We start from the raw sequence: 115343 nt of genomic DNA, 5'->3' as shown, positions 1-115343 counted from the left end.
GGATCAAGTGCCTCACTTGAACACACATTTAAGACTGTAGAGAAATCATGCTCTATTCCAAGGTAATCCAATATCGCAGACAATAGATGCGAGGAATTTTGGACAAAGATGTTACTCCATCTCAATTGAGTAAAGCGAACCATTTTGGCACCGGGATTTAGTTTTCGCACTATCGAATACAATTTTCTGCTGACAAGAAGCGTCAAAATTGAGACCCAGATTAAGGCCTCAATCGCGTATGGGCTCTTTGTTGTTATCTGATCTAGCGCATATCTGCTCTTCAATTCTTTGAAGATGAGTTCGACTTCCCATCTCCCAGAATAAACCGCTGCAACCTCTGAAGCATTTAATATATCTGATGAAATATTAGTTAGATAAAAGTGATGTTCTTCTGCTTCGGTATTATAAATGGCGACTAATCTAAATATCTTATTATCTTTTTTGCTCTCGCCGCGATAGGATCTTCGGTCAAATGATACTTCCACATTTACATCAAAAATATCATCGGATTTTTCTAGTTTAATATCTTTCAAATGTTTCCCGTTTAGATCAACGCCACGGGTATTGCGTACCTGATTTGTTCCTACTATTAAGGGATTTGCATTGCTCTTGAGGCGAGAGACAAAGGATCCGCCGTTTTCAACTATCCTGCTGAACAGTTGATATTTGTAAAATCCTAGATCTATTAATAATATTATATCTTTTACCCAGGGACCTATTTTTAAGGTCTTTACATCGTTGGTATTCTCAGGCAGTATCGAAATGCTTTTTGGACTATTGGCTATGGCACTTGTTAAAAATGCCACTTTTACTCCTGCAGCCACTTTTCGGGAACGAGTGGCTGGCCACTTATCAGCAAGGCTTTTATGAAGCCGAATAATAGTGCTATCTTGAATCATTACATCCCGAAAGCTAGCTAGACGGTCACCCAAAATCCTACTGGGTTCTTCAGAAATGTGCTCTATGCCGTGAATCACACATTCTCTGAGAAATTTTACCAGTTCTGGAGTGAAACGATCATGCCAACTGCTGTCTGAAATTGATACTTTCCCTCTGACTTCGTAAACGCGTTTCAACTCCACTATAGTTCGATACAACTGTGAGCCATAGCCGATAGCGAGAGTCCAAAACATTATCACTGGATCAATCTTTCTTTCTCTTTCGATCAATCCGCTCTCTCTTGCTTTATCTCGAATCCACTTGGATTCAAACATCCTGGTTAGTTCTTGCTCGACTATATCTTTCTCAATTTGTGATACTCCTTTTCGCATGCTAATCCCTTGGATTGAATATAGTATCACATATTCCATATAAATCTTATTAGATGAACTATTTCAGAAGATAAATTAATGTGCATTTATAACGATTGTGCTAGGAATGATCTGCTAACCGAAGACGCATGGGATACCTTATGGTTGACGGCAGTCATAAACCGTGTCTCTAGGCCTGCTATTTTTCTAAGAGTTCTCATAGAAGATCGAGTGCCCAAATATCGACCGCCTGCCTTCTGCAATCTCTGGCGTTCCTTGGATCGGATGTTTCGGTGGTTCTTGATTTCACCACCTGCAAAGAACTTGCATTGCTTGTCCGTGGTAGATGCAACCGCCAGACAATTAATACCGACATCAACACCCATGAAAGTGGATGCATCAACTATATTCTTGTCTGGAATATCCTTCGCACAGGCCAAATGGAAAAAGTAAGCTCCGTTTTTGTGCAAACAAAGCTTGGATGCCAGGTATTTCCAGGACCCGTCTAAGTATCTCTGAGCATACTGGTAATTCAAGATCTTATATCTCCTGCGCCCCGCTAATGTAGTTATGCTCAAAGTGTCTCCGGATAAGCCAAAATCGCGTTCGAACGAGAATGTAGCCGAGGTTGGATCGAAATCGAGGAATTGCCATTCTGATTCTCTTTTGTCGATCTGACTCTGAAGTGTTTTGTAAGCTCCCGAAACCTGGCGAGCTACATTGCAAGCCATCTGAGATTTCAGGGTTAAGATTGTTCCGTAGATGCTTGTAAGTGGCTTTTTGGATAAGTCCACTTCCAACAGGCTTGCCGATGTCAAACACGATTTGCGAGGCATAATTCATGCCTTGGGAGAATGCTCCTAGCAGCTCTGCTAGGTCATTATCCGGTGCATCTAGCTTCAGGATAATGGTCTTTGTGAGCTGCATGATTTGGTATATTCACTTAATGCTACATATGGTTATCCTGGGTGAAGATATTTGTACGCGCTCCTCCCCACCGTAAACGATGAAAACTCCGCGCTGCTGCGAGTTGAATCGTACGCATGGCATTGACCACTGAACTGCCCATAGTCAGGTGCACAATAGGATCGTTGCCTCACCAGTGCATCCGGCGCAGGTTGAAACCTTTATATGGGTGCCCTGATTAAATGCATTAATAGACCCGCTGAATGAGGCAGTTGAGGATCAGCAATAGGATAATGCAGTTGAATGGAGCAGTTGAGCAGGACAGTGGTTGCATATCGATATTCACCAACTCAAATAAACGAGGTTTCCGCAAAAAATGACATTAAAGATCGCTGTGGACATCGACGGGGTGCTCGCAGATCAGGTGGCTGCTGTTCTGAGGGAGATCGAGAGGGAATACGGCCTCATATATTCCAAGAGCGATGTCGATCGTGCGCACTGGACCTTCGAGGGAAGGGAGGTCTGGGAGGAGATATCTAGATTGCTTTCGGATCCGGAATATGTGATGCAAGTGCCAATTATCCATGGCTCGCAAAAGGCGATAAAGAAGCTCAGCCACCATGATGTCTTCGTGGTGACCGCCAGGAGGCCGCATACCGAAGAGGCTACCCGCCGATGGCTGAGCGCCCATTTTCCTTCCCTGAAGGGCTACTACTGGGCCAGAACGGGGACCAAGCATAATGTGCCATCAGATGTGCTTATCGATGATCTGGACATCAATATAGTGGAGTTCGTGAAGAGCGATCCAGATCGGCATGGAATTCTATTTCAGCACCCATGGAGCCTGAACGGCACTGGAATTGAGGATTATCGCAGCCAGGTCTCATACTGCCCGGAATGGGAGAGCGTTGTGAAGGCGGTGGAAACCATTGACCGCTCACGCCAGTGAATTCTCGCTACTGGTGAGATCGATCTTTTATAGTTAAGCCGAAAAATGGTTATCTTATGGGCTTCTGTCCCCTGGCCTGCGCTTTCTGTCGCCTCTCCTCCTGCTTTTCTTTCTTCTTATCCTTTCTTGCCTCTCCTCCAGCATTCTTCTTGAATAGGTTGATCATTGTCGATCTCCTCAATTAAACCCGATTATTGTTAAATGCTGACCATTTCTATATCAATCTATTCCCCTTTTAAGATAGATTCTCCATTGAAAATATAATAATGTGCAAAGAGCGAATGACATCTGACCACAGCTGACCTTCATAATCTTCTCTTTTCAGAGCGATAGGCTGATTATGGAAGAAGAAGAAGATCCAAACAGGAATGAACCGAGAGGAATTGACATAAGACGCAAATGAGGAGAGACGGGCAATGAAAGACAAAAAGATCCTGGAAGAGTTCAAGAAGACATATCCTGAGAAGTTCCTGCCCCCAGAGGTCATATTCAGCCACATCCATGCAGGAGATAGGATCTTCATAGGGACCGGTTGCGGCGAGCCTCAATTCCTGGTGGCTGAGCTGGTCAACTACGTCAACAATAATCCCAAAGCGTTCTTCGATGCGGAACTGATCCACATCTGGACGCTTGGCGTGGCTCCATATACCGATGAAAAGTTCCAGGATAACTTCAGGCTTGACTCCTTCTTCGTGGGAGACAGCACCAGAAATCCGGTCAACCGTGGTGCAGCGGATTATACCCCAATCTTCCTCTCATCCGTTCCCGATCTCTTCCGCTCAGAGATGGTTCCGGTGGATATAGCCCTAGTCCAGACCTCTCTTCCGGATAAGCACGGCTACCTTAGCCTGGGCATAAGCGTGGACGTGGTCAAGGCTGCCCTGGAAAAGGCAGAGGTCGTCGTGGCCCAGGTGAACGAAAACATGCCTAGAACACATGGAGATGGCTTCATTCATATCAAAGATATCGATTTTATCCTTCCCCATGACGAGCCTCTCCTCGAGTATTCGGTTAAGGCTCCCAACGACATCGTGCAGAGGATCGGAAAATACGTCGCTCGTATCATAGAGGATGGCTCGACCATTCAGGTGGGATACGGCCTGATACCGGACGAGGTGGTGCACAGCCTCGAGAACAAAAAGGACCTGGGAGTGCATACGGAACTCTTATCCGATGGCATCGTCGAGCTGATGAAAAAGGGAGTGGTCACCAATCAGAAGAAGATCCACAATCCAGGAAAGACCATCGCCTCATTCTGCATGGGAAGCCGGGATACCTACGATTTCCTGGACGAGAACCCATCGATCGAGTTCAAGAGGATCGACTACACCAACAATCCCCTCATAATCTCCCGGAACAGGATGATGACCGCCATCAACAGCGCCATGGAGGTAGACCTGACCGGCCAGGCAACAGCAGAATCTCTGGGAGGGACCTTCTACAGCGGCACCGGCGGTCAGGCGGACTTCATGCGGGGAGCGGTCCTGAGCCCCGGAGGGAAGACCATTCTCGCCTTCCCCTCCACTGCACTGAACGACAGCGTCTCCCGCATCGTTCCCGTCCTGCAGGAGGGAGCAGGGATCACCTTAACCAGGGGAGACGTGCATTATATGGTGACTGAATACGGAATCGCCTATTTGCACGGCAAGAACATCCGTGAGAGGGCAATGGACCTTATCGCCATCGCCCATCCCAAGTTCCGCCCCTGGCTGATCGAAGCCGCCCGGAAGAGATCTCTGATCTACAAAGATCAGGTCTTCATCCCTGGCGAGAAGGGAATGTATCCCGAGGAGCTGGAGACATACAGGACCACCAAGAAGGGGCTGGAGATATTCCTCCGGCCGGTGAAGATAACCGATGAGACCATGCTTAAAGACTTCTTCTACGATCTATCAGAGGACAGCATGTACATGAGGTTCTTCTCTGCCCGGAAGGATATGCCTCATAAGAGGCTGCAGGACTTCGTTGTTGTAGACTGGAGCCGGAAGATGGAGATCTTAGCGGTGATCAAGGAGAAGGAGAGAGAAAGAGAGACCATTATTGCTCTTGGCCAGTACGAGCTGAACCCAGACAAGTACCTGGCAGAGGTAGCAATAGTAGTAAAGGACGAGTATCATGGAATGGGGGTGGGCAAAGAGCTTCTCTCTTATCTGACATACATCGCCAGGAGGCATGGCCTCTTGGGCTTTACCGCGGACACACTGGTGGAGAACAAGGCCATGGTGAGCTTATTTGAGAAGATGGGATTCTATACGGAAAAAAGAAGAGAAGAAGGGGTATATGAGATGAAGATGCTCTTCCGCAAGTCCAAGGAGCAGAACCGAGAGGATGTGATATGAGAAAGAGCATTGCACTCCGTTCCTCAAATGCTGCAGCTATAGAATAATGATAAAATAATTATAAAATAGCGATGAAAGAGGGGGTGCCAGGGATATCTGAAGGGATCTTCAAGCCGCCGATAATCCCTGGTGATCCTTTTATCCTTTGAGCGGCATATGATCCTTTCATGAGCAATGAGCTGAAAGCCGCTATCCAGAAATGGTGCGAAAAGTTGGAGATACCCCTGGTGGGAGTGGCCAGCGTGGATCGATGGAAAGAACCCCCATTTCAGCCTTGGATGCCGGAGGAGTTCTATCCTCAGTCTATATACCCCGAAGCCCGGTCGGTGATAGTCATCGGCCTACCAATCAGCCTGCCAGTTCTGGAAACGTCGCCCTCTGTCTATTACCGGGAGCTGTACAGCACAGTCAACTCCCTTCTCGACCAGTATACCTACCGCCTGGCCAGCTATCTCACCCAATTGGGCCATCCTTCCGTCTTCGTTCCCAGGGATGGATACATCGGAATCCGGGCGCTGCTGAAAAATCCGGTGGCAATCTTCTCCCACCGCCATGCTGCCTTTCTGGCAGGCCTGGGAAGCTTCGGTGTGAACAATATGCTCCTGACGCCAGATTATGGTCCCCGGGTGCGCTTCGGCTCTGTCTTCACCTCCGCAGTTCTTCCATCGGACCCAATTAGAGATGAGAAGCTCTGCTCTGAATGCATGCGCTGCGTCAAGATGTGTCCGGTCAATGCACTGGATGAGAGGGATTACCCCCAGGGTCTGACCAATAAGAAGAGCTGTGCCGAGCATAGCAATGAGCTGAACCAGAAGGGCATATCCCCTTGCGGAATCTGCATCAAAGTCTGCCCGGTGGGTCTGGATCGGCGGCTGTTTCGCCGGGAGGATATATCGATTTATTCCCGGCCGGATCGCTTCCCGGAGGGCCACAGGGCCTGGGAGCATGCGCAAAACTACGGAGGGATATGAGGGAAGTTCGAGGGCTCAGATCATGATATGTGCATGATGCATATTAGATCATGAAACCATTCCTTTCAGCCCTTTTTCGATCCCCTCATCCATCTCCTGGCAGTAGCCATGCACTGTGCAGTCCACAGAGATCAGGCTCTTGGGCTGAGAAGCGAGAGCATAAGTTTTCACCGCCAGAGGATAGAGAATCACCGTATCGTTTCTGGAGTGGATCATAGCCAATGGCCGGGGTGCGATCAGAGGTAGATAGGTATCAGGATCGATGGATCGATAGAAGCGAATTATATCCTCATCCTCGATGCCCAACTGGGCAACGACGGCATCGGTACCATAACCGCAGGTGCTTAAGGCCAGAACGCCCTTAGATCTTTCATCCAGGGCGCAGGCGATGATGGCAGTTCGAGCACCATTGCTCTCTCCAGCATAAATGATCCTCTCCGGGTCGATCTCGGGCACAGAGCGGCACTATCTAGAAATCAAGTGAAATTTGTTTTTTACCAGCGATAGATTGTCTCATTTATGATATTATTGCTAATGTGGTTACACAAATCGGCCCATTTGGTTTGATTAAAGCAAATTTATCAGAATAATTTATAAAATAATTTTGTATTTTAAAAAAAATTACTAAGCTAACGCTATTGTTTTAGAATCTGGTTAGGCGATGCCGAATCTTTTAACCCGTATCTAGAAAAGGAATGAACATAAAGAATGCATTGAGTAGAGACTTTTGAGGCCTTCCAAAGACTCCTGCTCTCTTTAGCGCAGAGAGCTTTATCTGCTCTTTGATTCCTGGTTCCTCTAATTGTTTTTTTCTATGAGTCTTGAGACTTGTTGAATAGTAATTTTCTATGGGATTGTTTGTAGCCGGGGCATTATCGGTAAAGTAAAATGCTGTAAGGTTTGGCCAAAGCTCTTCGATTTTATCCAGCCTCTTTCTAACGGATATCATAAACGAGTCGGATTGCATCTTTAAAAATTTAAAATTATTTAAAGCTTCATGATAAGTTCTTTGCTCAAGGTTTTTGCTTTCTCTTCTACGTCTCAATTCCAGACGTCGAACAAAATCATAAAATAGGTGCTTGGCTTCTGCAATCCATGATTTGTATTCCTTGTTGCTTCTCTGTCTCATCATTTTCTCTTCTTCGATCAAGGTGGAAAGGAATTCAATCTCAAGTTCACGGTTAAAAAATATGTTAAGCATTTTGTATTTAAGCAATTCCTGTTCGATGCTTGTTTTTCGAGGAAAATCATTGACTATGAGCTTATTCAAGTGGAGCAAACAGAATTGATGGATTACCTTGTTGCCGAATACTCTTTTAAAAACATTGCTGTATCCTCTGTAAAGGTCTGTGACAATAAATATCTGCTTTTGAGTGTCGAGATTTCTTCGAAGGAAACCTTCGATAGTATCGGCATCTTTTGAATCGAAAAGCTCATCCGCGATTACTTGCCTTGTTACCGAATCAAGGAGTGTCAAACGATACTTTTGGTTTCGTCCTGCCTTGGGATGTTGCTCGTCATAATGCACGAACTGGATATTTTTGACCGAAGGGACATCTGTCTCCTCAATCGCGCACTGGACCATGTTCCGGATGGTATCTTTATCCCGAGGATACAGATAGCCCATTATCGATTCTATCACTTCATAAGATACGTGATTAAGCCTCAGACGTGTGCAGATTTCCGTGACAATCCCGAAGAAGTCTGCCTTTAGCTTGATCCAGAAGTCTCGATCTTCTTCGGTTGACTTCCCGCAAGCGCCACATAAATATTTCCCGACGTTTGCCCCTCCGAGATGTCTCTTCTGGCAGGTGTTAAAACCATTATGGCTCATTGGATGGCCACATTCGGGACATAATGGCGGCACTATTTTCCGAAAAATACCGCTCGCAGTAAATTCAAAGTCGTTTGAGTAATCCTGGAAGATATTTGAAAGCATTTCACGATACGGAAAATTTATCAAGCTTAATTGCATCTCAGTCATTGTAGGGTCACACAGGGTACATGATTATCATAATATTAATAACTTGTGATAGAATGTGCCCTGCCTACATCACTTATTTAGGAGATTGTGCCCACAGAGCGCAGAACTTCGGCTGCAGACAGGGCATCATAGACCATCATATGCTCCACAGGCTCTCTTCCATCTATAAAAAGCGCAAGATCCGCATTAACATCAATCGCCCCCAGGTTTCTCTGGTCCAAGGTGATTGTGGCATATCCCAGGTCGGCCAGGCGCTTGGCCAAACCCTGCTCCCGCTCTTTGGTCACTGTGGCTCCGGGCAGGAGAACTATTCCGGGAATACTGTCCTTTTTGTTCGCATCATCGCTGACGGTCTTGCTAAATCTCGAAAGTCTCAAAAGTCCCGCCATCTCCGCTCCCCGGCTGGCATACCGAACTGTAATCAAGGAGCTATTGCCTTCAACCGTCTCCTCGCTCAGATTGAACTCGGGCATTGAGATCAGATAATCCAGCCTGCCATCTTCTTCCACCTTCCAGTCCAGGCTATTGAGCTTGGTTGCTGGAATGCTGCCGGGAAGGCCCATCCATCCAATGAATAGAGCAATAGCCAAAGCGGCAATTAGAAGTCCTGCTCCTGCCTTGTAGCTTGCCATTTTCTCGTATCTGCTCTTCACCAGACCTAGAAAAAGCTGGCGAAAAGGATCTTGAGATCGATAAACCTATTGAGTATGAGGAGATGAGTGATCCTGGAGAAATCCGGAAATGAAGATAAATGAATTAGCTCCCGTAATAGCCTCTCGAGAGGTTGAGGTCGAGGCCTCGCCAGAGACCATCTGGGATATCATCGTCGCCGTCGACAGCTGGCCGGACTGGAATTCGGATGTCAAGGCCGCCTTTATAGAGGGCGATCTGGCTGTCGGCACGAGGTTCAGTTGGAAGGCTGGCCAATTGACCATCCGCTCAACAGTCTTGCAGATGGAAAGGCCCCACCATCTGGTCTGGACTGGCACGACCACTGGAATTAAGGCGGTTCATCTCTGGCAGATCGAGAAGAGAGGAGAAAAAGCGCTCGTCAGGTCGGAGGAGTCCTGGGAAGGTCTCCTGCCAAGCATTCTGCGCGGCACAATGAAAAGGATGCTCTCAAGGTCGATCCAGCAGACGCTCTTATATCTCAAGAGGGAAGCGGAGAGAAGATCTTTATGAGGCAAGCTTTTGCATCATCATATGGCCTGGAGTGCGGCTGGCTAAAAAATTAAAGAGTCTTGTCAGTATGCCCTTTAGATGCTTGGAGCCCATTCCTGCTCGGCCAGGTTGATCAGAGTTCCGTTATCGCTTACCTCATAGCCAATGGGAATCTTGCCCCAGCTCCACAAGTCATCATTCGCTAACAGTCGGGCGTCGCCAGTCTGATTTGTCTGGTTTGTTTGGTTTGTCAGGTTTTGCAGCATGCTCTCCTGGACCGCAGAGGGGCTGGAAGAGCCTTCTGTCAGATTGGCCAGTATTGCCATGCCAGAATCTCTGCTGATGTTCACTGTATCCGTTGACTGGCTGCTGCATGCTATCGCTAAAAGAATCAATACAGAAATTATATACATCTTCATAAATATAACCTCCTATGGCGTTATACCAAGACTCTCCAATGATATTCTTGATAGGAGGATTCGACCAACGGCTTTTTTTTAGATGCTGCAGTCGCCCTCATCTATCAGCTTATTCCTTCCTCTTTCTTTCTATGTTCACCAACATATCAATTTTTGCATCGATATGAATTCTGGACATTTCTGCAGCCGGGGAGCAGTCTCCAAATCAGCATTGCGGGGAGGAAAGGCTGCCCCTGAACATATTTGGCTTCACTGGCAAAACAGTCCTGCAGCTATCCAGCCTCATGCAGACCACCAGAACCTGAATCCTATCAAAAATTTGTGGCTATTTTCGCTCATCTGCATGGCTGCTGCCGCAGGAGCAGCCTTCCCCACTCGGGAGATATATAGCTAAGATTTAAACAGCTTCTTGATCATCCCCATAAATCCACTGCCGCTGTCCTGTGCGGATAGGATATCCTTCATCATTGCTTCAGCCTCTGGCGACGAGGTGAGTGCCATCTTCGATTGCTCATCAAGCAGCTTTGAGAGATCATCCGGTTTCATCTCCTTTTCTGGGGAGCTTTTTGTCAAATATCCCAGAATCAGAGGCAGAGCCATAGTAAGCAGCTGGCCGACGACCTCCTGAGGCAGTCCAGTCTTTTTAGCGATCGATTGCTGAATGGGAATCATGCTGCTCCCCAATATGGAATTGAGCATGCCCGGTCCAAAGGATGAGCTGCTGCTGCCAAAGTATTTGGCCATGTCCTGCATTGAGTTGCCCTTGGCTGAATCGGCAAGACCGCTCAAGATAGCGTTCGCCCCATCATTGCTGGAGGCTTTGCTGCTCATGGCTCCCAATAATAGGGGCAGGCCCATCTCCAGGGCGGATTTGGTGGATTGTTCGTCTGCACCAACTTTGCTGCTTAATATAGAGAGATTATCTCCCGCCATAAGCTGTTCCATTGCCATATTAACCACTGAATCCATTAATTCATCTCCTAATGAACAGTTGAGCTATGTACTTGCTAAGCATATATGCTCTAATGAGTATTAACTCCTTTCTCTGGACATTCAGTAGTTCTAACCAGAGTTAATAATTGTCAGAATAAAAAAGATTGATGAGTTAGGACCATCCTCATGCCCTTTTCCCAACCACTCCTTCCTATGATTCCAGTATCTTCCCGTACTCCAACTCGCTCTTGGGATGGGGCTCCTTTATCTCATCAGGGTAGCCAAAGGCGATCATGCATTCCACCTTCGATCCCTCCGGCAGATCGAGGGCCTTTCGGATATAATCCTCAGAGGTTTGGCCATCATTATGCATCCGGTTTCGGATCTGGATCCAGCATGATCCCAGCCCCAGGCTCTGGCCAGTCAGCTGCAGGATGATGGAAGCGATGGAGCAGTCCTCAATCCAGACGTCCGATTCCTCATCCCTGGCTATGACCACCACACCCAGACTGGCTCCCTTCAGGAAGCCGGAGCCGCTTTGTTTGGCGCGGGACAGCACCTCCAGCATATCCTTATCGGTGATGAACAAAAGCCGCCAGGGATTGATACCCCTGGAGCTTGGTGAGCGCAAAGCAGCCTCCTTGAGCTGATCAATGATTTGTTCATCGATCTTCACATCCTTATATTTCCTGATGCTCCGCCGGTCTCTCAATATATCTAGCATAATCGTCCTCCACTGTCTGCTGAAATCTTTCGTCCCCCGGACATAAATCGTTTATCTTCCGTCTTTCATCTTTTATCTTCCAGATTTCATCTCCATCTTTCATCTTTCGTCTTCTCCGGGCTTATGCTCTCTTTTCAAAGCCGAAGAAAAGATATCAGATGCGGTCGATTGAAGATGGAGAGGTGACAAGCTCAATGGATAAGAAGATAGTCTATTTTGATGAGGGAGGATCGGAAAATACCCTAGAGACATTTCGGCTGGTGCAGGAGAGATCAAGCAGCCTGAACATCAGGAAGCTAGTCCTGGCTTCCACCACTGGATCTACTGCGGTGAAGGCGAAAGACTTTTTCAGCCGGGATGGTATCAAGCTGATAGTAGTGCCCCATCAGTGGGATTTTCATCGGGAGCAGAATGCCTTTCCTGAGCCGCTGACGAGAGAGCTGCGCAGAGAGGGGCATGAGGTTCATTTTGGGACGATGCTCTTTCATACCGACGGGCTCTACGGCTCAAACAGCGCTACCACAATGGCTAACCTCCTGCGATGCTTCTGCCAGGGGGTAAAGGTCTGCTTCGAGATAGTGCTCATGGCCACAGATGCCGGCCTCCTGGTCTCGGGAGAGAAGGTAATAGCAATAGCGGGGACCGCCTCAGGATCGGATACCGCACTGGTGATGCAGGCCGCCTCCAGCCAGCATCTGAAAAGGCTAAGGGTTAATGAGATCATCTGCAAGCCTCTCAATCCCTTGAATATAGACGAGCTGAAGGGAAGGTGAGAAGAAGAAGCTCGAGGACGAGATTGAGGGAGAGGAAAGGAGACAATGCAGGTGCAGGAAAAGGGCTTTTCGCTGAATTATGTGGGTCAGGCCCGGCCGCGGTTTTGGTCTCTGTTCCTCTGCGCCTCTGTGGTTGGGTCAGGATCGCTGTTCACCCCAGATGCAAAAGGATACAGAGAATTTCCGATTCAAGTTCACCCATACTACATAGCGAGGAGCCCAGAAAAAGGAATGAAAAAGGGAAAAGGGAGCACGTGCAGGGATACTATAAGCGCTTGGCTGTGATAGAGCCCCCCAGTTTCTCAGAGGGGTTCAGCCACATTCGGGCGCATCCCCGAGCGTCCTCAGCTCGAATTGCAGCATGCTGACAGCGGATTTAAACATGGATCAACCTTTGTTGAATCCTCCACCACCCTCAACACTGACATTTTTGATTTATTCGAGCCGCAGCCATTGCTTACTGTCAGTCTGTAGCCGCCGGAATCAGATGGTCTCGGATTAAGGATTATCAATGAGGGTGATACCTCTCCTGGAATTATCTCTCCATTCTTCTCCCATTGATAGGAATTTGCCCCAACAGCGGTGCCCTTCATTATGAACGCCACAGTCTCACCGGCGTCGGCAATCAGGCAATCGGGTTCAATTTCCACATCCCCAGGCGGCCTTTCTACTATCAGGCTCACAGCATTTGAATCGATGAATCCGCATCCATTGGATATAGCAACTCTGTATTCACCCATATCCTCCATATTCGCATCGAATATGGTGAGCTCCTCAGAGTTGGCCCCTGGAATGATCCTGCCGCCTTTTATCCATTGATAGGTCAGAGGCTGAGCACTCTTTGCCAACACAGTGAACGTCGCCGTCGATCCTTCGCAGACCTTCTGGCTGGTTGGCTGGACCAAAATCTCAGGCAATGCGATTATATCCAGATTTGCAGTCTCTGATTCGATCTGGCCGCAGCTGTTTCTTGCCTGCACATAGTAGCTTCCTTTATCGCCTGTGATGGCCTTTTGAATGGTATAAACCTCAGCTATGGCTCCTGGGATCTCCACTCCGTCCTTGAACCACTGGTAGCTCAGAGGATCATCGCTTATTGCCCGAACATTGAAAGTCACAGGCGTTCCCTGGCATACGATCTGGCTGGCCGGCTGGAGGGAGATGGCTGGCACCCCAATTGTCTGCAGATTTGCTGCCTCCGATTCAATCAGATTACACCTGTCTCTTATCTGCACTGAGTAGCTCGCTGTATCGCCAAAGGTTGCGGCTGGGATGGTGTAGGTATCAGCAGTTGCTCCCTGGATCATCTTTCCGTCTTTGAACCATTGATAGGATAATGGCTCGCTGCTGCTTGCCTGCACAGAGAATGTCGCTGCATCTCCCTGGCATACCCTCTGGCCCTTGGGCGGAACAAGGATCTTTGGCATTGAGACCATCTCCAGGTAAGCGGCCTTTGATTCGACCGAGCCGCAGCTATTTCTCACCTGTACCATGTAGTTGCCCATATCAAATTTGCCGGTTCTTGGAATAGTATAAGCATCCGCCGTGGCTTCATAGATCTCGATTCCATCTTTGAACCATTGATAGCTCAATGCCTCGCTGCTCTCTGCCTGAACAAAGAACGTTGCTGCCGCCCCCTCACACACCTTCTGGCTGGCCGGCGGCAGATGAATCTCGGGCAATGCAACTATCTCCAAAACAGCAGCACCGGATTTGATCTGGCTGCAGTTGTTTGCCGCCTGCACCCAGTAGCTTCCAGTATCGTTGAGAACGGCCCGAGCAATCGTGTAAACATCCTGGGTGGCTCCAGGAATCTTTATTCCATCCTTAAACCATTGATAGCTCAAAGGCTTGCTGCTCTCCACTTGGACGGTGAAAGTCACTGCGCTTCCCTGGCATATCTTCTGGCTGGTCGGCGGCACAAGAATCTCCGGCTTGGCTACGATATCCAGGATTGCTGCATTGGATCCGATCTGGCTGCAGCTATTTCTCACCTGTACCCAGTAGCTTCCCCTATCGCTGGGGCTAGCCACTGGAATCGAATAAGAATTCGATGTTGCTCCTTCTATTTCTGTACCGTCCTTATACCATTGGTATTCCAGCGGTTCGCCACCGCTTGCCTTTACGCCGAATGTTGCTGCCGCACCTTCGCACGTCTCCAGGCTTTTTGGCTGCACAAGAATATCCGGTGATGAAATTACATCCAGGCGGACTGCCTCTGATTCAATCTGGTTGCATTTATTTGCCACCAGCACTGAGTAGCTTCCCGTATCGCTGAGGTTAGCGGCAAGGATGGTGTAGGATTCAGATGTAGCATCGGGGATATTCGCTCCATCTCTGAGCCACTGATAGCTCAATGGCTCACTGCTCTTGGCCTGAACGGAGAACGTTGCAGCCGTTCCCTGGCATACCTTCTGGCCGGTCGGTTGGGCCAGGATATCAGGCATAGCGATGATATCCAGAACAGCAGCCTCCGATTCGATCTGACTGCAATTGTTGCTTACCTGGACCGAGTAGCTTCCCATATCGCTGAGGTTAGCGGCAGGGATGGTGTATGTATCAGACGCAGCGCCGGGGATATTCACTCCATCTTTAAGCCACTGGTATCTCAACGGCTCACTGCTCTTGGCCTGAACAGCGAATGTTACCATCGTCCCCTGGCATATCCTCTGGCGGGTCGGTTGAGCCAGGATATCAGGCATAGCGATGATATCCAGACTGGCAGCCTCCGACTCGACCTGGCTGCAGTTATTTGCCACCAGAACGGAATAGCTTCCCACATCGGCAATATCAGCTAGATCGATTGTGTACCTATCATCTGTTGCCCCCGGAATCTCGATTCCATCTTTTAGCCATTGGTACTCAATTGGCTCGTAGCTTGATGCTTCCACATGGAATGTTGCAGCAGCACCCTGGCATATCATAAGGTTTGCCGGCTGCAGAAGAATCTTCGGCCTGGCGATGATATCCAGACTGGAGACCTCTGATTCGATCTGGCTGCAATTGTTTGCTACCTGCACCGAGTAGCTTCCCGTATCGTTTAGTTTAGCGGCAGGAATAGTGTACGTATCAGACGTAGCACCGGGGATATTCGCTCCATCTTTGAGCCACTGATAGCTCAATGGCTCGCTGCTTTCTGCTTGAACCTCGAATTTTGCAGCAGCGCCCTGGCATATCTTCAGGTTTGCCGGCTGCAGTAGAATCTTCGGCCTGGCGATGATATCCAGATTGGCAGCCTCCGATTCGATCTGGCTACAGTTATTGCTTACCTGGACTGAGTAGCTTCCCATATCACTAAGGTTAGTTTGAGGGATTGTGTAGTATTCTGACGTAGCACCATCTATCTTGATACCGTCTTTGAACCACTGATAGCTCAATGGCTCACTGCTCTCTGCCTGAACGGAAAATGTTGTTGTAGCCCCCTCACACCCCCTCTGGCCGACCGGCTGTATCAGAATCTCAGGAATAGCAATTATATTCAGACTGGCAGCCTCCGATTTGATCTGGCTGCAGTTATTGCTTACCTGGACTGAGTAGCTTCCCGTATCGCTGAGGCTAGCGGCTGGGATGGCGTAGGATTCAGATGTTGCACCATCTATCTTGATCCCGTCTTTAAACCACTGATAGCTCAATGGCTCACTGCTCTTGGCCTGAACAGAGAATGCTGCCCTCGTCCCCTGGCATACATTCTGGCTGGTCGGTTGGGACAGGATCTGAGGCATGACTATAATATCCAGATCAGCTGCCTCTGATTCAATCTGGCTGCAATTATTCCTCAACTGGACCGAGTAGCTTCCCGTATCGTTTAGGTTAGAGGCAGGGATAGTGTACGTATCAGACGCAGCACCTTGTATATTCACTCCATCTTTGAGCCACTGATAGCTCAATGGCTCACTGCTCCTGGCCTGAACAGAGAAAGTTGCAGCCGTCCCCTGGCATACCTTCTGGCTGGTCGGTTGGGCCAGGATATCAGGCATAGCGATGATATCCAGAACAGCAGCCTCCGATTCAATCCGGCTGCAATTATTGCTCACCTGGACTGAGTAGCTTCCTGTATCGCTGAGGCTAGTTTGAGGGATGGTGTAGGATTCAGATGTTGCACCTTCTATCTTGATTCCTTCTTTGAGCCACTGATAGCTCAATGGCTCACTGCTCTCTGCCTGAACAGAGAATGCTGCCCTCGTCCCCTGGCATACATTCTGGCTGGTCGGTTGGGCCAGGATATCAGGCATAGCGATGATATCCAGACTGGCAGCCTCCGACTCGATCTGACTACAGCTATTTGCCACCAGAACGGAATAGCTTCCCATATCGGCAATATCAGCTAGATCGATTGTGTACCTATCATCTGTTGCCCCCGGAATCTCGATTCCATCTTTTAGCCATTGATACTTCAGTGGCTCAGTGCTTTCTATTTGAACCTCGAATTTTGCTTTTGCACCCTGGCATATCTTAAGGTTGGCCGGATGCAGAAGAATCTTCGGCCTGGCGATGATATCCAGATCAGCTGCCTCTGATTCGATCTGGCTGCAGTTATTTGTTATCTGCACTGAGTAGCTTCCCGTATCGTTTAGGTTAGAGGCAGGGATGGCGTACGTATCAGACGTAGCAGCGGGGATATTCACTCCATCTTTGAGCCACTGATAGCTCAATGGCTCGCTGCTTTCTGCTTGAACCTCGAATTTTGCTGCAGCGCCCTGGCATATCTTCAGGTTTGCCGGCTGCAGTAGAATCTTTGGCATGGTAATTATATCCAAACCAGCGGCCTCTGATTCGACCTGGCTGCAGTTATTTGCCACCTGCACCGAGTAGCTTCCCATATCGCTAAGGTTAGTTTGAGGGATGGTGTAGTATTCTGACGTAGCACCATCTATCTTGATACCGTCTTTGAACCACTGATAGCTTAATGGCTCACTGCTCTTGGCTTGAACAGAGAACGTTGCTGCCGCACCCTGGCATACCCTCAGGTTGGCAGGCTGGACAAGAATCTCTGGTCTGGTTGCGATATTTAGATAGGACGCAATTGATTCAATCTGGCCGCAGTCGTTGCTGACGATCAGGCTATAGCTGCCGGAATCATTGCGGGTCGCATTCTTGATGACAAAAGAGTCAAGGTTTGCACCAGGAATCTGCAATCCGTCTTTCATCCACTGAATTGTGATGGGATCGCTGCCGGTCACATCGGCTACAAGAGCTATATCCGATCCCTCACATATCTTTTTGCTGGCAGGCAAATGCAGTCCTGTGATCATCGGCATTGATCTAATGCTCAATTTAGCCTTATCGGATTGAGTCCAGCCGCATAGGTCACTGCCTATGATTACACTGTAATTGCCCTGGTCCGTACTATTGGCCGCTGATATGCTTAAAACGGCGGCATTGGCTGCGGTAATGTTCAGGCCATCCTTCTGCCATTGATAGGTATATGACTCATTGCCGGCAACCTGGACCTCAAAGGAGACCGGCGAGCCGGTGCAGACGGTTTGGCTGATTGGCTGCACCAGAATTTTTGGCCTGGATCTCACAGATATGTGAACCGCTCCGGATTCTGCCATACCGCATATATTGCTCACTGCCAGACTGTAATCGCCTTCATCAGTCGGCAGGATGCTGGAGATCAGATAGCGGTTTGTATTGGCTCCTGTGATATTCTCTCCGTTCTTCTTCCATTGGTAGTTCAGAGGCTCGGTTCCAGATGCCTGCGCATTCAATAAAACCTCCGATCCTTCGCAGGCAATCTCATCAAGCGGCTCAATCTCCACCACCGGTTTTGAGCTGACGGTCAGAACTGCAGGGTTCGATTCGATAGAACCGCAAGCATTGCTCACCCTCACCCGGTAGCTTCCAGCATCTGCCAACTTGGCGGCTGGAATTATGTATGAGTCTGTTGTAGCCCCAGCGATTTGGGATCCATTCTTCGACCACTGGTATGATATCGGCCCATTTCCGGCAGCGACCACATTGAATCTTGCTTCCTGGTCTTCGCAGGCTGAATAGTCAGCAGGCTGGATCTCGATCATCGGATGAGCTGATCTGATAGCGACCAGCCAGCCATCATAATAGGTAGCTGGCTCTTGTTGCTGACAATCGCCGTAGCATGCGCTTTTTCTTCTTGTAGTCTGAGCGATATAGGGCGTTGTCTTTCCGGCAAAGACAGAGCTGCCATCATCCGTTTGAATGACTGAATAGCCCTTATCATCCAGTTTGCTGCCAAATGTCTGATCCCATATCCTTTCGCCATTCTGATCGGTCATGATCAGCCAGGCATCAAAGCCCCCGGAGCCAAAGGATCTTGTCGAACCTATGAGAATATGGTGTCCTTCTCTTGTCTTGACCAGGGAGCCTCCTTCCTCATCGTATGCTCCGCCATAAACCTTATCTGCAATTTTATCTCCATTGGCATCGGTCTTGATAAACCAGATATCATATCCCCCAGAGCCAACGGAGTTGGTGGAGCCGAGCATGGCAAAGCCGCCATCAGCAGTCTGCTGGACCGACCACCCTCTGCTCCAGGGATTCCGCTCGCTTCTGGGCCCACCGAATGTCTTTTTCCATTGCTCATTCCCATTCGAATCAATTTTAATCAGCAGGGCATCAGAATCGCCATTTCCCCAGGAGCCGGTTGTGCCGGCGACGACGAATCCTCCATCACGAGTCTCCTGGATCGAATCCCCCATATCATCTCGGGATCCGCCAATGGTCTTATCCCAGATTTTGCCACCGAACTGGTCGATCTTGAGCAACCAGACGTCATACATTCCGCTGCCAAAGGATTTTGTATTGCCCGCGATGATAAATCCGCCATCAATAGTCTGTTTTATGCTGCTTGCTTCATCATCCAGTGCTCCTCCGAAGGCTTTATCCCATATCTTCTCTCCGGACGGATCTACCTTCATCAGCCAAACATCGTACATTCCGCTGCCATAGGATCTGGTTCTTCCGGCTACAATATAGCCACCATCAGCGGTCTCTTCTACTGAATATCCCTCATCCTCTCTGGCCCCGCCATAATTTTTTTGCCATAAAATATTTCCGCTTTTATCGGCTTTTATCAAAAATAAATCATAATTGTTATCGCCATATGACTTTGTTCTGCCAGTGGCTATATACCCCGCATCGCTGGTTCGCTGAATGGAATATAGCTCGTCGTCAAAGGATCCCCCAAAGGATGCATTCAAATCCATCGCGATACAGGGTTGGCTGCAATAAGCACTCTGACAGCACAGAATCGTTAACGCGGCCAAAAATATCACCAAAATCAACCATTTATTGCAGCTATAATTTTTCATATGAATTATCCCCAATGCCCTCAATTATCCCGCCCCAAATCTTCCAGCCCTTGATCATCCAGCCCGTTATCATGCAGCACTTAATCATATGAGACTCAGGACTCTTTGGCTCCGGAGGATCCTGGTCTTTGACACAGCAGAGATTTACATATTTTTTAGCATATTTTCTCATTGATCGTATAAATAGCTTTAGGCTTATTTAATATATATTTGTTATTTTACGGAAGGTAGCGGGCATGGAAACAGGAAAATCGCACTCATTTCACTGGATTGAGCTACTGAAATTTTTTAAATAACATTTCTATTTTTAAATGAAATTTCTGAAATGCCCGAGCGACAATGGACCAATTTAGCTGATATGACAAGGCTTTTTTCCCTGAAGAACAGATTGATATAAATAATAATGAGTGGAAATATGACAAATAACCTGAAGACAGCGGATCAGCAGAGAGCTGAACTATTCCTGGAAGAGTTCGTCTCTGGGCTTGTGGGATCAATGGAGGATGATATAGATTTTATCCTTCTCTTCGGAAGTGCAGCCAGAGGCGAGTTCATCCTGGGAAAGAGCGATGTAGATCTCATCATTCAGACAAAGAGCGATGCTGCTGTCCGCAGGGTGGAAAGGTTTGCTGAATCTCTCTTCTGGCGACTGAATGAAAAGCATGGCACGCAGTTTGAGAAGGTTCTATCAACAGGCATGAGTGAAAGCATCCTGGAAGAATCGATCAAGTTTCTGGAAAAGCATGTCAGGCTCTACAAGCCCTTTGAGGTGTTTGGACCGAATGATATCGATTGGAGTGAAGGATTGGTCAAGAGGCCGGACCTTTTGCCGGGTGCTGTTCTCGTCGCCAGCCAGCTCACTCTGCTTTACAAAATGAAATATGAGGGCAAGATTCTCTTCGGCCGGGACATTCGCCCGGAGATAAATCCCCACTTCACCTGGTGGGAAAGACTGAAAGCTATAATGGTGCCTCAAAGCATTGCTCTTGCCTCTTTTGTCCTCGCCTTGATCCTTCCTCAGAAGGCAACAGGCTATGCAGTCAAGGCGCTCTTCTATGAGGTGGAGTCGGTGAACATCTACCAGAAAAGCATGATTCCTCCCCCTCAGGAGAAGATGAGAAGCTTTGCCGAAGCATCGCAATTCGAGAATGCTGTCTTCGACCGGTTGCGCTTTCTTTTAGAGAAGAACCTAGGTCTATCAAGCGAGCAGAAGCTGGAGCTTTTGAGGAATGCAGCTGCCATCAAGCGGCATGGCTTTCGCGGGAGCAGATGGGAGGCATTGAGATTCTGTCTGGTCGCTTTTGGGGCCATCTGGCAGACCAATGCCGCTTTGATCCTGAGAGCCCAGGGCTCAGGTTAGACTGATTCCTGCGATCAATGGATCGTGATCCGAGCAGCGATATTTGTCTGGGCTGCTCCAAATGCCACTGTAGCCGAAGTCAGGGGATTCATCGGAATTTATATGCCAGATGCTCGCTCCAGTTACCTGTCCGGTCAGGCTTGGGCTTGCCAGGATATGATCCAGCTCCCCCCATCTGCCCTGAAACACATATGAGTAAGAATTAGAGGCGAGCAGAGAGGAAATCTGGTTAACATATCCGGCCCTCTTCAAGGCCATGATGGGATCCTCGTTTCTGTACGAGTTCATATCCCCCAGGATCAGATAGTCGGGATCATGGCTTCCAGTAGGATCGGAAGACAACCAATCTATCAGCTCATTTGCGGCCCTTGTGCGGTCACCATTCCAGTATCCTTGACCATCTCCACAATCCCTATTGTCTCCATTCGCCACCTCATCCCCTCCTGGCGGATTCTTGGATTTCAGATGAACGACCACGACTGTAAGCCGCTCAAGAGTGCTGATCTCCTCGAAGGTCTGGGCCAGAGGCTGGCGGTTGCCCGATGAGAAAGCGCCCATGGATGTCGTCGCTGCCTTGCCTATGGGTCTGATCGTTGTTCTGTTGTAGATCAATCCCACTGATATGAGGTCATCGCCTAGCTTTGGTGATCCCGGGTCTACAAATGAATAATTCTCCAACCCAATCCCATCTTCACGAGCATTCAGCCCGTCACATAGATCATGAATGGCGCTCAGGTTTCCATAGCCATCATTCTCTATCTCGATGAGACCGATCACATCCGCCTTCATATCAGTGATAGCCTGAATGATCTTAGCTCTCTGCAGCTCGAACTCGCCATTCGATCTGGCTCCTCTTGCACTGGGAAAACCACGGCCTGCTCCATTGCCGTTAAAGTAGTTTTCCAGATTCAGGCTGGCAATCCTTAATCTGCCGCCCACTGGTTCAGGATTCATCGGCCGGGGATTGGATATTATGATTTTAGAGATATTCAAAGGTTCCAATCTATAATTTCCGTAGCCATAGCTCATTATCCCCATAATTCCCTGGATGGTGTCTGCACAGCGAATGGTTCTTGGAAATGGATAAGACTCGGGGAATCTTCGGCTGCTGCCGTCATCAAGGATGATCATGCTGCGACTGTTCAATTCCTGGACCTGCGCGGCTGGGGCTCCGGGCTTGGCAACGTTGGTGGGAACAGGCAGCCGGGATTGGGGAGATATGGCCAGTTCCCCATATGCGGAGAAATTCTCAATATCGGTGATGACCAGATCTTGAGGGAGCATCAAGAGCATTCCCTCGTATCTTTCCAGCGAATCCTCCTTTAGCGGCAGGATGAGCTGGTGGGCGGTCAAAGTGCTCTTAGTCTCATTTTTGCCAGCCTTTTTCTTTTTTATCTCCTTTAAATTCATCTGGGTCAGGCCATGGAACTCTTCGATATGCCCCCTGGCTATGACCAGATCACCTCTGGTGACATTCTCTTTCACTCCCAGCCGTCCAGGATCATAGATATAGATGCCCTCTGAGGTCTCAATATTGTCATCTATATCGCTGTCCTCTTCCTGGACAAAGAATCCTTCCAGCTTATCTGTTCCCTGGAAATCAGCGGTAACAATAGCCTCTATCGAGACTTTCATCCCCTGAAATGGGCTTGACTGTCCATCTCCCTGGATGGCATGAATCATGGTCAGATCAGCAATCATTGATTCTCCGCCCGGAGCAGCAGTCGAGATTGCAGCGCTCGCAGCCAAAAGAACGAAGATAATCGATAAATTCAAATCCATTCCATCCCTCTGATCAAGCCTTCCTTAAGTTCGGAGTAGTCACCTCCAAAAGAAAAGCTTTTTTATCACCATCTGAATATGTGTTAGCCTATGGCGAGTGGATGAATATCCATCTGAAGCTCACAGAAGATCTGCGATGGATCTACCTGGACCTTCTCTCCATTGTGGTAGGGATAAGCGGGGGCCTGGGGGCAGTGGCCTTCCGAAAGCTGGTGGAGCTTAGCCACGATTTCTTCTTCGGCTTTCTCCTCCCTCTCCTGCCGAATAGCTACTTCGTCGTTCTGCTGCCGGTCCTTGGCGGCCTCATCGTCGGACCTCTGATCTACAAGCTGGCGCCGGAGGCGAAGGGCGACGGCATATCTCATATCATGATCGCTCTGCAGAGGTTTACCGGCGACATCAGAAAGCGAGCCGGTCTGGTTCTCATCTTCACCTCCGCAATAACCCTGGGCAGCGGTGGGAGCGCCGGGCGGGAGGGGCCCATTGCCCTGATTGGAGCCTCAGCAGGCTCGGCCATCGGCAAAGCCATAAGGCTGTCTGCACGCGATTTGAAGGTGCTCACCTGCTGCGGCGTGGCCTCGGGGATTGCCGCCACCTTCAATGCACCAATGGGCGGGGCGATATTCAGCATGGAGGTGATCAGCAAGAAGTTCACATCACTTGATGCTGTACCCATTCTGCTGGCGGCGGTGGTGGGAAAAGCGGTAGCAACGGAGTTGATCGATCCCGTGCCGGAGTTCGTGAATCCCAACTTTTACTTTACCACCTTCGATATGGTTCTCTGCTTTTTCATCGGGCCCCTGTTTGGATTTCTCTCCTTCCTATGGGTGAAAGGCTACTACTTCTTTGAGGACCGATTCCAGGATCTGCCTCTGCCTGACATTCTGAAGCCGGCGGTCGGCGGGCTAACAGCAGGAGTATGCGGCATATTCTTCTTCGAGTTCGGCATAATGGGAGTGGGCTATGAGGGCATCAATAACATCTTCATGCTGGCAGCGAGAGCACCAGCCACTGATCTGCTCCTTCTGCTCCTAGCTTTGGGCTTGCTGAAGATGCTGGCAACATCCTCCACCGTCGGATCCGGAGGGAGCGGCGGGGTGTTTGCGCCCACGCTCTACATTGGAACCATGTTCGGCCTGGCGGCGGGCATGCTGGCTGAGATCCTGGCGCCCGATCAGATTGCCAATCCTCTGGACTACGGGCTCCTGGGCATGGGGGCTCTTTTCGCCGGGACAGCCGGGGCACCTCTCACCTGTATATTCATGATCACGGAGATGACCGGCAACTATAGTGGCTTGCCGTCTCTGATTATTTGTTGCATCACCAGCTATACCGTGGCTCGAATTCTGTTGAAGGGTGGGTCCATTTACACTATCAAGCTGATGAGAAAGGGCATTTATCTCGATCTTCCCCAGCCGGTGCTCTCCGAAGTATCGGTGGGGGAGGCGATGCACAAAGAGGTGATCACCGTCAGCCCCCTCTGCAGGATCTCGGAGGTGAGAGATGGCATCTACCGCTGCAACTATACCGGTTTCCCTGTGGTGGATGAAGGCCGTCTGGTTGGGATGATAACCTTTGACGATATCAGGAGAATTCCCCCGCATGAGCAGGAGAAGATGACAGTAAAGGAGGTGGCGGTCAGGGCTCCTATCACCATTAATCCCCACCAGTCGGCCAAGATGGCCATGGATATCATGTATGAAAATGACGTTGGAAGGCTGGCAGTGGTGGAAAAAGACGATCCTCAGAAGCTGATTGGCATCATCACCCGCTCGGATGTGATCAGGGCTTATGAGAGGGAGATGAAAAGAAGCCAGGACGAGGCTACAAAGTAGCATGGACAAAAAGTGCGGTGACTTCTTCCCTTGTCCCTGAAGGGGCAGGGGCTTCCTGCTTCATCGAGCACCTTCGAGTTCTCCACAGGCTTGAATTCGACGCAGTCCGCGACTACTACACTGTTGCCCAATCCAAGTTCGACTTAGCGGGGTACATGGTACAGGCAACTGACTTGTATTTTCTCGACCAAGCGAGTCTGAAGGTCAACGGCTGCAAAGAGACATCCTCTTAACAGCAATCTATAACTTCAGGCAGGTAGTAAATTAATTGGTGAATTGCATGAAAGAACAGGTATTCTTCGGCGAAGGCATGGCCATGGTAAAGAGAGATTATCCGGATCTGTATGAGGCCATAGTAGCCCTGAACGAGGCAGCTTACACCGGCAAGGTCCTGGATTACAGGACCCAGAAGCTCATCGCCATGGGGATCAATGCAGCTGCTTCCGACGAAAGGGCTACAAAGAAGCAGATGATAAGCGCCATAAAGGAGTTTGGCGTAACCAAGGATGAGATAGTGGATGTACTGAGGGTCGTTCTCCTCACGTCGGGAATGCCGCCCTTCACCAAAGGCATGAAGATATTGGGCGAAGTGATGGAGAAATAAACCCTTCAATTTTTTCGGCTCTTTGCTGAATTATGTGGGTGAGTTGAGGCTGGGAATATGGCCTCTGTTCCTCTGTGCCTCTGTGGTTGGGTCAGAGCATAGCGGTTCACCACAGAGAAACAGAGACACAGAGAATCTCCGATTCAAGTTCACCCATGCAAAATAGCGAGGAGCCATTAATTATATTAGGAGGAGTTATGCTGGCCGTTAGCTTCCGGATTCTGACCGTCTGGCTCTATAACAACACTGGAAAAAGCGTCTTTGCAGCCATAGTCTTTCATGCCGTGAACAATACTGGAAGGAGCATATTTCCCGGCAGTCGTTTAACCTTCGAACTGTGGGATGGGGCTATCGGGTATGGGCTCATTGCTATCACGGCTGTGATCGTAGTGTTCTTGTGGGGTCCTACGACACTAGCTCGGTTCAGGTATGCTCGCTCAGCTTCAAGTCGATGTTGCCGAGTTCCTGATTGTCTTGATTGCTGTAACGGCAGGGCGGCTTACCGCAGCTGAGCATCAGGGCAAAAGAGCAATTCAAAGCAGCAATTACAGATAGAAAAAGTATATAAAAAATTAAGTCCTATAAAAGGATCATACTATGACGAAACTCATTGCTCGTGCGGCGTTGGGAGTGCTTATCCTCCTGGTAATTCTCTACATAGCGATGCTTGTTGCTGCAAACACATCAATCACCCAGAGGACCATCCAAACCGAGGTCACCATCAATGCAACAGCCTCTAAAGTCTGGCAGGTGCTGACGGACTTTGAGGCATATCCTCAATGGAATCCCTTTATCCGTCAGATAGATGGAGCAATCCAACCAGGGCAGCAACTGATAATTGAGCTGAACTTAAGCGGTCGCACAATGACCTTCAATCCAACCGTCCTTTTTATGCAGCCCGAAAGGGAGTTGCGCTGGCTCGGCCGCTTTTCCATCCCCGGGATATTCGACGGTGAGCATAGCCTCAACATCGAGCCTCTTGGTGCGAACAGGGTGCGTTTCATTCAGAGCGAGACTTTCAGAGGGATTCTGGTGCCGTTTTCGGGAGCTATACTCAACGATACTGAACAAAGCTTTCAGGAGATGAACCAGGCGCTTAGGGAGCACGCTGAGCAAACGAGATGAAAATGCTCATTTGCGCAATCCAAAAGGATATTTCTTTATACAATCAAAACTAATTTAATCCATTTAGGAGATTTCAGCTATGAATAATAGTACGGCATTAAAAGGGTCACCTTATCTATTCTTTGTATTGGTTTACGCCATTTCCATCCCCTTTTGGGTGCTCAATACCATCTTTCCAATTAAGCTTCCCGTGGATAACCTTCCCGTGACAGACATTGCAGCCACTTTTGCCCCGACGATAGCTGCCTTGATCCTTGTGTACAGGGAGGAGAAGCTTTTTGGGGTGCGGAAGCTCTTGGGGAGAACCTTCGATTATAAGAGGATCACACGAAAGATCTGGTATATTCCCATCATTTTTTTGATGCCGCTCATCTACGTGTTGACCTACTGGATAATGCGTCTTGTGGGGCTGCCGGTCCCCACCGTTTGGCATCTGCCCCTTCTGACGCCGTTCATCTTTGGGCTTTTTTTCTTCGCCGCGGCTTTAGAAGAGATTGGCTATACGGGGTATGTCACCGATCCCATGCAAGCCCTGTACAGCGCACTGGCAGCCTGTCTCATCATAGGGTCGATCCATGCGATATGGCATTGGCCATCGATGATTTCGATGGGCATGGCTCCGGGATTGTTCATATGGGGTAGCATACTGACCGTTAGCTTCCGGATCCTGACCGTCTGGCTCTATAACAACACTGGTAATAGCGTATTTGCGGCCATACTCTTTCATGCTGTGACCAATACAGGGAGGAGTGTGTTTCCCGGCAGTCGTTCAGCATTAGAGCTGGGCGATGCAGCTATTGCCTATGGGCTCATAACGATCACGGCCATGATCGTGGTGTTCTTATGGGGACCCGAGACATTAGCTCGGTTCAGGTATGGCCGAAAAGGGCAATCTCATGGATTGGATTAATGGGATGAGCCCGCCTAAAGGCGCTGTCGCTGGTGACGTACAGAGCCGATGTCATTCTCCGTGGTCCTTGCATATGATTGTGTATGATTTTCCGGCTTTAATCTCTTTTAGGGTGCTGCTTTCTCAACCTGTAAAATAGCGCTGAGGGTGAGACTTCAGCTTATTTTTACCGGTAAAATGGCCTGATTTTTCCACAAATTGAACCTATTTTATGCTCATAACTCACACCTCAAAATGTTTGTAGAGTTTATGCGCTTTGTTGATGGTCACGATCCACAGGATCTTAACCAGCTCCTCCTCCTTACAGGCTTCATCTTGTTCATATATCTCGAAAACGGCTCAAGCCAGGCAGAAGCCTTTATCACCTTTCTGTGAGATACCACTCCATATCAGCCGGAATTAGGTGCGAGCAAAAAGCATGATACCAGAACTCTTACGCGAAATTATAGCCAAAGGCGAAAGCCTGAATGTAGAGTTCAAGGGCGAGGAGAAGGCATCCCTGTCAGATTCAGCACTGGTGGAAGCGGTCATATGCCTTGCCAACCGATCGGGAGTGGAGCCAGGATGGCTCTTGGTCGGCGTGGAAGACGATGGCCGCATCACAGGCTCCAGGCCGCGCCACTCTGGAGAAAAAACCGATACATATCGTGTTTCAGCTCTCATTGCAAATCGCACCCGTCCGTCTCTGGCTTGCCGTGTAGAGATCATCGAGATTGATGGTCGGTATGTTCTCGTTGTCGAGGTGCCCACATCCCGAACGCCGGTGAGCACTCCGGAAGGCAAGTATCAGCGCCGGGCGATAGGGGGCAAGGGAAAGCCTGAGTGCATGCCCTATCTCTTCCCCGAAATGCTCGCCCGCCAGGCAGACCGGGGGATACAGGATTACTCCGCTCTGGTGGTGCCCGATGCTCGTTGGGAGGATCTGGACCCTCTGGAGTTCGAACGGTTTCGGAGAATGATACGCGAGAGCCGGGGAAGAAGCGATGCCGCCCTGGCCGAGCTTCCCGACCAGGAGATAGCTAAGGCCCTTGGCGCAGTGGAGGCGAACCACGAGGTGTCTGCAGTTAGGGTCCTCGGCCTTTTGCTCTTCGGAAGAGAGGACGCAGTCCATCGCTACCTCCCCACTCATGAGGTGGCCTTCCAGGTTCTTTCCGACACCAGGATTGTAGTCAACGAATTCTTCCGATGGCCCCTTTTGAGGATAATGGAGGAGCTATTGTCCAGGCTGCAGGCCAGGAACCGAGAAGAAGAGCTGATGGTGAACATCTTTCGCATCGGAATTCCTGATTACTCAGAGCGGGCTTTTCGTGAAGGGCTGGCCAATGCCCTGATTCACCGCGATTATTCCAGACTAGGGGCTGTGCATGTGCAGTGGCACGAGGACAGGATTGAGATCTCCAATCCGGGCGGCTTTCCGGAAGGCGTCCGGCTGGATAATTTGCTGGTCACACCACCGAGACCTCGCAATCCCTCTCTTGCGGATGCCTTCAAGAGAGCCGGAATCGTGGAGCGTACTGCCAGAGGGATAGATACAATCTTCTTTGAGCAGCTTCGGAATGGCCGTCCCGCTCCATCTTATGAGCGGAGCTCTGAAACAGATGTTATTCTGGTCCTGCCAGGAGGGAAAGCAAACCGGGATTTCGTGCGGCTGGTGGTGGAAGAGAACCAGGCAGGCCAGCCCTTCCGGCTGGATGATTTGCTTCTTTTAAATCATGTGTATCTCGAACGAAGAACCACGGCAAAGGAGGCGGCAAAGATTATTCAAAAGCCTGAGAACGAAGCTCGTGCCGCGCTGGAGCGCCTGGTTGAAGGCGGCTTACTGGAAGCTTCGGGTGAAGGAAAAGCAAGAGCATATCATCTATGCGCATCCACCTACAGAAGGCTTGGCGAGAGGGCGGCTTATATTCGTACTCATGGATTCGAGCCTTTGCAGTGGGGGCAGATGGTTCTTCAATATGTGGAAAAGCACGGAGAAATATCACGGGCTGAAGTTGCTGAGCTGTGCCATATATCTGGGCCGCAGGCCTACAGACTGCTGAAGAAGCTGGAGCGGGAAGGGCACCTCACTCCGATTGGGACAAAGGGACGAAGCGTGAAGTACGAGAGAAGAATCGGAGAAAATGCACGGTAAACGCACGGCGTGAAATTCTAATGCACTCGTGCATTTCTGAGATGCTTTTTGTCCATCCAGAGGATTCACTCCAGTCTCTCTTCACACTGAGCTTTCTAAGAACTGCCACGCTTCCAAGTGAAAACGCCAGCAAAAAGCCACAAGGGCCAAGAAAGACTCCCATGGGACGGACTGGCCGAGCACAGCTGCCCTCAGGCATATGCTCGAACGAGATAGTAAAGGCCCTTCTCAAAGGTCACAAACGAGGGCCTATGGTCGAGAAACATAACCCACCCCTACCTTCATCTCGACCTGAGCCAGCCACATGGTATAGAGCAGCTCTGCGGTTGCTCAAGGCTTAATATAAGCATTCAAGCCGATGGTGATCGGCTTATCATTAACTTTAGCGGTAGTAACGATATTCCCATGTGTACTTGCAACAACAAGGGTTTTACCGGATGACGATGGGGTTGGTTCTTCCAGGTCAATTTCTATAAAGAGCTTGTTATCCTTGATTTCTACTTTCATAGTCATACGAGTTCTCCTATTTTCGATGATTTTCGCGCTGCAACCATTTATCACTTTTCCTGTGGGTCTCTTTTTCTCTAACGGTTGAGAGATCGTTAGCGGCGTGTCGGGTCGTTGCCTCCGGAAGGATAATCCTCCATCCCAGTAATTCATACTCTTCTCGCAGATCCTCAAGGTTTCAAATGTTGGCAGTTCCAATGTCTTTTGGTCCGCTTTTCATCCAGCCAACGAATTCCTTGGCGATCTGGCTTGGAGGGAAGTTGCTGCAGGAGATCCAGGAGATCACTTTCGAGATCGGCATGCTGGGGCAGTACGGGCCGGACATCTACGACCCCCAGGGGACGCGCGTCCTGCGGGTGTTGCTGGGGAGGATCTTCTCGGCGCTGGAACTGCTGTGCATCATGTACGCCGGCTTCAAGAGGATCGAGCCGGGGATGGTATAGGGGTAGACCTGGGAGAGAAGACAGAGAGGCTAAGGGAGGAGAAAGTAGCTGAAACAAATCTTTAGCATTTATTCGCTTGATAGAAATCTGTTCTAATTTAGATTTGCCCACCGAAGGATCGTCCTATTGAGATCAGACCACCTGAGATTTGCATCCCTGAGATCAGCTCCACAGAGGCACGCATTGCTCATGTTTAATCTCTTTTAATTATATGCATTCTAGTATTTAAATAAATATATTTATAATATACTCTAAATCGGCGGGCAGCGTTTGTACCCTTCTTTTCCCTCCGGAAGCCCGCCTGTCAAGACGAATTCCACGTTATCTTTTGCCTTATCCAGCAGTTCATCTCAATAGGTCCCCCTCCTTTTCGACCTTCTCCTAACCACTCCCTAGCTCATAACCAGCGTCTCTTTCCATTCTCACCCTCCAGGTAGAATGGCTGTCGTGAGCAGTCATGGGATAGATATTCATCTTGAAGTCCAGCATAATAGCCTTAACCTTCTTGCTATGCCTTATCGCTTCCGTGAATCGGCACCCCCTACCGGGCGCAAGCGCAAATCTTCCTGCCCAAATAGATCGATCACAGTCTCTCCCATTCCCCTCCGCCCCAGGACGCCATCAACCCGGGCTGCCACTGCAGAAGGATTATCATCAGCAGCGCATAAAGATCAACTACGATGCAAAATAAACCTTAAATGGCTTTTTCGTGTTCCTCTTTTGCAGGAGCCCAAGCGCTGAGGGTGAGATTTGAACTCACGAGGTGCGATGCACCACTGGTTTGCCCGTTCCGCCCTCTGGAGGAGGACGAAAGCTCAAGACCAGCGCCGTAGGCCGCTTGGCTACCTCAGCACGCCCTCATGCTTGGAATCGATAGATCTTAAGCCTGACGATACCCCACCTTTAAAGGCCGGCCCAAAAACCTACACTTTATCTGTCAAATCGACAATCTTTTTTATCTTCAGAGCCAATTTTTCTCGGATGCTCATAAAGAATGTCTCCATACTCCAGTCCGGGCATCTCGTGCTGGGGCAGGATATCAGAATCAAGGAGGGCAAGATCGAGCAGATCGGCCCTGAACTGCAAAAAGAGCGTGGCGATGAGGAGATAAAGGGCAAGGGCAAGCTGGCTATCCCCGGCCTCGTAAACTGCCACACCCACCTGGCCATGAGCCTCCTGCGGGGCTATGCCGACGACATGGAGCTGATGCCGTGGCTGGAGGAGAAGATCTGGCCCCTGGAGGCCAGGTTAACAGAGGAGGATGTCTATTGGGGAGTGAAGCTCGGCTGCCTGGAGCTGATCAGATTCGGCATCACCTGCTACAATGATATGTACTACTTCCCGGATGTGACCGCTCAGGCCACAAAGGAGATGGGGCTGCGGGGTTTTATCTCAGGCGTCGTCTTCGATATGAAGCCCGAGCTATTGTCTCAGGTGGAGCCCTTCATCAAGCGTTGGAAGGACGATGAGCTGATAAGGCCGGCTGTGGGCCCCCACGCCGCTTACACCTGCTCTGAGGAGACCCTTCTCCGGGCAGGAGAGATCGCGGACAGGCACCAGGCTATGGTCCATATGCACATCTCTGAGACCTGGAAGGAGGTGGACGGATTCCTGCTGAGCCGGGGCAAAAGCCCGGTGGAGTATCTGGACTCGCTCGGCCTTTTGAATAGCCGCCTTACAGCCATCCACTGCGTCTGGCTGTCTGAAGAGGACTGTTATCTATTGGAGAAGAGAAAGGCAAATGTAGTCTCATGCACGGCGAGCAACCTGAAGCTGGCATCGGGCATTGCCCCCCTAAACACCCTGATGAAAGCCGGGGTTAACGTCTGCCTGGGAACTGACAGCGCATGCAGCAATAACAACCTCAGCCTGTTTGAGGATATGAAGGTCACGGCTATAGTGCAGAAGAATGCCTACCACACACCCGCCGCATTCACCGCAGAGCAGATCTGGCAGTTCGCCACAGAAAACGCCTACCGAGCATTCGGATTGAACAACGGAATGTCAGTCGGCGCCAATGCCGACCTGGCACTGATCGACCTGAAAAAACCCTGGTTTTATCCGCAGTCGAATATCGTATCCCATCTGGTCTACAGCATGGCGGGAGGAGTGGATACCACCATCGTCAACGGACGGGTGCTGATGCAAAACGGCATCATCCCTGGAGAAGAGGAGATCCTGGAAAAAGCGCAGCAGCGATTCATTAGGCTGACATCTGAGGATTAGACCATTTCGTGCAACATAAGTGGGACTTTCTCTTGGCTCTTCGCTGAATTATGTGGGTGAGTTAAGGCAGGGACTATGGTCTTTTGTTCCTCTGCATCTCCATGGTTGGGTCAGTGCGTAGCGGTTCACCACTGAGGCACAGAGACATAGAGTTTTTGCGATTCAAGTTCACCCATAGCAAATAGCATGGAGGCATAAAGATAGATCCACTGCCAAGCTCACCCGTGCTGAACAGCAAGGAAACCCCATCCTCTGGATCACTCTCCCCACTTCGTCCTCATCCCGCGAAGGGGGGCGAGCCTGCCGCCCTGATGGAAGAGGGCGACGCGGACAGAAATCATAGCTTGGGAGAGAATTCCATCTCACGCCGCCATAGCCCGAGGCGGGATGCCTGCCTGCGCGACTGCCCGGCAATCAGGAAGCTGCTGAACCGCCCCATGGAATGGCAACCTGTCCGAATCAAAATATCAGCCCAAAGAGGCTTCAAGGCCCATAACCTGAATTTGACAGATGCAAAAGCCCCTGGCAAGGCCGGGGTTGGGTTTAAGTATCAACAAATTGATCAAGCAGATCAGTCAAGCTAAGAGAATTCAAGGTGATATTTTGCAGGAGAGCGTGGTCAAGGATCTTGCCTTAGCAGAAGCAGGAGAGAAGCGTATCGAATGGGCCCGCAGGCATATGCCGGTACTGGACAGGATAAAGGAGGAGTTCGAGAGGGAGAAACCCCTGAAGGGCGCTCGCATAGTCGCCTGTCTGCATGTGACTGTGGAGACGGCCAACCTTATCACCACCCTGGTGGCGGGGGGGGCAGAGGTGGCGGTGACGGGCTCCAATCCCCTCTCCACCCAGGACGAAGTGGCTGCAGCCCTGGCCGCCCGGGGCCTCTTCGTCTATGCCTTCCGGGGAGAGAATGAGACTGAGTACTACGACTGCATAAAAAAAGCCCTGGAGCTCAAGCCCAATGTAAGCCTGGACGACGGCGCAGACACCATAGCCATAATCCACAAGGAGCATCCGGAGCTTGCCGCTCAGATGTTAGGCGGCTGCGAGGAGACCACCACCGGCGTCGTCCGCCTCCGGGCCATGGCCGAAGATAAGGCTCTGCTCTATCCGGTGATAGCGGTCAACGATGCCGAGACCAAGATGATGTTCGATAACCGCTACGGCACTGGACAGAGCACATTGCATGGCATCATGCAGGCCACAAACTTCCTCTTTGCCGGCAAGACGGTGGTCGTATGCGGCTACGGCTGGTGCGGCCGGGGATTTGCCATGAGGGCCAAGGGGTTGGGAGCAAACGTCATCGTCATTGAGATCGAGCCGCGCAAAGCTTTAGAGGCAGCCATGGACGGCTACAGGGTCATGCCGCTGGGACAGGCTGCTCCCCTGGGAGACCTGTTCGTCACCCTCACCGGCAACATCAATGTGTTAAGAAAAGAGCACTTCGCCCTTATGAAGGATCAGGCAATCGTCGCCAACAGCGGCCACTTCAATGTGGAGATCGATATCCCTGCCCTGGAGAAGATGGCCGGGGAGAAGAATGAGATACAAAATAACGTCACCGAGTATAAGCTCCCCGACGGCCGCAGGCTTTATCTGCTGGCAGAGGGCCGCCTGATCAACCTGGCTGCGGCCTATGGCCACCCCCCAGAGGTCATGGACATGTCCTTTGCCAACCAGGCGCTCTCAGTGCGCTACATTGTGGAGCAAGGCCGAAGCCTGAAAAAGTCGGTCTACTCTGTTCCTGTGGAGATCGACCGGAGAGTGGCTGAGCTGAAGCTCGCCTCAATGGGCCTGGAGACGGAGAAGCTCACCGCAGAACAGGAGAAGTACCTGCACAGCTGGCAGATGGGAACCTGATGATAAGAGGGGAATGGCTATGGATCTGTTAAGGGAAAATCTGGAGGCCTATCTGAGGAGCCTGTATGGTAAGGGCCTTTCCATCGTATCGGTTCGAAAGCTGGGGGAGACCATTCCCACGGCGGAGGATGTAAAGGGATTTGGATATGGATCGCCCCTGATGGTGGACTATAAGCTCTCGGGCAAAAAGGCATCCTGCGTTCTCTCCACCATGCGGGTGCAGCATGGCTTCGGCCACGACCACTTCTCAGACCGGGCGAGGATCCTAATCTGGCAGAATGCCACATTCGCTAGCCTTCCCAAGCACGTCCGATCTTTGGACGTGGGCTACTTCACCCCGGATGGAAGGCTGGTCTCTGCTGGCGATGCATGCGAGTATTTCCTCCTCATGGAGAAGATCGAGGGAAAGGAGTACTTCTTCGACCTGGAAAGAGTCAAAGAGGAGGGAGCAACAGACCTGGATCATGATCGGGTCATTGCCCTCTCCAGCTATCTGGCCCAGATCCATGCCACAAAGGAGGATTGCCCGCCCTTATACCAGCGCAAGATCAGAGAGACCGTGGGAGACGGAGAATGCATATTCGGCATCCTGGACGACTATCCCGATAGCAGCACCTTCCTGGATCCCGATGAGCTGCAGGAGATCGAGAAGGTCTGCGTGGAATGGCGCTGGAAGCTTCGCAGCAAAGTCCACCGCTTATCCATGGTCCATGGCGACTTCCATCCCTGGAATATCATGTTCCGGGAAGGCACCGATTTCTCCGTACTCGATCGGAGCCGGGGGGAGTGGGGCGAAGCGGCGGATGACATCACTGCTCTCGCCATGAACTACATTTTCTACTCAGTGCAAAAGAGCCTGCGTTTGACCGGAGACCTCAAGGACCTGTTCGAGCTGTTCTTTGAGAACTACCTGGATAAGACCGGCGACGATGAACTCTTAGAGGTCATAGCCCCATTCTTTGCCTTCCGGGCGACTGTGGTGGCCAGTCCAACCTGGTATCCATTGCTCTCGGACGATGTTCGAAGGGCTCTCTTCAACTTCCTGGAGAACGTTCTGGCAACAGAGCGGTTCAATTATCGGGATGTGAACTCCTATCTGGACTAAAAAAGAATGAAGAGCTATGCCTTCGAGCTCTCTGGAGAGCATGAGTCTCTGCCCAGATGTGAGGCTATTGCACTGGTGGAGATCTTCTCCGACCGCTATCGTGAGCAATCCTATCTGGACCAGTGCCTGATAGTCGAGGCCGAGGGCCTGGATGTTCGGGCTTTAGGAGATCGGCTGGCAATGACCCACCGGATCATCGAGGTCATGGCGATATGCGAGGCAGACCTCGAGGATCTTGCCAGATCCGTTGCCCTCCTCTCCCTTCCCGATGAGAGCTACAGGATTCGGGCAAGGAGGATCAAGAACGCTTCTCCCAGGGCGGATGCTGTGGAGCACGAGATAGGAAGGGTGCTCTTGGGAAAAGGCATCCGGGCAGACCTGAAAAGCCCCAATATAGAGCTGAGAGCAGTTATCACAAGCGGCAAGATAATCCTGGGAGTGGAAGTGGCAAGGGTAGATCGCAGCTCCTTTGAGGCCCGCCGTCCCCACCTGAAGCCGTTTTTTCATCCCGGAGTCCTCATGCCCCGCATGGCCCGCTCTTTGGTCAATCTAACTCAGATCCGAGCTGGGGAGCGGCTGCTCGACCCGTTTGCCGGAACATGCGGGATTCTGGTTGAGGCCTGTCTGATGGGCATAGAGTGCCTGGGGATAGAGGCTCAAGGCCGGCTGGTGAAGGGGGCAATATGCAACCTGGAGAATATGAATTGCGCCCTGGTATTAGGCGATGCCAAACGCCTTGCTCTGAAGGATGCTTCTATCTACGGTGCAGTGCTCGACATTCCTTATGGAAGGTCTGCCAGGATCCTCGCCTCTTCCAAGGAGGATCTCTTAAAAGAGAGTCTATCGGAGCTATTTCGTGTGATAAGACCTGGCAGACGCATGGTTATCGTAGCCGATGGCCCGATTGACTCCCAGATATCAAATGCCGGATTCAGAGTCATTCAAAGCCATTTGGATAGGGTGCACCGCAGCCTAATCCGCCACATATTCCTCTGCCAGAGGGAAGAAGGCAAAGATAGCATTTAGGATATGCTATCTTGCAGATGCAAGCGAGGAGATATGTCTAGTATATCTCCCTTTGGATCGCTTTCAAGCTCCCCAGCAACTCTTCGCCCTTCTCCGTGGTCTGATAGATCAGATTAGGCTCTCTCTTGGCATTTATCAGACCTCTCTCCATTAGAAGCTTCAAATACGGATCCACCGTTCTGAAGTTGAGATTCGCCTGATATACTATCTTGGTCTTATTTGCTCCCTTGGCACAAACGAGCAATATCTGGGATATAATTAAATCCTTGCTCCGCTTCATCGACTCCCTCCTACACCATTACCTTTTTTTTAAAAAGATTGAGACAAATTTAGCTCAATTTAACTATTTTGTTGTGGCCAGCAACAATTATATGGTCTAAAATAGGATATAAATCTGGTGGATCAATGATATGGTAGATAGATCCGAATCTGATATCAGCAAAAGCATTAATTAATATATAAATAATATAATATATAAAAAGAAATATAATATAATTGCAAATTTTCCCCAAATTTTATATTATATACACTACGGTGGATATTAATACTGATATGAGTCAAGAGATACAATCGTTAATGAGTATTAATTATAAAGTGTTATAAAATGTATTGATAAATTTATAACTTGGTAATTTAAAGAATTAAGCAGAGGTACTAGGCCTCTGCCGCTTCATAATCAGTATCGATGGTATCTTGCAGGCCATCCTCGGTGTGGACGGTGACCATGCGCTCAGAGACATCCTGATCGGATAGGATCTCCAAAAACCTTTTAGTGTAGCCATCTCTCTCCGATGCCTTCTGGCTGTCGAAGATATTCCTGTATTCGGAAATCGTTGAAGGAGCTACGCGAAGGGCTTCGGCCATATCCTTGACCGATCGGTTGGCCTCTGCAAGGCGAATAAACTCGTCTTTATCAAATGGTGGTTTCAGATCTGTCTCCCTGAAGAGGTGAAGCTTTATTCTCGCTCGACTGACGGTTTTATTGAGGGCTCTGTCGCCCAACTGCTCGGCAATCTCAGTATCGCTCAATCCTTTATAGAAAAGTCTTACCACAGAGGATAACTGTTCAGGAGTCAGTTTCGTCTGGATGTTGTATTGCTTTATCATCTCCCTTACTACTCCCAAAAGGGCTTGTTCAATCTCGCCGCTTCCCCGGAGGCTGCCATGCCGGGTAGCCTGCTTTTCCACGACCTTGGTGGTGGCGCCAATCTTGAGTACGAGGTCACGCAACTGATCAGTCCTATCACTCATTTTAGATACTCACCCCTCAACAATCACCTTGGCTAATGGTATAAAGAGATTTCGATTGATTACAAAGCTTTTTATAGGCGGCCCTCGTCTAAAAAGGCGGAATGTCCGAGACCAGCATATATGTTGTAAAGACCACTGCTAACCAAGAACGATCAGTGGCCAACATGATCGCCCAGATAGCGCGCAAGGAAAAGTATGATATAAGGGCACTGCTGGTTCCAGATGTGCTGAAAGGCTACGTACTTGTGGAATCACCAGCTCCAGAGATTGTGGATCAGGCGATCCAGGGAATACCGCATGCGCGTTCTGTGATCAAAGGGGCCTCAAATATAGGAGAGGTTGAGCACTTTCTCACCCCCAAGCCTGCAGTTATCGGCATCAATGAAGGTGCAATCGTTGAGCTCATATCCGGGCCGTTCAAGGGAGAGAAGGCAAGGGTCAAGCGCGTGGACCTTGCTAAAGAAGAGATAACTGTAGAGCTCTTCGAGGCCATGGTTCCCATCCCCATAACAGTGCGGGGAGATCACGTTCGCGTTCTCAGCAAAGATGAAACTTAGAGGTGATTTATTTGGCTAATGTTGTAGAAGCATTGGTCCCAGGCGGAAAGGCTAGCGCGGGACCACCTTTGGGGCCGGCTCTTGGACCTCTGGGCGTGAATGTCGCCCAGGTGGTTGCCAAGATCAATGAAGAGACAAGCGATCTCAATGGAATGCAGGTTCCAGTTAAGGTCATTGTGAAGTCCAGAACAGAGTTCGAGATCGAGGTTGGAACGCCGCCCACATCGGCATTGATCATCAAGGAGGTCGGTGGGGAAAAGGGCACTGGAGATAAGACAACAATCGGTGACCTTACAATGGAGCAGGTCCTGAAGATCGCGAACATCAAGAGAAAGGGCCTTCTATCCAAATCGCTCAAAAATGCCGCTCGCGAGGTAATAGGTACTGCAGGATCGGTGGGCGCCACCGTGGATGGAATGTCCAGCAAGGATGCCCAGCTGGCAGTGGCCAGCGGCAAATACGATGAGATATTAGAAGCGAAGGCTTAAATATAGTGCTATGATCTGAGTTTTGATTCTCTTTTTTGAGAAGCCGTAGGAGACCATAAGAGTCGCAGACTACGGAGGGTTGAAATGGATATCGAAGAAGCCGTAAAACAGGCTATCACTGAGGCCCCTGCCAGGAAGTTTGCCGAGAGCGTGGATCTGGCGATAAACCTCCATAATATCGACCTATCCCTGCCCGGGAATAGAGTCGATGCCGAGGTTATCCTTCCCCACGGACTGGGCAAGCCTACCAAGATCGCTGTATTCGCTGCCGGTGAGACTGCCCTGCGCGCCAAGAGCGCGGGAGCAGACCGGGTAATCTCCGGGGATGAGATCAAGGAGTTCGCCGGAGATAAGAGAGCAGCGCGCAAGCTGGCGGACGAGTACAAGTTCTTCATCGCAGAGACTCAGTTCATGCCTGTCATAGGAAAGAGCCTGGGTTCAATCCTGGGCAAGAGGGGCAAGATGCCCACGCCACTGCCGCCAACGCAGGATGTCACCCCGCAGGTGCAGAGGCTTAAGAACATGACAAGGATCAGGTCCAGGGACAGGCCAACCTTTCACCTGACGATTGGGAACAGAAATATGAATACCAAAGAGCTGGCTGATAACATTGAAGCAGTGGTCGTCAAGCTCGAACAGACTCTAAAGGATGGTCGGCATAACCTGAAATCAGTTTACGTCAAGACCACCATGGGCCCTTCCATAAGGGTGATCTAAATGGCTGGACAGATCCGTCACACTACCCATATACCGGAATGGAAGGTCAAAGAGGTAGATGAGCTGGTTGATAAGATCAGCAAAAGCAGAGTGGTGGGAGTTGTAGGTCTTCGTGAGATCCCGGCGGACAATCTGCAGAAGATGAGAGGGGATCTGAGAGGCAATGTGGAGATAAGAATGGTGAGGAACACCATTGCCCGCCGTGCCCTGGAGGCTTCCCCCGTCCAGATAAAACCACTGGCCGACTTCATTGAGGATCAGACAGCATTGATCTTCAGCGATCTGAACCCCTTCAAGCTCAATAGCATGCTGGAGAAGGGCAAGCAGCCCATGCCCATCAAAGCTGGCACCCGTGCCCCCAAGGATATTGTGATCGAGGCAGGTGAAACTTCTTTCTCGCCAGGTCCCATGGTCGGCAAACTGCAGGCTGCAGGCATCCCCGCGGCAATTAAGGGCGGAAAGGTGGTCATCAATCAGAAGATCACCCTGGCCAAAGAGGGCGAAGTTGTCCCTGCCAAGACCGCAGAGATCCTTAAGACCATGGAGATCTTCCCCAGAAATGTAGGTCTGGAGCTGAGAGGCGCCTATGAGGGCGGCCTGATATTCAGCTCCAAGGATCTAGCCATAGATGTGGAAGGCCAGGTCGCCAGGATAAGCGAGGCTTCTGCTAAGGCATTCAGCTTTGCAGTGGAGATCGGATACCCCACGCCAGCTACAATTGGACCCATGCTTCAGAAGGCCCAGACCAAGGCCAGAGCCCTGGTGCTGGATGCGGGAATGATCATCCCCAGCATGATGGAGTTCATTTTGGCCAAGGCGGCCGCTAATGCAAGTGCCATCGCCGGCCTTGCCAGCGGCCAGAAGGCTCAGGCTGCACCTGCAGCCACAGCAGCGCCCGCTGCAGAGGAAAAGCAAGAAGAGAAGAAGGAAGAAGAAGGAGACACCGCTGCAGGACTTGGTGCTCTATTCGGTTAATTTGGTCTTAATTAATAGAGGTTGATATAAATGGAATACGTATATGCTGCATTACTGCTTCATAGCGCAGGCAAAGATGTTACTGAGGAAGGAATAAAGAATGTCGTCGCAGCCTCTGGTGTTGCTGCGGATGATGTCAGAATCAAGGCCTTGGTGGCCGCTTTAGAAGGCGTGGACATCTCCAAGGTCCTCTCTCAGGCCGCTGCAGTCCCCGTAGCCGCTGCCGCAGCGCCCGTCGCTGCTGCTGCCGCTGCAACTGCACCCGCAGCCAAAGAGGAAAAAGAAGAGAGCAAAGAGGCTGCAGAGGAGAGCGGAGTAGAGGGCCTGGGCGCCCTTTTCGGCTGAAGCTCTCCACAGCCTTTTCTTTTTTATCTCGGCCTTATATCCTTTGCCTAAATATCCTCCAGCTTCTCCACGCCCAGCTTTTTTACATTAGGCTTCCATATATTGGCCGGCATCCATTTGGGGGCGTTTGATGGTTTAGGAACCTGTATCCTCTCGCCCTGAAATATGTGAACCTTCTTAGTGCCTCTCTCCCTGAGACGGATGTCGGTGAATCCCCGGTTTGCCGCCTTCAAAGCTGCTTGCCTTGGCTGCTTGCCCGAAAAGACGCCGATCTCGTTGCCCTCTTTATCCCTCAATGCAAAATTTCTTTTCTCGATCATATTATGCCTCCATTCCCCATATGCAGTGGGCTTTATGCCGCGCAGCATGTCTATATATCAATTGATCTTATATTAATCTTTTGTTTGATTTCTGTGAATCGAATGCTTTATCATTCCAGCAATAGACCATATTCACTATGGCATGGGTCATGTGGTTCACTGGGCTCCCCGGCTGCGGGAAGACCACCATTGCGATGGAAGTGAAAAAGAGGCTTCAGGAAAGGGGGATAGAGGTTAAGATCCTCCAGCTGGACGAGATCCGAAGGGTCATCACCCCAGAGCCGAAATATACAGAGGAGGAAAGGGACATCGTCTACGCCAGCCTGGCCTATATGGGAAAGATCCTGGCGGAAGAGAATAAAAACGTCATCATCGATGCTACCGCCAACAGACGCCGCTACAGAGATCTGGCCAGGCAATTGATCCCCAACTTCGCCGAGGTCTTCATCCGCGCTCCTTTAGAGGTATGCATGGATAGAGAAGAGAGGAGAAATGCGGCATTCTCTCCCAAAGATATCTACAAGAAGGCGGGGAGAAAGAATGCACTCGTTCCGGGGGTCAACGTGGCCTATGAGGAGCCGATCTCTCCTGAAATTGAGGTTGATGCGGCTGTATCCAGCCCTCTTGAGAGCTCAAGCTACATCGCAGATCGAATCGCAGAGCTCTATGGATCGGCATGATTCGAGAACGGTCTAGCCCATTCCAGCGATCCTGGATGGCACTCCTGCAATCCGGAAAGGTTAAAATATAGTCACTAAGACTTCATATCAGGAGTGAAGATTCTTGAAGTGTAATGCAGGCTTTGTGGGTTTCGATGGAACAGAGAATAAAAGGACTCTTCTTGCTACCGCAGAGGTCAAGAAAGCGGCTGGAATCGATGGCGATCTGAATGTGCTCCTCAGAAAACCTCATGGCCGGGCCAGGTCTATCATGGCCAAGTTCAACCGCCTTTACGGGGTGAAGGCCTATCTCAGCGATATGGCCCTTAAGGATAAGTGGCAGGCCGCAGGGGTGACGATCGAAGGCGGATACGATGACTTCTTTTCTGCATCCGATTTTATCATGGTGGGAACCCCCGGAGACCAGGAGCTGCCCTACCTGGAGGCGGGCCTGGCCAACGACTGCTTCGTCTCCCTCATGGGAGGAGCAGACCGGCCTGGGCTCCTGAAGGGATTGGAGGAGAACAAGAAGGTCAAGATCACAGAGGAGCTGAAAGCGGACTTCGCCCGAGAGTTCTTCTTTGGTCTGGAAAACTATCAGATGTTCCTAAATGCCAAACCGAAGCTGGTGCAGTGCACAAGCTGCAACACCACGGGCCTCTCCCGGCTGGCTCTGGCCGCCCGGCCCCTGGGCCTTACCGCCGTCCTGGGGAACATCGACCGCAGGCATGGAGATCCGCATACTGTGGTCAAGGCCTCGCCCAGCGCCATTCAGTTCGGCAAGGGAGCTGGCCACCAGGGAACAGATGCTGGAACCATCTTCGAGGAGGTCAACTTCTCCATCCGGGCGAGCAAGGTGCCAACCACCGTCCCCCACACCAACTTCCTGAATCTGGTCTTCAAGGGAGATGTGACTGCAAGTCAGCTGGTAGAGCAGTACGCCAAGACAAGAGAAGTGGTGGTGATGCCCTATCAGGACGAGGGCAAGAAGCACGATTGGACCAGCGAGATCTTAGAGGCTTTCCTATCCGGCATAGAAAGGCCCATCAGCCCGGAGATATTCGAACTCATAGTCTCCGATGCCATAATCCCCTTTAGGCTTGGCGACTACACCATCCTTCAGACAGTCTCCATGGTGGAGCAGATGTCCATCGCCGTGCCAAACCACGTTGAGTCCTATCTGCTTTCTGCAGGCTATCCCGCAGACGACGTGCACTCTCTGGTGGATAAGACCCTGGGCATCATGCATGGCATCTGGCCGGATAAACTGAGCTGCTGAATGCTCGCCCCCAAAGCAGGACAGTCATAGGTTGGGCTTGGGTTAGAATGCCAGAGGAGATTCGGGCCCAGTTTGAGGACGATAGGATCCGCCTGGGCCCTGAGGCCCTGCCTGAACTATTCGAGCAGGGCTACTTCGGCCGGCCCAAGGGGAAGGGCTTGGAGCTCTCATTGGTGGAGGCGGCCTATCTCCTGGATCGATCAAGAATAAAGATAATGCGCAATGAGAAGGAGCTGGACTTCAGATCCTTTTTTCAAGCTGCCTCCTCAATGGAGAAGGGGTTTGAGTTTCGCTATGTGGTCTACAAGGATCTGAGGGAGCGGGGCTACTACGTCCAGCCCGGCAGACCGGATTTTCGGGTCTACCCCAGGGGAGGCCACCCGGGAAAGGGGCCGGCGGAATTTTATGTTCTGGTCATATCGGAGCGCAATCCCTTGCCTTTAAAGGATATCATGGAGCCCGTCCGCCTGGCTGGACAGATGAGAAAGAAGCTCATGCTGGCCATTGTGGACGAAGAGAGCGACATCACCTTTTATGAGGCACGCGAGCGGTCGATGGCCGGGATGATGGCCGGGCTGGAGAACGGAGGCATGGCCACCCTGCTGGAGGACCGGGTGGTTCTATGGGACACGGAGGCCTCTCGTCTTCTGCATGAGAGTGGATTTTTTGGTAAGCCCGTGGGCGAACGGCTGCAGCTCTCTTTGGTCGAGTCGGCATACCTGCTGGAAAAAGGCAAACTTCAGCTGACTGACCGCCAGGGAAGACCGGTCGACCTGCCTGCTCTCACCGCCAGGGCAGAGCAGATCGATGAGGACTTCGAACTCAAGCTGGGCGCCTACCGGGACCTGAGGGAGAAAAGCCTGGTGGTCAAGACGGGATTCAAGTTCGGCACCCACTTTCGGGTCTACAAGCAGGTACACGGGACTCTAAAAGTCCCTCACTCTGAGTATCTGGTGCATGCCATCCCTCTGGATCATGTCTTCATGCCTCCGGTTCTCTCCCGCGCCGTCCGCCTGGCCCATTCGGTGAGAAAGCTGATGGTGTTCGCTTATCCGGATGACGGGATCGGATATCTGGAGATCAAAAGGCTGAAGCCTTGACTAATGTTAAAATACTAGCTGCAACCAGCAGATATCATGCCTAAGATCGAGGTAGAGCTGGATTCTGATCTGAACGACCGGCTATCGAATTTTGTTATAAAAAGCAGAGGAGCCCTTTATGTGCAGCGCTCCGAGGTGGTAGTAGAGGCCATAAAGGACTATTTGGATCGCAATGAGAGAAAGGTCCGGAGGTCCCACGGCTGATCTCATCTGGGAAAAGGATGGGATTTATTTTTATATCAATACCCCGATGCTTGCATCGGGGATAAAGGGCATCCGTGTCCAACTTAGGGATTGAATCAGATCCGAGTAGTACTATCTTTATGCGGCGACGCCTCGGATGCCCCGTCTGCTTGCAGCGGGGTGCGTCGCCGCCGTTTCACTGAGGGCTTGATCCAGGATCAAAATACCCTGCAGTACGGTCAGATCCGGTGAGACTCTATGGGCTCATGGGTCTACAGGTCTTCCGGTCTAATTTTTTCCGCTCCGCCCTTCTCTTTTTCCAATTTCACCAGGCTGCCATAGGCCAGCCCGGCATCGGTGAGGGTTATTTGCCCATCATGCACCTCCAGCAATCCTGCCAGCTCCAGCCGGTGCAGCTGGTAGTCGAGCATTCGATCGCCCACCTCTTTCGCGATCGCGTCCACTGTCAGATGGCCCTCATTCATGAGGATGAGCATCCTCCGGCGGATGGGATTCTCCAGAGCGTGATGCACCATGGCCATCTCCTCCGGAGACTCGGGCTTGGCTTTGCGTCCCATAAGCATGAGAAACTGCATGGCAGGCTATGGGTATCTCTCTTTCGCCTGGAATTAGATCAGAGGATCTCGGCAGCAATCTGAAAACAGAAAGCCACAGGGCATCTTTTTCCGTCGTGGTCTATGCAGGAATGGGGCTGAGCTTTTTTGGCGGAGTCCTCCATCAGGTTTAAGTTGCAGTCTGCATTAGAATGATTTATGCGCAGGCCGGATCTTTTGATCGGTTTGATCTTGGTGTTTGTCTTCTTCAATTCCATCATATTCAGCGCTGCAACATCCATCCAGTCCGCCGAAGATGACCCCCTTCTAAATCAGCTTATACTGAGCGTGTATGTCGACGAAGGTGGAAGGTGCTTGATCACTGGATATGTTGAGGATCCTGAATCCTTGCCCTTTTTGAACTCCTCAGAGTATTCTATTGATGATGAGAGCAGGCAGCTGTATGCTATCACCAATGCCCTAACCTCCAAATCCGCTGATAGTTGGAGCCTTAGATTTGAGTCTCCAGGCATCTATGAAGAGTACAGGATTATCTTCTATCTGCCAGAGAACGCAAAGCTCAGCGGAGTTGACTCTTCTGATGGTCTTGATTATCTGGTCTATGCCGCCAACCGATCAGTTGTCGCTGAGGTTTATGGACATGATATTTTGGATCCTGCGGTTGAAATTGGATATGCTCTTCAGATTGACGAGGCAACCGCGGCGTTGGCAGATACAGTCACCTCTGCTGGATCAAATGCTGGAATATCGAATTTAAAAATGGAAATTTTGCAATATGTTGCGATATTAATTACTATTTTGCTGCTTATTGGCGCTGTTTTTCTGATCCGCTCCTCCAGGCGCAGGTCAAAACCTTTGGGGCCTGAAAAATGCCCTGCCGCTCATGAGCATATGATAAAAACCCAATCATCCGGCCATAGAAACGCTGAGCATGAGGATCAAGTTCAATCTGCTCAAAAGAATGATGGCAGCGAGGAATTCAGAGCAGGTATGGCGGATACCAGCGAAATATCCGCGGTGATGGCTACTTTGACGGACAAAGAGCAATCCGTCTTAAAGCTTCTGCTGCAGCGCGGAGGGAGGATGGTCCAGAGGGATATCAGCTATGAGACGGATATCTCTAAATCATCTCTATCAGGCATTTTAACCTCAATGGAGAAGCGCAAATTGATAACCAAAAGAGAAAAAGGCAGAACGAACATAATAGAATTGTCAGAGAGATTTAAGAACAATAAAGAACAATTTTAAGCATTTTTGGGAAATAAAATCTCAATCCTGGTTCGGCCTGGATTTTTTCTATCGTTCAGTGCAAGGAGTGGTTTGAGGATGGCAATAGTGGCCATCCCATCTGGAGGTAAGTAAAATATGAAATACATAGCTGTATTGTCGGTTTTAGCGGTGGCATGCCTGCTGGCATCTCCTGCCCTGGCAGCACAAAACGGAAAAGCATCGCAGAATGGACTGGCAGGCCAGGATGGGCCTGGGGCTCAGTATGGCAATTGCGGCGAGGACTGCAGGAATTCCAACTGCCCATACGGAAGCCAGGATGGTCTGGGCAATCAGAATCAGTATGGTCAGGAAGATGATAACGGTCCAGCCGCTCAGAATGGCAAAGGAGCTCAAAGTGGCCCGGCCGCTCAAAATGCAAATCAGGGCAAAGACTGCAACAACCCCAACTGCCCATATGGTAACCAGGAGGGACTGGGCAACCAATATGGAAACCAGGATAACGAAAGGTCGAATGGCGACTGTGACGGCGATCGCGATCGTAACCGCGACGGCAGTTGCCAAAACTAACTTTGGCCACATGAATATCTGAATGCAATGGGATGTCAAAGGGGCGAAGATCCCTTACATCCTACAATAACATATATTACCTGGCAGGACGTGCGGTGATTGAGATGAGATGCATAATGCGCCAGGCTTTGGCTTTTTTCGCTCTGGCATTATTGTTGCTGGTGATATGCGGTCCATGCTCAGCAGCTCAGAATTTGGATGCAGGAGCGCGGCAAATGGGCGAGACTGCTGGCCCTCAAATCGAAGGCAATTCTCCATCCCAGACCGCCAGCGCCTCTGGGTCTCAAGAAGATAATCCTTCAGCATCCCAGATGGGCGAGAGATCAAGGTCCCACATGGGCGAAACGAACAGCCTCTCATTGAATTCCTCCGGCGGCAAAGGTGCACAAAGCACATCCAACGGCGTTGGCAGAGGAAATGTCGATGTCCAGAATTGGCGGGGAACGGCGAGCAATGATGCCGAATCATATCCCGTCAGGCTGAACGTGGAGACCATATCGACTTTAGACCCGGATGTTGCCAGGAGTCTTCTCTCATCAAACCTCAGCCTTGAGGATATAAGATCCCGGCTGGGATCTGGTAGTAGGAATACTATTTTAAGGGGGAGCTTTGGGATCAGCAACGATAGCTATCATCTGGTGAATGTCACCATAGAATCATCGGACAACAAATCCACTCTGAGTGCGAGCCTGGCAGGTCAGGGCGCCACTTCCGGTTCGATAGATCAAGCCGAGATCGCAGGGCATATATCTGCGGCCATTTCGGCAGATGATTCAGAAATTGCCCGTGGCCGTGTGGTCATCGACGACGATTCCGGGCACAGCGGCACATACAACATTGAGCTGGAGAGGCAGGGCGGCCGGGGCTACATGTGGGGCATGCAGGGGTGAATTTGAATCGAAAAAACTCTATGTCTTTTGTGCCTCGGTGGTGAACCGCAGTGCTCTGACCCAACCACAGAGGCACAGAGGCCATATTGTCTGCCGGACCTCACCCACTTAATTCAGCGAAGAGCCGCAAAACTGTCCACGCAGCAAGGCTCCAGAGAGCTCCCGGTGGAGCTCTTGACCAATCAGATCAAGACCGCTTTTTACTTATCCATGCAAACCAATGGAGGTCAGAATTTCGCTCAATGATTTCAGGTGAGATATGTCAGCTTCTCCGGCCTGAAGACCGGAGCTTGCCTCCTGGTTATATCGAGGCTTCGGGGCATACTGACTGATACCCACTGCATCGTAATGCAGTAAATTAAGAGTGCCTTGGAAACAGTTTCTCCAAGGAGGAGATACAGCTATGAGAATAAATAATTTGCGAATTAGTGGAGGTGAAGTGCGCAATTCCTCTCCGGCCTGAAGACCGGAGTTCCCTCGCGCCATATATATGGATGACGACTTCAAAGAGGCTGCGGAGTTTCACGGCCACACTTGCCCTGGGCTTGCCATTGGCTATCGCATTGCAAAATATGTAAAAGAGCACTACCCTCGCTCCCAGGACGAGGAGCTGGTCTGCATCGCCGAGAACAAATCCTGTAGCATAGATGCCATACAATTCATGCTGGGCTGCACCGCCGGCAAGGGAAACCTCCTCTTCAAAGACTACGGCAAGCAGGCCTTCACTTTCTACTCTCGGGATAAGAATAAGGCACTGAGAATCTATTTCCGTGGCGGGATCCTCAAGGGTATGGATGAGCTGCGCCAGAAGATGGTTCAGGGAGAGCTGGGCCCGGAGGATCGGGAGAGGATGGCAGCCTTCCGCTCCCAGGCGACAGAGAAGGTCCTTTCTGCCAGGGACGAGGATATCCTCACTGTGGAGGAGGTTGACATTCCCGCTCCCGAAAAGGCCCGCATCCATCCCTCCCTGAAATGCGAGGAGTGCGGCGAGGAGTTCATGGAGATCCTGGGGAGGACGGCGGGGGGAAAGGTGCTCTGCAAGAGCTGCTTTGAACGGCTGGTGTGCTGAGGAATTGGATATAGGAGGCATCGCTCAAAGCCTATCGCAGGAACAAAATCGCATAATAAAGGGAAAACGCTGAATTTATTGAATCGCCCCATGCCGAGAAGGTGAGGCGAAAGCTGCATGAATGGGAAGAGGCCTCGAACCAAATACAATGAAACCGGAAAACATGGAGCTTATTCGAGCCCTGCTGGAGAACAAGGACTCGATTCAAGAGGACATCTTCGAAGACAGCGAGGAGATGCTGGGTATAGTGCCCTTCATCCTGCGAGTCATGGCCCGCCGGCCGGAGTTCATGATCTTCTCCTGCCTGAAGGACTTCTACGTCCTGCGGCCCAATAGCCTCGAGCCCAAGACCGCGGAGCTGCTGGCCGTTGCCGCCGCTGCTGCCTCGGGGGCAGACAAGTGCCTGAAGGTGCACATGAACGCCGCCCTTCGGGCGGGGGCAAGCCTAGACGAGATACTGGATACGCTGTTTATCGCCGCCCTCATCGGCCAGACAAAGGTCCTGGCCTCGTCCTTGCGCACCTTCCAGGAGTTCGAGGGCAGCCTGGATGAGAAGTAGCTATTTTTGCCGATGGCGATATATTTTCTGAGGAGCTTGATATGATGCTGATTGACTCCCCGGAAAAGACAGGTATGCTCCTGGTTCCCTATGGCTCTGCCTCACCCAGAGCGATGGCCACATATGAGAATATCCTGGCTCTATACAGAAAGGATTATCCCGGCATGCCCGTTCTTTTAGCCTTCACCTCTCGTCTTATGATAAAGAGGCTCCAGGAGCGAGAAGGAATCGCCATCCCGAATATCGAGGAGGCCCTGGGCAAACTCTCCGGCCAGGGCTGCAAACAGGTGGTGGTCCAATCCCTGCAGATCGTTCCCGGTGGGGAGTTCCATCGACTGGTATCCCTATCAAGAGAGTACGAAAAGAAGGATGCCGATCCGGAAAGGAGGCTGAAGATCACGATCGGCCTTCCTCTCCTTTCCTGCCTCGAGGACTGCCGGAGGGTCTCAGAGGCACTGCCAGACCTGTGGAGGCCCAGCAGAGATGCAGAATCAAAAGAGGGAGATGAGACAGTCAGGAAGAGCCAGTTCGCAGTCGAATCGAAAAAGGAAGCGGTGCTGCTGGCAGGCCATGGTACCGGCCACCCGGCGGACGCCATCTACTCCCAGATGGCTCAAGTCTTGAAGAAGGACTATGGCCAGGTATTACTGGGCACCATAGAGGGCTTTCCGAGCCTCTTGGAGATGATAGACGAGCTGAAGGTCATCGGCGCGCAAAAGGTCAGGCTGCGCCCCTTTTTGCTTGTAGCCGGAGGGCATGCCGAAAACGATATCTCGGGGCCTGCTCCAGATTCATGGAAGAGCTCTCTGGAGAGGGCGGGAATTGAGGTTGATTTTCATCTATCGGCCCTGGGCGAGATCGAAGGCATCGTCCAGATACTGAAAGAGCATAGCCTGAAGGCTCTGGAAGAGATGGAGATGCAAGCGGACAGAAGAGGGTGAACGCTCGCAATATCCGAAGAGCAGAGTATAATAACCAGAATTGTCTCATATTTGCATACGATGGCTCAAAAGAAGACCTACTGGGAGATGCAAAAGTCCTTCTGGAAAACACCGCTAGGGATTGTCATCTGGTTTGGTGCGCTGCTGGCGATCCTCGCCGGTGGAATACTGGCGCTGAACTTCTTGGGATCACCCTATCCGGTGATCGAGTTCTTCGATGCCGAACCGGAATTCCTGGCACCGGGCCAGTCCTCTGTTCTCAGCTGGAGGGTTGTCGGCGCAAGCCTGGTCGAGATCGACCAGGATATCGGCCCGGTCGCCCTGGAGGGATCCATATCTATATCTCCCTCTGAGGATACCATATACAGGCTTATTGCCGTCAACGGCAGCAGAAACCGATCTGTAGAGCTGAAGGTGAGCCTATCATGAGAGCTTATGGCAAAAGGAGATATTTGGAATTAAATATATCTTACCTCCTCCGGTTATTCGTTATGATATTGACAATTTTTTCGGTGCTATCCCTCCTGCCCGGATCTTCGGCCTCCCCAGACGAGGTCTACGGAGTAGTCACAAATGTGATCGATGGCGATACATTCGACCTCAGGATAGAGAAGGCCGACTCCAGAATTACAGACAGTGTGGAACGGATCACTCTGGCCGACGTCCGTTCACCGGATATGAAGGCAATCCAGGGCCCAGCGGCCAGGGATTTCACATATGCCGTGCTCATGGACAAGAGGGTCTACCTGGATGTTGACGACTTCAACCGGGGACAGGATGATGAGGGCAGGCTGATTGCAGTAGCCTATCTAGCCGGAGCCTATGGCCAGCCCATCCCTTACCCCAACTTCAACCTCTTGCTGGTGGATGCCGGTCATGCGATCCTGGCGAATCAGACGGACAATGAGTTCGATCCGAAAGACTGGAGAGAGGAGCATAACTCAGAGAAGAGCAACTCTGATACTCTGCAAAGGGTGGAGGAGAATCTGCGAGAGAGGCTGGAAGAGAGCTTGCAGGGATCCGATCAAGAGCAGAAAGGGACGCAGAATGATGGATGGCAGAACGACAGCCAGAACGGTCTACTATCCCGGATCGAGGATGCTGCAGGAGAGAAGCTAAATCGAGCAACTCAGGCCGCCTGGGACTGGCTGAAGGCAGAGATAACCAATACCAGCCTGGAGATGGTAAACAGCAACCTGGATCGAGCATTGAACCGCAGCTGATCCAGACCATCTTAATTTTATCTCTTGGATTCTTCTCTATCCCGTTCCGCCCACAGTGGCCCTGTCGACGAGCAGATGGGGCGATCCGTCGCTCACAGGCACCAGCTGGCCGGACTTTCCGCATCGACCGCTGTTATACCGCAGGTCGTCGCCCACAGCCGTTACATGCAAGAGCGTCTCCAGGATCTTTCCGGATAGGGATACATCTCGCAACAGTTGCGTCTTCTCCCCGTTCTCCACGATATAGCCCTTCTTGGCATTGAACTGGAAGATTCCCTCGCCGGTGCTGACCTGCCCCCCCCGGCTCCCTGCCAGATAGATCCCGCTTTTAAGCTCCTCTAAGATCTCCTCCAGCTTCCAGTCACCATTGGCGATGTAGGTATTGCTCATCCGCACTACCGGCCGGCTAATCCCCTCTGCTCGGGCATTGCGCGGCACACCACCTAACCTGGCTGCGGTCTCGCGGGTGTTGAGGTATGACCGAAGCACACCATTCTCCACCAGAACCGTCTCCTGGGCTCGGCTTCCCTCATCATCGAAGGGATAGTAGCCGTTGAGCATCAGGCTGGGGTCGTCTTTGACCGTCACCAGCTCCGATCCTATCCTCTGGCCCAGCTTTCCTTCCAGGCACGAGTCCCCCTCCAGGATTATGTCTCCCTCAGTGGCATGGCCCACCGCCTCATGGACGAACACCCCGGCCAACTCCTGATCCAAGACTACAGGGTGAGTCCCTCCTCTCGCCGCCTTGGCATCCAGGAGGGCGACCGCCGTCTCCCCCACCTGCCTGGCCAGAGCTATTGGATCTTCCCGGTCGAATAGCTCCAGGCCGCCCACACCGGCTCTGCCTTCGCCATCGGTCTGATAAAGGCCATTCCTATGAGCCACAGCGCTGATCACAAAGCCCATTCTGGTCATCCTTGATTCCAGATCCAGGCCCTCAGAACTAGAATAGTGGGCTACCAGATCCATCTCTGAGTAGACCGCCTGGGTCGAGGATATGCCCTCCACCTTCGCTGCGTCCTCGATCTCTCTCAAAAGGGCTACCTTCTCCTCTAAAGATAGGTCTTTTGGATCTCTTTTAACTGGCACCAACACGCTTCTGCCGGGCGGAGCCTCTGCCAGACTGAGATCCTCTTTCCGGCCGATCTTCCGAGCAATGCGCTTGGCCAGATCTATCTCCTGGCCAAGACCGTCCACCCGATCGGTGGTTACAAAACCCCAGGCACCGCCAAAAAGAGCCCGAACCGATGCCCCCTGGAAGGGCACCTGGGCTATCTCCTCAAGCTTTCCATTGTCCAGAACGATCCTGGTTCGACTCCCCTGCAGAATGCGGGTATCATAGAACTCCGCTGTCAAGCGATCAGATGCTCCGGATGGGGGTGGGGATCGTCTCTGGGATGTTGATGCCGATCTTCTTCTCGGTGGCGAACTTCTTCAGTTTCTCTATCAGCCTGGTCCTCTGGCTACCCATGGCAAACTCGAAGACCTCGCTGATATTGGATACGGGTATGATCTCAATAGAGTTTTTCATGGAATCATCTATCAGGACATCCCCCATATTGGATTTGGGAATGAGGACAGTCTTGATTCCCGCCTGGGCAGCAGCCTCGATCTTCTGGGTGACTCCGCCCACAGGCATGACATCTCCCCGCACGGAGAGCGAGCCGGTCATGGCTACCGTCTGTTTCACGGGCACCCCTTCCAAAGCGGATATGACAGCAGTGGCGATGGAGATGGATGCGCTATCGCCCTCTACACCCTCATATGTGCCTATGAACTGAATATGCACGTCCTTCTTGGTGATATCCTCGCCCAGGAACTTCTTGATCAGCACAGAGACGTTTGTCACCGCCTCTTTAGCGATCTCCTGCAGCTTTCCAGTGGCGATGATCTTGCCCTCTTCCTTGGATTGAGCAGGGGTGATCTCGGCCATGATGGGCAGAACAATGCCCGAGTCGCCCATGACTGCCAGGCCGTTGACCCTGCCGATCTCATCTCCGGAGGAGTGGAACATGCTGTAGTCTTTGCGCCTCTCCATGTATCTGTCTGCCAGCTGCTGCTCGACCGAACGGGCCATCTTCTTGGCCTGCATGACGTGATTAACCTCGGTAAGGTGAGAGGATTCCGCCCGGGCTACATCTCCAGAGACCCTGATCAGGCCACCCAGGTCGCGGAGCATGAGGGTGAGATGCCCCTTTCTGCCCGAACGCCTCTTGGCCTCTCTCATGATCTCCGCCACTGCATCTTGAGTGAAGTGGGGGATCTTTCCGTCTCTCACGATCTCCTGAGCCACGAACCTGATTAGCTTGTTCCTGTTCTCCAGGGTGTCCTCCATGGTATCCCGCATGTAGACCTCATAACCATAGCCCTTGATGCGCGACCGGAGTGCTGGATGCATTCCCTGAACAGCATCCAGGTTTCCGGCCGCGATCATGATAAAGCTGCAGGGAACGGGCTCGGTCCTCACCAGGGCGCCGGAGCTTCTCTCGCTCTGACCGGTTATTTGATAGACCCCTTCCTGCAGGGCGGTGAGGAGGCTCTGTTGTGACTCCGGCCGGAGGGTGTTCACCTCATCGATGAACAGCACTCCTTTGTGGGCTTTATGGATGGAGCCGCACTCAACCCGTTCGTGGGATGGCGTCTCCAGGCCGCCGGACTGAAAAGGATCATGACGGACGTCTCCCAGCAATGCCCCGGCATGAGCCCCGGTGGCATCCACATAGGGCGCCTTCTTCTTGCCGTTGTTATCCACCAACAGCTTGGGGACCATGGCATCCTCTTTGGGCAGCATATAGCGCAAAGAGATGAACAGCAATGCTGCGGCTATGATTCCGAAAAGAAGCTGGCCCATATAATAGGCGTAGACGATAAGGGCCATTACGATGATCATCAAGAACATATTTCTCGTCTGGACCTTCTTTCTTGCCTCCAGCTTCTGGGCATCGACGATCTGTTTGCCCCTGCCCGCGGGAACGACGCGAACCCTGGGGGTATTGTTATCCTCTGGATTGGCATAGACCAGAACATCCTGCAGATCCTCCACCGGAAGAAGCTCGCTCATTGCTTTGCCGAGCATTGACTTGCCAGTACCAGGCGACCCTATGAGCATGACATGCCTTCTCTGGCTTGCCGCCTTCTTGATCACCTCAACTGCCTCGTCCTGGCCAATAACCTGATCTATGAGGTTTTCAGGTACGGTTATGCTGCTCGTATCCTCGAATTTAATATCGCCGAGCAGTTCATTAGACTCGTCTTCTGAAGTCAATTTTTCGGTCCTCACAGCAATTATTGGTTGTTCTTGACTATATATTTGGTGCTTTGTCTCCATGCTTTTCTCTTTCCAAATCATTAAGTTTTCATACCTGGAATTCACGGATCATCTTGGTGTATCCCTGCAGCATATCTTTTGACAGATGCGGCCTGATATACTCGCTGGCCTCCTGGAAACGCTTCTCTGTAACAAGGATCTTGTCAACTATCAGCTCTTCTCTTTTCATTCCCGGCCGGATATGCTCCCGCAAAGCGAGCATCCCCGCCTCCCGGCAGAGCATCTCCAGATCGGCACCGCTGAAGTTCTCAGTGATATCCGCCAGCCATTGAGCAGAGACCTCATAGGCGGGCATCTTTGAGAGATAGATCTCCAGTATCTTCTGACGAGCTTCTTTATCCGGCATGGGAATATAAACTAAACGATCGAACCTGCCCGGCCGGAGCAACGAGCTATCCAAAAGGTCCGGCCGGTTGGTGGCCGCCACTATCACCACATCCTTCAGCTCCATGAGTCCATCCATCTCCGTCAGGAACTGGCTGACCACTCTTTCGGTAACATGCGAGTCCGATCCGCTGCCCCGGGCGGGAACAATGGAATCGATCTCGTCGAAGAATACCAGGGCGGGAGCAGCCTGGCGGGCTTTGCGAAAGATCTCTCTGACTGCCCTCTCCGACTCGCCCACCCATTTGCTCAATAGCTCAGGTCCCTTAACGCTGATGAAGTTGACATTGCTCTCCGTGGCCAGAGCTCTGACCAGGAGGGTCTTGCCCGTACCGGGAAGACCGTAGAGCAGAATACCCCGCGGCGGCCGGACACCCACCGAGGCGAAGGCCTCTGGGTACATCAACGGCCATTCCACCGCCTCGACCAGGGACCGCTTGGCCTCATCCAGGCCGCCCACTTCATCCCAATGGACCTGGGCCACCTCGACGAAGACCTCTCTCATCGCCGATGGCTCGATCTTCTTCAGGGCGGACAGGAAATCCTCTCTGGTCACATTGAGATTGTCCAGCACATCCAATGGTATGTCCTCTTTAACGTCCAGGTCGGGCAGAGCCCTTTCCAGGGTGCGCATGGCCGCCTCTTTGCACAGGGCATAAAGGTCCGCTCCTACGAAGCCATGAGTCGAGTCTGCGATCTCCATCAAGTCCAGCGATTCATCCAAGGGCATGCCCCTGGTGTGGACATAGAGCACCTCCAGCCTGCCGTTTCTGTTTGGTATGCCTATCTCAATCTCCCGGTCGAATCGGCCCCCCCTGCGAATGGCAGGATCGAGGGCATTGGGCCGGTTGGTGGCCGCTATCACTATCACCTCTCCCCTGGAGGAGAGGCCGTCCATCAGGGAAAGGATCTGGGCAACCACCCGCCGCTCCAGGTCGCCCGAGACCTCTTCCCTCTTGGGAGCGATGGAATCGATCTCATCGATGAATATGATGGAAGGAGCCGCCTTCGACGCTTCATCGAATATCTGGCGCAGCCGCTGCTCGCTCTCGCCATAGAACTTGGATACGATCTCCGGCCCGGAGATGGAGATGAAGTTGGCGTCGGTCTCGCCTGCCACCGCTCTGGCGATGAGCGTCTTTCCCGTTCCCGGAGGACCATGCAGGAGCACCCCCCGGGGAGGATTGATTCCCAGCCGGCTGAAGAGCTCTGGATGGCGCAGCGGAACCTCGATCATCTCTCTGATCTCCCTGATCTCCCGGGACAGGCCGCCGATGTCCTCATAGGATATGTCCCGCACATGCAGGGCCAGCTCATCCAGGGTCTCTCTGGTGATGCTGATGATCGTCTCCTGAGTTACCAGAACCGGCCCGTTTGGCACGGTGCTCACCACTGCCAGGTTGAGGCTGCTGTTTATCATCTCCACCCGCAGCATCTCACCCTTAACCACTGCCCTCCCCTGGAGCATGCGCAAGAGATACTGCTGTCCTCCCATGAGGCGGATCTGGCGGGTGGGGGCGACCACGATCTTTCTGGCGGGCCTGGCCGTGGCCCGGCGGACATTCACCCGATTGTCTATTCCCGTCCCCAGGTTGGACCGGGTGTTTCCGTCGATCCTGATTATATCCTGGGGGTCCTCAGGAGTTCCAGGCCATGCGATGGCATAGACCTTATCCCGGGCATTGATCTCCACTACCCCGCCGTTCTCCACTCCCAATTGGGCGAGAATGATGGGATTGATCCTGGCCACTCCCTTCCCCGCATCCTTATGATATGCTTCAGCCACTCGAAGCAAAACTGATGCATCCTCTGCGGGCTTCATGCCTCCCTGGACGATCTCCTCGATGCTGGGGCCGGGTTCATCTCCCGGAGAGGGATTGTCTGCAGATGGCGAGGACGTTGATGATGACGGGTTGCTTGAGGATCTTCTCATATGCTCCATTGCTGACCTCTTAAGTGCACTGCACTGCGCTCTTTGAGCTTATTCAAGCTATCTAAAACCACCGCTTCTGGAACCTCCAGCCTGGTCGCGAGCTCGGATGAATTTGCGCCGCCGCAGAGCAATGCAGTCATGATCTCCGACTCCAGCTGGTTCTCTGCCCGAAATCCGGCAACGCTGGATGCTCTCTGCTTGATCTCCATCTCTCGCGATTCGATCTGGGCCAATAGTTCGCGCAGCTCATACCTTTTTTTCTCCAGGCCCAAGAGCTCATCTTTGAGCATCTTCAGATCCAAAGAGGCCTCAGCCTCCTCAAAGCCCGAGTCGTCCTTTGGAGCATCTTCTGAAAGATATGCCCGGACCCCATATGAATGAGGAGAGACTGCTACCTCCAGAACGGTTCTCCTGGCAATGCGGAAGTATTTTCTCCGTCCCTGCTCTTGATAGCACTCCACCAGCCCCGCTCTCTCCAGCATCTCCAGGTGGTCGATCACCGCTTTCGGCCCTACATCCAGCCGTTTGGCCATCTCATTGAAGTAAAAGGGGCGGAAAGAGAGGAGCTGGAGGATACGTCTTCTATTTTCATTCCCCAGAATGTCAAGAAGCTCAATAGGATCCAACATGTTGCTCATAATAATTCATTGAACTTATGGTTAGTAACGTTAGGTTATAAATCTTGTGGTCTTGATCGAACTCCAGAAGCATCGATTGCGGCAGCAGTTGCAGAAAAAATTGGAGGAGAATCTCATATCCTCTAATCGATGCCAAGGATAGACCAGAAGGATAGAACTCCGATGGCGATGAGGAGCAGATTCACCAGCTTTTCGTGCCCCACCCTCCAGCGGGCCAGGGTGAATTTGGTGCTGATCAGTACATGCACCAGGAAGAAGAAGACCAGGTACAGGTCCAGCTCTGTGTGCATATGTTTGGCCTGACGTAGAGGAAGAAGGATTCCATTGTTCCAGGCGTATCCCGATATCAAGAAGATGATCATGAATATGAGAAGTACCCAGGCTGATAGCCTGTTTATCTTGACGAGCATCCGGCCGGCGTTCAGGGAAAGTCACCGCATTGGGATCGAGGTGCAGGGATAAAAAATGATGGTTTCATTTGGATTGATGGCGGCCATATAAAGCCAATATTCGAGCTATCCTGATATCAAAGCAGGAAAACATTGTTGGATGCTCATTTTTGGCAGGCGGCAATCGGATTATTGCTGCTCGCTGCAGAGACTTGCGGATCCTTCTTCCTCTCCTTCCACTCATTCGTAGAGCACAACCTCCACCATATCCCCCTCCTCGAATCCCTCCAGCTCTTCGGGCACAACCACAAAACCGTCCGCCCGGGCCACGGAGCTCAGTATCCCCGCCCCGGAGACCATGATCGGCTCTACCTGGCCATCCTCTCTGAAGGCCACCCGGACCAGGCTCAGATAGCCGGGCTTGGAGGTCATCTTGCGGACCACTCTGGCTTGAACACGCTGCGGCTCATCATCCAGATGAGCCATCCTCTTTATGGCCGGACGGATGAAAAGATACAGATTGGAGAGCGCTGCCACCGGATAGCCGGGCAGGCAGATCACCGGCCTGCCGGCCACGTCCCCGAAGGCAGTGGGCTTGCCCGGCTGGAGGCGGACCCCATGCACATAAAGCTCTCCCATCTCCGATAATATGCGGGGGGCATAGTCCTTCTCCCCAACGCTGGTCCCGCCGATGATGACGATCATGTCGGCATCCAGGTTTGAGCTGATGGCCTCGCGAATTCGCTCAGAATCGTCCGGGACTATCTTCGTCTTACGGACATTTGCCCCCCATTTCTCTATATAGAGTCGGGCCATGAGGCCATTGATCTCATAGGCCTCTCCAGGCTCAAGCCTGCGGGCGCCGATATCCACCAGCTTGCCGCCAGTGGGGATTATGACCACGTCCGGCTTTGCATAAACCCTGACCCTATCAATTCCCAGAGCAGAGATCAGGGCGAGATCAGGAGGTCTCAGCCTGTGCCCCTCGGTGAAGATCGTATCCCCCTCCATCACGTCCTCGCCCGCTCTGGCCACATTCTTGTAGGCGTGAGCCTCGGCAGTCACCTCCAGCACCTCGCCGCGAACCCTGGCGTCCTCAAGCATCACGATGGCATCATATCCTTCGGGAACCACCATCCCTGTACGCTGAGGTATGAAGTCCGGGATGAATCTGGGACCGGACGGCCTGGCGCCCTTGGTATCAGTAGATCGAACGGCATAGCCGTCCATGGCCGACCGGTCAAAGGCAGGAAGATCAGCAGAAGAGCGGATGTCCTCCGATGCTACTCGATCTAATGCACAGGAGGTATTCAGCTCCTCAATATCCTTGAGGGGAAGACATCGCTCCAAGAGCATCCTTCTCGCCGCTATTGCCCCGGAAAAGCGTTTGAACATGCAGCATAGACTTGAATGATCCTGGATAAATGCTTTTGTATATATTCTAGATATCATGTGAAAGCTTCATATAATGTTATGATGGAGGGGTGGGCATATTGACCTGTAATATTGGGCGGATGATTTAATGGAAGCTGTTGTATGGTTGGAGGATGTCGGCAAGGAAGACCTGTCCATTGTCGGCGGCAAAGGCGCAAGCCTCGGCGAGATGATCGGTATAGGCGTTCCCGTTCCTGGTGGTTTTGCGGTCACTGCTCAGGCCTTCAGGGATTTCATTAACCGGGCGGGCATCGCGGATAAGCTCTTTGAGGCACTTAACGTCGATGTGAACCAGGAGACTGAGCTTCATCGAGCCGAGCAGACGGCAAAAAAGCTCATCATGGATGCCAAGGTGCCGAAGGACATTGAAGAGGCCATAAAAACCCGCTACGAGGAGCTGTGCAAAAGGGAAGGAAAGCAGGTTTTTGTGGCGGTAAGGTCAAGCGCCACCGCCGAGGATCTGCCCGACGCCAGCTTCGCCGGCCAGCAGGAGACCTACCTCAATATGCGCGGCGCAGAGGACGTATTCAATGCCGTGCGCAAGTGCTGGGCATCCCTTTACGGGGCCAGGGCCATCTTCTACCGGGTTGAGCAGGGCTTCGAGCACAATAAGGTCAATCTATCCGCAATAGTGCAGTTGATGGTGGACTCAGAGAAGGCAGGAGTGATGTTCAGCTCCCAGCCAAGCACTGGCGAGCCGCTGGTGGTCATTGAGGCAGCATGGGGTTTGGGGGAGTCAGTAGTCAGCGGCAGCGTATCACCGGACAACTATGTGGTGGACCGGAAGACCAAGAAGATAGTGAACAGGTATATCGCCACCAAAGAGATCATGATCACCAGAGATGCCAAGACCCATAAGACCACCACTGCCAAGGTCCCTGCCAAGAAGAAGGAGGCAGTGGTCCTCACCGATAAGGAGATAATCGAGCTGGCCAGGTACGGCGAGATCCTGGAAGAGCATTACGGCCTCCCTCAGGATATCGAGTGGGGTGTGGAGAAGAACAAGATCTACATCCTCCAGTCCCGTCCCATCACCACCATAAGCAGCGAGAAGAAGGCAGCCGGCCCAGCAGCATCCGGCAGCGGCAAGATCCTTTTGAACGGGCTTGGTGCAGCACCAGGTGTGGCCAGTGGCATTGTGAAGATTATCACCAGCGGCAGAGACCTGGACAAGATCAAGCAGGGCGACATCATGGTCACCAAGATGACCATGCCGGATATGGTTCCTGGGATGAAGCGGGCCGGTGCCATCGTCACCGATGAGGGCGGAATGGCCTGCCATGCAGCCATCGTCAGCCGAGAGCTGGGCTGTCCTGCAGTGGTGGGAACCAAGAAGGCCACCAGCATTTTGAAGGACGGCATGGAGATCACCGTGGATGGGGGCAAGGGGATCGTCTACGAGGGCATAGTGGCTCAGGCCGCGCAAGCGAAGGCTGCCATTCCAGCGACTGCAGGAGGCGTCTTCTACTCCAAGCCAGTGACCGCCACGGAGATCAAGGTCAATGTCAGCGAGCCGGACAGGGCAGAGGCGGCAGCTGCTACCCAGGCCGATGGGGTGGGCCTGCTCAGAATCGAGCATATGATCTTAGGCATGGGCAAGACACCCAACTGGTATATCAGGAGCGGGAAGACTGAGGAGTACATATCGGAGCTGATCAGTGGCATCAAGGTCGTTGCCGATGCTTTCTATCCCCGGCCGGTCTGGGTGCGCACTCTGGATGCCCCCACGGACGAGTTCCGGGCCATGGAAGGCGGAGAAGGAGAGCCTCATGAGCACAACCCCATGCTGGGTTGGAGGGGCATCCGGCGGGATATGACCGAGACCGATCACTTCCGCCTGGAGGTCAAAGCCTTCAAGAGGCTGCATGAGATGGGCCTGACCAATGTGGGCATCATGCTGCCCATGGTCCAACATGTCAGCGAGTTCCAGAAGGCCAAATCCATAATGAGGGACGAGGGCCTGGACCTGGATAAGATCGATGTAGGAGTCATGATCGAGACACCAGGCGCCGCTCTGACCATTGAGGACTTCATTGAGGATGGAATAGACTTCATCTCCTTTGGCACCAACGACCTCACTCAGTATACCCTGGCAGTAGATAGAAACAATGAGAATGTGGCCGGGCTGTACTCCGAGCTTCATCCCGCCGTCCTGAAGCTGATCGAGTATGTGGTGGAGCAGTGCCGCGAAGCGGGAGTCAAGACCTCCATATGTGGCCAGGCTGGCTCCTATCCGGAGATGGCCAAAAAATTGGTCGAGATGGGCATCACCAGCATATCCGCTAACATCGATGCCGTGGCCACCGTCAGGGATACCGTGGCCAGGAGCGAGAAGATCCTGATCCTGGATGCTCTGAGAAATAGAGATTGAAGCACAGGGACCAAATCAGGCAGATAGCCAAAAAGGTCAACAAGTCAGGTCAAAGATCCGAAATGAGAGAGAAGGCCCTTCCTGCAGATGAGGTAATGGCCATTTTGGAGAGGACGAGAGAGCGCGACTACAGCTATGACCGCTTCCTCTCCACCATGTGCACCCGTCCCCATCCTATAGCGATAAAGGCTCATGACATGTTTCTGGAGACCAACCTGGGAGATCCGGGGCTGTTTCCGGGCGTAGCAGGGCTGGAAGAAGAGGTAGTTCGCATGCTGGGAGAGCTCCTGGGCTGCCCTCTGGCCCGGGGCTATATCTCCACCGGTGGCACTGAGTCGAACATCCAGGCCATTCGGGCGGCCAAGAACGAGTCCGGCAAGTGTGGGGGAAATATCGTCGTTCCTGCATCGGCTCATTTTTCATTTGACAAGATCGGAGATCTTCTCTCTTTGGAGGTGCGTAAAGCAGAACTCGATTCCCAGCTCAGGGTCGATCTCTCCTCAGTGGAGTCGCTGATCGACGAGCATACGGCAGCCCTGGTTGGAATAGCGGGAACTACGGAGTTCGGACAGGTGGATCCGATCGAAGAGCTATCCGATCTGGCCCTTGAATGGGGTGTTCACTTGCACGTCGATGCGGCATTTGGCGGATTCGTCCTCCCATTCCTGGATAGATCCTTTGCCTGGGATTTTTCCCTGCCAGGGGTCAAATCAATCACAATAGATCCACATAAGATGGGGCTTGCCACCATTCCCGCCGGCGGCCTGCTCTTTCGCAACCAGGAGTGCATGAACGCCCTGGAGACCGAGACCCACTATCTCACCAAGGCCAGACAGGCTTCCCTGACCGGCACCAGGAGCGGTGCTGCAGCCGCTGCCACCTATGCTGTGATGATGCACCTGGGCAGGGAGGGATTCAGGGAGATGGTCGGCTATTGCATGGATCTAACAGATCATCTGGTCCGGGGGGCAAAGGAGATCGGCGTTGAGCCACTGATCGAACCGGTGATGAATGTGGTCGCTTTAAGGGTCCCAGAGCCCTCTAAGGTTCGTGAGAGGCTTATGGATCGCGACTGGCACGTCTCCATAACCCGGGAACCAAACAGAGCATTGCGGCTTATCCTCATGGGGCATATGAGCCATGAAAACGTCGACCTATTCTTGAAGGACCTGAAAGAGGTCCTGTCTGAATTTGTTTAGAATCGGCCAGACCAAATCAATATAGCGCAGAGTGCAAAAGCCCAGCTATTTAAATAAAACTGCCAAAAAGAGATTATAATTCCCTGCCATCCAGGACGGGACTAAGGCCAGAGGCCAAAGGCGATATTCAGACCCATAACAACTGCGCCCGCGCCAATGCAGACGCCGAGCACCATCTTGGGGCTGAACTTGATCGAGTCATCATCGGCCTCAAAGTATCGCATCAGGCCGGCTGATGATTGGAGGCCGCTTCCTTCATTCTTTTTTCTTGCCATGCTCCAATCATATCCCATCATCATCTTAAGAAGATTGCGGTTTCGACCGGCAGCAATTATGCAAATCCGAAATGGCCTCGGGCAGCAATCTATGCTGCCAGCCAGCCATTAACATCCTGGAAGGGATAGTTATCTATTGCAATTCCTCCTTTGATCGATCTGGGCCAGTCGCTGCTGGGGTTGCCCCTGGCGGAATGATCGCTCCAGTAGTTTCCGCCCGTGTTGTTGCCGGCATCCCAGCTGTTGCCGCCTTCGGTATCTATCGAATGCTCTATGTTATCTATGAAGTTGTTGTGATAGATTGTATTCCCGGTGGAGAATGATAGCTGAGAGCCAAGGGAATTGGCAGTGATATTGTTCTCATAGATCTGGTTGTCATTCGAGAGATTCAGCCAGATTCCTGTGACCAGATTTTTCTGGACAGAATTATCGCGAATGATATTCTGATTGCAGGAAAGGAGCGATAAGCCGTTCTGTTCGTTTTCCGATGCGACGTTCTTCTCAATCCGATTCCCATCCGATGAGTACAGGAACAAGCCACTGTATCCATTGCCATTAAAGAGGTTGCCCAGGATATCGTTTCCGGATGAATTTATGAGCCGCATGCCAAAGCATTCTGAGATATTGCTGTTGATGATGCTGTTGTTCATTGAATCGAACAGGAAGACGGCATCGCGGGTTATTGTGATATTATCTACTGCCATATTCCTGCAGTATGCCATGGTTAGATGGGCCAGTTGCCTATCCCTGATCTGCGTCTCAGACTGGTCAAAGAGATAGGCTATAGGGACGAAGTCGACCACATTGGATTCATCTATACTGTTATTGAATCCCTCTTTTGTCTGGCTCTCCACATAAAGGCTCCAGGTAACATTCTGGAAGCGATTATCCTGGAGAAGGTTAGCGGGAGATTCTATGAGCATGATCCCTCGGAAGCCATCGGTAAACTCGTTTTCCAAGATCTTGCAGTTGCCAGACGATGTGATTTGCATTGCAGCATCGGTTATGCCCACAAATTGGTTTTTCAAGATCCGGTTATCTTCAGCCGCGCCGATATCTAGGGCGATGACAAAGTCTCTTGCCAGGTTTCCGATGATTGAATTTTGGCTGGAGTTGTCCACTCTTATGCCGTAATCCCCCTCAATGAGGCTGTTGTTATTGATATTTAGACCGTATGCATCCTGTATGTAGATGGCATTATTGCTTTGGGTGATATTGTTATACAGCAGCTCAGTATTTTGGCAATCAAGAGCGGCCAGACCGATTTCACCTCCATCGATCTTATTTCTCTGAAAGACAACATCGCTGACATTGGCAAGAAGTGAGGCCCTGCTGGTGGAATTGCCTGCATCGTCAATCATAACCAGATTGTCGCTGACATAAAGGCCGCTGCCATTTAGCAGCAGGATGCCATGGCTTCTGCTCTGAATATCATTTCCCTCAATCTGGACCTGGCTGGAGTTATCAAGCCATATGCCCCAATAAGCATCTGATATATTGTTCTCAATGATGCTGTTTCCATCCGCCTCTCCCAAGAATATAGAGATATTGCAGCTGGTGATCTCATTTCCGTCTATGCTGTTATTTTCCGATGCATCTCTCAGTGCCACCCCGCCCTGGCAATTCATTATGAGGTTTCCATTTATCGAATTTCCCTCCGAGCCGCTTGCCAGAATTGCCGGGCTGGCATCCTCGAAGACATTATTCTCAATGCGGTTTTTTCGGGAGAGAAGATGAACAGCCGCACCAGAATAACCTTGAAATGTGAGCCCCTCCAGGTTGCAGCCGTCCGAAGATACTGTCATTCCTGTCTCTTTGCCCTGGCCGGAGAGAATTATGGGGCCGATCTCTCCTATCAGAGGCATAAGGCTTAGGCTCTTGTTCAGGATAACCTCCTCACTGTAGTTTCCTGGCTTGACGTATATCGTATCGCCATCACTGGCTGCGATGACGGCATCTTGAATTGTTTTGTAATTAGAGAAACCGTCATCATCAACGATATAAGTTCTCGCGCCGCTAACCGGAGAAAGCCAGATGAGCAAGGCCATGAAGATGATCAATGGTAATCTTGGCATGACTACTACTTGCCAAGGCACCTTTTATAGTTAATGCAATTGAGGAGAGGAAGAGACAGTTCTCCCAACCCCTTTATTTCCCGTGGAAAAATAGTCTCGGATTTCTTTCCATGATGAATGAAAAATCTAAGAAAGTGTGCCAAAATGTGCGGCCCATTTAATAATGTTTTTTTGATAGTTATACAAATAATGAGGAATCTGCGTTTGATATCGTCTCGTTCCTGAAGGTGTATCAATGCAATTCTTTATTTTCTTTTTTCGTAATTCGCAGAACTGAATATCGAGCTATGGGATTGAATGGCGGTCGTTGATCATGCCCAAAAAATATGCTGAGATCTCTGGCTATAAATTGAAATTTCGTCAATCAATGCTCAACTTTCGTCCATTTGCTGAATCAGCTCGCCCCATCAAGTGCAGCAAGTTCATTGGTTTATGGATAAGAGGAAAACCTTATCTACTCTCCCTCCTTGTTACCAATGGACGATGATTAAATGACAGATATTGTGCCGCACAAACACTGTCTGGTCTGCGGCAATTCAGTGCGCGCAGACGAGAACTTCTGCGATGAGCTCTGCGAGTCGAAATATAAGTCAGCGCAGAGAAAGCAACAGATAATGTTCATAATATTTATAATAATAATGGGATTGATATTGATTCTGCCGTCGATCCTAAGGACAAATGGGTAAAGATGCGAGATATTGCCTTAACTTTATTATTATCAATGACAATAGTCCTATTAATCGGCGGCAGCGTTAGTGGTGAGTGCATTGAGATCAGGGATGTCACAATGCATCTGGACAAAGATCGCGCCACCTTTGAACTGAATTACACTCTGGATACATTCACCCGCCTTTATGTGCTCGCTTTGGGATGCCGGCATTTGGAGCCGGACCTGATCTCTTTCCTGGGTGGGTACAAAGATGTGAAGCTCATAAAGGCAGACGAGAATGGTGCGGCTCTTCAGGTCAACGGGGCGGGAAAGAATATCGATGACTTCTACCTATTTTACTCCTGTCCTTTTGGCTCAAAGGATAAACCGCTGAAAAAGGGGATAGAGAAGCTATCCGTGGTATATCCTGAGGGCAAGATTGAGACATTTTACAATGTCTTCTCCACGCAGAATGTCTTTTGTGGGGAGTAAGACGATATTCTATGCAAATACCATTCTGCGGGCTTGTATGACCATCAGATGGCCATATCATCTGATATCGAAGGCTATATCATTGAGAAAAAACGCATGGAAACTGCTTGGAGCTGAAACAGATCATGAAAGGCATCAACGACAAATTTCCCCATCTGCCGGAGAGGATCGCCGGATTAAGAAAGCTGACCTACAACCTATGGTGGAGCTGGCACCCTGAGGGCAGAGAGCTATTTAAGCTCCTGCACAGGCAGGGCTGGCATCTGAGCGGCCACAATCCAGTAAAGATGCTCAACCAGATGGATGCGCATATGCTCAAAGTTGCATCAAATGATACTCATTTTCTGAGGCATTATGATTCTGTTATGGCCAGGTTCGAGGGCTATATGGAGCCTGAAACTAGCTGGTTTTGTGCCGGCAGCCGTGAGCCGGAGAGATGTGCTATTGCCTACTTCTCAGCAGAATACGGCCTGCATCATGCCCTTCCCTTTTATGCCGGCGGTCTGGGATTCCTGGCCGGGGACTACCTGAAAGAGTGCAGTGACCTGGGCATCCCTCTGGTAGGATTGGGATTCATGTATCCCCAAGGCTACCTCCGCCAGATGGTCTCAGCAGACGGCTGGCAGATTGGGGCTTGCGAGATGTTGGACAGAGAGAATGCGCCCATTCACAAGGTGCTGGACGGGGATGGAAACCCACTCTCGGTCAAGGTTCCAGTCATGGACCCTCCCCTCACACTTGAGGTCTGGATGGTTCAGGTGGGAAGGACCAAGCTCTATCTGATAGATACCTCCAGCGAGGCCAACGAATCGCAGAACCGGATCATCTCCGACCGGCTCTACACCGGCGACCGGGAGATGCGCCTGCGCCAGGAGATTGTCCTGGGAATCGGCGGGGCAAGGGTATTGCGGGCTCTGGGCGAGGATTATTCCGTCCTTCATCTGAACGAGGGCCATCCCGCGTTCGCCGTGCTGGAGAGGATCAGAGAAAAGGTCGAGCAGGGGATGAACTACAGCGAAGCCTCTGAGCTGGTCAGAAATACCACAGTGTTCACCACCCACACCCCGGTTCCTGCAGGGCACGATGCTTTTGCCTATCCGCTTCTGGAAAAGTATCTCTCGTCCTATCTTCCAACCCTGGATCTTTCTATGGAGGAGTTCTTGAGACAGGGTCTCAATCCCGACCGGCCTGGTGAGTTCAATATGACCGCCTTCGCTCTTCGCAACTCAGCCTACCGTAATGCTGTGAGCAAGAAGCATGGAGAGGTGAGCAGGAGCATGTGGCAGCCCCTGTGGCCTCATCTTCCTGTGGATGAGGTTCCCATCGATTATGTCACCAATGGGATTCATGTCCCTACCTGGATCGATCGCCGGCTGGGTTATGACATCTTCAGCCGCTATATGGGCAGGACCTGGCTGGAGGAGCATGATGAGAGCCGCATCTGGGAGCTGGTCTGCGAGATTCCGGATGAGATCATCTGGAACCACCATAATGCCATGAAAAACATGCTGATCACCAAGATAAAGGAGCGAGCGCGGAACAAATGGCTGGAAGGTGGTGCCGAACCAGGCCAGATCATGGCCTCTGGAGTGTTGCTCGATCCCGCCGCCCTCACCCTGGGGTTTGCCAGGCGCTTCGCCTCTTATAAGCGACCTACCCTTCTCCTGCAGGATATGGATCGGCTGAGAAGGATTCTCAATGATCCCTGGAGACCGGTTCAGATCATCTTTGCAGGAAAAGCGCATGGGGACGACCAGCAGAGCAAGATGCTCCTCCAGCAGGTATTCAATGCCGCCAAGGATAGAGTATCCGGTGGCAGGATTGCATTTGTCGAAGACTATGATGAGCTGCTGGCCCAGTATTTGGTGCATGGCGTCGACGTCTGGGTGAACAACCCCATCCCTCCCATGGAGGCGAGCGGAACCAGCGGAATGAAGGCTTCGGTGAATGGCGTTCCCCAGCTATCCGTCCTGGACGGCTGGTGGATTGAAGGGTACAATGGCAAAAACGGCTGGGCGTTCTCTGGTGCGGATGATGGGCTACAGAGAGATGCCAAGGACGCAGCCTCTATCTATACTCTTCTGGAGAAGGATATAGTGCCACTGTATTATAATCTGGGCGAGGATGGCATTCCTCATGGCTGGGTGACGGTGATGAAGGAGGCCATCAGGATGAACGGTCCAAACTTCTCTGCCACCCGCATGGCCAAGGAGTATACTGACAAGTTCTATCGCCAGGCCATCGATGCCGCCATGATGGAAAGGCAAAAGAAAGAACGAGGATTCGTAAAGCAGGATCTCTTCGGAAGGTTCTGATCGAACTCATGCCGATCTCCTGAGGCTCCTCGCTATTTGCTATGGGTGAACTTGAATCGCAAAAACTCTATGTCTCTGTGCCTCAGTGGTGAACCGCTACGCACTGACCCAACCATGGAGATGCAGAGGAACAGAGGCCATATCCTCTGCCTGAACTCACCCCATAATTCAGCGAAACCCTCTCCAGATACAGCTATCGATCTTTTGGTTAAGGCAGGATCCTGATCAGCTCTCGATCGGAATCAACCTCGATACAGGTTCCGTTCTTCAGCTGAAGGATGTCGGACGGTACCCTGTCCACCAGAGGGATGCCGCTGATGATGGCGCCTACGGCCACGATTGGCTCAGAGCGAAGGTTGATCATGGCCGCGGGGGCCAGATCTCTTTTCTTTAGCTGATAGATGACATAAGAGCCTACCGTAGATCCCTTTCCTCCGGGGAATATGAGCACCTTGCCGCTGATGCTCTCGCCATATAGCTCATGGCCGGGATCGACCACCATTCCCGTCCTGGGGTCGATATTCCCCAGAAATGAGATGGCCATTTTCGTTGCCAGTGACGGGCCGCTGGCAAAGCCTGAGGCCACCTTATGGCAGGAAATCTCCCTCACGATCTCTTCCTCCCCAAAGCAACATCGATGCACTCCTCCAGGCTGCCGAAGGTAGCATCCACCCCCCCCAGCCCGGGCAGGTATACCAGGGCCTTGCCGGAGTTGACCATCATCTTTTCAAATCCTTCTGTTGCGGGCGAAACCACCATACAGGTATCGCAAAAAACCCTGGCTCCGGATGATTCGATCCTGGCAACCAGATCGGGGCAGGCATCCTTGATCTTCCGGGCGGTGCAGACCCACATCTCTTTTTTCACCTTCTGCCCGGCCAGGAGATCGGCTATCCTCTCCAGCTCTTCTCCAGAGCAGTGAGGGCAACCCAGGGCCACTATATCGGCATCGTCTCCCCCGTGCTCATCATAGACCGCCTCGATCTCTTCCCACTCGATGCTGATCCTCTCGCATCCATCATAATTTGCGGTAGGCTCGGGCGGCTTGGGCGTGACGCCATCCACATAATAAAGGGCCACTGAGCCGCTGGCAGCCATCGCTGCCCCCAGGGCCTTTAGCTCGTCTTTAGTGGGAGAAGAGCGAAGACGGAAGAGGGGAACTCCATCCCCGACCTCTTTGCCAACCAGAAATCCAAGAGCACCATAGTCAGAGCCCTCAAGTTCCGCTTTCGCCTCGATGACATGGCTGGGCTGCCGGTTGTGATCCAGATGGTAGCCATATAAAGCGGTCTTGCCGATCAAGGCAGCAGCCAAGGCAGATGGTCCTCCCTCCCGATTGGTCCGGGCGCCAATAACCGAGTTGGCATAACAGACCGCTGAGGACTCGCTCCAGGCCAGGTGGTCTCCCCGTTCGGCCAGACTATCATAGATCTGATATGGAGTGCAGGTGCAGTCGATGATCACACCCAGCCGGCGGTAAGCCTCTATCGTCTCCCGCTGCTTAGAGGCAAATTCCTCGCTGATTCCCATCTCTTTGTAGCGAAAAAGGTCCATCCCGGCAGGATTGAGAATGCTGGGAACGACCACCTGGCCCTCAAGATCGGATATCCATTCCAGGCCAGCGTCCCCGATATTCTTGTAGGAGACCCCGGCGATCTGCACCGATCTCACAGGCACGAGCCTCTCTGCCCCATAAATGTCGCCCAGGGCGACCAGGATCTCCATCATCCGCCGGAGGGTCTCCCCCCGATCTCCCCGGTATATGGCCTCTTCATCGCGAGACAGATACATGCCCAAGACTTCTCCTTTTGGGTATAAATCCTTTCCAGAAGATCCCAGCTGAAACTAAACCAGGCGGAAGATGGGATGGGTGGCCTCGGGATAGACCTCCAGATCCCTTACCGCCTCTGCCACCAGAATATCGGCCATGGCCGCTGCCGGAAAGATGACCTCGCCGCTCTCAATGGGTCCATAGAGGAGAAAGTCGCCTCCCATGGCAAGCTGCATGCAGGCAGCTGCGGCATCGCAGCAGCTTCGGTTGCTCTTCATCCTATCCTTGAGCCACTGCCAGGAGCTGACTGCATTATGAATTCCCGAGCCAACAGGCAGTCCGAGGCGTGATTTGGCAACCACCGAGAAGCGCAGAGAGGACCCCGCTCCGCTGCCCATCGGCACCACCCCTGGATCGATGAGAATGTTGCTGATCCCAAGCCTCTTTGACAGGGGTATCAGCCCCTCGTCTCTCACCAGGCCACCATTCTCCAAGATCCGCATGGCTCCTTCCACTCCCGGCTCACCGGGATTGTAAGCGAGGATGATGGCGCTGTCAACCTCATTCTCCAGCAAGGCCCGGGCCTCGGCATCATCTGTGGCAATGCTTATGCTGTTATATATGGCTTTGTCTGCATACCCCAATTCCGAGAGCAGCGATAGGGCTAAAGAGCGAGTGCTCCTCTCTGCCGAGTCGACGATAAACGGCCCCGACCAGACCTCTTCCGCAAAATCCAGATACTTCTGCAGGGCGGAAACGGTCCGGGCATAGATATGTAGGACAAAAGGGCAACCGGTCTCACTGGAAAGCTCAGATTGGCGCAGAACTAGCCTCTCCGCTGCGGCCCGATCGAATATTCCTCGCTCATCATCCTCCACAATCCTGTGCCCCTGATAGAAGATGGTGCCGCAAAGGACGGTTGGCAGCTCTCCGGGCTGGCCTCCGAACCTTACCCCGGCCACATTCACTATGGTCTGCTCATTCTTAAACCGGAACATGATCTCATCCCTCGGAAGCAACCAGCCATATGGCCGTGTCCATGCTGACTCCCGCTCCAAATGTTAGATCGCTATCGCCTGATAACATCTCCTGACGGGCCGCCTTTCTCTTGATCACCTGGTAGGGCTCCTCTGGAAAAGGCATTGCGAGGTGATTGTATTGGGAGACTAGCTTTTCAATCTCTTTCATGTCCTCCAGGCCAATCCTGTCTATAAGCTCCACCTGCCGCTGAAAACGCTCGACGGCCTGAACGGAGAGGTTCTGAATGAAGGGTATCGCTCCCTTCGATCCGATTATCCTCCCTTTCTCATCGATTCCATTTTTATGGAGAGCGAGCAGAGTATTTCCTGGCAGATGGCCCTTCGACTCCACTCCGCAGACGATGAGAAACCTTATGTTGCTGTTGCTGATCACATTGGCCACTATCTTCTCCAATCCCAGGTTCTCAGTCTTGCAGGGTCCGGATATGGCTGTACCCCTGGGGTTGAAGACGCTGGCTAAAGTGACCACCGCCACTCCTGCTCTGGGGTCGCCTAACCGATATTCGCCTCGAACCGGCGGCCAGGGATCCAGATACCCCTGATTCGCATAGTCACATTCGATTTTTTTGCATTCCTCAGCCATATGGCTCCTGCAGATCTGATGATGGATTGATCCGCATATCTTTCTGGGTTGACAGATCGGCATATAATTGTTTCTGATTTCCACAAGAATGTCTCTCACTTAAATGGCTATGAAAAATTGAAATATCATGATACAGGATAAACATGCGTGATCTGAAATGGTAACTACTTCGCAGGAATTTGGTCATACAAAGAGATGGTGGCACTAAATGGCCTCATACAAGGAGAGAATCCTGGAAGTCATAGGGGAGTCTGAGGTGGGCCTGACCACGGTTGATGTGGCCAAAAAGGCAAGGGTCAGCAAGACTACAGTGATTAAGTATCTCTCTATGCTCAGCTCTGAGGGGGAGGTCGAGTTCGTGGAGGTGGGACCTTCAAAGCTCTGGAGGACGAGAAACACGAGCGCGAGGCATGGGGAAAGGAAGGAAGGGGCGATGAATGCGGAGGCATTTCCCATGATGGACATAGATTTTCATAACGGCGAGGACGAGACTATCTATTTCTCATTTCGGGTCAAAACGGAACAGATATGCAAACTGTTGAAGCGCGCCAAGAGATGCGAATGTGATACCACAGAGAGTTGATGGAGGATGAATTATATGCAAAGCAATGAGCAGCCCTCCATACCTAAGGAGGTCAAAGAATTCTTTCATGTCGATAAAGGCCAGACGCTTCTCATCAAGGGCATGCCGGGGACGGGCAAGACCACCCTCGCCCTGGAGATCATGAGCAGCCTATGCGAAGAGAGAAACGGAATATACATATCCACTCGAGTGGATCCAGCGCGGCTCTATGCCACAAATCCCTGGATCGAGAAGGTCCTCATGCCCAGGAACGTGGTCAATGCCACTCAAACCAAGCTCTTGGGTAGCCTGAATAAGACGAGCAAGGATCTATCCAACTATTATGCGGTCATGGACTTCTTTCGGCTCTTCTTCGAGGAGACGGAGGAGATGGACAATCCCATGATCATCATCGACAGCTGGGATGCAGTCCTCAACTACACCTCCCACTTGATAGGCACCTCTCAGCACAGCTTCGAGCAGAACATCTGTGAGTTTGCCCGTGATCTGGACACTCACCTCGTTTTCGTCTCCGAGTTCGCTGATGTTATGCCCCTGGATTACATCGTCGATGGGGTGGTGACCATGGAGCAGTTCAATCTGCCCGGCCACGCCGGAGGGAACATGAGGAACCGCTACGTCCGGCAGATCAAATTAGAAAAGCTGCGCGGGGTCAAGATCAATCAGAAGACCTACACTGTCACATTGCACAATGGCCGGTTCAGGTTTTTTGAGCCCTATCGGGAACATAATGATGCGCGAATCGTCAGCGATGGGGTGAGGGTTCCCGATCCTTCTGAAGACCGAATATCTACCGGCATCCCCGACCTGGATATCGTCACCGGCGGTCTGAAGTACGGCTCGTGCAACGTCTTGGAGATTAATCATGGAGTGGGCAAAAGGTATTATCAGATGCTGACCGCCTTGGCCTCAAATGCCATCAAGAACGGCCGGGGAGTGTTCATCCTCCCCAGCATCGGCTATCAGCTCAGTTCAAGGGACATCTTTGTGCCCACCAATGTTATCGTCTCCCAGCCGGAGGGGGATGACGCCAGGGCCTGGGGAAAGGATCTGCTGGAGAAGTGGGATGCATTGCGAGAAAGGACTGGCCGTCCCATTCTGAACATAATCGGCCTGGACTCCATTGAGTTCTCCTTCGGCTACAAGGAATCGCTGAATCTGACCAACCTGATGATCAGAAACTGGAAGGAGACCAACGACATCAATGTGCTGGTGGTAAAGAGCGGCCAGGAGAGCATGAACATGGCCATTCACACCGCAGACACCTATTTCCTGGTAAATGAGCTGAACGGAGGGCTCTGCCTCTATGGGGTCATACCCAGGACTGAGCCCTACAATATGATTTTGGAGGACAGGAATAGGATCAGCCTGACGCCCATTGTATAGGTGGGCGGAGCAAGTCCAGTTATTGCAGGATTTCATGGAAAAGGCTCGTTTCAGCGGCGAAAAAAAGGAGGTATGGTTTCTGGCTAATTTATCTGTGGTATGCTGCTTACCGCCTCCGGATTGGATAGTGCTGATACATCACCGGTATCCTTGCCCAGCGCCTTGGCCTTGATGACGCGGCGCATGATCTTGCCGGACCTGGTCTTGGGCACATCCTTGACGAAATAGACCTTGTCTGGATAAGCAACCGGGCCCAGGACCTTCCTTACGTGAGTGGAGATATCCTTCTTGAGCGACTCCTCCTCAACCACTCCTTCCTTGAGAATAATGAATGCAACGATCTTCTCGCCCTTGACCTCATCGGGCTCACCGATAACAGCGGCCTCTGCGACCTTGGGATGAGATACTGCAGCGGACTCAACCTCAGCGTTGGATATTCTATGTCCTGCTACCTTAAGCACATCATCTATTCTGCCCTGGATCCACCAGTATCCGTCTTTGTCACGGGTGGCCTTGTCTCCTGCCAGGTATGTGCCGGGCTTGACCTGCCAGTACATATCCCAGTACTCCTTCTTGTACCTGATCTCATCTCTGAAGAAGGCGCGGAGCATGGACGGCCAGGGGGCCGTTTGGACGATATTGCCCCCGTAGCCCAGTGGGACCGAGTTGGCATCCTCGTCGTAGATATCGGTGTTCATGCCGGGCAGCGGAAAGCAGACAGAACCCGGCTTCTCAGGTGTCATGGCCAGCGGTGCAACGACATGGCATCCTGTCTCGGTCTGCCACCAGGTATCCATGATAGGTGCCTGGTCGGAGCCTATGTTCTTTCTGAACCACATGTAGGCCTCTGGATTAAGCGGCTCGCCTACCGATGCCAGAATTCTGATGCTGGACAGGTCGTACTTCTTGACGAATTCCTCACCGGATTTCATAAACATCCTTACAGCGGTGGGTGCGCTGTAGAATACAGAGACGCCATACTCCTCAATGATGGACCACCAGCGGCCCAGATCCGGGAAGTCGGGAGAGCCTTCGTACAGGATGCTGGAGGCACCCAGGATCAGCGGACCGTAGATCACGTAGGAGTGTCCGGTGATCCAGCCTGCATCAGCCGTGCACCAGTAGACGTCATCATCGTGGACATCCAGCACCCATGAGGTTGTCTGGGCTGCACCAACAGCATATCCGCCGTGAGCGTGCTCAATACCTTTGGGCTTGCCGGTTGTGCCGGAGGTGTACAGAATGAACAGCCTATCCTCCGGATCAAGCGGGACGGTTTCACACTTGGTGGACTGGCCAGCTACGAAATCGTCATAATAGACATCTCGGCCCTCAGTCATGGGCACAGAGACTCCTGTCCTCTTGACTACTATCACCTTCTTAACGGAGGGTGAGTTCTTCAAGGCCTCATCGACATTAGGCTTGAGGGGCAGGGGTTTTCCGCGCCTGTAGAAGCCGTCGGCAGTGACGACGACCTTGGCCTCGGCATCGTTGACCCTGCTGGCCAAGCCGCCTGAGGAGAATCCAGAGAACACCAGTGTATGAATAGCTCCGATCTTGGCGCATGCCAGCATGGTGATGGGCTGCTCTGGAATCATAGGAAGGTACGTAACAACTCGGTCTCCCTTCTCTACTCCCACGCTCTTGAGGGCGTTGGCCAGCCTGTTGACTTCTCTATAGAGCTGATAGTAGGTGATAGCTTTTGCATCGCCCACGGGCTCGCCGACGAAGTAGTAAGCTACTTTGTTGCGTTTCTCGGAGTGGGCATGCCTGTCAACTGCATTGTAGGCCACATTGACCTTGCCGCCAGTAAACCACTTGTAATGGGGCTTTTCGGAATCGTCGAGAATCTGGGTGTAGGGCTTGAACCAATCGACGAAGGTCCTGGCCATCTCATCCCAGAATTCTATGTAATTGTCCGAGCACCACTTGCGCATTTCATTCTCAGTCTTGAAGCCCTTATTCTTCATCCACTGATACGAATTCGAGTGCTCAATAATCCATTGCGGAGTATTGAAAATCCTTGTCTCTTCCTGGAGAACAGCCGTTTTTGCCGTATCCGATTTCATATTATAACATACCTTATTATGGTATATTAGGATTTCGCTCCATCTCTTATTTCAAACCATCATCCGAAAAGAAACATATCTGCAGCCGTTTCTGCGACATCACGAAAACTTTATCAATCAAATATTATGTTATATCATCTTGTGAAACAATTATCTGTACTAGTGGAAGATGATGTTCTAGAGGCTATCGAGAAGCGCATATTGGCCTCTGGCCGCAGCAAGAGCGACGTCGTCAGGGATCTCCTAATAATCGGCCTGAAAAAACCTCCCACTTCCGCATACAGAGATCTTGTAATGGATGCCATTGCAGCACATGAAAAGAGATTTCACGCAACGGAGAAAACTGAGGAACCATGAAGAATAAGAGATGCAAAAATAAAAAAATTTATGCCTTGGCCAGCCCCCTGGCCTCGCGGGCTATGCGAGCTGCGGCCTCCTTTCTCATCATCTCCGCAAACTCCCTCTGAGTGGAATAGATCAATGCACCCGTGGGGCATGCGGCCACACAGGCAGGAACCTCCAGGCTCTTGCAGCGGTCGCATTTAACCGCCATTCTCACCTCTTTCTTCCGGCCTACAACTCCGTAGGGGCAGATCATGGCGCACATCCAGCAGCCCATGCAGTTCTCTTCAATGCGTTCCACCACACCGCTTAGCGAGTCCTGAACCAGGGCTCCGGTGCGGCAGACGGCAACGCAGGGGGCATCCTGGCAGTGCCGACAGATCATGGGCACATTCCTGCCCTCTGCCTTCTCCACATAAAGCAGGCGAACGGGCACAGGCTTCTCCGAGATAGAAGAAATGAGGTTCTTGGAGATGGAGTGCTCAATCGCGCAGGCCATCTCGCAGGATCGGCAGCCCATGCACCTCTCCAAGCGGACGAATATCTCCTTATTCTCCTTCATCGCAATCACGCCAGGCCCAGCTTCCTGCGCTGGCTATCGATATGCTCAATCATCAGGCTGGCGGCTTTCACCGGATCGGGCTCCACGGCAAAGCATGCTCCCACCACGTCCTTTGCGCCGGAGGTTAAGAGCTCAGCCACTGCTTTGCTTCCCATGACCGGCGGAACGGTTCCGAGGACCGTGAACACCCCGGAACTGACCACATAAGCGCCGATGGATACCGCTTTCTCGCTCATCCATTCTGGAGCTGCCCCTGCTGCTGGCAGGTCGCTTATGTCCACTCCCAGAGCATTGGCCAGGGCGGCGGCAGCGACCAGAATGCGGCTGATATCCACGCATGAGCCCATGTGAAGGACCGGGGGAACTCCCAGGGCCTGGCAAACTCCCTTCAGGCCGTCGCCCGCCTTCTCTGCTGCTTCCGGCTGGAGGAGGCCAGCCTTGGCGCAGGCCTGGGCGTTGCAGCCTGTGGTGAGGACCAAGACGTTGTTCTTGATCAACTCCCGTACCATGCCGATATGTCCGAAATCCTGAGTGATCTTGGGATTGTTGCAGCCCACGACAGCTCCTATGCCCCGGATGCTTCCGCTCTTGATGGCCTCTATCAGCGGGTCTAAGCTTCCTCCTAAAGCGGAGACTATCGCCTCTACCGAGAATCCGGCCATGCATCGGGTCTTGATATCGGGGATCTGGACCCGGGAGGGATCGCGGTTGCGGAAGTTTTTGATTGCAGTGCGCACGATCTCTTTGGCCGTCTCTCCAGCGGTATCCTCATGGAACTCCATGTGGGTCGCGCCGGGGAACTTGGCTTTGGGCGAGGTGGATATGAACTTGGTGTGGAAGCAGCTGGCCAGGGGGCCCAGGGCGGGCATGATGCACTGCACATCCACCACCATCGCCTCCACCGCGCCGGTGGCCATTATCAGCTCCTGGCTGAGGAAGTTGCCCGCCATTGGCACTCCCTGGCGCATGAGCAGCTCATTGGCAGTGCAGCATATCCCGGCCAGGTTGATCCCCTTCGCTCCTTCGTTTCTTGCCAGCTCGATCATATCTGGATCGGAAGCAGCAGCAACTATCATCTCCGAGAGCAGGGGCTCGTGGCCGTGCACGATGAGGTTGACCTGATCGGGCTTTATGACCCCCATGTTGGCCTCAGAGAATAAGGGCTTAGGAGTGCCGAATATGACGTCCTGAAGCTCGGTAGCGATCATGGAGCCTCCCCAGCCGTCAGAGATGCTGGTCCTGAGGCCGTGCAGTATGAGGTTCACATAGTCGTTGTCCACGCCGATGTGGGTTCGGTGCATGCATTCCACGATCTCTCTATCCACGCCACGGGGGTCGATTCCCAGCTTCTTCCACAGCTCGAGCCTCTGGGGAGGGACCCGGCGGGTGAACTGGATGGGGCCGTCCTGCTTGCCGAACTCATTCATTATTGCTGCGGCGAGAAGGGCAGGGCTGTCCAAGCCGTACTCTTTCATCAGCCGGTCGAGCTTCTCTGGGTCTTTGATGCAGTAGGAGGGGGCTTTGCCCTCCACGATGAGCTGGAAGGCATGGGCTACATCCCTCCCGTGGTCGGAGTGAGCTGCTGCCCCGGCGGCAATGCTTCTCAGGAGGTTTCGCGCCACTATTATGTCTGCTGTGGCCCCACAAACGCCCCTGCTTGCTCCCTCCCCAAATGGGTCAATTCGGCATGGTCCCATGTTACAGTTTCTGCAGCATATGCCCAGCTCGCCAAAACCGCATTGAGGCTGCTGTTTTTCCAGTCTGTCCCAGGCGGTCTCCAGGCCGGACTTCTCACAAGCCCGTAGCATCTCCTGGCAGGCAGGGTCCATTGATTTGCTGCGAACATCGTTTGTCATACAATCCCTCTATAGTGAGCACAAATAGCGAGGAAATTGCTATTTTACTATTTAATGATGGTGATTTGATTAAAGAGAATTCGCTGAATATTGGATCTGAGAACTGGAAGCTCGTTTTTTATGATTCAGACCATTATCACATCCTTCTCCACATATGGCCGGATGCGTGGGTGCAGCCCCTTGACGGTGACAAGATCCGCCTTTCTTCCGAAGAGATCTTCCAGGCAAAAGGAAAGGTTCATGAAGTTGCGGAAGGCAGGCTTTTCAAACTCCACCAAAATATCAATGTCACTTGGACTCTTTCTCCTCTCCCCGTGAAAAGGAGCCGTAAATGCCTATCCGCTTCACGGCAAATCAGGACTTGATATCCTGAATATGACCTTTAAGAATATCCATTGCTTGCATCTTCAACCCAGCTTATAGATTTGACCTTTGACACTAAAAATCGCATCATTCCTTCCTTGAATCCATATACAGATCCAGGAACTCCTCCAGGCTCATCTCCAGATCTTCTCGTATTATTTTACGCAAAAGTCCCTTGGGTATCTCCCTATTGCTATGAATCGGGACTGTAGTTAACCGACCATCTTCTGAACGGAGTCGGACATGGGAGCCCTTTGTTCGGATGACGATGAATCCAAGAGCCTTCAGGAACCTCAAAAGATCCTGGGAATCAATCGCAGGTAGCTTTTGCATTATGAACGACTTCCAGCTCTCTGAAACCGACAAATGTATTGAAGCTGCCTATCTCGGTCTCTTCCAGACACATATCGACAACCTCGGAAATGTTCTTCATGGCTTCATCTATGGTCTCCCCCCAGGAGTGACATCCCTTAAAGAGCGGGCAGCTAACTATGTATAAGCCGTTTTCATCGATCTCGACTAGGATTGGCAAGTGCAGCTTTTCCATGAATGATCTTTTGTTCTCCTGAGCTTCAAGCTTAAAGATATTTCCTAATAGACTGAGAGGTTCTTGGAGAGAGTTCTTTAACATCTGATGTTGGGAGGAGATCATAAGAAATCTTCGTCCCCTTGCTAATCTTTCATCATTCCCTGGCTGGATTGACTTGTGTCTGACTAATTCGCAGGCCTGACCCATTGCTTTCTATTGCTGCCACTCCGCCAGCTGCTGACGCACCCGCCCCGCGTAGAGGCTCTCGATCTGCTCGTAGATAGCCAGCGCTTCTTTCGCCAGCCCCACCGCATCGGATCGTTTGCCGAGGCTGTCTTGCGCCAGGCTCATATTCCAGTGGGTGTTTGCTTCGCCCCTCCTGTATCCGATCTCCCTGCTGATCTTCAGGGCCTGCTCATAGTGCTCGATGGCTTTTCGCGGCTCGCCCAGGCGGGCGTAGGCCAGGCCCAGAAGATTCAGAAACGAAGCTTCGTCATACCGCGCTTCATCGGAACGAGATGCCTCCAGTCCCGCCTTAACCACGGCAACCCTTTCCGTCCCATGCCCTTGCAGGTCCAGATATTCCTCAATAGCCCAGGTAATGGTGCGTGCAGCTTCCCACAATCCGGCCCTATTACAAGCTGACCGCACTGCCAGGATGTGATCTCTTTGGGAGTCCAGGAGAGCATAGCGCGTCTGTCCTCGCTGCATCTGCTCACGGATGAAATCCTCATAGTACTCCGCCAGCCTGGTCAGTGCACTGTCTGGCGAAGTCAGCCAGGCCCTGGCATAGGTATGAGCCAATGCATGAGTTATCTGGTAGCGAGTATCAGGGCGGATCAGGAGACCGAAATCGACCAGCTCCCCCAGGCTGCGATTCGCATCATCAGCGGATATCTCCAGAGCGATATCCATGATTTCGGCCTCGAAAGGTTGCAAGGCCAGAATTCCCGTTACCCCCAGACAGGCTCGAGCTGGATCGCTCACCTGCTTGAGGCTGTGCTCCATCAAGAGAGGGATGCTCCGATGCTCTCGCTCTCCCTGATGCAGAGCTTCCAGAGGCGTCTTCTCCAGCCAGGTAAGATACTCGCAACCAAGTTGTTGACGCAAAATAAAATAGACAACTTTATATTGTAGAACATCGTTTATATATTATGGACAACGAAGCAGACTATGGACCATTCTTAAAAGCCTTATCCGGTGCAGATCCTATCCAGGCAAGGCGTTTTGCAGCTGCGAAGGCTCTTGAGCTTGGATGGGGTGGTGTCTCAAAAGTCTCTGCCATAACCGGATTTTCGCGTACTACTATCAATAAGGGCATTCAAGAGCTTGAGAGCAACGAAGATCTGAAGCCACCCGAAAGGCTCCGCAAGCCGGGTGGTGGTCGAAAACGAGTTGCAGATAGAGAGCCAAACCTATTGAACGACCTAGAAAAAATAATGGAAGAGAGTACAGCAGGCGACCCAATGAGTCTTCTCAAATGGACATATAAATCAACCTATGCCATAGCCGAAGAACTGCAATCGAGAGGTCATAAAGTAAGTCATGATACAGTGAGACGGCTATTGAAGGAAAGCGGCTACTCGCTTCAAGCCAATCGAAAAAACCTAGAAGGTAAGTCAGGTCCAGAGAGAGATACTCAATTCCGCTATGTCAGTAGTCAAGCCGCCAAGTTCATTGATGCAGGTGATCCTGTAATTTCTGTAGATGCAAAGAAAAAGGAACTCGTCGGCAACTACAAGAATTCAGGCAGGACTTGGAGGCAAAAAGGACAACCAGAACTGGTTAATGTGTATGATTTCCCATCCAAAGCGATTGGAGCCGCTATCCCTTATGGGGTTTATGATCCTAAAAGAAACGAAGGGGTCGTTAATATCGGAAAGAGCCACAATACCGCAGAATTTGCCGTTGAGAGCATCAGACAATGGTGGAATTTAGTTGGAAAATATCGCTATGCAGGATGCAAAAATTTGCTCATTTGCGCGGATGGTGGTGGGAGCAACGGAAGCCGAAACAGGGGATGGAAGTTCTTTTTGCAGCAATTGGCTGATGAAATTGGAATAACCATTACGGTTAGTCATTTTCCACCTGGGACGAGCAAGTGGAATAAGATCGAGCATTGCATGTTCTCATTTATAAGCATGAATTGGCGAGGAAAGCCTTTATCCAGCTATGAAACCATTATCAAGCTAATCGGATCAACTAAGACAAAGAAGGGGCTAAGGATAGAGGCTCGATTAGATGACCGAGATTATGAAACGGGAATAAAGATATTGGACGAGGATATGGCGCGATTGAAAATTAGTGTACATGAATTATATCCCATGTGGAACTATTCAATAGAACCACGTCTAACTACATCAAAATAGCGAGAAATTGAATATATTATTTAGCGTCAAGCCCCAAGCTGCCGCTTGTGAGCCATGTAGCGGCCCGCCAGGAAGACGGCCAGGGGCAGACCGCCCAGAATGCCACAATGCTCTGGCAGATCTTCTCATCGGAAGCCATCGTGCCGGCCCAGGATTGCAGGAGTTGCACCGCCTCGGCCAGGGGTAACGGAGGCATGTCGCAGAAGTCGGCAGGTGCATCGCTGTGCCTCCGGGTGGTTATGAGCACCCCGCAGCCTCCTGTGATGGACAGGATTTCTGTCAGGTCGTCGGCAGCCTCAGTTCCATCCAGTACTATCAGAGCCTGGCGGCTGCTCAAAGCCATTCGGGCGGCATCTAAGGCTCCTGTACGCGGATCAACTCCGTAAGCCCTGGCAATGGCCTCCAGGGCTAAAGCTGCCTAAGGCTTGTGGTAGAAGGTATGAAAGATGATGCCATCCGGAAACTGCTCCGGCGGATCGTTGCCTGGTGAGAGCTGTCAGATCGCTTCTGCGACAAGAGCAGTCTTTCCCATGCCTCCAGGGCCGCAGATGGTGACTGCCTGCCGGGCTGGAGACCATTTAAAAGTTTTGCCAGCTCCTTCTCCCGGCCTTGCCATAGCTGACTTCCATATCTTTTCCCTTTCAAACGCCCAGCGCCAGCCGCAGGGTGTTTCTCACCGCCGGGGCCAGGCCCAGGGTGATCAGGGCCAGCTTGGTGAGGTTTCTCAGGGATCGGTCATCGATGGCCTTATCGATCATAAAAAGGGCGGGCAGGAGCACGATCAACTTCAGTGGGTACATGACCGCCGCTGTTCCTGCCAGATCGATGAGGAACGTGGGGACGACATGCTTTTCGTAGTAGCCAAACCAGTCCACTCCCAGGTAGGTGGAGCTGGCATCGAGCATATGGGCATAGACGATCATGAGGTTAAACCTGTCATCCAAAAAGGATAGGCTAGGTATGGCGCGGCGAGAGAGGAGCAGGCCTCCAGTCAGGGCGGAGCCCAGGGCGAATACTGCCCCAATGACCCAGCCGTTCTCCAGGCCCACCCCGAAAAGCAGCATGAGATTGAAAAGGGTCCAGGCAAGGCCTATGGCGGCGTAGCCGTGATGGAATTGGTCCCCCAGAATCCTTCTGGTGAGGGTCAGAGATCCGGCAGTGACCAGGAAGACCAGGAAGAATATGAGGGGAGTGATTAATAGATAGCTCCAGGGCGGTTGCACGATCTCCGCGTCCTCGATCACCCTCAAGCTCGAGCCCGCCAGGATGTAGGGCAGGGTAGATAAGACCAGCCGCTCATCGATCGCCAGACGATAGTGGCGAAAGAGCTTCACCAGTCCCAGTATCGCCAGGCCCAGCACCACCGCCCAGGTGATCGTGTCCACTGGGTTGTAGCTCGTATCATAAATGATGGGGTGGATGTAGTACCTATATATCCAGTCTGCTAAATCGATCACACCAGGTCATTGCACTCTCACAGTATTTCAGTCGATCGAAATATGGCGTGCAAAAAGTATTTATATTGCAGAACGACAAGCATGCTTGTCCATTTTCCGATTTTAGCTGAGGTAATTAAATGGTCGAGGTGTTCAAAGGTACAACTACGGTAGGTGTACTCTGTGATGGAGGTGTAGTCCTTGCATCGGAGAGCCGTGCTACCATGGGCAGCTTCATAGCCAGCAGCCAGGCCAAGAAGATCTATCAGATCGACGACCTGGTGGGTATGACCACTGCCGGAGGTGTAGGTGATGCCCAGTCTCTTGTCCGGATGGTTCAGGTGGAGGCCAGGCTCTATAAGATGCAAAGAGGCGAAGGATTGACGGTCAAGGCCGTCACAACCATGCTCGCCAATATTCTCTCATCCAGACGCTACTATCCTTTTATGGTTCAGCTCATCATGGGCGGTGTGGACAGATACGGCCCCAGGATTTACTCTTTGGATGCCCTGGGAGGTCAGATCGAAGAACGGAGGATTGTCGCTACTGGCTCCGGATCTCCGGTCGCTTATGGCGTATTGGAGGCCATGTACAAGCCGGGTATCAGCGTCGAGGATGGAACTGTTCTGGCGGCTAGGGCAATTCATAACGCTTTGAAGCGAGATTCCGCTTCTGGTGATAAGATCGAGCTCGTTAGGATTACAGATAAATATGAGGAGGTAGGCGAGCCGGAGTATTCGGAGATTATGAATCTCATTTAATCTTTTTTGGATGTGTAATATTGTCGGTAGAAGAAGTACTTTTTGAGCTCAAACGCAAGGTTCAGAGCAAACTGCCCCCGGACATCAACGTCACGGGGCTGGAGTTCGAGGGTCCGGAGCTGGTCATCTACACCGATGACCCCAAGAAGGTGGCTGATGACGGCGAGATCATAAGGAACCTCGCCAAAGAGCTTCGCAAAAGAGTGGTGGTCCGGCCGGACCTGAAGGTATTGGCAGATCCTGAATCTGCCATAATAAAGATCCAGGAGGTCGTGCCCAAAGAGGCAGTCCTCACCAACTACCACTTCGACGGCGAGACCGGTGAGGTGCAGATCGAGGCGGAGAAGCCCGGGCTAGTGATCGGCCGCCATGGTGCCACCCTGCGGGAGATCACAAAGCTGATCGGCTGGACGCCGAAGGTGGTCAGAACCCCGCCGGTTAGATCTTCGACCATCGCTAATATCAAGGATTACCTGCGCAGCGTGCAGAGCGAGAGAAAAAACATCCTGCGCACAGTGGGCAGGAAGATCCACCGTGATATTGCTTCCAAGGACCAGTGGGTCAGAATAACCACCTTAGGCGGCTGTCGGGAGGTGGGCAGAAGCTGTATGCTCCTCTCCACCCCAGAGTCCCGTATTATCATCGACTGCGGAATAAATGTGGGATCGGATGACTCAGCCACCCCATACCTCTATGTACCTGAGGTCTATCCCTTGAACCAGATCGATGCGGTGGTCCTGACCCATGCTCACCTGGACCATGCAGGCCTTGTTCCCATGCTCTATAAGTACGGCTATGAGGGCCCCATCTACTGCACTCCACCTACCAGGGATCTTTTCGTTCTATTGCAGCTGGATTACATCGAGATCGCGGGCAGGGAGGGGAACCGTCTTCCCTATGACTCAGGAATGATTCGCGAGGCGCTTAAGCATACCATCACCCTCAACTATGGAGACGTTACCGACATTGCTCCCGATACCAAGCTGACTATGCACAACGCCGGGCACATCCTGGGCTCGTCCATCGCCCATTTCCATATCGGTGACGGCCTATATAATGTGGCCTTTACTGGAGACTATAAGTTCGAGAGAACCAGGCTCTTCGATCCGGCGGTCTGCAACTTCCCCCGCCTGGAGACCCTGGTGACCGAGGCCACCTACGGGGGGACGAACAGCATCCAACCCTCTCGCAAGGAGGCGGAGGTCAATCTGATCAAAGTGGTAAAGGAGACCATCAACCGGGGCGGCAAGGTTGTAATCCCCGCTTTCTCTGTTGGCCGCAGCCAGGAGGTGATGGTGGTCTTAGAGGAGGCGATCAGAAAGAAGGTGATCGATGAGGTGCCGGTCTGCCTGGACGGCATGATCTACGAGGCCACCGCCATTCATACTACATACCCGGAGTACCTCAATAACGATCTTCGGGATCTTATATTCCATAAAGGAATCAATCCATTCCTAGCGGAGTGCTTTGTCCAGGTGGAGTCTCCCAAGCAGAGGACGGAGATAGTCGAAGGGCCGCCTTGCGTTATACTGGCGACGAGCGGCATGCTCAATGGCGGACCGGTGATCGAGTATCTCAAGCGCCTGGGGCCGGATGAGAAGAATACCCTAGTCATCGTCGGCTATCAGGCAGAGGGAACCCTTGGAAGACGGATTCAGAAGGGATGGAAAGAGGTCCCGCTATCAGTCGACGGAAAGACCCAGACGGTGAAGATCAACCTGGAGGTTACAACAGTCGATGGCTTCTCCGGTCACTCCGATCGCCAGCAGCTCATGGAGTACCTGAGGCGCATATATCCCAAGCCCGGCCGGGTTCTAACCAACCATGGCGAGGAGGGCAACTGTCTGGATCTGGCCAGCTCCATCTACAAGAGATACCGGATTCCCACCATGGCTCCCATGAACCTGGAAACCATCAGGCTGATCTGATCTTCAAAAGCTTTATCAAAGAAAAGGCATAATGTCAATCCTAGTTATTACCGTGAGGTTCTTGTGACTGGAAAAAGGACGCGGATCATTAATGATCCATCAGATCTGGTTCCATTATTGCAGGCCTTCGGCTCAGCCGTTCATAAGAAGATATTCGATGAGCTAAGCCGGGAATGGCGAACTGAGCGGGAGCTAGCTGGCCTTTTCGGCGATGACGCTGGCGTCCACAGAAGCGTAGCCCTTCTGCGCAAGAGTGGCCTGATAGAGACGAAGTGGAGGGTGCCTGAGCCCGGGGAGAGCCCAGAGAAAGAGTATCATTCCACCTACTCTCGCATCCAGGCCAACTTCCAAGCCACCATGGAGGATCTGAGCGAGCTGATCAGCCTTACTTTTATGTCCGATGAGGAGCTGAGGGAGGTAACTGAGAAGCTGCAGAAGATGGTTAATGGAGGCAACAACTCGCTTTCTAATCTTTCCCGGGAGCTGGGACTCAGTCAGGTATTCATTCGTGGCGTGGCCAAGAGGGCAGAAGGACTGGCGGTGCGAGGACAGCGGATAGAGCCTTATGAAGAGGATTTCTGATGGCCAATGTATTGCAGAGCAAGAGGGAAAGCTCTCGTTTTCAGATTCTGGTTGAGATTGCTGCCCATCAGCCCAACCTCCGCCAAAAGGAGGTGGCAAACAAGCTTGGTGTCACCCCTCAGGCGATCTCCGAGTACATCAAAGAGCTGGTGGTAGACGGCCTGGTAACTACAGACGGCCGCATGCGCTACAGCATCACCAAAGAGGGCGTGGAGTGGCTGCTGGAGAGCGCTGCTGAGCTGAAGCGATATGCTCGGGTTGTGATGGAGGAGATCATCAGCCATGTGTCCGTCTGGACGGCGATAGCTGAATCCGATTTGGTCGAGGGAGAGAGTGTCTCCTTGGAGATGAGAGGCGGCCTATTGTATGCCAACAAAAAAGAAAAGATCGAGGCCAGCGGGATTGTCATTGCCAGTGCCAGCGAAGGGGAGGATGTGGGCATCTCAGACTTGCGGGGATTGATAAGCCTGGAGGAGGGGAGGATAACCCTATGCAAGGTTCCGCGAGTGCAAGCAGGCGGATCGAGAGGGGTTGACCTGGAGGTTTTGAAAGGCCTGCTCTCAGAGGAGAGGATGGTGGGGTGCCTGGGAATTGAGGCCCTGGTGGCTCTGAAGAAGGCCGGCAGGAAGCCGGATGTGCTCTTCGGTGCCAAGGAGTTCGCGGTGGAGGCGGCATACCATGGAGTCAGCTCTCTGGTGGTGAGCGTGGACGAGCAGATCCCCGGCCTTTTAACTCGCCTGGAGTCCGAGGGCCTGAAGTACGAGCTCATAGATCTCACTCTTGGCTGAATCGAACTCGCAGATTCAAAGATGACTTTTCAGGTTCTTGCTCAGGCGGACAGGTCTCGCATACAGTTATTGCCCCAGAGCGGGGACAAGGTTCTCTTCGAGGGCCATTTGCGCTTGAAGGATATGCCCCAGGGGCCAAGGGTCTTCAAGTTCCTGGTCAAGAAGGAGAATGAGGCCGAGAGGTACCTTCCTCCAGAGGATGCTATGAGGCTGCTTCGCAAAGCCGGGGCCATCTATCTTGTCAGGGGGGACTCGGCTCTGGAAAAAAGGTTCATGGAGCTATTGGAGTCCTACCAGCTGCAGTACCGCTTCGTCCAGGTCTGCGGCCATTGTCTGGGGCAGAAGAGGGTGACCTATGTGGGGCGAGATGCCATAACCTACAAGGGCGCCCGCATCTGCGAGAACTGTGCAGCAGCAGAGCTTCTCCGAGAGGCTGATTTTCATCATCTGAGCCGTCCTGCCAAGTCCCATCTGGCCAGGATCCTGAAGAAGAGGCGATCTTTGGATGATGTCATCGGCCTGCTATCTTTGCAGAGGCTTGAGCCTGAGCTAACCCGGTTTGATTTCATTCCCGCCAGCCATGAGGAAACTGGTCTGCCCCTGGATTCAATCGACCTGCCTGGACCCCTTAAGGAGCTGTTGCGTCGCAGGCTGACAAGACTCCTGCCCGTCCAGTCCAGGGCGATCTCCGCCGGTCTCCTGGAAGGAAAAAGTCAGCTGGTTGTATCAGCTACAGCTACTGGTAAGAGCCTGATCGGAGAGATGGCTGGGATAAAGAACCTTTTGCAGGGAAAGGGCAAGCTACTGTTTCTGGTGCCTCTGGTGGCCCTGGCCAACCAGAAGTACGATCAGCTCTCCGCTTATAATGAACTGGGCTTTCAGACCTCCATTCGGGTGGGAACAAGTCGCATCCGTCTGGGAAAGAAGAGGAAGATCGTCCAGAGCCTTAATGCCGACATAATATCCGGCACCTACGAGGGCATAGATCAGGTGATCCGCACTAAAAAGAGCCTGGGGCGGGTGGGAACGGTGGTGATCGATGAAGTTCATATGCTGGAAGATGCTGAACGCGGCCATCGTCTGGCCGGGATGATCGCCCGCCTGAGAAATGCTGCCCCAGAGGCGCAATTCATCTTCCTCTCCGCCACAGTAGGAAATCCAGGGGCCCTGGCCAAGCAGTTGAATGCAGCTTTAGTGGAGTACGAGGTGCGGCCGGTGCCCATTGAGCGCCATCTCATCTTCTCCTCGGGAAAAGAGAAGCGAATGCTCTTGCGCCAGTTGGTCGCCCAGGCGGAGAAGCTGATATCGTCTACCGGCTACCGTGGCCAGACCATAATCTTCACCAACTCTCGCAAAAACTGCTATAACCTCGCTCAGGCAATCCCCGGGGCGGCAGCTTATCATGCCGGCCTGCAGTATCCAGAGAGGAAGAGAATCGAGGAGCTATTTGGCCAGGGAAAGATCAGCACTGTGGTGACGACCGCAGCGTTGGCCGCCGGGGTAGACTTTCCCGCCTCCCAGGTGGTCTTCGAGTCCCTGGCCATGGGCATCAACTGGCTGAATGTGCACGAGTTCAACCAGATGCTGGGAAGGGCAGGCAGGCCAGGCTATCATGACCTGGGATTGGTCTACATCTTGGCCGAGCCAGGCCGACGGTTCTCCTCTGGTCGGGGGGAGTCAGAGGATGAGATGGCACTTGCCCTTCTGCATGGCGCTATGGAGGATGTGGCCCCGGAGTTCTCGGATGAGCAGCAGCAAGAGGAGGTCTTAGCCAATGCGGTCGCCTCCAGATCCCGTCAGGAGCTGGAGAAGCTGCATGATCTAACCCTGGGTCTGGATGATCTGGATAGCGCCCTGAATTCTCTCGAGAGGGCCGGTTTGGTCAAAGGCTTTGAGCCCACCCGCCTCGGAGCGGCAGCAGCAGCCCATTTTCTTACCCCAGATCAGACAAATCTCATCGCCAAGAGGATTGGTAAAGGAAGATCCGCTTTGGAAGTGGCAGTTGAACTGGAGGGTTTTGAGGCTATTTATCTGAAGTTCGCCGAGCATATATCCACCAAGCTGCATATGCAGGTCTCCCAGAGGGCTCTGCATGGCTCATTCCTGGATCTATTGAGCAGCTCCGACCTGAACCAGCTGGAGAGGAAGATTCAGAGATACTGCCTGGACTTCGTCCGCGACTTTCTCCGCTGCACCTGCAAGGAGTCTCCCTACTGCGGCTGCGTCCAAAAAAGCATATCATTGTCCATTCTCGATCTGAGGGCGGAAGGCAAGAGCCCGGAAGAGATCATCGATTACTTCAGCGATAGATATGGAATGTATGCCTACCAGGGCGATCTGATCAACTATTTAGACCAGATGGTACGCTATCTGGAGGCCATAGGATCTGTGGCCAGAGTGCTGGGAAAGCCAGAATTAGCGAAGGAGGCGGAGGAGTGGAAGAAAAAGATCGAGGGGGAGTGATCTGATTTCCAAACCCGGAAGTTTCAGGGATAAGAAAAAAGGTCCTCTTCGACATTTGAAAGATATTGCAGGATTTGTACGTGTTTAGCTCACACTTGCTTTTTAAGATTTAGCCACCAAGCAGAAATAAATTGGACCAGAAAAATTAAGTAATATTATGGTAATATTCTTTTATTGAGAGTATGGACGAATCCGAGATTATCCGGCAACTTCGAGAGCAAAATGAGCTATTAAGGCTTGAGAATGAAATGCTCAAAGCCAGGATCCGTGAGCTGGAAGCCCGATTAGCTAAATACGAGAATGCCCATACTCCGCCAAGCCTTCGACGTGGCCGCAATCTCAAAAAGGATAAGACCAACAAGGGAAAGCCCGGCCAAAAGGTCGGGCATAAAGGTATGACCAGACCTTTGGCTATCCCTGATCGCCAAGTGGAGGTTACAGCCGATCGATGTCCGGATTGCGGAGCAAAGCTTAACCTTCCTTTTCGATTTGAATCTAAGGTTATCGAGGAAATTCCCGAACCACAACCGGTCATAGTCACTGAATACAAAATAGCCCATTACATATGTCCATGCTGCCGGAAAGAAGTCGTTGCTCGCGATGCAAATTGCCCGCATGAAGGCAAATTCGGAAATAACGTTATCGCGCAAGCGACCTTGATGAGATACGAAGATCGGCTGCCTCACAGAAAGATTCAGGATACACTGAAACGAATTCATGGCCTGGCATTGAGCCCTGCCACGATATTCGATTTAACTCGCCGTGCTGGCGAAGCAGTTCGGCCGGAATACGATGCTATCTTGGAACGGATTCGTGGCGCTCCGATCCTTTACGTGGATGAAACGGGAATTCATGTCCAGGGAGAAAAGCACTGGATCTGGACATTCACTACGCCATCTGAGACATTTTTTGTGATTCGGAAGAGCCGAGGAACGAATGTCCTGATAGAAGTCTTGACGCGTAGATTTAAAGGGATAATCGTATGTGACGGATGGAAACCGTATGCTAGATTCACAAAGAACTTGCAGCGATGTTGGGCCCATCTACTTCGAGAATCGAAAGATCTTTCTGAGACGTTTGGTGAAGCGGTTCCTTTGCATGAAGCACTCAAGGGGCTCTATGAATCGCTGACCAAGTCTCTAGAATGCGAGCCTCCACCAGAGGTCAGAATGAATATCTGGCAATCGGCACGAGAAGTGCTACAGCATTGGATCGACAGAGAGTACTTGGAAGTTAAGGTCAGGAAATTCATTGGAAAAATCAGCAATGGCTTTGACTACTGGTTCACGTTCATTCTTAATCCAGGTGTGGAGACAACCAATAATAGGGCAGAGAGAGCTTTGCGGCCACATGTTGTGCTGAGAAAAATCTTGGGAACTTTGAGAAATAGAAAGGGAACTGCTATTCATGAGCTAATCATGACAGTGCTGGCAACATGGGGACAAAGAGGATTGGATTGTCTCCAAATGTTAACCATAAGACTAGCCAGCTAAACACGTACCAGGATTTAAATGATGCCTTTTGACTTGAGGGCCACCTTCATTTCTGCTACCTCGCTTTCCAGCTTATCGAACCTCTGGTCCATGCGGCCCTTTATCTCTTTCCTGGATTGCCTCACCTCTTCGATGAGAGTCTCCTGGCCGGATAGCGTATCCTTTTGCAGATCGATCATGACATCCATCTTGCCGCTCAAATTATCATTCATTTGATCGATCTTATCGCTTAAATTATCATTCATTTGATCGATCTTATCGCTTAAATTATCATTCATTTGATCGATCTTACCGCCAATATTTTGATTCATATTATTCACGGCGACGATCAGATTTTTGAGATGGTCTGCTGCCGTATCCAGCCGAGAATCCGTCTCTCCTCTATCCACCAGCTTATAGAACCGATTGACGTCGTCCCTTGGGGTGGAATACTCCTTCTCTATGCTGGATACATCAATCAGGGTATTCTTGATGCAGATGGCCTCTTCAAACCACTTCAGCTTATCCTCATCCCCTTCGGCTATGATCTTGACCCGGCCATCATCCAGGTTCTCAACCGTCCCCTTCAATCCCAGCACCCGGGCTATATCCGTGACCCTGGCACGGTATCCCCTCTGATGCACGTTGCCCGAGACATAGGCAGTAAGCCTCTTCATCAATATGAGGATTTTATGCTCTTTGTATATGATTATATCGTCTTGCCTGAAAAATCAATGCAAAGTGATGGATGAAGGGCATGGCCGAGGGTTCGGACCCGGAGCGTTCTCGGGGCGCTAAGATGATATAAATAAAGTGCAAACAAAGCCATGGGAGCCTGCTTGTATTAATACATCCGGGCATCATAAACATGAGGAGAATACATGAAGATATCAGCGTTAATACCGATTGGCATGGTCTTTATAATGATTATAGCAGCCCTGACCATCAGCGCATCAGCTGGGTGCTCAACTTGTTCTAAGGAAGGGGACTGGACCCTAAGCGCAACCAGCTTCCTGGAGGGTATTCCCATTAATGAAACCCAACAGGATTATGGACCAAAGGCAACGCGCATGACCACTTCTCAGTTTGAGAAAGAATCCGGGGCAGAGAAGGAGAACCCAGAAGGCACAGCAATTGCCGCTCCCGCTCAGATTGAACCCACTGCTAACACGGGTTCCGGGCCAGCTATATTCCTGGTGAGCATCAATGCCGATCCGATAAATGTGACAGCAGGCAGCACCGTCAATATCACTGCTTTGCTTGCCGCCGCTGGTGATGGACTGACTACAAGCGACAATAATAGCACTTCTGACAGCCAGAGCAGAATCACCGCCAGCGCCACTATAATTAATTCTACAGGCATCAATTCGGGAAATGCGGTCTTGATCAAGGGCTCTGGGAATGAGTATACCGGCATTTGGAATGCCAATGTCCCTCCAGGCAAATACAGCGTCAACGTGTCTGCCGCATCATTGCAGGGAAGTGAGACCTTCAATGGTGTTCTGCAGATAAATGTGCTCGAATAGGGCCTTGAGGCCATGCGGGTGGCAGGCCCATTAAAGAAGCTCGGATAACATCCGCCTTCGAGGCAGATCGGTCTCCATAAGACGAAACTTGGGACGGAGCCTTCCCCTGAATTTGCTCCAGGTGAAGAGGAGGATGGTGTTGGCGCTATCCGTCTCCATTTGTTTATTTTTCAGGCTCTCCAGATCCTCTTTCTCCTCTGCTGTCAGGTCGATATCGAACTCTCTGCCGGTCTTCCAGTTGAAAAGTCGGGCCAGAAATATAGTTCGAATGTGCTCCTGTCTACCTCTGGAGAGCTCCTCTTCGGCAAACAGATCTGCAGCATACTCCACCGGGCTTTTTATCCTCTGGCACTTCTCATCCGGCTGGCATAGCTCAAGATCCTCAATGCCCAGGTCGGGATAGCCCTTGCTCTGCCGCTGCATAGTCTCGCACTTTGGGCAGTTCATATTCCCAAACCATTTCCTGTAGATCCTCTCCTCTGTAGATATAGCACCCCGCCAGAGGGATCCTGCCTCCTTTTCGTTCCAACCGCATTGGCCCAGGAATGAGGCCAGGATCGCTCCTCTCCTGTGCATTCCCTTTTCGCCTCCAGGCCCTCTAATTATATTCTTTATGCAAGGAGGGAATTCGCTGGCTGAAATTGCATTTAAAGAGATCCAGATCGTCTCCTCATGCTCTTCTATTGCCAGCACTGATATGGGAATCTCCTCCTCGACCTTGGCAGAAGGATGTGATCTGGGTGGTGGTGGCATTTTCTGCTCAATCTCTTCTCATTCTCGCTTGTGGCCTCCCTCGAAGTAATCGTGGGTATCCTTATCCGGCCGGGCCTCCTGAGGTGCGGGGACCAGACCCTTTTCCACCTCATAGCTCATCCTCTTCTTGAGAATGCACCCTCCTTTGCGCAGCCCTCCTAACGGATTTTTGGGAGTGCCCATGGAGTTCATGCATCGAGCCATCACCGCTGCTCCTCTGGCCAGGCCATCGTCCACGAAGACCACATTTCTGTCCGTATGATCATACAGCCCGAGCTTATCTATCTCCTCTAAGATCAGGCGGGGCTTGTTGCCTGTGATACCCGCCCTACCGGTCACACCAATGGCGGTCTTGCCGGTGACTATGCCCTCCTCGACCCCAACCTGGACCAGCCTGCGGGCCACCCGGGCCATGGCCAGGTCCAGAGCACCAAAGAGTACCTTCAGATCTCGGCTTTTGGTGCTATTGATATCCGCGCCGATTCCGGAGAGCTTCTCCAGGTCGCTGCCGTTTACCCCCACGTCGCAGCCGATAAGGACCACATTGTTCTTGGCCGCTGCATCTGGATTCACCGGAACGAGGCCGTATTTTTTGCGATTTAATGGAACCTTTTCGATGATCACCAGCTCGTCGATCCGGTCGGCATAGGCCTGGGCCTCCTTTCCATAGTCGGGCTTCAGGCCGGCGTCGAATATGTCCAGGGTCGCCCCTATCTTCCTGTCCACCAGCCCTGTGCCCTGGACCACGGCATCAGGTATAGCACCAGCTAGGCCCAGTAGGTTGCCAATGGTATGGGCATAGGGCAGCTCTTCGCTCGTCACCCTGCCGTCCAGGGTGGTGCCGAAGTCCATGGAGAGGCAGGGGTTTCGAAAGTCCACGTCTGTCCAGCGGCTGCCCTCCTTGATTCCGGCGGTGGCAAGCTCTCCTTCCATCTCATTGGCCACCACCTCTACTCCGGTGGACCCCTGGGGCGGGAAGCAGGAGGCCACTGCTCCCATGAAGATGACCTTCTCGATCATGGTATATCTCTTGAACTTCTCCAGGATGTTGTGTATGCTCATCGCCGGGGTCATGAGCCGGGGAGGGACGCCGGCATCGAGGCAGCCCTGGGCCAGGGCTTGAATGAATATTCCTACCTGCTCGGGAGAGTCCAGCTCGGCCACTACGCCGGTTGAGCGCACCACGAAGTTCAGATCGGTCTTGATGTCCAGACGGGCTCTATCGTGGCTCTCGATCAGGGTGTTTTTCACCAGCTCGGCAACGGACTCCTTGGTGAGGGGGGTGCCATTGATGGTATGGGCAAAGATCTCTTCTCCTGGTTTTGGCGGCCTCACATCTCTGGTCATCTTTACCGTCTTGTTCACGATGTAGGTCTTGCCGGTATTCAGATCGGTAGCAGTAAGTATGCTCTTAGTGGTGGTATTGCCCACCTCCACCGAGGCCACGATGTAGAAGGGCTTGCTCCTCAGTTCCAGGTAGTTGAACGGCGGGCTTTCCGCTATGCGTGGTGAAAATTTCGGCTTGAAGAGGCGACCAAGGTTCATGGCAGAAAAGAGAGCGCTGGAGACATTAAAGCTTTGGGTTGGGTATCATTTCCTCCAAATTCATGTTTGGGTCAAATCCGCATGCATCTGGCTGTAATTCACAATTTTTTTGGGATGGCAAATCATGGTTCGCCATAGATTCTGATAGCATCATTTCCAGATAGTTTGTTTCCAGAAGCTCCCTCAAATTCTATGTCCCTTCCCCAGTGCCAGCTCTTTGCCTGGTTAGCAGATATACGGTTATTTTCGGATTGAAGGATCGCAATGGCCTGACCTATTGGACCATAGCAGCACAAACTGTTATCATCTATTGTGTTATTGTGAGAGAACATAAGGCGAATACCCTGGCCAAGGATGCCGTTTGAGGCGACGGTATTATTCTCGATGAGACAGTTATTGCTTTCGAGAAGAGCGACTCCCATTCCACTAAACAAGCCGCTGCCAGTAATCTCATTATCATTTACGGAATTGAACTCCGAGCAATAAATCATTATTCCCCCGTTAATTAGCCCTCCAATGTCGATTATATTTTTGCGTATTATGTTGTGATTGGAGGAATTCAGAAGATATATGCCGTAACTAACCCCAAGACTATCCTTCCCATGGCTGCTTATCTCATTTCTTTCGATGGTGTTATCGCATGAGTTCCTGAGAAATATTCCCGTTCCTCCGTTTCTCGCGTCATTATAGAAAATTTTGTTGCCAGATGACTCTTGGAGAACGATGCCAGTGCGACTATCTTTTACTTCATTTCTATGGATGACGTTGTTATTCGAAGTGATCCTGATTCCGCCCTGATGCCAGCCGCTTGAGTTTCCAGCATCTATTCCCTCGATTAAGCAGCCGTCTGCAGTGATGTTGATGGTGCTTCCACTGTGCTTTGCCCATATCACCGGCATATCGATCCCTTTCACTGTCAGCTGTTTATCGATCTCGATGTTCTCGGTATAGGTCCCATTGAGCACTCTAATTGTGTCACCTGGATTGGCTAGATCAATCGCCTTCTGGATGCTTTGGCCAGGATTGACCTCGATTACGGCGGCATGAGAGAGCCCCACAATGAAGATAATGGCTATTGGAAGATAAATTGATATAATTATACTGTCTCTTATATTACCTCTATCCATATTCATTATATTCATAGGTTATTGAATAAATTTTATGAACTTAAAATTTTCGTCTACAATGGAAATTATGAGGCCCATGCAATCCGATAGATTAGGCATTAAGCCGATGTCGGATCCCTCTGGCTAGCTCCTCATCCCTTTGAATATTATAGACAACTTCTTGTCACAATCGTCTATATCTATAGAGTTGCTAATGGAAGTGGACGATCCGGGAGCACTGCTCCTTGCCTCCTGCATCCTCGGATCACCCCCTCCTCCCTCACCTTTTCTTTTTCATCTGACCGACGTTCCCGTTCCCGCGTTCAGTCCTTCAATCCGTCGGTTGTCACCGAGAAGACCGCTTCCCCATCAGGCAGGTTGGGCGAATCCACCAGGCGAGCGATGCGTTTCTCCCCTTTGGATTTTCGCAGGTAGAGCCGGAAGGTGGAGGTATGGCCCAGGACATGCCCTCCCACCGGTTTAGTCGGATCTCCGAAGAAGGTGTCCGGCTTGGACATGACCTGATTGGTCACCAGGATCAGGGCGTTGTTCAGGTCTCCAAAGCGCATCAGGTCGTGAAGATGCTTGTTGAGCTTCTGCTGGCGGTCGGCCAGGGTCCCCCGCCCCACATACTCTGCCCGGAAATGGGCAGTCACCGAGTCCACGATGAGCAGCCGGACCGGCCTCTCAGAATCTTTGACCTTCTCCGCCAGGTCCATGGCGCTCTCCGCCAGCAGGATCTGGTGATTGGAGTTGAAGGCCCTGGCCACGTTGATGTTCTTTAAGAAATCCTCAGTCTCCCAGATCCGGCCGTCGGGTGCAGGCGGCAGCCCCTTGACCATCTGGTCGATGCGCTCCGGCCGGAATGTGTTCTCAGTATCGATTATGATGACGGAGCCATTCAGCCCGCCCATCTCCACCGGCAGCTGGATATTCACTGCCAGCTGGTGGGCGACCTGGGTCTTGCCGCATCCGAACTCTCCGTAGAGCTCCACAATGGCCTGAGTCTCCATACCTCCGCCCAGCAGCTCATCGAAGCTCTTGCAGCTTGTAGTGACCTTACCCACCTGCTTTCTTCTCTCCAGGATGCGGTCACCGGTCTCAAAGCCGCCTACGTCTGCCGCTTCCCGTGCCCCGGCTATGATCTTGGCGGCAGTGGCCTCACCAACCTCCGCTGCGCTCACCAGCTCTCCAGGAGAGGCAACGGCAATGGCTTCGATTGAGTTGAATCCCGCCTCGCGCAGCTTTTCGGCAGTGGCCGGACCTACGCCCGGCAGGTCTTCCAGTAGTTTTATTGCCATCTTCACAGTTCCTCTGGTAGGTGTTCTCATAACTCACATAACTTCCTTACTCAGGCGGGGCGAAAGTAATCCTGGTGCGCCATCCGCAGGAGAGTTCCAATCCCTCATTCCAGCCGCTCTTGACCTGCGCATCGATAATCTCCGCCCTGTATCCAAGATCAACCTCCACCAGTCGATCGACATGCTCTCCCCATAGAGCTGCCCGGATCCGGCCGGAATCATCAGAGATGTAGATATTCGCCACCCGGCCCATTCTGCCATCATCCCTCTGAAACTCCCGCACCTCCCCCAGGCCGGATACAAAGCCGGAAACGCTAGAGAGCATTCCCTCTTTCAGCTCCGCTATTGGGGTCATCCTCTCTGAGAAGTCCAGCTTTTTAGTGCTCTTGCGAATAGCGGTGCTCCCACCGGTCTGGATCTCCAAGAGGCCGTACCTCTCCCGGACTGAGCCGCCGACGATCTCAAGCGTCTCCCCCTTAAGAAGAGGCATCTGGGCCTGCTCATCCCAGAGGGTGAGCCGGACCTTGCCGGTCTCATCTCCCAGCGTCACCCCTCGAACCTGGCCCTTGCCCCCATCTCGGCGCTCAAACTCCCTCATCTCTCCCGGATCCACAACCGCCGCCAGAAGGTTGACATCGCTCATGTCCCTCTTCAGCTCTCCAATCTTGTAAGGCGCGACGCGTGGATGAATATCCTGATCTATCTCCTCGAACCCGCCACCGCGGCCAAGGCTGACCTCAGTCCCCGCAAATCCCTCTTTGGCCAGTCCCCTCACCTTGAGGCACTGGTCCACAGCGAGGTCCCCTGACTTGATTAGCTCTGCTGTCTCGTCCCAGAGGGCGACACGCACCGACCCGGTCTCGTCCGCCAGGGTGATGTTTGCCACCCTGCCAAGAGATCCGTCTGATCGCTGAAACTCCCGCACAGGAGATACGGCGATCACCCTGCCGGTGAATGTGACGTTCCCCATCTCAGGCCGGATGCTCCCGATCTTGGTCAGAAGATCAGGGCTGCCCAGGTCCCTGGCCACCAGCATGGCCGCGGTCCGGGAGTCGCATAAGCCGGCCATAAGGGCCACCTTCTCTTTCACCCTCTCCTCGAATTCTTCAGGTGATATGCTGTCTGCAACCTGACGGTAAATCTCCTCCAGCTCTGAATCCATCAACGATCATCCATGAATGGCATAACGCTCCTGCGTACTTCTCAGGTAGGGGGCATTGCATCGGGAGAGGAAGGCATTAGAGACTTCAATGGGATCTCCGTCTGCAACCAGCGCGCCGTTCTCCATCAGTATGGCCCGGTGAGATACCTCTTTGACGAAATCCACATGATGACTCACCAGGATAATGGTCGTACCAAACTCCGAGTTGATCTTCTTTATGGCATTGGAGACCTCCCGCAATGTGATGGGATCGATATCTCCAAACGGCTCGTCCAGAATCATAACCTCTGGCTGGGCGGCAAGGAGAATGGCCAGGGAGGCTCTCACCAGCTCCCCGCCGGATAGCTGCCTGGGAAGCTTCCACATGACACTTCTGTCCAAATCCAGCAGGTCGAATATGGGCTCAGCGAACTTCTGGGCCTCAGTGTTTGGAAAGCGGGGGAATAGATCTTTGAATATATCCCTCGTCAGCCCCAGAGACTCCAGAGCGGACTTTGCATCCTCTTCAGACATATCCGCCATGGCATAGATGATATCCAACACCTTTTCGCTTATGCCCATCTCCTCGGCTACGGAACGGGCATATCCAATCACATCGGTGCTCTTGATGCCCATCTGATATGCGATCTGATCGATGATGGTCTCCCCGGCATAAAGGGCGAACTCCTGGTACATGACACCCAAAGTTCGACGCACATTCATCCTATGGGGTGAATAGGTGAGCATATCCACCCATTCATCGCCATAGCGGTAATAGACCGCTCCAGCATCCGGCATTCTGACTCCTTGCATGATCTTGAGAAGGGTGGTCTTTCCTCCGCCGCTGTTGCCTATGAAAGAGGTGATCTCCCCTTTGTTGATGTCGAAATTGAGATTCTCTATCCTGAGGACGTCTAAAACCTCTCCCTTGCAGACCTGGCAGCTCCTCTTGGACAGGTCTCTCACCTTGATCAATGGTCCCAGGTTTCTTCTTGGCGCCAAAGGCTCGGGCTTTCCAATTCCCGCCATAAACCTGTTCAGGATCTCTCGTGGCTCTCCAACAGCTACGATCTCGCCCTTCTCCAGCCAGATCAGCCTGTCCGCCAGATAATTGTGGACCTCCGGCAGGTGGGAGACGACGACTATTGTCAGGCCAAGCTTATCCCGAACGTTCTTGATGGCATCTAAAACCTCCTGCTTCGTGGCCGGGCAGGCCATGGTGGCCGGCTCGTCCAGCAAGAGGACCTTGGGCTTTTTGGCCAGCTGTCTGGCGATCACAAGCCTCTGCTTCTCACCGCCGCTGAGGATGGTTGCCAGGTGGCTGGCCTTCTTTTCCAGGCCCACCAGGCCCAGGTAAAAGAGCCCCTCTTTGTACATTTCATCATAATCAGCATTCTCGGGTATGGGCAGGACCTCATAGCCCGTCTTGCGTGAATGAATTCGTCGCACCACGTTATTGAGAGCGGACTCCGTCCAAAGGGCAAAGTCCCTTTGCAGGTGTATGGCGGTGGCCGCCATCCGCGCCCTTATCTCCTCATCGCTGGAGTCTGGGGTGATGGTAATGCCGTCCATGGTGATCTTGCCGGAATCAAAGCGATCCATGCCTCGCAGGATCTTCATCAGGGTACTCTTTCCGCCTCCGCTCTTGCCCACTATTCCCAAAATCTCGCCCGGCTGGGCGGTGAAGCTTATGGCTTTAAGGGCTTCGATATCCCTGTCGTTTAGCCTGTAAGTCTTGGAAAGATTCTCTATCTGCAGCAAAATCATACCTCCTAACGTACTTTTGTTCCCGTTTCCACTGCCTCTCTCGGCCTGAGAAGCACTGCCCTGCCTTCCACATCAGCCGCCAGGAGCATGGCCTGTGATTCTATTCCGAAGAGCTTGGCCGGCTTCAAATTGACCAAAACCACCACCTTCGTGCCCACAAGGTCCTCTTTTGCATAGGACTGGGCGATGCCTGCTACCACCTGGCGGATCTCTCCTCCTATATCCACATTGAGCTTGAGGAGCTTGTTTGAGCCTTTAATGGCCTCTGCATTCTTGATCTCCCCTATTCTTATATCCATGGACTGGAAATCCTCAAAGGAGATCTCTTCTTTCTTCTTATCTTGCGTTCCCTTGCCTTTGGATCCGGCCTCTTTTATCCTATCCATGAAGATCTTCTCCAGTTCTTTGACGAATTTCTCCTCCAGGCGGTCAAAGAGGATCTCAGGGGTTCCCAGGCTCTGGCCGGAGTCCAGGGGCACAAGAGCATCTTCTAAAGCGATCTTACTGACCTCTCCTGGCATGCCCAGCTGCTTCCAGGCGTTTTGCATCTTTGCGGGCATTACCGGTTCCATCAGAATTACCAGCGCTTTGGCGATCTGCAGGCAGCTTCGAAGGACAGAGCCTGCGGCATCCTTGTCGCTTTTGACCAGCTTCCAGGGCTCATGGCTCTGGAAGTAGGTGTTCCCATAATCGGCCAGGGTCATCACGCTGTCTGTGGCCTTCTTGAACTCGTACTCCTCCAGGCCGGATACAACCTCAGCCATGGTCTCTTCGATCCGGGCCAAAACATCAGCATCGATCTTGCCCTCAGGCACCTTTCCCTCGAAGTTTTTCACGCTGAAGGTGAGGGCCCGGTTGATGAAGTTGCCAAAAGCCCCCACAAGCTCGGAGTTGACCTTATCGGCAAATATGTTCCAGGCGAAGTTGACCTCTTTATTATGAGCGGTATAGCTGGCCAGGTAATAGCGCAGAAGGTCGGGATGCAATCCTCGGTCCATGTAGTCGTCCTTCACCCAGATGACATTGCCCCGGGATTTGGAGAACTTCTTGTCATCGATCTTGAGCATGCCGCTGGCAACTACTGCCGAGGGCAGGGTGTATCCCGCTCCTTTGAGCATCGCCGGCCAGAAGATGCAGTGATGATAGACGATATCTCCGCCGATGAAGTGAATGATCTGGGAAGGTTTTTTCCAGTAGTCCTCCCAGTCCCGGCCAGACCTGGCGCACCACTCCTCAGTGAAGGCGATATAGCCTATAGGAGCGTCCACCCAGACGTAGACTACCAGGTCGTCGCTGCCTGGAAATCTGACCCCCCAGGCCATATTGCGGGTTATGCACCAGTCCTTGAGCTCCGAGCGGACCCACTCCGTGGCATAGTTCCTGGCTGAGGCGGTCCCCCCCAGGGTCTGCAGATGCTCGAGCAGGAAGTCCCGGAATCCAGAGAGGCGGAAGAAGTAATGAGTCTGTTTGCGGTACTCTGCCCGGCCGCCGCAAACCTTACAGATGGCATTCTTGATCTCTCCCGGCTCCAGGTGGCGACCGCATCCCATGTCGCACTCGTCTCCCCGGGCGGGCTTGCCGCAGTAGGGACACTCCCCTTCCACATATCTATCCGGCAGGAAGCGCTCGCATTTGGGGCAATAGGCAAGATCGATCTCCCTGGGATAGACGTAGCCGTTCTCCATGAGAGCTTCTACCATCTCTTTGGTGCGATTGTGGCAAGCAGGATCGTCAGTATCGCCAAAGAAGTCGAAATCAATCTCCATTCCCTGGAAGATCTCATCGAAGTGCTGGTGATACTTGATGGACAGAGCCTTGGGGGTCATTCCCTGAGCCTCGGCATTGACCACGATCGGGGTTCCATGGGAATCCGAGCCGCAGACGAAGAGCACCTCTTTGCCCATCTTTCTCAATCCTCGGACGAAGATGTCCGCTGGTACATAGGTTCTTAGGTGGCCCAGATGACAGGGCCCGTTGGCGTAAGGGAGGCCGCAGGTTACAAGGATAGGCATTGACAATTAAGAACACCGCCGCTGGATATGAAAGAACAGGGAGATATAGGTTTCCCAATAGCTCTCGGGGGCATGGTACAGGGATCCTGGTCGGAAGAATCCTGGATAAAATGTATATAACCGGATGATAAAATACAGACAATAGCAGAATGCAATTTAAATGCGAAAAAGCATGAAGTCAGCCATTTCATGAGAGATGATGGCAAAAGTGGGGATATTCAATGAATAAGATGTGTTTAATTATTCCGGCCTTCTTACTGGCACTGGCTATGGGCCCGGCAGGAGCCTACCCTCTGCAGGCCAGCGATGGAAATGCTACGGTAGTCCTGTTTGGTTCAATCAGGATGCCATTTGAGTTAAATGATAGTGAGGAGGTCCTGAAGGTGGATACCGGGCTTCTGAACGCCTCGAATGCCACATATCAAATGATGGATCAGTATGATGCTGTTTACGATCCAGCGATGTACAAACCCCTGAACGAGGGAAGGCAGCTGGTCTATTTCGTGGTTCCAAAGGACAGCCTCTTCAAGTTGATTACTGCGACTCCTGAGGGCGGAAGGCCGATCAACATCAACTGGTGGGCTACACCAAAAGCCGGCAATGAGTTTCTGCTGATAAGGTACTATGGGATCACAGACTGGCTGATAAATCCCGACGAGCAGGGAATAGTGGTTCAGGTCCGTGGCCAGAACAATGGCACCCAGGATGTAGTATTCAGTCCAGAGAATTTCGTCCTTCTTGATCAGTGGGGCTGGCCGTATAGTGCAACTGCGGGATTCGATACCGAGGTCATAACTACTGGAAACGCGAGCCAGGATCGTGCGCTGGTGGGCTTCAGCGGCATCTCTTTGCAGAGCAGGCCTGTGTCTCTGGTGTATGGCTACTATACCGATAGTCCCATTGTCATTGACTTTAATAGCGACTATCTGCAGCTCACAAATGAGCAGGTCTATGGGACGGCGGGAGCACAAAATGTCTCCGCAGCTCAGCCTGCCGGGCAAGCAGTCCAGCCGATTGCATTGGCCGCTGCAGCGACAAACGAGAGTGCTGTAGCTGGAGCTGCGGCCAACAACACCACAGCCCAGAACGCAACCGTGGCCTCCAACATCAATTCCAGCGTCAGCTCCACCAAGGCCAGGCTTGCTGCCGCGAGAGAGAGGCTCAAACAGCAGACCAAGGATGATACATCAGCGGAAACACCAGCGGGCAATGCTACCCCCGGCACTGTCGAGCCTATAACCTCGCTAAACACAAACGATATCATGTAGATATAGGGCTGAAAAAAGATCCAATGTCGATCAAGCTGAGAACAATGGGCAGCAGCGAGGGGCTTTTGCCCTCCTGCCCCATCAATTCTGCTCTCCAGATAGATCCTATATTTCCTGCAGCTTCTGCAATCTTTTTAATACTGCAGCGGCATGGCCATCCACTTTGACCCTCCTCCAGATGTATGCTATCTTTCCCTCTGGATCGATGAGGAAGGTGGACCTGACAGTCCCATAGCTCTCTTTGCCGTACATCTTCTTCAGCGCCCAGGCCCCATAAGACTCGGTGACCCTATGGTCCGGATCGCTCAAAAGCGTCACCTTCAGGCTGTGCTTGGCGGCGAACTTCTCGTGGCTTGCAGGACTGTCCCGGCTGATTCCCACCACCTCTGCGCCTAGCTTGCGAAAATCCGGCAGATGGGCAGTGAAGTCCATAGCCTCTCGGGTGCAGCCGCTGGTGTTATCCTTGGGATAAAAGTATAAGACCAGCCATTTGCCGCTATGGGCATTAAGGCAGATCTCCTGACCCCCTGCTCCGGGCAGACAGAAGTCCGGGGCAACATCGCCAATCTCTATCATATTTAGCGCCATCCTCGATGATTCTAATAATTGATAGGATTGGAGAAGTGAAAATAAAAGGCTATGGGAAGAAAGATAATATAACTGTAGGACGCGCAGATTTCGCACATTAGCCAGATTCTATCCAAAGGGCTTTCATAGGAAGATTAAAATTGTATTATCTCATCTATAATGCTAATAGCATGAAGGTGGAATTGTGAAGGCAGCAATGGCAGTATTAATTGTCCTTGGAGCGGCATCGCTTTCCCTTCTGGCCGCGGATGGCATCGAATCTGAAGGGCTTACTATCACCGGATCTGCTACACCCATATCTGGCCCAATGAATATGGATGCTCAGGGCATGGAGGATAAGATCGCTGATTTGCAGAGCGGTTCCGTATCCAACGCCAACCAGTCAAATAACAAGCACAGCACATTCTTTAGCATCGGTATTGATACTGTCCAATCGAATGGCTCAACTGTCGATCTATCAAAGCTCATCAATCTATCCTCCAATGATTCCACAAATTCCAGCGCTGAAAATGCCTCGATCATTAAAACAAGAACACTGAACTGGACTGCGCTCAACACCACTGCTTTTAATGCAACCGCAGTCAATGCTTCTGACCGGATCGGGTCCGGCAAAGATTCAATGTATTCATCATCCCAGGGCGGATTGGGCAAGAGCAAGATCGGATCCAGTATGTCCCTGGAAGGGGATTTCGAGGTTCAAAGATCGTCGAGTTATTAAAATATTTATTTTTTTAAATTTTGTATCTAAATTCAGACTGGTATCCCCCTCGCTAGCCAGGAAAATTTTTGGGCAAGTTGAAAATGCGTGATCTAAACAAAGAACTGGTAAAATAGGAATCTTTATATGGTATTATTGGTTTTCTGCCAACATCAAGAGGAATAATTGAAGAAATACAAGATAGATGTGGGCGATAGCTTGGAGCTGGATGAGGTAGATAGGACCATTCTCACTAACCTTCGAGAGGACAGTCGCATGAGCCTGCAGGAGATATCGCGGAGGTCAGGCATTGCCGATGCAACCGTCCAATTCCGTCTGAAGCGCATGAAGTCCCAGGGGGTCATTGAGCGGTTCACCATCAGCGCCAGTCCCGCGGCCACTGGCTATACAGTAACCGCCATCATGCTGGTCCAGACCGACTCCGAGAGCCATGATCGGGCGGTTCGGGCTCTGGTTTTGATCCCGGAGATAACCGAGGTCTACGGAATATTAGGAGAGTACGACCTCTTCCTCAAGGTCTGGTCTCGTGGCCTGGAAGAGCTGAAGACCATCATCAACGACCGCATCCGTTCCGTTGAAGGGGTTAAAAACCTCCTGGAGATCGTGGTCATGGATCGGGTGAAAGAAGAGAGCCCTCCTGTCTAGGATGCATTGAGAATATCGAGCAGATTAAGCTAGCAGAGAATTGAGCAGTTGAGATTGAGCTGTTAAGGAACTGAGGTGATATGTGGCGCACATCCAGGGGCATCGCTGAGAAGATCACAGCCACCGGCCCCCTTTGGGTCAAGGAGGCAGCAACAAATGGATTCAATCGGGTAAGCTTCTTCAGCCAGCTGCAGGGAATGAAGATCAGCGATCGGGAGGGAAATGCTGTGGGCAAGCTATCAGACCTCGCCCTCCAGCCTGGGGATACCCTGCTGGAGATCTCGCGCATCATCTATACCTCCAACATCCTGAGAGAGAAGGTCATCCTACCCATATCCAGCGTTGGCAGCATCAACGGCGATATCCGCCTGGATGTGTCCAGGGACGAGATCCCTCCGGGAAGGCTCTCTGAGAATGAGCTCCTGGTTACCGAGACCATTCTTGACCGGCAGATCGTGGATATAGACGGCTTGAAGGTGGTGAGAGTAAACGACATCCTCCTCGGCCAGGTAAAGAGATCCCTCTGCCTGGTAGGGGTGGACGTCGGTTTCAAGGGGATAATCAGGAGGCTGGGACTTGGCGGCCTTTCTGGCGGCCTGATGGCAAGACTGCCCAACCGCATTGTACCCTGGTCTTATATCGATCCCCTCGATCCCAACCTGCGAAGCCTTCACCTCAAGATCTCCAGAAAGACCATCAATGACCTTCATCCCGCGGATATAGCCGATATCCTGGAGGAGCTGAACAACAGGGATCGTCTTCTCATTCTCGACTCCCTGGGCGAGGAGACAGCCGCCGAGACCATGGAAGAGGTGGACCCGGAGGTCCAGGCCACCATGGTCAATCAGATGGAGAGCGACGATGTGGCTGACATCCTGGAGAACATGAATCCCGACGATGCAGCCGACCTCCTGGGGATAATGCCCGAGAACAAGGCCTCTGAGGTGCTGGAACTGATGAACGAGGTGGAGGCGGAGGAGGTCAGAGAGCTGATGGCCTACAGCAATAGCTCTGCGGGAAGCCTCATGACCACCGATTACGTTGCCGTCCCCTCCGGATGCACGGTATCGAATATCTTCTCCATTCTGAGGAGATCGGGAAAAGAGGTGGATATGATCTATTACATCTATGTCCAGAGCGATTCAGGTCAACTCTTGGGAGTCATGTCTCTTCGCGACCTGCTCTTGGCCGAACCCGATGATATAGCGAGCACCGTCATGAAAAAAGAGGTCCTGAGCGTACTTCCCACCTCGACCATCGAAGAGGTCACTAACCTCCTCTCCAAATACGATTTCCTGTGCGTGCCCGTGGCGGACGAGGAGGGCAGGATCCTGGGGATAGTGACCTTCGACGATGCTTTAGATGAGATAATTCCCGAAGACCTCAGGAAGCGCATGCCCTGGAACTACCATAAGCTGCGCAGGATCCGAGGGATGGACTGATGCAATTGGGTATTGGCCTGAGGGGCAGAGCTCCCCAGATATCCCTGGCCAGGCTGGCCGTGTTCCTGGCCATCATCGGGCCGGGGATAATCACCGCCAATGTGGATAACGATGCCGGCGGAATCACAACCTATAGCATCGCCGGGGCTCATTTTGGATACTCTCTCCTCTGGCTTCTCATACCCATAACCTTCGCCCTGTTCGTGGTGCAGGAGATGTGCGCCCGGATGGGCGTGGTCACGGGCAAGGGTCTGGCCGATCTCATCCGGGAGCGATTCGGGGTCAAGCCGACGGTGGTCCTCCTCCTCGGTTTCATTATCGCTAACCTCTGCACAACTACTGCGGAGTTCGCCGGGGTGGCGGCGAGCATGGAGATATTCGGAGTGAGCAAATATGTATCCGTTCCCGCGGCCGCGGTCCTGGTCTGGTCGATCGTGGTCATGGGCAACCGCCGCTCTTTAGAGAAGGTATTTCTCATCGCCAGTTCGGTCTACATCACCTATATCATATCCGGGTTGATGCTGAAGCCCGACTGGAAGTTCCTTTTCACCCAGACGGTCACCCCCAGCCTGAGCCTGGAGTCAGGGTACCTCTATATGGTGATTGGGATCGTAGGAACGACCATCACTCCCTGGATGCAGTTTTACCTCCAGTCCACCATCGTCGAGAAGGGGATCAAGATCTCCGAGTATAAATACACCAAGTGGGATGTCTATGTGGGCTGCCTGATCACTGACGTCGTATCGTATTTCATAATATTCACCTGCGCCGCTACCATCTTTGCGGGCGGAATAAGGATTGAGACGGCGAAGGACGCAGCTCTTGCTCTATTCCCTCTGGCTGGCGAATACTCCGCATGGCTGTTCGCCTTCGGACTTCTCAATGCCTCCCTATTTGCCGCATCCATACTGCCCCTCTCGACAGCCTATTTCCTATGTGAGGGGATGGGCTGGGACTCCGGGCTGAACAAGAGGTTTGGGGATGCGCCACAGTTTTACCTCCTCTTTACACTGCTGATCGCCTTCGGTGCCATCTTCATACTGATTCCCAACGCTCCACTGCTGGCGATAATGGTACTCTCGGAGGTGATCAACGGATCTTTGCTGCCGATGGTGCTGCTTTTCATCCTCATTCTGATCAATGACAGAAAGATCATGGGAAAATACACCAACGGAAAGCTCTTCAATCTGATCGCCTGGAGCACAACCATTATCATGAGCATCCTCACTGTTCTCTTGGTGGTGACGACCATCTTTCCCCTCTTGGGAGGATGATTTAAGTGGTGCCTAGAAGAGAAATATATCGAAGGCAAAGATAAAGCAATATTGGAGCGATAACTGAATTAGAAGGTAAAGCGGGCAATGGCAAACGAATGAAATAGGAGGCAGTATCTTGCAGGAACCGGGAAAAGAGGATTATTCGTCAGATCGTCAATCCAATAGCAGCGCTGATACTTCCATCAAGCCCTCGCCTGCTGGATCGCCTTCTGCATCGCCCTCAATCCAATCAGAAAAAGAGCCGGATATCCCGACCTCAGACTCTGATTCAGTTCCAGTTCCCAATGGGTCGGCCACTTCTCCCGAAATGCAGCAGACTCGAGAGCTGCCCAGGTTTACAGTGATAGAGTATGATGAGAATCACTTTCTAGAGACGGAGACCAATGAGGTTGAGGACTGTCTGATATTCCGGGACCGGCCCTATATGATATGGATCAACGTGGACTGTCCCCGGCAGGTGTATTCTCTGGAAAAGCTGGGAGCATGCTATGGATTGCACCCCCTGGTCCTGGAGGACATTCTGACCGACCAGCGCCCCAAGGTTGAGGATTATGAGGACTACATATTCATCGTCCTCAAGATGCTCTACTATGAGGAAGCGGAGGATGATGATGAGATAGGGGACTTCAATATCGACATGGACCAGGTGAGCATAATCTTCGGCAAAAATTTTATAATATCATTTAAGGAAAAGGATGTGGATATATTCCGGCCCCTCAGGGAGAGGCTGAGGACGTCCAAAGGCCGGATCAGAAAGCAGGGTGCCGATTACCTTGCCTACTCCATGATCGATTCGATCGTCGACCACTACTTTGTGATCATGGAGAAGCTGGGCGATAGGTTCGAGGAGCTGGAGGACTCAGTGGTCTCCAATCCTGAGCCGGGAATCCTGCCCGCCATCTACAATCTGAAAAGGGATATGCTCTTTTTGCGAAAGTCGGTCTGGCCTCTCCGGGAGGCAATAAGCCGCATGCAGAGAATGGACTCGCACCTCATATCGGAGACTACCAGGATCTACTTGAGGGACGTGTACGACCATACCATCCAGGTGATCGAGAACATAGAGACATTCAGGGATATGTCAGCTTCGCTTTTGGAGACCTATCTCTCCAGCCTGAGCAACAAGCTCAATGAGGTGATCAAGCTCCTGACCATCATCTCCACCATATTCATCCCTCTGACCTTCCTGTCCGGGCTTTACGGTATGAACTTCACCCACATGCCGGAGCTGGAGCACCCCTATGGATATCCTGCAGTCCTGGTGCTGATGCTGCTGGTGGTGGCGGTGATGCTGGCATACTTCTACCGGAAGAAATGGATCTGATGAATGCCAAAAAAAATCGTTTTGAAGAAGCTTTAAATATTCATTTTCCCTCCCCTCAACGATGGACTTATCTCGTGCGATGAGTCTGGCCGATCCTCAGCTTTTAGCAGACCAGATTCAGTATAAGGTGGATTTGATGGCCGGAAGGCATGTAGATCTTGCCTCAATTCAGGTGCTGGCAGATGCCATTCATGAGATAGATACAATATCTATTATAGTAAACTTGATAGTAATAATATTTATAATATTTATAGTCAGAGCTGTGGCAGAAATCGTGGATCAGATGCTGCGAACTCATATCCCCAGAGTCATAAACCGGGCGGAGGTAAGAATGGACGAGACCATGCAGCTCATGATCCGCAGGATCGCCTCCGCCACCATTTATCTGGCTGGCCTGATGCTGGTCATACTGCAAATTCCACAGCTGCATAAGGTCGCCACCGCCATGCTCGCCGGAGCGGGGATCTTAGGCCTGGCCGTAGGCTATGCGGCCAAGGACTCCCTATCCAACTTCACCTCTGGGATATTTATCGCCATATTCCAGCCCTTCCGGGTGGGGGATCTGGTGGACTTCAGAGGCGATTATGGCCAGGTCGAGGATCTGACCCTGAGGCATACGGTGATTCGCACTGCAGATAACCGCAGAATCATTGTTCCAAACAGCATCATTAGCACAGAGCCTGTCATAAACTGGACGATCAGGGAGAAAGAGATCACCTGGTCGGTGGACTTTGATCTGGAGAAGGCGGCGGACATAGATCGGGCGAGGGAGATAATTCTGGAGAAGGCGCGCGGCCATTCTCAGGTTCCAAAGGACAGGCCATTGAGCGTTCAGCTCATAAGCTCCAAGAGTGCAGAACTGGTCCTCAGGCTGGAGGTAACAGTTCCGGGGAGAAATGTGGCCAGCGCGGTGGGCAATGAGATCCGAGAAGCAGTGATCAAGGAGCTTGAGGCCCAGGGAATATAGCTCTCAATCATGCCCAGTCAGGCTACGGCCACCTTTCTGGAGATGACGGCTCGAAGGGGCTCGATCTGACCGCGTTTGGCGCTGATGGGAGCAACCCGATCCTGCCACTGAGTCCAGGGTGGGAGCATCCCCAGACGCTCGCAGATCAGGTCAAGTGCTCCATCCCTGTCCTGCTTGGCTATTCGGTCCATCTTGTTCGCTGCCAGGACCGAGTCGAGGCCTAAATCGTCCAGAAACTCCCAAAGCTCTATCTCCATCGGCACCTCGCCCCGGCCCTCCCAGCGGTCGGCTATGTCCAGGAAAGATGCGGCGTCAATTACCTGCACTGCCAGGAGAATCTCCCTGGCATGCTCTTCAAAATAATGGACGATCAGATCTTTGGTCTTCTCCTGGTCGGCTTTGGTGGTTCTAAACATAAAGCCATAGCCGGGCATATCCACATAGAAGATGTTGCCTACCTTGGTCTTGAACGGGTACTGGGTGATACCAGGACGCTTGCCGATCGGAACCTTCTTTCCCGTGAGCTCCCAGAATAAGGTGGATTTGCCGACGTTGGACCTGCCGATGAGGACAACTTCCTTGGACATGGCATTAAGAGGAAGGGCAAGATTGAAAAGGATGCCTATCTGAGAACAATAGCATAAATGACGGAAGGGGAAAAGGATCCAAAAGAGGTCGCAGTTCTGCTCTTGAAGGCTACGATGCTCCCCGACGGAGAGGTCTTCCCGCGGTTCGATCAGCCGAAGTACACCCCGGCAGATTATACCCGCATGGCCTGCCACATTCTTTTCCGGTGTCAGCGGTGCGGGACATGCTGCACCACCGGAGACCCCATCCGCCTGCGGCCCGAGGATGCTGCACAACTGGCAAAGCATCTCAAAATCCCCCTGAACAGGGCCCTGAAAAAGTACACCATTCCCGATCCCAAAAAGCCCGGAGTTCTGGACTTCAAGCACATCCTGCCCTGCAAGTTCTATGACCGATTGGCGGGCGGCTGCAAGATCTATGCTGCCCGTCCCTGGTCCTGCCGCATATTTCCATTCCTTGGGGTCTACGGCTCTTCCGATCAGGTGGTAGTAAACCCGTCCTGTCCGGGGTCAGTGGAGACTATGGAGATTTTAACCCGGGCGATGGAAGAGGTACAAAGGGAGCAGGAGGGATATTCCCCCAGCACAGAGGAGATCAGGCGGAGCAAAGAGCATCTGAGGAGAGTTCTGGATGAGCTCTGAACAACAATGGTGGAGTCGGAGCTAGACCTCTTCTCCGAACACCTCCACCAGCGAATCCCGAGCCCTCTTCATCACTTCAGTGGGGCAGGTCTTGTAAGCCTTTTTCAGCGGCTCTATCGCCCTCTCATCCCCGATCTCACCCAGGCTCCAGGCCGCCCAGGCTCTGATCTCCTCGTCATCCTGGCTGAACATGACCTCTATCAGAGCATCTAGGGCTTTGTCGTGGCCTATCTCCCCCAGAGCAGTCACGGCAGTATAGCGCACCTTCCATTCTTTGTCCGGCAGAGCGGCAAGAGCTAGATCTGCGGCTCTCTCCCCTTTTATCTTTCCCAGGGACTTCAAGGCCTCGCAGCGTACATCCACCTCATCATCTTGCAGGGCACGAGTGAGGGGTTCAATGCCCTCTTCGCGGGCTATCTCTCCCATGTAGGCTGCCGCCCTTCGCCTAACCTCCGCACTCTCATCTGTCATCAGCCGGGCCACATCCGGCAGGGATTGAGCATAGCCGATCTTCGCGAGGCCGGTGGTGGCCATCCCCCGGACCTCGGGATCGTCATAGCTCAGAAGATCTCTGAAAGCCTCTGCTGCCTCTAAAGCGCGGAGGGCCATCGCCGCCCTCAAGCGTACATCCCTGGAGCCGTCTCTTTTCATGGCCAAAACCAGAGGCTGTACTGCCTCCTGATTGCCCAGTGCCTCCATAGCGGCTGCGCTCCACTCGCGAACCACATGATCCGGATCACTGAGCAGGGCATAACAGAGAGGCTTTAACGCCCTGGCAGATCCTGTCTTGCCCAGGATCCAGGCGGACTTGTAGCGCAGGTCTGAGAACTCGCCCTTCTCCAGGGCTTCAGCAACGGCATCAACCGCCTCGTCACCCAGGTTTACCAGGGCCCATGCCGCTTTCTGACGTTCAAAATAGTCATCGCTCTGGCCGAGCTTCTTTATGAGTTCATGAGCCTTGTCCATGCCGATTCATGGGCATGGCAGTCTATTAAGCTTTGTGCAAATAGAATTCAATTGCATGCAAATGTTTAAGCGTTAAAGGGCTGCTTCGGCAGACATTGGACAGGAACAGAAAACATGGGATATCTATTCGGACCTGTGCTCTCCCGCCGCTTGGGGCTATCCATGGGGGTGGACCTGCTCAGGCACAAGACCTGCAATCTGGACTGCATCTACTGCGAGCTGGGCCGGACCGATTGCCTGACCTGCGGACGGGGACGGTTTGTACCTCCGCAAAAGGTGCTCGGGGAGATCAGGGAGAAGAGGAATGAGCCCTTCGACTACCTGACGTTTGCCGGTTCGGGAGAGCCGACGTTGAGCCAGGATCTGGGAAGGGTGGTGGCCTTCGCTAAAGAGACCGTCTCCCGCCCAGTGGCGGTGATCACAAACAGCACCCTTCTTACCAGCCCTGCAGTTCGAAAGGAGGTTGCAGCAGCGGATATTGTCCTTCCCTCCCTAGATGCCGCTTCTCCCGCTGCCTTCCAGGCGATAAACCGGCCTGATCCGGGCCTGAAGATCGAGGAGATAATTCAAGGCCTCAAGGAGTTTCGCCGGGAGTACTCGGGAGAGATCTGGCTGGAGGTGATGCTGGTGGCTGGGATCAATGACCATGAGGCAGATCTCATAGCTCGAGCGGCGGAATCGACTGAGCCGGACAGAATTCAGCTGAACACCGTGGTCAGGACTCCGGCAGAGCCGGTCCGACCCCTGAGCGAGGAGGAGATGGTTCGGATGCTGGAGATCTTCCCAGGAGCTGAGCTGATTCCCGACTGGGACTGGAGGGTCCCGGTTGATATTCGCAACAGAATCCTGGACAGCTTATGCCGCTCGCCCTCTACCCTGGAGGAGATCTGCCGCCTTCATGATCTTACTGATAGCGATGCCATCAAATACTGCAAGATCCTGGAGCACGATGGTCTGATCACCAGAAGGATCGAAGGAGGAAAGCTCTGCTTTCTGGGAAGCAAAAGCCGTGGCAGAGGATAACTAAAAATCCTCAAATGGATGGTTTTCGATGACGGAGAATAATGAAAATTGCGAGACATGCACTCATCAGGGCACCTGCCCCAGCCGGAATAGCGGCGAAGCAGTCACATGCGAAGTTGACCCGGGGAGCAAGATCAAACATAATATCATCATCGCCAGCGGCAAGGGTGGAGTAGGCAAGAGCACGGTATCGGTCAACCTCGCCCGGGCCCTCTTGCTGGATGGATTTAAGGTCGGCATTCTGGACGCCGATATCACCGGCCCCAATATTCCAAAGCTCCTGGGAATTGAGGATCGTAGTCTGGTGCTGGGGGAGGAGGGGATAAGACCTGCCGATGCCGGCGGCATCAAGGCAGCCTCCATGGCCCTAGTTCTATCCAGCCCCGACTCGCCCGTGGTGTGGAGGGGGCCGATGAAGATGGCCGCCATCAAGCAGTTCATCCAGGATGTAGACTGGGGAGAACTCGATTTTCTGATCATAGACCTCCCACCAGGCACCAGCGACGAGCCTTTAAGCGTGGTGCAGCTCATCCCCGACCTGGCTGGAGCGATAATTGTCACCACTCCTCAGGAGGTCTCTTTGCTTGACTCCCGCAAAGCAGTGAATATGGTCAAGACGATGAAGCTTCCTGTTATTGGAATTATCGAGAACATGGCGGGCCTTATGTGTCCCCACTGCCATCAACGGATCGATATCTTTCAGAGCGGCGGCGGGGAGAGAATGGCAGAGGAGATGAATGTGAGATTTCTGGGATCCATTCCCATTGATCCCCAGGTCTGCTCACTGGGCGATGCCGGCCAGACCTTCGTGGAGGGAGATACACCTGCCGCAGATATCTT

General features: G+C 52.1%; 110 protein-coding genes, 1 tRNA gene and 1 pseudogene (2 of these 112 only partly in view). 59 read left to right on the top strand and 53 right to left on the bottom strand.

Features of this window, described 5'->3' with window-relative positions:
- On the bottom strand, window positions 1-1271 hold the 5' portion of the coding sequence (locus MCON_RS12555; RefSeq protein ID WP_083804753.1) for an IS4 family transposase. It extends 43 nt beyond the left edge of the window; the window shows 1271 of its 1314 coding nt (coding positions 1-1271); the start codon lies at window positions 1269-1271; its stop codon lies off the left edge, out of view.
- A 1261-nt stretch (window positions 1272-2532) separates the two neighbouring features.
- On the opposite strand from MCON_RS12555, the gene MCON_RS12545 reads away from it, so the two are divergent.
- From MCON_RS12545 to MCON_RS12535, 3 genes are all read left to right on the top strand, one after another.
- Complete coding sequence (locus tag MCON_RS12545; protein ID WP_013720321.1) at window positions 2533-3105, top strand: 5' nucleotidase, NT5C type; 573 nt, start codon at window positions 2533-2535, stop codon at window positions 3103-3105.
- A gap of 416 nt (window positions 3106-3521) precedes the next feature.
- A complete protein-coding gene (locus MCON_RS12540; protein WP_013720320.1) occupies window positions 3522-5444 on the top strand; it encodes a GNAT family N-acetyltransferase in 1923 nt (640 codons plus the stop codon).
- A 167-nt stretch (window positions 5445-5611) separates the two neighbouring features.
- Window positions 5612-6415, top strand: a complete 804-nt coding sequence (locus MCON_RS12535) for a 4Fe-4S binding protein (RefSeq protein WP_013720319.1) — start codon at window positions 5612-5614, stop codon at window positions 6413-6415.
- Window positions 6416-6463: 48 nt separating this feature from the next.
- Here the strand turns inward: MCON_RS12535 and MCON_RS12530 are convergent, their stop codons facing one another.
- The 3 genes from MCON_RS12530 to MCON_RS12520 form a co-directional block, all read right to left on the bottom strand.
- Window positions 6464-6871 (bottom strand): alpha/beta hydrolase family protein, encoded by a 408-nt coding sequence (locus MCON_RS12530; protein WP_013720318.1) that lies wholly within the window; start codon window positions 6869-6871, stop codon window positions 6464-6466.
- A gap of 217 nt (window positions 6872-7088) precedes the next feature.
- The gene (locus tag MCON_RS12525) at window positions 7089-8399 is read right to left on the bottom strand and encodes a transposase (RefSeq protein WP_013720029.1); all 1311 of its coding nucleotides are present in this window, start codon (window positions 8397-8399) and stop codon (window positions 7089-7091) included.
- A 77-nt stretch (window positions 8400-8476) separates the two neighbouring features.
- Window positions 8477-9031 (bottom strand): dienelactone hydrolase family protein, encoded by a 555-nt coding sequence (locus tag MCON_RS12520; RefSeq protein ID WP_013720317.1) that lies wholly within the window; start codon window positions 9029-9031, stop codon window positions 8477-8479.
- A 109-nt stretch (window positions 9032-9140) separates the two neighbouring features.
- Between MCON_RS12520 and MCON_RS12515 the strand changes: the two genes are divergently transcribed.
- On the top strand, window positions 9141-9581 hold the full coding sequence (locus MCON_RS12515) for an SRPBCC family protein (RefSeq protein WP_013720316.1): 441 nt from the start codon (window positions 9141-9143) through the stop codon (window positions 9579-9581).
- Between the two features lie 74 nt (window positions 9582-9655).
- On the opposite strand, the gene MCON_RS12510 is transcribed toward MCON_RS12515, so the two are convergent.
- From MCON_RS12510 to MCON_RS16330, 4 genes are all read right to left on the bottom strand, one after another.
- Window positions 9656-9979: a hypothetical protein gene (locus MCON_RS12510; protein ID WP_013720315.1), complete on the bottom strand. Its 324-nt coding sequence runs from the start codon at window positions 9977-9979 to the stop codon at window positions 9656-9658.
- A gap of 390 nt (window positions 9980-10369) precedes the next feature.
- Window positions 10370-10948: a DUF937 domain-containing protein gene (locus tag MCON_RS12500; protein WP_013720314.1), complete on the bottom strand. Its 579-nt coding sequence runs from the start codon at window positions 10946-10948 to the stop codon at window positions 10370-10372.
- Between the two features lie 175 nt (window positions 10949-11123).
- Window positions 11124-11636, bottom strand: coding sequence for a nitroreductase family protein (locus MCON_RS12495; RefSeq protein WP_013720313.1), 513 nt, complete (start codon window positions 11634-11636; stop codon window positions 11124-11126).
- Entirely contained in the window at window positions 11593-11739 is a 147-nt protein-coding gene (locus MCON_RS16330) for a hypothetical protein (protein WP_157863819.1), read from the bottom strand. Before MCON_RS16330 ends, MCON_RS12495 begins: the two co-directional genes overlap by 44 nt.
- Before the next feature lie 91 nt (window positions 11740-11830).
- On the opposite strand from MCON_RS16330, the gene MCON_RS12490 reads away from it, so the two are divergent.
- Window positions 11831-12409 (top strand): pyruvate kinase alpha/beta domain-containing protein, encoded by a 579-nt coding sequence (locus tag MCON_RS12490; protein ID WP_013720312.1) that lies wholly within the window; start codon window positions 11831-11833, stop codon window positions 12407-12409.
- A 344-nt stretch (window positions 12410-12753) separates the two neighbouring features.
- Here MCON_RS12490 and MCON_RS12480 read toward each other — a convergent pair whose 3' ends face one another.
- A complete protein-coding gene (locus MCON_RS12480; protein WP_162145021.1) occupies window positions 12754-19587 on the bottom strand; it encodes an immunoglobulin domain-containing protein in 6834 nt (2277 codons plus the stop codon).
- Between the two features lie 97 nt (window positions 19588-19684).
- Window positions 19685-19870 carry a hypothetical protein gene (locus tag MCON_RS12475; RefSeq protein WP_048132469.1) on the bottom strand — a complete coding sequence of 62 codons (186 nt, stop codon included), beginning with the start codon at window positions 19868-19870 and terminating at the stop codon, window positions 19685-19687.
- Between the two features lie 231 nt (window positions 19871-20101).
- Between MCON_RS12475 and MCON_RS12470 the strand changes: the two genes are divergently transcribed.
- Complete coding sequence (locus MCON_RS12470; protein ID WP_013720310.1) at window positions 20102-21058, top strand: nucleotidyltransferase domain-containing protein; 957 nt, start codon at window positions 20102-20104, stop codon at window positions 21056-21058.
- On the opposite strand, the gene MCON_RS12465 is transcribed toward MCON_RS12470, so the two are convergent.
- Entirely contained in the window at window positions 21050-22759 is a 1710-nt protein-coding gene (locus MCON_RS12465; protein ID WP_052297580.1) for an ExeM/NucH family extracellular endonuclease, read from the bottom strand. The genes MCON_RS12470 and MCON_RS12465 overlap by 9 nt on opposite strands.
- A 182-nt stretch (window positions 22760-22941) precedes the next feature.
- Here MCON_RS12465 and MCON_RS12460 point away from each other — a divergent pair, with 182 nt between their 5' ends.
- The 5 genes from MCON_RS12460 (at window position 22942) to MCON_RS12435 (ending at window position 29445) form a co-directional block, all read left to right on the top strand.
- The gene (locus MCON_RS12460; protein WP_013720308.1) at window positions 22942-24675 is read left to right on the top strand and encodes a chloride channel protein; all 1734 of its coding nucleotides are present in this window, start codon (window positions 22942-22944) and stop codon (window positions 24673-24675) included.
- A gap of 280 nt (window positions 24676-24955) precedes the next feature.
- A complete protein-coding gene (locus MCON_RS12450; RefSeq protein ID WP_048132461.1) occupies window positions 24956-25279 on the top strand; it encodes a carboxymuconolactone decarboxylase family protein in 324 nt (107 codons plus the stop codon).
- 597 nt (window positions 25280-25876) lie between these two features.
- Window positions 25877-26404: an SRPBCC domain-containing protein gene (locus MCON_RS12445; protein WP_013720306.1), complete on the top strand. Its 528-nt coding sequence runs from the start codon at window positions 25877-25879 to the stop codon at window positions 26402-26404.
- Between the two features lie 79 nt (window positions 26405-26483).
- The gene (locus tag MCON_RS12440; protein ID WP_013720305.1) at window positions 26484-27314 is read left to right on the top strand and encodes a CPBP family intramembrane glutamic endopeptidase; all 831 of its coding nucleotides are present in this window, start codon (window positions 26484-26486) and stop codon (window positions 27312-27314) included.
- 418 nt (window positions 27315-27732) lie between these two features.
- On the top strand, window positions 27733-29445 hold the full coding sequence (locus tag MCON_RS12435) for an ATP-binding protein (protein WP_013720304.1): 1713 nt from the start codon (window positions 27733-27735) through the stop codon (window positions 29443-29445).
- A 330-nt stretch (window positions 29446-29775) separates the two neighbouring features.
- On the opposite strand, the gene MCON_RS12430 is transcribed toward MCON_RS12435, so the two are convergent.
- A complete protein-coding gene (locus MCON_RS12430) occupies window positions 29776-29958 on the bottom strand; it encodes a hypothetical protein (RefSeq protein WP_048133313.1) in 183 nt (60 codons plus the stop codon).
- Window positions 29959-30149: 191 nt separating this feature from the next.
- On the opposite strand from MCON_RS12430, the gene MCON_RS12425 reads away from it, so the two are divergent.
- Entirely contained in the window at window positions 30150-30395 is a 246-nt protein-coding gene (locus tag MCON_RS12425; protein ID WP_048132458.1) for a hypothetical protein, read from the top strand.
- Between the two features lie 92 nt (window positions 30396-30487).
- On the opposite strand, the pseudogene MCON_RS17200 reads toward MCON_RS12425, so the two are convergent.
- Window positions 30488-30592: pseudogene (locus MCON_RS17200) on the bottom strand (pentapeptide repeat-containing protein); the annotation flags it as partial.
- Between the two features lie 538 nt (window positions 30593-31130).
- Window positions 31131-31247 (bottom strand) — tRNA-Ser (locus tag MCON_RS16325).
- 129 nt (window positions 31248-31376) lie between these two features.
- Here MCON_RS16325 and MCON_RS12420 point away from each other — a divergent pair.
- The 4 genes from MCON_RS12420 to MCON_RS12400 all read left to right on the top strand — a co-directional run bounded on the left by MCON_RS12420 (window position 31377) and on the right by MCON_RS12400 (window position 36612).
- Window positions 31377-32621 (top strand): amidohydrolase, encoded by a 1245-nt coding sequence (locus tag MCON_RS12420; protein WP_013720303.1) that lies wholly within the window; start codon window positions 31377-31379, stop codon window positions 32619-32621.
- Window positions 32622-33236: 615 nt separating this feature from the next.
- Window positions 33237-34481, top strand: a complete 1245-nt coding sequence (ahcY, locus tag MCON_RS12410) for an adenosylhomocysteinase (protein ID WP_013720302.1) — start codon at window positions 33237-33239, stop codon at window positions 34479-34481.
- Window positions 34482-34500: 19 nt separating this feature from the next.
- Complete coding sequence (locus MCON_RS12405) at window positions 34501-35586, top strand: phosphotransferase family protein (RefSeq protein ID WP_013720301.1); 1086 nt, start codon at window positions 34501-34503, stop codon at window positions 35584-35586.
- Window positions 35587-35592: 6 nt separating this feature from the next.
- Window positions 35593-36612, top strand: a complete 1020-nt coding sequence (locus MCON_RS12400; protein WP_013720300.1) for a THUMP domain-containing protein — start codon at window positions 35593-35595, stop codon at window positions 36610-36612.
- Between the two features lie 37 nt (window positions 36613-36649).
- On the opposite strand, the gene MCON_RS12395 is transcribed toward MCON_RS12400, so the two are convergent.
- Window positions 36650-36892 carry a winged helix-turn-helix domain-containing protein gene (locus MCON_RS12395; protein ID WP_013720299.1) on the bottom strand — a complete coding sequence of 81 codons (243 nt, stop codon included), beginning with the start codon at window positions 36890-36892 and terminating at the stop codon, window positions 36650-36652.
- Window positions 36893-37266: 374 nt separating this feature from the next.
- Window positions 37267-37863 (bottom strand): response regulator transcription factor, encoded by a 597-nt coding sequence (locus MCON_RS12390; protein WP_013720298.1) that lies wholly within the window; start codon window positions 37861-37863, stop codon window positions 37267-37269.
- A gap of 101 nt (window positions 37864-37964) precedes the next feature.
- Between MCON_RS12390 and MCON_RS12385 the strand changes: the two genes are divergently transcribed.
- From MCON_RS12385 to rpl12p, 5 genes are all read left to right on the top strand, one after another.
- Complete coding sequence (locus MCON_RS12385; RefSeq protein ID WP_013720297.1) at window positions 37965-38420, top strand: transcription elongation factor Spt5; 456 nt, start codon at window positions 37965-37967, stop codon at window positions 38418-38420.
- 11 nt (window positions 38421-38431) lie between these two features.
- A complete protein-coding gene (locus MCON_RS12380) occupies window positions 38432-38908 on the top strand; it encodes a 50S ribosomal protein L11 (RefSeq protein WP_013720296.1) in 477 nt (158 codons plus the stop codon).
- 84 nt (window positions 38909-38992) lie between these two features.
- Window positions 38993-39625 carry a 50S ribosomal protein L1 gene (locus tag MCON_RS12375; RefSeq protein WP_013720295.1) on the top strand — a complete coding sequence of 211 codons (633 nt, stop codon included), beginning with the start codon at window positions 38993-38995 and terminating at the stop codon, window positions 39623-39625.
- A complete protein-coding gene (locus MCON_RS12370) occupies window positions 39626-40600 on the top strand; it encodes a 50S ribosomal protein L10 (RefSeq protein ID WP_013720294.1) in 975 nt (324 codons plus the stop codon).
- Window positions 40601-40630: 30 nt separating this feature from the next.
- Window positions 40631-40945, top strand: a complete 315-nt coding sequence (gene rpl12p / locus MCON_RS12365) for a 50S ribosomal protein P1 (RefSeq protein WP_013720293.1) — start codon at window positions 40631-40633, stop codon at window positions 40943-40945.
- 47 nt (window positions 40946-40992) lie between these two features.
- Here the strand turns inward: rpl12p and mc1c are convergent, their stop codons facing one another.
- Window positions 40993-41265 (bottom strand): chromosomal protein MC1c, encoded by a 273-nt coding sequence (mc1c, locus tag MCON_RS12360; RefSeq protein ID WP_048133311.1) that lies wholly within the window; start codon window positions 41263-41265, stop codon window positions 40993-40995.
- Window positions 41266-41402: 137 nt separating this feature from the next.
- On the opposite strand from mc1c, the gene MCON_RS12355 reads away from it, so the two are divergent.
- The 5 genes from MCON_RS12355 (at window position 41403) to MCON_RS16315 (ending at window position 44738) form a co-directional block, all read left to right on the top strand.
- Window positions 41403-41945 (top strand): adenylyl-sulfate kinase, encoded by a 543-nt coding sequence (locus MCON_RS12355; protein WP_048132454.1) that lies wholly within the window; start codon window positions 41403-41405, stop codon window positions 41943-41945.
- Window positions 41946-42048: 103 nt separating this feature from the next.
- Window positions 42049-43203: a hypothetical protein gene (locus MCON_RS12350; RefSeq protein ID WP_013720290.1), complete on the top strand. Its 1155-nt coding sequence runs from the start codon at window positions 42049-42051 to the stop codon at window positions 43201-43203.
- Window positions 43204-43250: 47 nt separating this feature from the next.
- Window positions 43251-44303 (top strand): tRNA-intron lyase, encoded by a 1053-nt coding sequence (gene endA / locus MCON_RS12345; RefSeq protein ID WP_013720289.1) that lies wholly within the window; start codon window positions 43251-43253, stop codon window positions 44301-44303.
- A 36-nt stretch (window positions 44304-44339) separates the two neighbouring features.
- Window positions 44340-44507, top strand: a complete 168-nt coding sequence (locus MCON_RS16320) for a hypothetical protein (RefSeq protein WP_157863817.1) — start codon at window positions 44340-44342, stop codon at window positions 44505-44507.
- A gap of 90 nt (window positions 44508-44597) precedes the next feature.
- Window positions 44598-44738 carry a hypothetical protein gene (locus MCON_RS16315; protein WP_157863816.1) on the top strand — a complete coding sequence of 47 codons (141 nt, stop codon included), beginning with the start codon at window positions 44598-44600 and terminating at the stop codon, window positions 44736-44738.
- 20 nt (window positions 44739-44758) lie between these two features.
- Here MCON_RS16315 and MCON_RS12340 read toward each other — a convergent pair whose 3' ends face one another.
- The 3 genes from MCON_RS12340 to MCON_RS16420 are packed head-to-tail and all read right to left on the bottom strand — an operon-like array spanning window position 44759 to window position 45573.
- Window positions 44759-45070, bottom strand: coding sequence for a winged helix-turn-helix domain-containing protein (locus MCON_RS12340; protein ID WP_157863815.1), 312 nt, complete (start codon window positions 45068-45070; stop codon window positions 44759-44761).
- A gap of 50 nt (window positions 45071-45120) precedes the next feature.
- On the bottom strand, window positions 45121-45342 hold the full coding sequence (locus MCON_RS12335) for a hypothetical protein (protein WP_157863814.1): 222 nt from the start codon (window positions 45340-45342) through the stop codon (window positions 45121-45123).
- Window positions 45343-45372: 30 nt separating this feature from the next.
- Complete coding sequence (locus tag MCON_RS16420; protein WP_162145020.1) at window positions 45373-45573, bottom strand: hypothetical protein; 201 nt, start codon at window positions 45571-45573, stop codon at window positions 45373-45375.
- A gap of 136 nt (window positions 45574-45709) precedes the next feature.
- Between MCON_RS16420 and MCON_RS16310 the strand changes: the two genes are divergently transcribed.
- Complete coding sequence (locus MCON_RS16310; protein WP_157863813.1) at window positions 45710-46309, top strand: helix-turn-helix transcriptional regulator; 600 nt, start codon at window positions 45710-45712, stop codon at window positions 46307-46309.
- A gap of 144 nt (window positions 46310-46453) precedes the next feature.
- On the opposite strand, the gene MCON_RS12325 is transcribed toward MCON_RS16310, so the two are convergent.
- Window positions 46454-46852 (bottom strand): hypothetical protein, encoded by a 399-nt coding sequence (locus MCON_RS12325; RefSeq protein WP_157863812.1) that lies wholly within the window; start codon window positions 46850-46852, stop codon window positions 46454-46456.
- Between the two features lie 110 nt (window positions 46853-46962).
- Here MCON_RS12325 and MCON_RS12320 point away from each other — a divergent pair, with 110 nt between their 5' ends.
- The 6 genes from MCON_RS12320 (at window position 46963) to MCON_RS12295 (ending at window position 51540) form a co-directional block, all read left to right on the top strand.
- Window positions 46963-47748, top strand: a complete 786-nt coding sequence (locus MCON_RS12320) for a hypothetical protein (RefSeq protein ID WP_157863811.1) — start codon at window positions 46963-46965, stop codon at window positions 47746-47748.
- 490 nt (window positions 47749-48238) lie between these two features.
- Entirely contained in the window at window positions 48239-48817 is a 579-nt protein-coding gene (locus MCON_RS12315; RefSeq protein WP_013720285.1) for an FmdE family protein, read from the top strand.
- A gap of 121 nt (window positions 48818-48938) precedes the next feature.
- Window positions 48939-49376, top strand: a complete 438-nt coding sequence (locus MCON_RS12310; RefSeq protein ID WP_013720284.1) for a carboxymuconolactone decarboxylase family protein — start codon at window positions 48939-48941, stop codon at window positions 49374-49376.
- Between the two features lie 41 nt (window positions 49377-49417).
- Complete coding sequence (locus MCON_RS12305; RefSeq protein ID WP_013720283.1) at window positions 49418-50317, top strand: sirohydrochlorin cobaltochelatase; 900 nt, start codon at window positions 49418-49420, stop codon at window positions 50315-50317.
- A gap of 60 nt (window positions 50318-50377) precedes the next feature.
- Entirely contained in the window at window positions 50378-50746 is a 369-nt protein-coding gene (locus MCON_RS12300) for a hypothetical protein (protein ID WP_013720282.1), read from the top strand.
- 62 nt (window positions 50747-50808) lie between these two features.
- Window positions 50809-51540, top strand: a complete 732-nt coding sequence (locus MCON_RS12295) for a thermonuclease family protein (protein ID WP_157863810.1) — start codon at window positions 50809-50811, stop codon at window positions 51538-51540.
- 36 nt (window positions 51541-51576) lie between these two features.
- Here the strand turns inward: MCON_RS12295 and MCON_RS12290 are convergent, their stop codons facing one another.
- From MCON_RS12290 to MCON_RS12265, 6 genes are all read right to left on the bottom strand, one after another.
- Window positions 51577-52896: a TldD/PmbA family protein gene (locus tag MCON_RS12290; RefSeq protein WP_013720280.1), complete on the bottom strand. Its 1320-nt coding sequence runs from the start codon at window positions 52894-52896 to the stop codon at window positions 51577-51579.
- Window positions 52897-52900: 4 nt separating this feature from the next.
- Complete coding sequence (gene lonB / locus MCON_RS12285) at window positions 52901-54868, bottom strand: ATP-dependent protease LonB (protein ID WP_048133303.1); 1968 nt, start codon at window positions 54866-54868, stop codon at window positions 52901-52903.
- A gap of 28 nt (window positions 54869-54896) precedes the next feature.
- Window positions 54897-57074, bottom strand: coding sequence for a CDC48 family AAA ATPase (locus MCON_RS12280; RefSeq protein WP_013720278.1), 2178 nt, complete (start codon window positions 57072-57074; stop codon window positions 54897-54899).
- Window positions 57075-57181: 107 nt separating this feature from the next.
- Window positions 57182-57823 carry an ArsR family transcriptional regulator gene (locus tag MCON_RS12275; RefSeq protein ID WP_232844289.1) on the bottom strand — a complete coding sequence of 214 codons (642 nt, stop codon included), beginning with the start codon at window positions 57821-57823 and terminating at the stop codon, window positions 57182-57184.
- A 122-nt stretch (window positions 57824-57945) separates the two neighbouring features.
- Window positions 57946-58233: a hypothetical protein gene (locus MCON_RS12270; RefSeq protein WP_048132447.1), complete on the bottom strand. Its 288-nt coding sequence runs from the start codon at window positions 58231-58233 to the stop codon at window positions 57946-57948.
- Between the two features lie 219 nt (window positions 58234-58452).
- The gene (locus tag MCON_RS12265; protein ID WP_013720276.1) at window positions 58453-59607 is read right to left on the bottom strand and encodes a molybdopterin molybdotransferase MoeA; all 1155 of its coding nucleotides are present in this window, start codon (window positions 59605-59607) and stop codon (window positions 58453-58455) included.
- 127 nt (window positions 59608-59734) lie between these two features.
- On the opposite strand from MCON_RS12265, the gene ppsA reads away from it, so the two are divergent.
- Together ppsA and mfnA are read left to right on the top strand one after the other, a co-directional pair.
- The gene (ppsA, locus tag MCON_RS12260) at window positions 59735-62017 is read left to right on the top strand and encodes a phosphoenolpyruvate synthase (protein ID WP_013720275.1); all 2283 of its coding nucleotides are present in this window, start codon (window positions 59735-59737) and stop codon (window positions 62015-62017) included.
- 62 nt (window positions 62018-62079) lie between these two features.
- Window positions 62080-63216, top strand: a complete 1137-nt coding sequence (mfnA, locus tag MCON_RS12255) for a tyrosine decarboxylase MfnA (protein WP_048133301.1) — start codon at window positions 62080-62082, stop codon at window positions 63214-63216.
- 101 nt (window positions 63217-63317) lie between these two features.
- On the opposite strand, the gene MCON_RS12250 is transcribed toward mfnA, so the two are convergent.
- Together MCON_RS12250 and MCON_RS12245 are read right to left on the bottom strand one after the other, a co-directional pair.
- A complete protein-coding gene (locus tag MCON_RS12250) occupies window positions 63318-63491 on the bottom strand; it encodes a preprotein translocase subunit Sec61beta (protein WP_048133298.1) in 174 nt (57 codons plus the stop codon).
- An 89-nt stretch (window positions 63492-63580) separates the two neighbouring features.
- Entirely contained in the window at window positions 63581-65566 is a 1986-nt protein-coding gene (locus tag MCON_RS12245) for a NosD domain-containing protein (protein ID WP_083804730.1), read from the bottom strand.
- 491 nt (window positions 65567-66057) lie between these two features.
- On the opposite strand from MCON_RS12245, the gene MCON_RS17195 reads away from it, so the two are divergent.
- The 3 genes from MCON_RS17195 (at window position 66058) to glgP (ending at window position 69022) form a co-directional block, all read left to right on the top strand.
- Window positions 66058-66252, top strand: a complete 195-nt coding sequence (locus MCON_RS17195) for a DUF2116 family Zn-ribbon domain-containing protein (protein WP_048132445.1) — start codon at window positions 66058-66060, stop codon at window positions 66250-66252.
- Between the two features lie 35 nt (window positions 66253-66287).
- Window positions 66288-66707 carry a hypothetical protein gene (locus MCON_RS12235; RefSeq protein WP_157863809.1) on the top strand — a complete coding sequence of 140 codons (420 nt, stop codon included), beginning with the start codon at window positions 66288-66290 and terminating at the stop codon, window positions 66705-66707.
- Window positions 66708-66814: 107 nt separating this feature from the next.
- The gene (glgP, locus tag MCON_RS12230; protein WP_013720269.1) at window positions 66815-69022 is read left to right on the top strand and encodes an alpha-glucan family phosphorylase; all 2208 of its coding nucleotides are present in this window, start codon (window positions 66815-66817) and stop codon (window positions 69020-69022) included.
- Window positions 69023-69230: 208 nt separating this feature from the next.
- Here glgP and MCON_RS12225 read toward each other — a convergent pair whose 3' ends face one another.
- The 4 genes from MCON_RS12225 to MCON_RS12210 are packed head-to-tail and all read right to left on the bottom strand — an operon-like array spanning window position 69231 to window position 72416.
- Complete coding sequence (locus tag MCON_RS12225) at window positions 69231-69632, bottom strand: DUF126 domain-containing protein (protein ID WP_013720268.1); 402 nt, start codon at window positions 69630-69632, stop codon at window positions 69231-69233.
- The gene (locus MCON_RS12220) at window positions 69629-70813 is read right to left on the bottom strand and encodes an aconitase X (RefSeq protein WP_013720267.1); all 1185 of its coding nucleotides are present in this window, start codon (window positions 70811-70813) and stop codon (window positions 69629-69631) included. Before MCON_RS12220 ends, MCON_RS12225 begins: the two co-directional genes overlap by 4 nt.
- A 54-nt stretch (window positions 70814-70867) precedes the next feature.
- On the bottom strand, window positions 70868-71791 hold the full coding sequence (mtrH, locus tag MCON_RS12215; RefSeq protein WP_013720266.1) for a tetrahydromethanopterin S-methyltransferase subunit H: 924 nt from the start codon (window positions 71789-71791) through the stop codon (window positions 70868-70870).
- 4 nt (window positions 71792-71795) lie between these two features.
- Entirely contained in the window at window positions 71796-72416 is a 621-nt protein-coding gene (locus tag MCON_RS12210) for a tetrahydromethanopterin S-methyltransferase subunit A (protein WP_013720265.1), read from the bottom strand.
- 208 nt (window positions 72417-72624) lie between these two features.
- On the opposite strand from MCON_RS12210, the gene MCON_RS12205 reads away from it, so the two are divergent.
- Window positions 72625-72999 carry a FaeA/PapI family transcriptional regulator gene (locus MCON_RS12205; RefSeq protein WP_013720264.1) on the top strand — a complete coding sequence of 125 codons (375 nt, stop codon included), beginning with the start codon at window positions 72625-72627 and terminating at the stop codon, window positions 72997-72999.
- Window positions 73000-73014: 15 nt separating this feature from the next.
- On the top strand, window positions 73015-74385 hold the full coding sequence (gvpD, locus tag MCON_RS12200) for a gas vesicle protein GvpD P-loop domain-containing protein (protein WP_013720263.1): 1371 nt from the start codon (window positions 73015-73017) through the stop codon (window positions 74383-74385).
- A gap of 83 nt (window positions 74386-74468) precedes the next feature.
- On the opposite strand, the gene acs is transcribed toward gvpD, so the two are convergent.
- Complete coding sequence (gene acs / locus MCON_RS12195) at window positions 74469-76454, bottom strand: acetate--CoA ligase (protein WP_013720262.1); 1986 nt, start codon at window positions 76452-76454, stop codon at window positions 74469-74471.
- 162 nt (window positions 76455-76616) lie between these two features.
- Here acs and MCON_RS12190 point away from each other — a divergent pair, with 162 nt between their 5' ends.
- The gene (locus MCON_RS12190; protein ID WP_048132443.1) at window positions 76617-76811 is read left to right on the top strand and encodes a ribbon-helix-helix protein, CopG family; all 195 of its coding nucleotides are present in this window, start codon (window positions 76617-76619) and stop codon (window positions 76809-76811) included.
- Window positions 76812-76839: 28 nt separating this feature from the next.
- On the opposite strand, the gene MCON_RS12185 is transcribed toward MCON_RS12190, so the two are convergent.
- From MCON_RS12185 to MCON_RS15345, 6 genes are all read right to left on the bottom strand, one after another.
- Window positions 76840-77358 (bottom strand): 4Fe-4S dicluster domain-containing protein, encoded by a 519-nt coding sequence (locus MCON_RS12185; protein ID WP_013720261.1) that lies wholly within the window; start codon window positions 77356-77358, stop codon window positions 76840-76842.
- Window positions 77359-77363: 5 nt separating this feature from the next.
- On the bottom strand, window positions 77364-79214 hold the full coding sequence (gene cooS, locus MCON_RS12180; protein ID WP_013720260.1) for an anaerobic carbon-monoxide dehydrogenase catalytic subunit: 1851 nt from the start codon (window positions 79212-79214) through the stop codon (window positions 77364-77366).
- A 125-nt stretch (window positions 79215-79339) separates the two neighbouring features.
- Window positions 79340-79489 (bottom strand): nucleotidyltransferase family protein, encoded by a 150-nt coding sequence (locus MCON_RS16740; RefSeq protein WP_013720259.1) that lies wholly within the window; start codon window positions 79487-79489, stop codon window positions 79340-79342.
- Between the two features lie 175 nt (window positions 79490-79664).
- Window positions 79665-79910: a type II toxin-antitoxin system HicA family toxin gene (locus tag MCON_RS12170; RefSeq protein WP_013720258.1), complete on the bottom strand. Its 246-nt coding sequence runs from the start codon at window positions 79908-79910 to the stop codon at window positions 79665-79667.
- On the bottom strand, window positions 79888-80124 hold the full coding sequence (locus MCON_RS12165) for a type II toxin-antitoxin system HicB family antitoxin (protein ID WP_048133292.1): 237 nt from the start codon (window positions 80122-80124) through the stop codon (window positions 79888-79890). The genes MCON_RS12170 and MCON_RS12165 overlap by 23 nt, the downstream gene beginning before the upstream one ends.
- Before the next feature lie 195 nt (window positions 80125-80319).
- Window positions 80320-81216 carry a tetratricopeptide repeat protein gene (locus MCON_RS15345; protein ID WP_013720256.1) on the bottom strand — a complete coding sequence of 299 codons (897 nt, stop codon included), beginning with the start codon at window positions 81214-81216 and terminating at the stop codon, window positions 80320-80322.
- Window positions 81217-81260: 44 nt separating this feature from the next.
- Here MCON_RS15345 and MCON_RS12155 point away from each other — a divergent pair, with 44 nt between their 5' ends.
- Window positions 81261-82475, top strand: coding sequence for an ISAzo13-like element ISMco6 family transposase (locus MCON_RS12155; RefSeq protein ID WP_013720255.1), 1215 nt, complete (start codon window positions 81261-81263; stop codon window positions 82473-82475).
- 16 nt (window positions 82476-82491) lie between these two features.
- On the opposite strand, the gene MCON_RS12150 is transcribed toward MCON_RS12155, so the two are convergent.
- Together MCON_RS12150 and MCON_RS12145 are read right to left on the bottom strand one after the other, a co-directional pair.
- On the bottom strand, window positions 82492-82818 hold the full coding sequence (locus tag MCON_RS12150; protein WP_013720254.1) for a hypothetical protein: 327 nt from the start codon (window positions 82816-82818) through the stop codon (window positions 82492-82494).
- A gap of 298 nt (window positions 82819-83116) precedes the next feature.
- Entirely contained in the window at window positions 83117-83932 is an 816-nt protein-coding gene (locus MCON_RS12145; RefSeq protein ID WP_013720253.1) for a DUF63 family protein, read from the bottom strand.
- Between the two features lie 119 nt (window positions 83933-84051).
- On the opposite strand from MCON_RS12145, the gene psmB reads away from it, so the two are divergent.
- The 6 genes from psmB (at window position 84052) to tnpC (ending at window position 91926) form a co-directional block, all read left to right on the top strand.
- Window positions 84052-84672, top strand: a complete 621-nt coding sequence (gene psmB, locus MCON_RS12140) for an archaeal proteasome endopeptidase complex subunit beta (RefSeq protein ID WP_013720252.1) — start codon at window positions 84052-84054, stop codon at window positions 84670-84672.
- A 20-nt stretch (window positions 84673-84692) separates the two neighbouring features.
- Window positions 84693-86600: a beta-CASP ribonuclease aCPSF1 gene (locus MCON_RS12135; protein WP_013720251.1), complete on the top strand. Its 1908-nt coding sequence runs from the start codon at window positions 84693-84695 to the stop codon at window positions 86598-86600.
- 63 nt (window positions 86601-86663) lie between these two features.
- Complete coding sequence (locus MCON_RS12130; RefSeq protein ID WP_013720250.1) at window positions 86664-87182, top strand: ArsR family transcriptional regulator; 519 nt, start codon at window positions 86664-86666, stop codon at window positions 87180-87182.
- Complete coding sequence (locus MCON_RS12125; RefSeq protein ID WP_013720249.1) at window positions 87182-87970, top strand: DUF7839 domain-containing protein; 789 nt, start codon at window positions 87182-87184, stop codon at window positions 87968-87970. Before MCON_RS12130 ends, MCON_RS12125 begins: the two co-directional genes overlap by 1 nt.
- Before the next feature lie 21 nt (window positions 87971-87991).
- Window positions 87992-90433, top strand: coding sequence for a DUF5814 domain-containing protein (locus tag MCON_RS12120; RefSeq protein WP_013720248.1), 2442 nt, complete (start codon window positions 87992-87994; stop codon window positions 90431-90433).
- Between the two features lie 182 nt (window positions 90434-90615).
- Complete coding sequence (tnpC, locus tag MCON_RS12115; RefSeq protein ID WP_013720247.1) at window positions 90616-91926, top strand: IS66 family transposase; 1311 nt, start codon at window positions 90616-90618, stop codon at window positions 91924-91926.
- 14 nt (window positions 91927-91940) lie between these two features.
- Here the strand turns inward: tnpC and MCON_RS15340 are convergent, their stop codons facing one another.
- A complete protein-coding gene (locus tag MCON_RS15340) occupies window positions 91941-92582 on the bottom strand; it encodes an acylphosphatase (RefSeq protein WP_013720246.1) in 642 nt (213 codons plus the stop codon).
- A gap of 204 nt (window positions 92583-92786) precedes the next feature.
- On the opposite strand from MCON_RS15340, the gene MCON_RS12105 reads away from it, so the two are divergent.
- Window positions 92787-93431: a hypothetical protein gene (locus tag MCON_RS12105; RefSeq protein WP_013720245.1), complete on the top strand. Its 645-nt coding sequence runs from the start codon at window positions 92787-92789 to the stop codon at window positions 93429-93431.
- Between the two features lie 30 nt (window positions 93432-93461).
- On the opposite strand, the gene MCON_RS12100 is transcribed toward MCON_RS12105, so the two are convergent.
- The 7 genes from MCON_RS12100 to metG form a co-directional block, all read right to left on the bottom strand.
- Window positions 93462-94184: a hypothetical protein gene (locus MCON_RS12100; protein ID WP_013720244.1), complete on the bottom strand. Its 723-nt coding sequence runs from the start codon at window positions 94182-94184 to the stop codon at window positions 93462-93464.
- Between the two features lie 18 nt (window positions 94185-94202).
- Window positions 94203-95729 carry a methanogenesis marker 14 protein gene (locus MCON_RS12095; protein WP_013720243.1) on the bottom strand — a complete coding sequence of 509 codons (1527 nt, stop codon included), beginning with the start codon at window positions 95727-95729 and terminating at the stop codon, window positions 94203-94205.
- A 122-nt stretch (window positions 95730-95851) separates the two neighbouring features.
- A complete protein-coding gene (locus MCON_RS12090; RefSeq protein WP_013720242.1) occupies window positions 95852-96871 on the bottom strand; it encodes a right-handed parallel beta-helix repeat-containing protein in 1020 nt (339 codons plus the stop codon).
- A gap of 287 nt (window positions 96872-97158) precedes the next feature.
- Window positions 97159-98136, bottom strand: a complete 978-nt coding sequence (gene radA, locus MCON_RS12085; protein ID WP_013720241.1) for a DNA repair and recombination protein RadA — start codon at window positions 98134-98136, stop codon at window positions 97159-97161.
- A 46-nt stretch (window positions 98137-98182) separates the two neighbouring features.
- Window positions 98183-99298: an OB-fold nucleic acid binding domain-containing protein gene (locus MCON_RS12080; RefSeq protein ID WP_013720240.1), complete on the bottom strand. Its 1116-nt coding sequence runs from the start codon at window positions 99296-99298 to the stop codon at window positions 98183-98185.
- A gap of 6 nt (window positions 99299-99304) precedes the next feature.
- The gene (locus tag MCON_RS12075) at window positions 99305-101038 is read right to left on the bottom strand and encodes an ATP-binding cassette domain-containing protein (RefSeq protein ID WP_013720239.1); all 1734 of its coding nucleotides are present in this window, start codon (window positions 101036-101038) and stop codon (window positions 99305-99307) included.
- 11 nt (window positions 101039-101049) lie between these two features.
- Complete coding sequence (gene metG / locus MCON_RS12070) at window positions 101050-103056, bottom strand: methionine--tRNA ligase (RefSeq protein WP_013720238.1); 2007 nt, start codon at window positions 103054-103056, stop codon at window positions 101050-101052.
- A gap of 221 nt (window positions 103057-103277) precedes the next feature.
- On the opposite strand from metG, the gene MCON_RS12065 reads away from it, so the two are divergent.
- Entirely contained in the window at window positions 103278-104324 is a 1047-nt protein-coding gene (locus MCON_RS12065) for a hypothetical protein (RefSeq protein WP_013720237.1), read from the top strand.
- A gap of 105 nt (window positions 104325-104429) precedes the next feature.
- Here the strand turns inward: MCON_RS12065 and MCON_RS12060 are convergent, their stop codons facing one another.
- Window positions 104430-104900 (bottom strand): peroxiredoxin, encoded by a 471-nt coding sequence (locus MCON_RS12060; RefSeq protein WP_013720236.1) that lies wholly within the window; start codon window positions 104898-104900, stop codon window positions 104430-104432.
- Between the two features lie 208 nt (window positions 104901-105108).
- On the opposite strand from MCON_RS12060, the gene MCON_RS12055 reads away from it, so the two are divergent.
- The 6 genes from MCON_RS12055 to MCON_RS12030 all read left to right on the top strand — a co-directional run bounded on the left by MCON_RS12055 (window position 105109) and on the right by MCON_RS12030 (window position 111285).
- A complete protein-coding gene (locus MCON_RS12055; protein ID WP_048132438.1) occupies window positions 105109-105630 on the top strand; it encodes a hypothetical protein in 522 nt (173 codons plus the stop codon).
- Window positions 105631-105795: 165 nt separating this feature from the next.
- Window positions 105796-106275, top strand: coding sequence for an Lrp/AsnC family transcriptional regulator (locus tag MCON_RS12050; RefSeq protein ID WP_013720234.1), 480 nt, complete (start codon window positions 105796-105798; stop codon window positions 106273-106275).
- Window positions 106276-106355: 80 nt separating this feature from the next.
- Window positions 106356-107717 (top strand): magnesium transporter, encoded by a 1362-nt coding sequence (locus MCON_RS12045; RefSeq protein ID WP_013720233.1) that lies wholly within the window; start codon window positions 106356-106358, stop codon window positions 107715-107717.
- The gene (locus MCON_RS12040; RefSeq protein WP_013720232.1) at window positions 107717-108991 is read left to right on the top strand and encodes an Nramp family divalent metal transporter; all 1275 of its coding nucleotides are present in this window, start codon (window positions 107717-107719) and stop codon (window positions 108989-108991) included. The genes MCON_RS12045 and MCON_RS12040 overlap by 1 nt, the downstream gene beginning before the upstream one ends.
- Window positions 108992-109109: 118 nt before the next feature.
- A complete protein-coding gene (gene corA, locus MCON_RS12035) occupies window positions 109110-110318 on the top strand; it encodes a magnesium/cobalt transporter CorA (RefSeq protein WP_157863806.1) in 1209 nt (402 codons plus the stop codon).
- Window positions 110319-110379: 61 nt separating this feature from the next.
- On the top strand, window positions 110380-111285 hold the full coding sequence (locus tag MCON_RS12030) for a mechanosensitive ion channel family protein (RefSeq protein ID WP_052297576.1): 906 nt from the start codon (window positions 110380-110382) through the stop codon (window positions 111283-111285).
- 17 nt (window positions 111286-111302) lie between these two features.
- Here the strand turns inward: MCON_RS12030 and engB are convergent, their stop codons facing one another.
- On the bottom strand, window positions 111303-111872 hold the full coding sequence (gene engB / locus MCON_RS12025; protein ID WP_013720229.1) for a GTP-binding protein EngB: 570 nt from the start codon (window positions 111870-111872) through the stop codon (window positions 111303-111305).
- A gap of 57 nt (window positions 111873-111929) precedes the next feature.
- Here engB and MCON_RS12020 point away from each other — a divergent pair, with 57 nt between their 5' ends.
- A complete protein-coding gene (locus MCON_RS12020) occupies window positions 111930-112514 on the top strand; it encodes a YkgJ family cysteine cluster protein (protein ID WP_013720228.1) in 585 nt (194 codons plus the stop codon).
- A gap of 21 nt (window positions 112515-112535) precedes the next feature.
- On the opposite strand, the gene MCON_RS12015 is transcribed toward MCON_RS12020, so the two are convergent.
- Window positions 112536-113480 (bottom strand): HEAT repeat domain-containing protein, encoded by a 945-nt coding sequence (locus MCON_RS12015; RefSeq protein ID WP_013720227.1) that lies wholly within the window; start codon window positions 113478-113480, stop codon window positions 112536-112538.
- Window positions 113481-113594: 114 nt separating this feature from the next.
- On the opposite strand from MCON_RS12015, the gene MCON_RS12010 reads away from it, so the two are divergent.
- Together MCON_RS12010 and MCON_RS12005 are read left to right on the top strand one after the other, a co-directional pair.
- The gene (locus tag MCON_RS12010) at window positions 113595-114503 is read left to right on the top strand and encodes a radical SAM protein (protein WP_013720226.1); all 909 of its coding nucleotides are present in this window, start codon (window positions 113595-113597) and stop codon (window positions 114501-114503) included.
- A gap of 28 nt (window positions 114504-114531) precedes the next feature.
- Window positions 114532-115343, top strand: partial view of an Mrp/NBP35 family ATP-binding protein gene (locus tag MCON_RS12005; protein ID WP_013720225.1) — the 5' portion only. It continues 40 nt past the right edge of the window; 812 of the gene's 852 nt are visible here — the first part of the coding sequence; the start codon lies at window positions 114532-114534; the stop codon falls past the right edge of the window.

This window comes from Methanothrix soehngenii GP6 (assembly GCF_000204415.1).
GTDB classification, from domain to species: domain Archaea; phylum Halobacteriota; class Methanosarcinia; order Methanotrichales; family Methanotrichaceae; genus Methanothrix; species Methanothrix soehngenii.
Note: the sequence above shows the minus strand (reverse complement) of the source record. Positions and strands in the feature narration are given on the sequence as shown.

Coding starts and splice junctions, on each gene's coding strand:
- MCON_RS12545 (WP_013720321.1), top strand. CDS start 2,533: ATGACATTAAAGATCGCTGTGGACATCGACGGGGTGCTCGCAGATCAG.
- MCON_RS12540 (WP_013720320.1), top strand. CDS start 3,522: ATGAAAGACAAAAAGATCCTGGAAGAGTTCAAGAAGACATATCCTGAG.
- MCON_RS12535 (WP_013720319.1), top strand. CDS start 5,612: ATGAGCAATGAGCTGAAAGCCGCTATCCAGAAATGGTGCGAAAAGTTG.
- MCON_RS12525 (WP_013720029.1), bottom strand. CDS start 8,399: ATGACTGAGATGCAATTAAGCTTGATAAATTTTCCGTATCGTGAAATG.
- MCON_RS12520 (WP_013720317.1), bottom strand. CDS start 9,031: ATGGCAAGCTACAAGGCAGGAGCAGGACTTCTAATTGCCGCTTTGGCT.
- MCON_RS12515 (WP_013720316.1), top strand. CDS start 9,141: ATGAAGATAAATGAATTAGCTCCCGTAATAGCCTCTCGAGAGGTTGAG.
- MCON_RS12510 (WP_013720315.1), bottom strand. CDS start 9,979: ATGAAGATGTATATAATTTCTGTATTGATTCTTTTAGCGATAGCATGC.
- MCON_RS12500 (WP_013720314.1), bottom strand. CDS start 10,948: ATGGATTCAGTGGTTAATATGGCAATGGAACAGCTTATGGCGGGAGAT.
- MCON_RS12495 (WP_013720313.1), bottom strand. CDS start 11,636: ATGCTAGATATATTGAGAGACCGGCGGAGCATCAGGAAATATAAGGAT.
- MCON_RS16330 (WP_157863819.1), bottom strand. CDS start 11,739: ATGAAAGATGGAGATGAAATCTGGAAGATAAAAGATGAAAGACGGAAG.
- MCON_RS12490 (WP_013720312.1), top strand. CDS start 11,831: ATGGATAAGAAGATAGTCTATTTTGATGAGGGAGGATCGGAAAATACC.
- MCON_RS12475 (WP_048132469.1), bottom strand. CDS start 19,870: ATGAGAAAATATGCTAAAAAATATGTAAATCTCTGCTGTGTCAAAGAC.
- MCON_RS12470 (WP_013720310.1), top strand. CDS start 20,102: ATGAGTGGAAATATGACAAATAACCTGAAGACAGCGGATCAGCAGAGA.
- MCON_RS12465 (WP_052297580.1), bottom strand. CDS start 22,759: ATGATTGCTGATCTGACCATGATTCATGCCATCCAGGGAGATGGACAG.
- MCON_RS12460 (WP_013720308.1), top strand. CDS start 22,942: ATGAATATCCATCTGAAGCTCACAGAAGATCTGCGATGGATCTACCTG.
- MCON_RS12450 (WP_048132461.1), top strand. CDS start 24,956: ATGAAAGAACAGGTATTCTTCGGCGAAGGCATGGCCATGGTAAAGAGA.
- MCON_RS12445 (WP_013720306.1), top strand. CDS start 25,877: ATGACGAAACTCATTGCTCGTGCGGCGTTGGGAGTGCTTATCCTCCTG.
- MCON_RS12440 (WP_013720305.1), top strand. CDS start 26,484: ATGAATAATAGTACGGCATTAAAAGGGTCACCTTATCTATTCTTTGTA.
- MCON_RS12435 (WP_013720304.1), top strand. CDS start 27,733: ATGATACCAGAACTCTTACGCGAAATTATAGCCAAAGGCGAAAGCCTG.
- MCON_RS12430 (WP_048133313.1), bottom strand. CDS start 29,958: ATGACTATGAAAGTAGAAATCAAGGATAACAAGCTCTTTATAGAAATT.
- MCON_RS12425 (WP_048132458.1), top strand. CDS start 30,150: ATGTCTTTTGGTCCGCTTTTCATCCAGCCAACGAATTCCTTGGCGATC.
- MCON_RS12420 (WP_013720303.1), top strand. CDS start 31,377: ATGCTCATAAAGAATGTCTCCATACTCCAGTCCGGGCATCTCGTGCTG.
- MCON_RS12405 (WP_013720301.1), top strand. CDS start 34,501: ATGGATCTGTTAAGGGAAAATCTGGAGGCCTATCTGAGGAGCCTGTAT.
- MCON_RS12400 (WP_013720300.1), top strand. CDS start 35,593: ATGAAGAGCTATGCCTTCGAGCTCTCTGGAGAGCATGAGTCTCTGCCC.
- MCON_RS12395 (WP_013720299.1), bottom strand. CDS start 36,892: ATGAAGCGGAGCAAGGATTTAATTATATCCCAGATATTGCTCGTTTGT.
- MCON_RS12390 (WP_013720298.1), bottom strand. CDS start 37,863: ATGAGTGATAGGACTGATCAGTTGCGTGACCTCGTACTCAAGATTGGC.
- MCON_RS12385 (WP_013720297.1), top strand. CDS start 37,965: ATGTCCGAGACCAGCATATATGTTGTAAAGACCACTGCTAACCAAGAA.
- MCON_RS12375 (WP_013720295.1), top strand. CDS start 38,993: ATGGATATCGAAGAAGCCGTAAAACAGGCTATCACTGAGGCCCCTGCC.
- MCON_RS12370 (WP_013720294.1), top strand. CDS start 39,626: ATGGCTGGACAGATCCGTCACACTACCCATATACCGGAATGGAAGGTC.
- rpl12p (WP_013720293.1), top strand. CDS start 40,631: ATGGAATACGTATATGCTGCATTACTGCTTCATAGCGCAGGCAAAGAT.
- mc1c (WP_048133311.1), bottom strand. CDS start 41,265: ATGATCGAGAAAAGAAATTTTGCATTGAGGGATAAAGAGGGCAACGAG.
- MCON_RS12355 (WP_048132454.1), top strand. CDS start 41,403: ATGGCATGGGTCATGTGGTTCACTGGGCTCCCCGGCTGCGGGAAGACC.
- endA (WP_013720289.1), top strand. CDS start 43,251: ATGCCAGAGGAGATTCGGGCCCAGTTTGAGGACGATAGGATCCGCCTG.
- MCON_RS16320 (WP_157863817.1), top strand. CDS start 44,340: ATGCCTAAGATCGAGGTAGAGCTGGATTCTGATCTGAACGACCGGCTA.
- MCON_RS12340 (WP_157863815.1), bottom strand. CDS start 45,070: ATGCTTATGGGACGCAAAGCCAAGCCCGAGTCTCCGGAGGAGATGGCC.
- MCON_RS12335 (WP_157863814.1), bottom strand. CDS start 45,342: ATGGATGTTGCAGCGCTGAATATGATGGAATTGAAGAAGACAAACACC.
- MCON_RS16420 (WP_162145020.1), bottom strand. CDS start 45,573: ATGCCTGGAGACTCAAATCTAAGGCTCCAACTATCAGCGGATTTGGAG.
- MCON_RS12320 (WP_157863811.1), top strand. CDS start 46,963: ATGAGATGCATAATGCGCCAGGCTTTGGCTTTTTTCGCTCTGGCATTA.
- MCON_RS12315 (WP_013720285.1), top strand. CDS start 48,239: ATGGATGACGACTTCAAAGAGGCTGCGGAGTTTCACGGCCACACTTGC.
- MCON_RS12310 (WP_013720284.1), top strand. CDS start 48,939: ATGGGAAGAGGCCTCGAACCAAATACAATGAAACCGGAAAACATGGAG.
- MCON_RS12305 (WP_013720283.1), top strand. CDS start 49,418: ATGATGCTGATTGACTCCCCGGAAAAGACAGGTATGCTCCTGGTTCCC.
- MCON_RS12300 (WP_013720282.1), top strand. CDS start 50,378: ATGGCTCAAAAGAAGACCTACTGGGAGATGCAAAAGTCCTTCTGGAAA.
- MCON_RS12295 (WP_157863810.1), top strand. CDS start 50,809: ATGATATTGACAATTTTTTCGGTGCTATCCCTCCTGCCCGGATCTTCG.
- lonB (WP_048133303.1), bottom strand. CDS start 54,868: ATGGAGACAAAGCACCAAATATATAGTCAAGAACAACCAATAATTGCT.
- MCON_RS12280 (WP_013720278.1), bottom strand. CDS start 57,074: ATGAAGCCCGCAGAGGATGCATCAGTTTTGCTTCGAGTGGCTGAAGCA.
- MCON_RS12275 (WP_232844289.1), bottom strand. CDS start 57,823: ATGAGCAACATGTTGGATCCTATTGAGCTTCTTGACATTCTGGGGAAT.
- MCON_RS12270 (WP_048132447.1), bottom strand. CDS start 58,233: ATGCTCGTCAAGATAAACAGGCTATCAGCCTGGGTACTTCTCATATTC.
- MCON_RS12265 (WP_013720276.1), bottom strand. CDS start 59,607: ATGTTCAAACGCTTTTCCGGGGCAATAGCGGCGAGAAGGATGCTCTTG.
- ppsA (WP_013720275.1), top strand. CDS start 59,735: ATGGAAGCTGTTGTATGGTTGGAGGATGTCGGCAAGGAAGACCTGTCC.
- mfnA (WP_048133301.1), top strand. CDS start 62,080: ATGAGAGAGAAGGCCCTTCCTGCAGATGAGGTAATGGCCATTTTGGAG.
- MCON_RS12250 (WP_048133298.1), bottom strand. CDS start 63,491: ATGGCAAGAAAAAAGAATGAAGGAAGCGGCCTCCAATCATCAGCCGGC.
- MCON_RS12245 (WP_083804730.1), bottom strand. CDS start 65,566: ATGCCAAGATTACCATTGATCATCTTCATGGCCTTGCTCATCTGGCTT.
- MCON_RS17195 (WP_048132445.1), top strand. CDS start 66,058: ATGACAGATATTGTGCCGCACAAACACTGTCTGGTCTGCGGCAATTCA.
- MCON_RS12235 (WP_157863809.1), top strand. CDS start 66,288: ATGACAATAGTCCTATTAATCGGCGGCAGCGTTAGTGGTGAGTGCATT.
- MCON_RS12220 (WP_013720267.1), bottom strand. CDS start 70,813: ATGTATCTGTCTCGCGATGAAGAGGCCATATACCGGGGAGATCGGGGG.
- mtrH (WP_013720266.1), bottom strand. CDS start 71,791: ATGTTCCGGTTTAAGAATGAGCAGACCATAGTGAATGTGGCCGGGGTA.
- MCON_RS12210 (WP_013720265.1), bottom strand. CDS start 72,416: ATGGCTGAGGAATGCAAAAAAATCGAATGTGACTATGCGAATCAGGGG.
- MCON_RS12205 (WP_013720264.1), top strand. CDS start 72,625: ATGGCCTCATACAAGGAGAGAATCCTGGAAGTCATAGGGGAGTCTGAG.
- gvpD (WP_013720263.1), top strand. CDS start 73,015: ATGCAAAGCAATGAGCAGCCCTCCATACCTAAGGAGGTCAAAGAATTC.
- acs (WP_013720262.1), bottom strand. CDS start 76,454: ATGAAATCGGATACGGCAAAAACGGCTGTTCTCCAGGAAGAGACAAGG.
- MCON_RS12185 (WP_013720261.1), bottom strand. CDS start 77,358: ATGAAGGAGAATAAGGAGATATTCGTCCGCTTGGAGAGGTGCATGGGC.
- cooS (WP_013720260.1), bottom strand. CDS start 79,214: ATGACAAACGATGTTCGCAGCAAATCAATGGACCCTGCCTGCCAGGAG.
- MCON_RS12170 (WP_013720258.1), bottom strand. CDS start 79,910: ATGCAAAAGCTACCTGCGATTGATTCCCAGGATCTTTTGAGGTTCCTG.
- MCON_RS12165 (WP_048133292.1), bottom strand. CDS start 80,124: ATGGAAAAGCTGCACTTGCCAATCCTAGTCGAGATCGATGAAAACGGC.
- MCON_RS12155 (WP_013720255.1), top strand. CDS start 81,261: ATGGACAACGAAGCAGACTATGGACCATTCTTAAAAGCCTTATCCGGT.
- MCON_RS12150 (WP_013720254.1), bottom strand. CDS start 82,818: ATGGCTTTGAGCAGCCGCCAGGCTCTGATAGTACTGGATGGAACTGAG.
- psmB (WP_013720252.1), top strand. CDS start 84,052: ATGGTCGAGGTGTTCAAAGGTACAACTACGGTAGGTGTACTCTGTGAT.
- MCON_RS12125 (WP_013720249.1), top strand. CDS start 87,182: ATGGCCAATGTATTGCAGAGCAAGAGGGAAAGCTCTCGTTTTCAGATT.
- MCON_RS12120 (WP_013720248.1), top strand. CDS start 87,992: ATGACTTTTCAGGTTCTTGCTCAGGCGGACAGGTCTCGCATACAGTTA.
- tnpC (WP_013720247.1), top strand. CDS start 90,616: ATGGACGAATCCGAGATTATCCGGCAACTTCGAGAGCAAAATGAGCTA.
- MCON_RS15340 (WP_013720246.1), bottom strand. CDS start 92,582: ATGAAGAGGCTTACTGCCTATGTCTCGGGCAACGTGCATCAGAGGGGA.
- MCON_RS12105 (WP_013720245.1), top strand. CDS start 92,787: ATGAAGATATCAGCGTTAATACCGATTGGCATGGTCTTTATAATGATT.
- MCON_RS12100 (WP_013720244.1), bottom strand. CDS start 94,184: ATGCCACCACCACCCAGATCACATCCTTCTGCCAAGGTCGAGGAGGAG.
- MCON_RS12095 (WP_013720243.1), bottom strand. CDS start 95,729: ATGAACCTTGGTCGCCTCTTCAAGCCGAAATTTTCACCACGCATAGCG.
- MCON_RS12090 (WP_013720242.1), bottom strand. CDS start 96,871: ATGAATATAATGAATATGGATAGAGGTAATATAAGAGACAGTATAATT.
- radA (WP_013720241.1), bottom strand. CDS start 98,136: ATGGCAATAAAACTACTGGAAGACCTGCCGGGCGTAGGTCCGGCCACT.
- MCON_RS12080 (WP_013720240.1), bottom strand. CDS start 99,298: ATGGATTCAGAGCTGGAGGAGATTTACCGTCAGGTTGCAGACAGCATA.
- metG (WP_013720238.1), bottom strand. CDS start 103,056: ATGCCTATCCTTGTAACCTGCGGCCTCCCTTACGCCAACGGGCCCTGT.
- MCON_RS12065 (WP_013720237.1), top strand. CDS start 103,278: ATGAATAAGATGTGTTTAATTATTCCGGCCTTCTTACTGGCACTGGCT.
- MCON_RS12060 (WP_013720236.1), bottom strand. CDS start 104,900: ATGATAGAGATTGGCGATGTTGCCCCGGACTTCTGTCTGCCCGGAGCA.
- MCON_RS12055 (WP_048132438.1), top strand. CDS start 105,109: ATGGCAGTATTAATTGTCCTTGGAGCGGCATCGCTTTCCCTTCTGGCC.
- MCON_RS12045 (WP_013720233.1), top strand. CDS start 106,356: ATGTGGCGCACATCCAGGGGCATCGCTGAGAAGATCACAGCCACCGGC.
- MCON_RS12040 (WP_013720232.1), top strand. CDS start 107,717: ATGCAATTGGGTATTGGCCTGAGGGGCAGAGCTCCCCAGATATCCCTG.
- MCON_RS12030 (WP_052297576.1), top strand. CDS start 110,380: ATGGACTTATCTCGTGCGATGAGTCTGGCCGATCCTCAGCTTTTAGCA.
- engB (WP_013720229.1), bottom strand. CDS start 111,872: ATGTCCAAGGAAGTTGTCCTCATCGGCAGGTCCAACGTCGGCAAATCC.
- MCON_RS12020 (WP_013720228.1), top strand. CDS start 111,930: ATGACGGAAGGGGAAAAGGATCCAAAAGAGGTCGCAGTTCTGCTCTTG.
- MCON_RS12015 (WP_013720227.1), bottom strand. CDS start 113,480: ATGGACAAGGCTCATGAACTCATAAAGAAGCTCGGCCAGAGCGATGAC.
- MCON_RS12010 (WP_013720226.1), top strand. CDS start 113,595: ATGGGATATCTATTCGGACCTGTGCTCTCCCGCCGCTTGGGGCTATCC.